114 protein-coding genes and 1 tRNA gene (2 of these 115 running past the window's edge) are annotated in these 115,343 nt (G+C 40.8%); 16 read left to right on the top strand and 99 right to left on the bottom strand.

Annotated features, from left to right (window positions below; genetic code table 11):
- Positions 1–382, bottom strand: the 5' portion of a protein-coding gene (locus H7U01_RS02955; protein WP_371505992.1) for a hypothetical protein. 107 nt of this gene lie to the left of the window's left edge; the window shows 382 of its 489 coding nt (coding positions 1–382); it begins with the start codon at positions 380–382; its stop codon lies beyond the left edge, outside the window.
- Between the two features lie 311 nt (positions 383–693).
- On the opposite strand from H7U01_RS02955, the gene H7U01_RS02950 reads away from it, so the two are divergent.
- Positions 694–993 carry a YbaB/EbfC family nucleoid-associated protein gene (locus H7U01_RS02950; RefSeq protein WP_064524274.1) on the top strand — a complete coding sequence of 100 codons (300 nt, stop codon included), beginning with the start codon at positions 694–696 and terminating at the stop codon, positions 991–993.
- Positions 994–1,111: 118 nt separating this feature from the next.
- On the opposite strand, the gene H7U01_RS02945 is transcribed toward H7U01_RS02950, so the two are convergent.
- A complete protein-coding gene (locus tag H7U01_RS02945; protein WP_037599168.1) occupies positions 1,112–1,729 on the bottom strand; it encodes a hypothetical protein in 618 nt (205 codons plus the stop codon).
- A gap of 1,103 nt (positions 1,730–2,832) precedes the next feature.
- On the opposite strand from H7U01_RS02945, the gene H7U01_RS02940 reads away from it, so the two are divergent.
- Together H7U01_RS02940 and H7U01_RS02935 are read left to right on the top strand one after the other, a co-directional pair.
- On the top strand, positions 2,833–3,534 hold the full coding sequence (locus H7U01_RS02940) for an ABC transporter ATP-binding protein (protein WP_002884692.1): 702 nt from the start codon (positions 2,833–2,835) through the stop codon (positions 3,532–3,534).
- Positions 3,535–3,548: 14 nt separating this feature from the next.
- Positions 3,549–6,191: an FtsX-like permease family protein gene (locus tag H7U01_RS02935; RefSeq protein ID WP_064524276.1), complete on the top strand. Its 2,643-nt coding sequence runs from the start codon at positions 3,549–3,551 to the stop codon at positions 6,189–6,191.
- A gap of 50 nt (positions 6,192–6,241) precedes the next feature.
- Here the strand turns inward: H7U01_RS02935 and H7U01_RS02930 are convergent, their stop codons facing one another.
- From H7U01_RS02930 to H7U01_RS02920, 3 genes are all read right to left on the bottom strand, one after another.
- Positions 6,242–6,970 carry a MerR family transcriptional regulator gene (locus H7U01_RS02930; RefSeq protein ID WP_064524278.1) on the bottom strand — a complete coding sequence of 243 codons (729 nt, stop codon included), beginning with the start codon at positions 6,968–6,970 and terminating at the stop codon, positions 6,242–6,244.
- A 174-nt stretch (positions 6,971–7,144) separates the two neighbouring features.
- Positions 7,145–7,735 carry a 3'-5' exonuclease gene (locus tag H7U01_RS02925; protein ID WP_002891650.1) on the bottom strand — a complete coding sequence of 197 codons (591 nt, stop codon included), beginning with the start codon at positions 7,733–7,735 and terminating at the stop codon, positions 7,145–7,147.
- 49 nt (positions 7,736–7,784) lie between these two features.
- Complete coding sequence (locus H7U01_RS02920) at positions 7,785–8,321, bottom strand: DUF536 domain-containing protein (protein WP_002884601.1); 537 nt, start codon at positions 8,319–8,321, stop codon at positions 7,785–7,787.
- 503 nt (positions 8,322–8,824) lie between these two features.
- On the opposite strand from H7U01_RS02920, the gene H7U01_RS02915 reads away from it, so the two are divergent.
- Positions 8,825–9,184, top strand: coding sequence for a metal-sulfur cluster assembly factor (locus H7U01_RS02915; RefSeq protein ID WP_037598415.1), 360 nt, complete (start codon positions 8,825–8,827; stop codon positions 9,182–9,184).
- A gap of 156 nt (positions 9,185–9,340) precedes the next feature.
- Here the strand turns inward: H7U01_RS02915 and ilvD are convergent, their stop codons facing one another.
- Positions 9,341–11,059, bottom strand: coding sequence for a dihydroxy-acid dehydratase (gene ilvD, locus H7U01_RS02910; protein WP_155222567.1), 1,719 nt, complete (start codon positions 11,057–11,059; stop codon positions 9,341–9,343).
- A gap of 112 nt (positions 11,060–11,171) precedes the next feature.
- Between ilvD and H7U01_RS02905 the strand changes: the two genes are divergently transcribed.
- Entirely contained in the window at positions 11,172–12,353 is a 1,182-nt protein-coding gene (locus tag H7U01_RS02905; RefSeq protein ID WP_048674710.1) for an NAD(P)/FAD-dependent oxidoreductase, read from the top strand.
- Between the two features lie 109 nt (positions 12,354–12,462).
- On the opposite strand, the gene H7U01_RS02900 is transcribed toward H7U01_RS02905, so the two are convergent.
- The 5 genes from H7U01_RS02900 to H7U01_RS02880 all read right to left on the bottom strand — a co-directional run bounded on the left by H7U01_RS02900 (position 12,463) and on the right by H7U01_RS02880 (position 15,873).
- Positions 12,463–12,549: transfer RNA gene (locus tag H7U01_RS02900), tRNA-Ser, on the bottom strand.
- 58 nt (positions 12,550–12,607) lie between these two features.
- Positions 12,608–13,249, bottom strand: coding sequence for a tRNA (guanosine(46)-N7)-methyltransferase TrmB (gene trmB, locus H7U01_RS02895; RefSeq protein ID WP_003096317.1), 642 nt, complete (start codon positions 13,247–13,249; stop codon positions 12,608–12,610).
- 9 nt (positions 13,250–13,258) lie between these two features.
- Entirely contained in the window at positions 13,259–14,050 is a 792-nt protein-coding gene (gene ccrZ, locus H7U01_RS02890) for a cell cycle regulator CcrZ (RefSeq protein ID WP_002884270.1), read from the bottom strand.
- 57 nt (positions 14,051–14,107) lie between these two features.
- On the bottom strand, positions 14,108–15,142 hold the full coding sequence (locus tag H7U01_RS02885; RefSeq protein ID WP_398578372.1) for an ABC transporter permease: 1,035 nt from the start codon (positions 15,140–15,142) through the stop codon (positions 14,108–14,110).
- Complete coding sequence (locus H7U01_RS02880) at positions 15,142–15,873, bottom strand: ABC transporter ATP-binding protein (RefSeq protein ID WP_070437832.1); 732 nt, start codon at positions 15,871–15,873, stop codon at positions 15,142–15,144. The genes H7U01_RS02885 and H7U01_RS02880 overlap by 1 nt, the downstream gene beginning before the upstream one ends.
- A gap of 64 nt (positions 15,874–15,937) precedes the next feature.
- On the opposite strand from H7U01_RS02880, the gene H7U01_RS02875 reads away from it, so the two are divergent.
- Together H7U01_RS02875 and H7U01_RS02870 are read left to right on the top strand one after the other, a co-directional pair.
- Positions 15,938–16,357: an HIT family protein gene (locus tag H7U01_RS02875; protein ID WP_037599159.1), complete on the top strand. Its 420-nt coding sequence runs from the start codon at positions 15,938–15,940 to the stop codon at positions 16,355–16,357.
- Positions 16,354–16,653, top strand: coding sequence for a hypothetical protein (locus H7U01_RS02870; RefSeq protein ID WP_060972580.1), 300 nt, complete (start codon positions 16,354–16,356; stop codon positions 16,651–16,653). The genes H7U01_RS02875 and H7U01_RS02870 overlap by 4 nt, the downstream gene beginning before the upstream one ends.
- A 180-nt stretch (positions 16,654–16,833) precedes the next feature.
- On the opposite strand, the gene H7U01_RS02865 is transcribed toward H7U01_RS02870, so the two are convergent.
- The 29 genes from H7U01_RS02865 to H7U01_RS02730 form a co-directional block, all read right to left on the bottom strand.
- Entirely contained in the window at positions 16,834–17,001 is a 168-nt protein-coding gene (locus H7U01_RS02865; RefSeq protein WP_173014516.1) for a hypothetical protein, read from the bottom strand.
- A gap of 17 nt (positions 17,002–17,018) precedes the next feature.
- Positions 17,019–17,483: a hypothetical protein gene (locus H7U01_RS02860; RefSeq protein ID WP_227853297.1), complete on the bottom strand. Its 465-nt coding sequence runs from the start codon at positions 17,481–17,483 to the stop codon at positions 17,019–17,021.
- Positions 17,484–17,575: 92 nt separating this feature from the next.
- Positions 17,576–18,184, bottom strand: a complete 609-nt coding sequence (locus H7U01_RS02855) for a DUF4230 domain-containing protein (protein WP_002884297.1) — start codon at positions 18,182–18,184, stop codon at positions 17,576–17,578.
- Between the two features lie 17 nt (positions 18,185–18,201).
- Entirely contained in the window at positions 18,202–18,327 is a 126-nt protein-coding gene (locus tag H7U01_RS09975) for a hypothetical protein (RefSeq protein WP_002884447.1), read from the bottom strand.
- Between the two features lie 436 nt (positions 18,328–18,763).
- Positions 18,764–20,869, bottom strand: coding sequence for an AAA family ATPase (locus H7U01_RS02850; RefSeq protein ID WP_181670650.1), 2,106 nt, complete (start codon positions 20,867–20,869; stop codon positions 18,764–18,766).
- A gap of 711 nt (positions 20,870–21,580) precedes the next feature.
- Positions 21,581–21,835, bottom strand: a complete 255-nt coding sequence (locus H7U01_RS02845; RefSeq protein ID WP_101799843.1) for a Txe/YoeB family addiction module toxin — start codon at positions 21,833–21,835, stop codon at positions 21,581–21,583.
- A 3-nt stretch (positions 21,836–21,838) separates the two neighbouring features.
- The gene (locus tag H7U01_RS02840; protein ID WP_060971904.1) at positions 21,839–22,093 is read right to left on the bottom strand and encodes a type II toxin-antitoxin system Phd/YefM family antitoxin; all 255 of its coding nucleotides are present in this window, start codon (positions 22,091–22,093) and stop codon (positions 21,839–21,841) included.
- A 141-nt stretch (positions 22,094–22,234) separates the two neighbouring features.
- Positions 22,235–23,326, bottom strand: a complete 1,092-nt coding sequence (locus tag H7U01_RS02835) for a nucleotidyltransferase (protein ID WP_070575465.1) — start codon at positions 23,324–23,326, stop codon at positions 22,235–22,237.
- 6 nt (positions 23,327–23,332) lie between these two features.
- On the bottom strand, positions 23,333–24,073 hold the full coding sequence (locus H7U01_RS02830) for a class I SAM-dependent DNA methyltransferase (protein WP_155222570.1): 741 nt from the start codon (positions 24,071–24,073) through the stop codon (positions 23,333–23,335).
- Between the two features lie 441 nt (positions 24,074–24,514).
- Positions 24,515–24,865: a ribosome silencing factor gene (rsfS, locus tag H7U01_RS02825; protein ID WP_107372311.1), complete on the bottom strand. Its 351-nt coding sequence runs from the start codon at positions 24,863–24,865 to the stop codon at positions 24,515–24,517.
- A gap of 14 nt (positions 24,866–24,879) precedes the next feature.
- Positions 24,880–25,380 (bottom strand): cysteine hydrolase family protein, encoded by a 501-nt coding sequence (locus tag H7U01_RS02820; RefSeq protein WP_179969535.1) that lies wholly within the window; start codon positions 25,378–25,380, stop codon positions 24,880–24,882.
- Positions 25,381–25,383: 3 nt separating this feature from the next.
- Positions 25,384–25,977, bottom strand: a complete 594-nt coding sequence (gene yqeK / locus H7U01_RS02815) for a bis(5'-nucleosyl)-tetraphosphatase (symmetrical) YqeK (RefSeq protein WP_155222571.1) — start codon at positions 25,975–25,977, stop codon at positions 25,384–25,386.
- Positions 25,974–26,606, bottom strand: a complete 633-nt coding sequence (locus H7U01_RS02810; protein ID WP_021143701.1) for a nicotinate-nucleotide adenylyltransferase — start codon at positions 26,604–26,606, stop codon at positions 25,974–25,976. Before H7U01_RS02810 ends, yqeK begins: the two co-directional genes overlap by 4 nt.
- Positions 26,607–26,711: 105 nt before the next feature.
- Complete coding sequence (gene yhbY, locus H7U01_RS02805) at positions 26,712–27,029, bottom strand: ribosome assembly RNA-binding protein YhbY (protein ID WP_002884193.1); 318 nt, start codon at positions 27,027–27,029, stop codon at positions 26,712–26,714.
- A 29-nt stretch (positions 27,030–27,058) separates the two neighbouring features.
- Positions 27,059–28,177, bottom strand: a complete 1,119-nt coding sequence (gene yqeH, locus H7U01_RS02800) for a ribosome biogenesis GTPase YqeH (RefSeq protein WP_155222572.1) — start codon at positions 28,175–28,177, stop codon at positions 27,059–27,061.
- On the bottom strand, positions 28,177–28,704 hold the full coding sequence (locus tag H7U01_RS02795; RefSeq protein ID WP_002891674.1) for a YqeG family HAD IIIA-type phosphatase: 528 nt from the start codon (positions 28,702–28,704) through the stop codon (positions 28,177–28,179). Before H7U01_RS02795 ends, yqeH begins: the two co-directional genes overlap by 1 nt.
- A gap of 136 nt (positions 28,705–28,840) precedes the next feature.
- Positions 28,841–29,758, bottom strand: a complete 918-nt coding sequence (locus tag H7U01_RS02790; RefSeq protein ID WP_201041089.1) for a DMT family transporter — start codon at positions 29,756–29,758, stop codon at positions 28,841–28,843.
- Positions 29,759–29,833: 75 nt separating this feature from the next.
- Positions 29,834–30,217 (bottom strand): hypothetical protein, encoded by a 384-nt coding sequence (locus H7U01_RS02785; protein WP_201041088.1) that lies wholly within the window; start codon positions 30,215–30,217, stop codon positions 29,834–29,836.
- A gap of 94 nt (positions 30,218–30,311) precedes the next feature.
- A complete protein-coding gene (gene gatB / locus H7U01_RS02780) occupies positions 30,312–31,754 on the bottom strand; it encodes an Asp-tRNA(Asn)/Glu-tRNA(Gln) amidotransferase subunit GatB (RefSeq protein WP_002891678.1) in 1,443 nt (480 codons plus the stop codon).
- On the bottom strand, positions 31,754–33,220 hold the full coding sequence (gene gatA, locus H7U01_RS02775; protein ID WP_201041087.1) for an Asp-tRNA(Asn)/Glu-tRNA(Gln) amidotransferase subunit GatA: 1,467 nt from the start codon (positions 33,218–33,220) through the stop codon (positions 31,754–31,756). Before gatA ends, gatB begins: the two co-directional genes overlap by 1 nt.
- Positions 33,220–33,522, bottom strand: coding sequence for an Asp-tRNA(Asn)/Glu-tRNA(Gln) amidotransferase subunit GatC (gatC, locus tag H7U01_RS02770; RefSeq protein ID WP_002884769.1), 303 nt, complete (start codon positions 33,520–33,522; stop codon positions 33,220–33,222). The genes gatA and gatC overlap by 1 nt, the downstream gene beginning before the upstream one ends.
- 139 nt (positions 33,523–33,661) lie before the next feature.
- Positions 33,662–35,134, bottom strand: a complete 1,473-nt coding sequence (locus tag H7U01_RS02765) for a glycosyltransferase (RefSeq protein ID WP_201041086.1) — start codon at positions 35,132–35,134, stop codon at positions 33,662–33,664.
- Positions 35,115–36,413: an accessory Sec system glycosyltransferase GtfB gene (locus H7U01_RS02760; RefSeq protein ID WP_048790213.1), complete on the bottom strand. Its 1,299-nt coding sequence runs from the start codon at positions 36,411–36,413 to the stop codon at positions 35,115–35,117. The genes H7U01_RS02765 and H7U01_RS02760 overlap by 20 nt, the downstream gene beginning before the upstream one ends.
- A 49-nt stretch (positions 36,414–36,462) precedes the next feature.
- Positions 36,463–37,344, bottom strand: a complete 882-nt coding sequence (locus H7U01_RS02755) for a glycosyltransferase family 2 protein (RefSeq protein ID WP_201041085.1) — start codon at positions 37,342–37,344, stop codon at positions 36,463–36,465.
- A gap of 3 nt (positions 37,345–37,347) precedes the next feature.
- On the bottom strand, positions 37,348–38,556 hold the full coding sequence (locus tag H7U01_RS02750; RefSeq protein WP_201041084.1) for a glycosyltransferase: 1,209 nt from the start codon (positions 38,554–38,556) through the stop codon (positions 37,348–37,350).
- Between the two features lie 171 nt (positions 38,557–38,727).
- Complete coding sequence (locus H7U01_RS02745; protein ID WP_073949707.1) at positions 38,728–40,167, bottom strand: 6-phospho-beta-glucosidase; 1,440 nt, start codon at positions 40,165–40,167, stop codon at positions 38,728–38,730.
- A 209-nt stretch (positions 40,168–40,376) separates the two neighbouring features.
- Complete coding sequence (locus H7U01_RS02740; protein ID WP_073688410.1) at positions 40,377–40,928, bottom strand: cysteine hydrolase family protein; 552 nt, start codon at positions 40,926–40,928, stop codon at positions 40,377–40,379.
- Positions 40,929–40,992: 64 nt separating this feature from the next.
- The gene (codY, locus tag H7U01_RS02735; protein ID WP_002884784.1) at positions 40,993–41,778 is read right to left on the bottom strand and encodes a GTP-sensing pleiotropic transcriptional regulator CodY; all 786 of its coding nucleotides are present in this window, start codon (positions 41,776–41,778) and stop codon (positions 40,993–40,995) included.
- A 267-nt stretch (positions 41,779–42,045) separates the two neighbouring features.
- A complete protein-coding gene (locus tag H7U01_RS02730; RefSeq protein ID WP_004183315.1) occupies positions 42,046–43,260 on the bottom strand; it encodes a pyridoxal phosphate-dependent aminotransferase in 1,215 nt (404 codons plus the stop codon).
- 363 nt (positions 43,261–43,623) lie between these two features.
- On the opposite strand from H7U01_RS02730, the gene H7U01_RS02725 reads away from it, so the two are divergent.
- Positions 43,624–44,076, top strand: coding sequence for a universal stress protein (locus tag H7U01_RS02725; protein ID WP_002884397.1), 453 nt, complete (start codon positions 43,624–43,626; stop codon positions 44,074–44,076).
- A gap of 78 nt (positions 44,077–44,154) precedes the next feature.
- Here H7U01_RS02725 and H7U01_RS02720 read toward each other — a convergent pair whose 3' ends face one another.
- The 4 genes from H7U01_RS02720 to H7U01_RS02705 all read right to left on the bottom strand — a co-directional run bounded on the left by H7U01_RS02720 (position 44,155) and on the right by H7U01_RS02705 (position 48,383).
- Positions 44,155–44,907, bottom strand: a complete 753-nt coding sequence (locus tag H7U01_RS02720) for a hypothetical protein (RefSeq protein WP_002891688.1) — start codon at positions 44,905–44,907, stop codon at positions 44,155–44,157.
- A gap of 69 nt (positions 44,908–44,976) precedes the next feature.
- Positions 44,977–45,777, bottom strand: coding sequence for a pyruvate formate-lyase-activating protein (gene pflA, locus H7U01_RS02715; protein WP_201041083.1), 801 nt, complete (start codon positions 45,775–45,777; stop codon positions 44,977–44,979).
- A 186-nt stretch (positions 45,778–45,963) separates the two neighbouring features.
- On the bottom strand, positions 45,964–46,698 hold the full coding sequence (locus H7U01_RS02710) for an LPXTG cell wall anchor domain-containing protein (RefSeq protein ID WP_201041082.1): 735 nt from the start codon (positions 46,696–46,698) through the stop codon (positions 45,964–45,966).
- 353 nt (positions 46,699–47,051) lie between these two features.
- A complete protein-coding gene (locus tag H7U01_RS02705) occupies positions 47,052–48,383 on the bottom strand; it encodes a hemolysin family protein (protein WP_013991098.1) in 1,332 nt (443 codons plus the stop codon).
- Positions 48,384–48,492: 109 nt separating this feature from the next.
- Between H7U01_RS02705 and H7U01_RS02700 the strand changes: the two genes are divergently transcribed.
- Positions 48,493–49,275 carry an ABC transporter ATP-binding protein gene (locus H7U01_RS02700; RefSeq protein WP_037599137.1) on the top strand — a complete coding sequence of 261 codons (783 nt, stop codon included), beginning with the start codon at positions 48,493–48,495 and terminating at the stop codon, positions 49,273–49,275.
- A 98-nt stretch (positions 49,276–49,373) separates the two neighbouring features.
- Here the strand turns inward: H7U01_RS02700 and H7U01_RS02695 are convergent, their stop codons facing one another.
- Entirely contained in the window at positions 49,374–50,537 is a 1,164-nt protein-coding gene (locus tag H7U01_RS02695) for a hypothetical protein (protein ID WP_201041081.1), read from the bottom strand.
- Positions 50,538–50,792: 255 nt separating this feature from the next.
- Between H7U01_RS02695 and H7U01_RS02690 the strand changes: the two genes are divergently transcribed.
- Positions 50,793–51,113, top strand: a complete 321-nt coding sequence (locus H7U01_RS02690) for a hypothetical protein (RefSeq protein ID WP_013991101.1) — start codon at positions 50,793–50,795, stop codon at positions 51,111–51,113.
- A 32-nt stretch (positions 51,114–51,145) separates the two neighbouring features.
- Here H7U01_RS02690 and H7U01_RS02685 read toward each other — a convergent pair whose 3' ends face one another.
- From H7U01_RS02685 to dinB, 14 genes are all read right to left on the bottom strand, one after another.
- Positions 51,146–53,212 carry a cation:proton antiporter gene (locus H7U01_RS02685; RefSeq protein ID WP_201041080.1) on the bottom strand — a complete coding sequence of 689 codons (2,067 nt, stop codon included), beginning with the start codon at positions 53,210–53,212 and terminating at the stop codon, positions 51,146–51,148.
- A gap of 8 nt (positions 53,213–53,220) precedes the next feature.
- Positions 53,221–53,463 carry a hypothetical protein gene (locus tag H7U01_RS02680; protein WP_002891697.1) on the bottom strand — a complete coding sequence of 81 codons (243 nt, stop codon included), beginning with the start codon at positions 53,461–53,463 and terminating at the stop codon, positions 53,221–53,223.
- On the bottom strand, positions 53,460–54,008 hold the full coding sequence (locus H7U01_RS02675) for a tRNA (mnm(5)s(2)U34)-methyltransferase (protein ID WP_037599133.1): 549 nt from the start codon (positions 54,006–54,008) through the stop codon (positions 53,460–53,462). The genes H7U01_RS02680 and H7U01_RS02675 overlap by 4 nt, the downstream gene beginning before the upstream one ends.
- Complete coding sequence (locus tag H7U01_RS02670; RefSeq protein WP_037599132.1) at positions 54,005–54,949, bottom strand: TIGR01212 family radical SAM protein; 945 nt, start codon at positions 54,947–54,949, stop codon at positions 54,005–54,007. The genes H7U01_RS02675 and H7U01_RS02670 overlap by 4 nt, the downstream gene beginning before the upstream one ends.
- 85 nt (positions 54,950–55,034) lie before the next feature.
- Positions 55,035–56,111: a SepM family pheromone-processing serine protease gene (locus H7U01_RS02665; protein WP_049553866.1), complete on the bottom strand. Its 1,077-nt coding sequence runs from the start codon at positions 56,109–56,111 to the stop codon at positions 55,035–55,037.
- A complete protein-coding gene (coaD, locus tag H7U01_RS02660) occupies positions 56,089–56,586 on the bottom strand; it encodes a pantetheine-phosphate adenylyltransferase (protein WP_049553865.1) in 498 nt (165 codons plus the stop codon). Before coaD ends, H7U01_RS02665 begins: the two co-directional genes overlap by 23 nt.
- A gap of 31 nt (positions 56,587–56,617) precedes the next feature.
- Positions 56,618–57,217 (bottom strand): 16S rRNA (guanine(966)-N(2))-methyltransferase RsmD, encoded by a 600-nt coding sequence (rsmD, locus tag H7U01_RS02655; protein WP_201041079.1) that lies wholly within the window; start codon positions 57,215–57,217, stop codon positions 56,618–56,620.
- 90 nt (positions 57,218–57,307) lie between these two features.
- Positions 57,308–58,261: a thioredoxin-disulfide reductase gene (gene trxB / locus H7U01_RS02650; RefSeq protein ID WP_255296714.1), complete on the bottom strand. Its 954-nt coding sequence runs from the start codon at positions 58,259–58,261 to the stop codon at positions 57,308–57,310.
- A 32-nt stretch (positions 58,262–58,293) separates the two neighbouring features.
- Complete coding sequence (locus H7U01_RS02645) at positions 58,294–58,518, bottom strand: DUF4059 family protein (protein WP_002884393.1); 225 nt, start codon at positions 58,516–58,518, stop codon at positions 58,294–58,296.
- 211 nt (positions 58,519–58,729) lie between these two features.
- Positions 58,730–59,473 carry an amino acid ABC transporter ATP-binding protein gene (locus H7U01_RS02640; RefSeq protein ID WP_002884313.1) on the bottom strand — a complete coding sequence of 248 codons (744 nt, stop codon included), beginning with the start codon at positions 59,471–59,473 and terminating at the stop codon, positions 58,730–58,732.
- Positions 59,473–60,219, bottom strand: a complete 747-nt coding sequence (locus H7U01_RS02635) for an amino acid ABC transporter permease (RefSeq protein ID WP_139723797.1) — start codon at positions 60,217–60,219, stop codon at positions 59,473–59,475. Before H7U01_RS02635 ends, H7U01_RS02640 begins: the two co-directional genes overlap by 1 nt.
- A 387-nt stretch (positions 60,220–60,606) precedes the next feature.
- The gene (locus H7U01_RS02630; protein ID WP_201041078.1) at positions 60,607–61,437 is read right to left on the bottom strand and encodes a transporter substrate-binding domain-containing protein; all 831 of its coding nucleotides are present in this window, start codon (positions 61,435–61,437) and stop codon (positions 60,607–60,609) included.
- A gap of 215 nt (positions 61,438–61,652) precedes the next feature.
- On the bottom strand, positions 61,653–62,543 hold the full coding sequence (locus H7U01_RS02625) for a peptidase (protein WP_195413544.1): 891 nt from the start codon (positions 62,541–62,543) through the stop codon (positions 61,653–61,655).
- 116 nt (positions 62,544–62,659) lie between these two features.
- Entirely contained in the window at positions 62,660–63,766 is a 1,107-nt protein-coding gene (gene dinB / locus H7U01_RS02620; RefSeq protein WP_201041077.1) for a DNA polymerase IV, read from the bottom strand.
- A 267-nt stretch (positions 63,767–64,033) separates the two neighbouring features.
- Between dinB and pflB the strand changes: the two genes are divergently transcribed.
- From pflB to H7U01_RS02605, 3 genes are all read left to right on the top strand, one after another.
- Complete coding sequence (pflB, locus tag H7U01_RS02615; protein WP_004183340.1) at positions 64,034–66,346, top strand: formate C-acetyltransferase; 2,313 nt, start codon at positions 64,034–64,036, stop codon at positions 66,344–66,346.
- A gap of 264 nt (positions 66,347–66,610) precedes the next feature.
- Positions 66,611–67,393 (top strand): carbonic anhydrase, encoded by a 783-nt coding sequence (locus H7U01_RS02610; RefSeq protein WP_037599127.1) that lies wholly within the window; start codon positions 66,611–66,613, stop codon positions 67,391–67,393.
- 85 nt (positions 67,394–67,478) lie between these two features.
- A complete protein-coding gene (locus tag H7U01_RS02605) occupies positions 67,479–67,931 on the top strand; it encodes a GNAT family N-acetyltransferase (protein WP_037599126.1) in 453 nt (150 codons plus the stop codon).
- A gap of 16 nt (positions 67,932–67,947) precedes the next feature.
- Here H7U01_RS02605 and H7U01_RS02600 read toward each other — a convergent pair whose 3' ends face one another.
- From H7U01_RS02600 to H7U01_RS02590, 3 genes are read right to left on the bottom strand one after another with little or no spacing between them, the layout of a single operon-like run.
- Positions 67,948–68,622 (bottom strand): hypothetical protein, encoded by a 675-nt coding sequence (locus H7U01_RS02600; protein WP_037599125.1) that lies wholly within the window; start codon positions 68,620–68,622, stop codon positions 67,948–67,950.
- Positions 68,606–69,553 carry a serine hydrolase domain-containing protein gene (locus tag H7U01_RS02595; RefSeq protein ID WP_201041076.1) on the bottom strand — a complete coding sequence of 316 codons (948 nt, stop codon included), beginning with the start codon at positions 69,551–69,553 and terminating at the stop codon, positions 68,606–68,608. Before H7U01_RS02595 ends, H7U01_RS02600 begins: the two co-directional genes overlap by 17 nt.
- Positions 69,553–70,308, bottom strand: coding sequence for a CppA family protein (locus H7U01_RS02590; RefSeq protein WP_201041075.1), 756 nt, complete (start codon positions 70,306–70,308; stop codon positions 69,553–69,555). The genes H7U01_RS02595 and H7U01_RS02590 overlap by 1 nt, the downstream gene beginning before the upstream one ends.
- 173 nt (positions 70,309–70,481) lie before the next feature.
- Between H7U01_RS02590 and H7U01_RS02585 the strand changes: the two genes are divergently transcribed.
- A complete protein-coding gene (locus H7U01_RS02585; protein WP_081374029.1) occupies positions 70,482–71,153 on the top strand; it encodes a CPBP family intramembrane glutamic endopeptidase in 672 nt (223 codons plus the stop codon).
- A gap of 89 nt (positions 71,154–71,242) precedes the next feature.
- On the opposite strand, the gene gla is transcribed toward H7U01_RS02585, so the two are convergent.
- Positions 71,243–72,106, bottom strand: coding sequence for an aquaglyceroporin Gla (gene gla, locus H7U01_RS02580; RefSeq protein ID WP_037599123.1), 864 nt, complete (start codon positions 72,104–72,106; stop codon positions 71,243–71,245).
- 120 nt (positions 72,107–72,226) lie between these two features.
- Between gla and H7U01_RS02575 the strand changes: the two genes are divergently transcribed.
- Complete coding sequence (locus tag H7U01_RS02575) at positions 72,227–74,494, top strand: Xaa-Pro dipeptidyl-peptidase (RefSeq protein WP_037599122.1); 2,268 nt, start codon at positions 72,227–72,229, stop codon at positions 74,492–74,494.
- 200 nt (positions 74,495–74,694) lie between these two features.
- Here H7U01_RS02575 and H7U01_RS02570 read toward each other — a convergent pair whose 3' ends face one another.
- The 28 genes from H7U01_RS02570 to H7U01_RS02440 form a co-directional block, all read right to left on the bottom strand.
- Positions 74,695–74,991: a bacteriocin immunity protein gene (locus H7U01_RS02570; protein ID WP_021143666.1), complete on the bottom strand. Its 297-nt coding sequence runs from the start codon at positions 74,989–74,991 to the stop codon at positions 74,695–74,697.
- A gap of 768 nt (positions 74,992–75,759) precedes the next feature.
- Positions 75,760–76,161, bottom strand: coding sequence for a hypothetical protein (locus tag H7U01_RS10050; protein ID WP_002891731.1), 402 nt, complete (start codon positions 76,159–76,161; stop codon positions 75,760–75,762).
- 684 nt (positions 76,162–76,845) lie between these two features.
- Positions 76,846–76,935 (bottom strand): ComC/BlpC family leader-containing pheromone/bacteriocin, encoded by a 90-nt coding sequence (locus H7U01_RS02565; protein ID WP_141760019.1) that lies wholly within the window; start codon positions 76,933–76,935, stop codon positions 76,846–76,848.
- A 206-nt stretch (positions 76,936–77,141) separates the two neighbouring features.
- Complete coding sequence (locus H7U01_RS02560; RefSeq protein ID WP_002891737.1) at positions 77,142–77,309, bottom strand: hypothetical protein; 168 nt, start codon at positions 77,307–77,309, stop codon at positions 77,142–77,144.
- A 15-nt stretch (positions 77,310–77,324) separates the two neighbouring features.
- The gene (locus H7U01_RS02555; RefSeq protein ID WP_002891738.1) at positions 77,325–77,504 is read right to left on the bottom strand and encodes a Blp family class II bacteriocin; all 180 of its coding nucleotides are present in this window, start codon (positions 77,502–77,504) and stop codon (positions 77,325–77,327) included.
- A gap of 159 nt (positions 77,505–77,663) precedes the next feature.
- Positions 77,664–79,412, bottom strand: coding sequence for an ABC transporter ATP-binding protein (locus tag H7U01_RS02550; protein ID WP_002891739.1), 1,749 nt, complete (start codon positions 79,410–79,412; stop codon positions 77,664–77,666).
- Positions 79,402–81,162, bottom strand: a complete 1,761-nt coding sequence (locus H7U01_RS02545; protein WP_201041074.1) for an ABC transporter ATP-binding protein — start codon at positions 81,160–81,162, stop codon at positions 79,402–79,404. Before H7U01_RS02545 ends, H7U01_RS02550 begins: the two co-directional genes overlap by 11 nt.
- Before the next feature lie 49 nt (positions 81,163–81,211).
- Positions 81,212–81,658: a hypothetical protein gene (locus tag H7U01_RS02540; RefSeq protein ID WP_227826983.1), complete on the bottom strand. Its 447-nt coding sequence runs from the start codon at positions 81,656–81,658 to the stop codon at positions 81,212–81,214.
- A 102-nt stretch (positions 81,659–81,760) separates the two neighbouring features.
- On the bottom strand, positions 81,761–82,288 hold the full coding sequence (locus tag H7U01_RS02535; RefSeq protein WP_201041073.1) for a VanZ family protein: 528 nt from the start codon (positions 82,286–82,288) through the stop codon (positions 81,761–81,763).
- 1 nt (position 82,289) lies between these two features.
- Positions 82,290–83,399 (bottom strand): 23S rRNA (adenine(2503)-C(2))-methyltransferase RlmN, encoded by a 1,110-nt coding sequence (rlmN, locus tag H7U01_RS02530; protein ID WP_096832658.1) that lies wholly within the window; start codon positions 83,397–83,399, stop codon positions 82,290–82,292.
- A gap of 63 nt (positions 83,400–83,462) precedes the next feature.
- Entirely contained in the window at positions 83,463–84,191 is a 729-nt protein-coding gene (locus H7U01_RS02525) for a YutD family protein (RefSeq protein WP_002891743.1), read from the bottom strand.
- Positions 84,192–84,245: 54 nt separating this feature from the next.
- The gene (locus H7U01_RS02520; RefSeq protein ID WP_201041072.1) at positions 84,246–85,601 is read right to left on the bottom strand and encodes a bifunctional metallophosphatase/5'-nucleotidase; all 1,356 of its coding nucleotides are present in this window, start codon (positions 85,599–85,601) and stop codon (positions 84,246–84,248) included.
- A gap of 270 nt (positions 85,602–85,871) precedes the next feature.
- Positions 85,872–86,102: a Blp family class II bacteriocin gene (locus tag H7U01_RS02515; protein WP_013991130.1), complete on the bottom strand. Its 231-nt coding sequence runs from the start codon at positions 86,100–86,102 to the stop codon at positions 85,872–85,874.
- 365 nt (positions 86,103–86,467) lie between these two features.
- Positions 86,468–87,811 (bottom strand): DEAD/DEAH box helicase, encoded by a 1,344-nt coding sequence (locus tag H7U01_RS02510; RefSeq protein WP_201041071.1) that lies wholly within the window; start codon positions 87,809–87,811, stop codon positions 86,468–86,470.
- Between the two features lie 73 nt (positions 87,812–87,884).
- Positions 87,885–88,907 (bottom strand): phospho-N-acetylmuramoyl-pentapeptide-transferase, encoded by a 1,023-nt coding sequence (mraY, locus tag H7U01_RS02505; protein ID WP_014632644.1) that lies wholly within the window; start codon positions 88,905–88,907, stop codon positions 87,885–87,887.
- A 1-nt stretch (position 88,908) separates the two neighbouring features.
- On the bottom strand, positions 88,909–91,176 hold the full coding sequence (gene pbp2X / locus H7U01_RS02500; protein WP_037602531.1) for a penicillin-binding protein PBP2X: 2,268 nt from the start codon (positions 91,174–91,176) through the stop codon (positions 88,909–88,911).
- A 3-nt stretch (positions 91,177–91,179) separates the two neighbouring features.
- Positions 91,180–91,500, bottom strand: coding sequence for a cell division protein FtsL (gene ftsL / locus H7U01_RS02495; RefSeq protein WP_002891750.1), 321 nt, complete (start codon positions 91,498–91,500; stop codon positions 91,180–91,182).
- A gap of 2 nt (positions 91,501–91,502) precedes the next feature.
- Positions 91,503–92,453, bottom strand: a complete 951-nt coding sequence (gene rsmH / locus H7U01_RS02490) for a 16S rRNA (cytosine(1402)-N(4))-methyltransferase RsmH (RefSeq protein ID WP_073949664.1) — start codon at positions 92,451–92,453, stop codon at positions 91,503–91,505.
- A 113-nt stretch (positions 92,454–92,566) separates the two neighbouring features.
- Positions 92,567–93,619: a hypothetical protein gene (locus H7U01_RS02485; protein ID WP_201041070.1), complete on the bottom strand. Its 1,053-nt coding sequence runs from the start codon at positions 93,617–93,619 to the stop codon at positions 92,567–92,569.
- Between the two features lie 30 nt (positions 93,620–93,649).
- Entirely contained in the window at positions 93,650–94,087 is a 438-nt protein-coding gene (locus H7U01_RS02480; protein ID WP_070850135.1) for a Wzz/FepE/Etk N-terminal domain-containing protein, read from the bottom strand.
- Positions 94,088–94,228: 141 nt separating this feature from the next.
- On the bottom strand, positions 94,229–94,627 hold the full coding sequence (locus tag H7U01_RS02475; protein WP_037599112.1) for a DUF805 domain-containing protein: 399 nt from the start codon (positions 94,625–94,627) through the stop codon (positions 94,229–94,231).
- 87 nt (positions 94,628–94,714) lie between these two features.
- The gene (locus tag H7U01_RS02470) at positions 94,715–95,113 is read right to left on the bottom strand and encodes a DUF805 domain-containing protein (protein ID WP_037599111.1); all 399 of its coding nucleotides are present in this window, start codon (positions 95,111–95,113) and stop codon (positions 94,715–94,717) included.
- Positions 95,114–95,212: 99 nt separating this feature from the next.
- Positions 95,213–95,629 carry a DUF805 domain-containing protein gene (locus H7U01_RS02465; RefSeq protein WP_037599110.1) on the bottom strand — a complete coding sequence of 139 codons (417 nt, stop codon included), beginning with the start codon at positions 95,627–95,629 and terminating at the stop codon, positions 95,213–95,215.
- A gap of 99 nt (positions 95,630–95,728) precedes the next feature.
- Complete coding sequence (locus tag H7U01_RS02460) at positions 95,729–96,094, bottom strand: DUF805 domain-containing protein (RefSeq protein ID WP_201041069.1); 366 nt, start codon at positions 96,092–96,094, stop codon at positions 95,729–95,731.
- Between the two features lie 122 nt (positions 96,095–96,216).
- Positions 96,217–97,467 carry a glutamate-5-semialdehyde dehydrogenase gene (locus H7U01_RS02455; RefSeq protein ID WP_021146441.1) on the bottom strand — a complete coding sequence of 417 codons (1,251 nt, stop codon included), beginning with the start codon at positions 97,465–97,467 and terminating at the stop codon, positions 96,217–96,219.
- Between the two features lies 1 nt (position 97,468).
- On the bottom strand, positions 97,469–98,272 hold the full coding sequence (gene proB, locus H7U01_RS02450) for a glutamate 5-kinase (protein WP_021146442.1): 804 nt from the start codon (positions 98,270–98,272) through the stop codon (positions 97,469–97,471).
- Positions 98,273–98,391: 119 nt separating this feature from the next.
- Complete coding sequence (locus tag H7U01_RS02445; RefSeq protein WP_073688448.1) at positions 98,392–99,981, bottom strand: DUF4231 domain-containing protein; 1,590 nt, start codon at positions 99,979–99,981, stop codon at positions 98,392–98,394.
- Between the two features lie 2 nt (positions 99,982–99,983).
- Complete coding sequence (locus H7U01_RS02440) at positions 99,984–100,715, bottom strand: ABC transporter ATP-binding protein (RefSeq protein WP_002891761.1); 732 nt, start codon at positions 100,713–100,715, stop codon at positions 99,984–99,986.
- A 274-nt stretch (positions 100,716–100,989) separates the two neighbouring features.
- Here H7U01_RS02440 and H7U01_RS02435 point away from each other — a divergent pair, with 274 nt between their 5' ends.
- Entirely contained in the window at positions 100,990–101,721 is a 732-nt protein-coding gene (locus H7U01_RS02435) for a DUF554 domain-containing protein (RefSeq protein WP_037599106.1), read from the top strand.
- A 352-nt stretch (positions 101,722–102,073) separates the two neighbouring features.
- Here the strand turns inward: H7U01_RS02435 and addA are convergent, their stop codons facing one another.
- The 8 genes from addA to H7U01_RS02395 all read right to left on the bottom strand — a co-directional run.
- A complete protein-coding gene (gene addA, locus H7U01_RS02430) occupies positions 102,074–105,727 on the bottom strand; it encodes a helicase-exonuclease AddAB subunit AddA (protein WP_201041068.1) in 3,654 nt (1,217 codons plus the stop codon).
- Positions 105,717–109,037, bottom strand: a complete 3,321-nt coding sequence (gene rexB, locus H7U01_RS02425; RefSeq protein ID WP_201041067.1) for an ATP-dependent nuclease subunit B — start codon at positions 109,035–109,037, stop codon at positions 105,717–105,719. The genes addA and rexB overlap by 11 nt, the downstream gene beginning before the upstream one ends.
- Before the next feature lie 248 nt (positions 109,038–109,285).
- Positions 109,286–110,659: a GHKL domain-containing protein gene (locus H7U01_RS02420; protein WP_014635014.1), complete on the bottom strand. Its 1,374-nt coding sequence runs from the start codon at positions 110,657–110,659 to the stop codon at positions 109,286–109,288.
- Positions 110,660–110,693: 34 nt separating this feature from the next.
- The gene (locus H7U01_RS02415) at positions 110,694–112,004 is read right to left on the bottom strand and encodes a hypothetical protein (protein ID WP_201041066.1); all 1,311 of its coding nucleotides are present in this window, start codon (positions 112,002–112,004) and stop codon (positions 110,694–110,696) included.
- Positions 112,005–112,281: 277 nt separating this feature from the next.
- On the bottom strand, positions 112,282–114,024 hold the full coding sequence (locus tag H7U01_RS02410; RefSeq protein WP_037599102.1) for a DUF6287 domain-containing protein: 1,743 nt from the start codon (positions 114,022–114,024) through the stop codon (positions 112,282–112,284).
- Positions 114,025–114,033: 9 nt separating this feature from the next.
- Positions 114,034–114,294, bottom strand: coding sequence for a hypothetical protein (locus tag H7U01_RS02405; RefSeq protein ID WP_002891774.1), 261 nt, complete (start codon positions 114,292–114,294; stop codon positions 114,034–114,036).
- Entirely contained in the window at positions 114,295–115,110 is an 816-nt protein-coding gene (locus H7U01_RS02400; RefSeq protein ID WP_002891777.1) for an ABC transporter permease, read from the bottom strand.
- Between the two features lie 8 nt (positions 115,111–115,118).
- Positions 115,119–115,343 carry the 3' end of an ATP-binding cassette domain-containing protein gene (locus tag H7U01_RS02395; protein ID WP_002891779.1) on the bottom strand. It continues 561 nt past the right edge of the window, so only the last 225 of its 786 coding nucleotides appear in the window; its start codon lies off the right edge, out of view; its stop codon occupies positions 115,119–115,121.

The following is a 115,343-nucleotide window of genomic DNA, read 5'->3' as shown; positions in this document are numbered from 1 at the left end:
TAATCTTGTGATAACGTTTGTCAAAAGCATCTTGGATAGAAAAATTACGATTAAGAAGATACATATCATCTGACTCCGAATGAAAAAATAGAGTATCACCTGTAAGATCTAATACAGACGTTTTAGTTCCTTTTTCTCTAGTTATAGCGTACGACCCGTCCTCATCATAGCTAATACCTTCTATTTCCGGTGTATAGGCCCAACCCATATTCTCCATCAGCATAATGATGTCCGGTTCTGTCCCCTCCTTATGAGGGATATGCTGAGCATAATAAACAGAGTTAAATTTTAAATTAATAAAGATAAATAGGCTCATTCCTAAGACTGTATACAGCCCTATAATTAGTCCTACAAAGAGCCCCAAAATATTTCTTTTTTGCATTACTGTCTTCTCTTTCTTTTTCTATCTCCAATCGAATTTTTGACCGGATTAACAATAAACCATTGTACACTATTTTTAACAAGTCTCATAATTTAAGGATTAGTGGCTTTGTAACTGATCTAACAGTTTTATGAACAAGAAAAAATCAAGTCTTAACAAATTCCCCCAATACTTCTCCTTACTTTGTTAATCAAGCTAAACATGGTATAATAGTTAAGATTTTTATACTACTTATTTCTGGGCAGAAGTGGGCAGTAAAATTTAAGAAACAAGGGCTAAACCCTTGATATGAAAGGAATCTAGAAAATATTATGATGAACATGCAAAACATGATGAAGCAAGCTCAAAAGCTTCAGAAACAAATGGAAAAAAGCCAAGCTGAGTTGGCTGCTACAACCTTCACTGGAAAATCAGCACAAGACTTGGTAGTTGCTGAATTAACTGGTGACAAAAAAGTAGTTAACATCACTTTCTCTGATGCTGTCGTAGATCCTGATGATGTGGAAACACTCCAAGATATGACTGTTCAAGCACTTAACAATGCTCTTGAACAAATTGACGAAGCGACTAAAAAATCAATGGGTGCCTTTGCAGGTAAATTGCCATTCTAAAAAATGAAAAGGAATCTCACGGTTCCTTTTTCTATATACTCATCTAGCAACTCAGTCATAACATACAAAAGACTTGGACAAGAAATCCAAGTCTTTTTGTGTTAGTCATATAAAAATTTTATTCTTCAACCAAAGCAAGACCTGACTGTGCGTCTTCTTCGTTTGCCAATTTATAGCGATTCTTTTGACCTAAGTAGATACTCGCTGAATCCAATGAACTTTCTAAAGTAGGGTAATTCACATCCTCATTCGCTGTTTGGGAAGGTACAGGTCCTGAGATTAATAGTTCATCATCATTCTTGACATAAATCTGATATTCTCCAACCTCGCTAGTTTGAGCTAAAATCTCATTCAACAAGTCTGGGTCAAGCGTTTGAGCTACTCCATCAACCACTTGATTAGAGTCCTGCTTATGCTCCGACGAATCCACTACCTCGGTGATAACGATGTAGTCAGGAGTTTCCTCATCTGTAGTCTTAGATTCTTCAGTTTCTGGCTGTTTTTGTCCAGGTGTTTCTTGCTTCTTCGTATCCTGAGCTTGTCCATCATGATTCTTCAAGTCCTCATCACTAACGGTTTGAACCTTAGTCATATTGGCATCTAAATCAAGTTTAGGAGTTTCTTTGACGTCAGCCGAGGCCCCACTGGTACCCATAAACAGAGCCAGAGTCCCCAAAGTAGCAATCAAGCTGATTATTGCTTTGCCGATAAAACCATTATCTTTGTTCTTAATCATAAATCCCTCACTATTTATTTGGTTAGCTCTAACTGGCTAACAAGGCGTCCTATTTACTGCTGTAGGAGGTAAAAGATTGGTTGAGCTGTTTGACCAACCCTTCACCCAGATAACAATCTTAGCATGCAACCCCCTTGATTTCAAGCGTTTCTTTAATTTTTAAGCATTTTAAATAAATGACAACTTCATGTCTTAAAATTGATGCTAATCTATTATCAGATTAGCTTTTTAACGCTATGCAAATGGTAATTTCTTTAAGTAGTACTTAGGGAAATAATAGTTGTTTTTTAGACAGATTCTTCAGAAAGCACTTTTGCTGACTTATCTCCAAAAAAATTTTATCGGATAAGAAAATTTTGTCAAAACACTTTAAATGTAACTATAAAAAAGAATTCTTGAGACAGGAAGTCGAATTCTAAATATCCTAAAATAAGATTAGGAACTAGAATTTCTCTATTAGTCAAAAAATACCACAACAAAAGGATTTAAGGGTAACTTTATGGAACACCCCATAATAAACAACTAATCTTAAAGATGCACATCTCTCATTTAGATATATATTTTTAAGGTGTTTACAACTTCTTTAAAAATAACTAACACACAAAAAATCATTACGAAAAGCCCTCTATTTCCCCATAAATAACTTTCCCCATATAGAAAATCTATCCTCCAAATTCAAAAAAATGTCCGTATTCTGGATACGTCATTGCTAGAAACTATGAAAAAACTCTTTATCTATCATCAACTTTGACGGAAAACTAGATCTCCTTTGGCACCCCCTATGATGAAGTATTTACCGACCTAAACTCTCCGATAATTATGGAAATTGAAAAAAATAGTATATCCACTCCGTAAAAGACTAAAAATAACCTAACTTTATAACTATTTCACCAAATCTTCACCTTACTCAAAGCTCATTTGAAATAGTATTTTCTCATATGTAAGCGCTTCGTCCACATTTCTGTCACATGTAAGAAGAGCTACTCCACTTTTAAACCTTTTTTTGCCTCAAAACCTAGATATTCCAAGGAAAATCCGTTACAATAGAGTACGGAAGGATAGGTAATTATCAGCATCATTATTTTCGTATGAAAGGGAAATTCATGGCTTATATTCAAATGAAGCATAGCTATAAACGCTATAAAACCGGTGATCTGGAAATTATCGCAAACAACGACGTAAGCTTTGATATCGAAAAAGGGGAGCTTGTTGTTATTCTTGGTGCCTCTGGCGCTGGGAAATCAACCGTTCTTAACATCTTGGGTGGTATGGACACCAATGACGAAGGCCGCGTCATTATTGATGGTAAGGATATCTCTGAATACACAGCCAAAGAACTTACAACCTATCGTCGTGAGGACGTTGGCTTTGTGTTCCAATTTTACAACTTAGTTTCTAACCTTACGGCCAGAGAAAACGTCGAACTAGCATCTGAAATCGTTCCAAACGCTAAAGATGCTACTCAAACACTCGTCGAAGTCGGTTTGGGAGACCGCTTAGACAACTTCCCATCACAACTATCTGGTGGGGAGCAACAACGTGTCGCTATTGCACGCGCCGTTGCCAAAAATCCAAAGATTCTTCTTTGTGATGAACCAACGGGGGCTCTGGATTATCAAACAGGGAAACAAATCCTGACCCTCCTTCAAGAAATGGCTCGCAAACAGGGAACAACTGTTATTATCGTGACCCATAATGCTTCTCTAGCTCCAATTGCCGATCGTGTCATTCGAATGCACGATGCCAAGATTAAGAGTGTGGAACTTAATCCTAATCCACAAAAAATCGAGGACTTGGAATACTAGAAAGGAGCAACGTCATGAAAAAAACAACTTATTGGAAAGATGTTTGGCGAACCTTTGTAGCTTCTAAAGGGCGTATGCTCTCTATTGCCTTACTTATGGCACTGGGATCCTTTGCCTTGATTGGTCTTAAAGTAACTTCTCCTAATATGAAGAAAACTGGGGAACACTTCTTCAAGACGCATCAAACAGCTGACTTGAGCTTAATCAGTACTTACAGTATCAACCAAACCGATCAGGACCTTCTCAATACAATTAAAAAGAAGAATGTAGACATCGAGTATGGTTATTTCAAAGATGCTGTCGTCAAGGGAACGAATACGGCATTTCGTATCTTCTCTAAACCTAAGAAAATCTCCACTTACGACCTTATTGAGGGGAAACTTCCTACTAAAGACGGGGAAATCGCTCTTTCCTCAACTTATAAAGAAGAATATAGCGTCGGAGATAAAATTAACTTTTCTGAGCCAGTAGATAGTTCAGGGCAAAAACAGTTAAAGGAACAAACATATACCATTACTGGTTTTGTTAATTCCTCTGAACTTCTCTCTAGGAACCGTCTTGGTAATGCCAGCGCTGGTACGGGGAAACTAGATGGCTACGCCATTGTTCCAGAGACGGACTTCACCTCTAATGATTACATGATTGCCCGCATCCGCTACAAGGATTTGGAAAATGTTAGTCCTTTTAGTGAGGAATACGCAAATAAGATTTCTGAACGAAAGGCTGAACTTAAGAAACTCTTTAAAGATGAACCTGAGAAACGCCTAACTGAGATCAAGTCTCAGTCTCAAGCTCAAATTACTCAAGCTAAACAAGAACTTGAAACAGCCCTCGCACAGACCCAGCAAATGGCTACAAGCAACGCTGCTGAAGCTGCTAATGTCAAAGAAGCTACTACCAAGATTGAAGCCAAGCAAAAAGAACTCGAAGAAAGTCAAGCAATGGTTGATAATTTACCAGCGCCTAGCTATCAATTCTACTCACGTCGAGAGATTCCGGGTTCCGAGGGATATGTTGCTTATGAAAGTAATATTAACATCATTCACGATGTAAGTAACATCTTCCCTGTCGCTCTCTACTTTATGGCAGCTTTGGTTACCTTTGTAACTATGGGACGCTTTGTTGAAGAAGAGCGTGGTAAGGCTGGTATTTTCAACGCCCTAGGTTACAGTAATTCGCGAATTATCCATAAATTCGTCATTTATGGCTTGATAACGAGTATTACTGGTACAACCGCAGGTGTTATTACCGGTCATACACTACTTCCGATTCTAATTCACAACACTTATAAGAGCGATTTGCAGCTTCCTGCTTTTGAATTGCACTTCTACTTAGGACTTACCCTTGTGGCCTTCCTTTTAGGTCTCTTATCTGCTGTGCTACCTGCCTTTGTGGTTGCCAAGAAAGAGCTCTGGGAAAAGCCTTCCCAACTCCTCCTTCCAAAACCACCTCGTGCAGGAGCTAAGATTGTCCTAGAGCGCATCACACCGCTTTGGAAACGTCTCAGCTTTACGGAAAAAGTTACCATGCGTAATATTTTCCGATATAAGCAACGGATGTTTATGACCCTCTTTGGTGTCGCAGGTTCTATTGCACTTCTCTTCGCAGGTTTAGGAATTCGATCTTCTGTATCTAACCTTAACCAGCAACAGTTTGAAGACATCATTCACTATGATATGATTGTTGCCAAGCAACCAAATGCGTCAAGTGCTCTGGATGAGGAACTCACTAAACTCCTCGATAGCAAAGACGTCAAAGAATACTTGAATGTCCATTTTGAAACCTTGCAAAAAATTGCTGGTACCAATAAGGACACCCAAGAAATCTCAACCCTTGTCTTTAACGACCGTGACGAAAAACTCATTGACAGTTACGTTAGCTTACATGACCGAGACCGCAATAAGACTCTCAAGCTATCTAATGACGGAGCAATTATCTCTGAAAAAATGGCAAAACTCCTAAACCTTAAGGTTGGAGACACCATTACTGTGCAAAACAGTCAGGATGAGTCTGTCAAGATTAAGATAGCTGGTATCACTGAAATGTACATGGGGCATTTCCTCTTTATGAATGCTAGCTACTACCAAAAAGCTTTTGGAACACCTTCAGTGAATAATGCCAACCTTGTTACTCTCGCTGAACCAACTAAGCAAAATGTTGAAAATATGGCAACCAAATTCATCAACTTACCAAATGTTTACGGTGTTGTTCAAAACAACAACCTTAAACTGCAAATCAGCACTATGGTCAATTCATTGACACAGGTTATTGGTATTTTGATTACGGTTTCCATTCTCCTTGCTGTGGTTGTTCTCTATAACCTAACTAACATCAACGTTTCAGAACGTATCCACGAACTTTCAACCGTTAAGGTTCTTGGTTTCTACAATAATGAAGTATCCCTCTACATCTATCGTGAAACTATTTACCTGTCTATCATCGGTATCTTCGTAGGGTTTGGTCTTGGACAAGCACTCCACCAATATATGGTAAGCATCATTCCACCAGATCGTATCATGTTTGATCCATCTATCGGATTGGCTACTTACCTTCTACCAGCTGTTCTTATCGGCTTCATTCTTATTATCCTTGGCTTCGTCGTTAACAAACGCCTTGCCAAACTAAATATGCTTGAAGCCCTAAGTTCAGTTGAATAAGCTAAAAACGCCTGAGAAGCAATTCTCAAGCGTTTTTTATGTTCAATAATTTATTTCGTTTTAGTCTTAGCCAACTCTAGACAGTAGGTCTTCACATGACAATGAGGACAAGTCAGTTTACGAGTCCTAGGAGTATGCCCTGCAAGAGCAAACTCTTTAAAACTAGGGTCAAAAGCCTTATGACAATTAGGACAGAGGTATTCGAACTGCTTTCTATAGTGAAACACCACTAAATTTGTGGCTATGATAAATGCGGGGCAGACAACAAACAAACCTCTAGGATCCTTAAAATAATAAATGACTATCAGTAGACTTACCAGATAAAGAAGGGAGATTAGAACAATACTCCCATACATTCTCAACTGCAAATTTCGCCATGATTTTTGATTTTCCATAAGACGTGAAATGTCTGACAAATCTTCTAGTGAAAGTTGACGCCACTTAGCAGTTTCTTTTTGCAAGTGATGGGCACGTTTTAGTTTGACCTCTATTTCCTTCGAAGACTTTTCCAAGCTCTCGATTTGATCTGTCAACAAAAGCTCTAAAACCTGTTCCCTATTCTCCTCTTGCAAGAGTTTTTTGATTTGATTAATTGAGAAATCCAAATCTCTTAAGAAACAAATGACTTGCAGGCGTTCCAAGTCTGATTCGTAATAGATTCTCCGACCACCTTCTGTGACTTCAGACGGCGTCAAGATACCTCGTTGATCATAGTACTGGACAGTCCTAACAGACACTTCTGCTGCCTTAGCCAACTCCCCTGTTGAAAACTGCGACATCTCAGTCACCTCCTTTTAAGATTTTCTATCAAAGGAGGACCTTGGCCACCCTTGATACCTAGATTCTACCTTATAACGCTAGGTAATATGCAAGCCCTAACCCTAGAGGATTTTCTTTTCTTACAGAAAAAGTTAGCTATCACTCTTTACAACCTTTACAGCTTCTGTAAATCCCTAGTCGAAAAGGCCACCCAAACCTAAGGCAGCAAAAGGATTGTTACTGACTTCTTCCTGTTGCTCCAAAAGTTTAGCATTCTCATCTAATTCGAGAAACTTCTCGTAAATCTGTGCGGTCATACGAGCATCCTCCAAGCTGTTATGACCGTGTCCCTTGATTCCAAAGAAATCTGCCACACTTGTCAACTTGAGGTTAACAATACCGTTCAAATCAGAAGCACGACGGTCAAAGGCCTCATCGAAAACATCTAAAGCATATTGCTCTTCCAAGTCTAAACCATTTTCAGCTAGAATAGGCAAATCTGATTTAAGAGCATTGTAGCCAATAAGTGGAGTGTCACCAACAAATGATTTAAAATCCGCTAAAACAGACTCTAGCTTTGGTGCCTTGGCAATCTTATCCGCTGTAATTCCAGTCAAACCATTGATAAAGGATTGCAAAGGAACATCCGAATAGACGAAAGAATCAAACTGGTCCACTTCCTCATGCTGGTTCAGCTTAACAGCCGATACTTGGATAATATGGCTAACACCATCCACTGTGTTAAACTCCAAATCAAAGGCAATATAAGTTTCTAAATTTTCCATTTTAATCTCCTACAATAGTTAAAGCTGAGACTGAGTCCCAGCTTCTTTTTTATTTTCCAAATAGACGTCCAAAGAAACCTTTTTTAGAAGCTTCTTCTTGTTTGGTCTGGATTTCTTCCACTTGGGCCTTGGCTTCATCAACCTCAACCTTAGCCTCATCAAGTTCCAGCTTAAGCTCTTCCTTGTCCTTCATAGCAGTCAAGGTCAATTGCTGCTGTTGATCAATTTGCTTGTCCTTTTCGGCGATTTGAACGTCTTTGACACGCAATTGATCATCCATATTAGACAACTGCTCGTCCTTAGCCTTCAACTGAGCATAGAGACGGGCAATCTCAGAGTTTTTCTCGTCTACAAGAATCTCCAACAACTCACGTTGTTTTGTTTCTTCATCGATTGGCTCATCGTCAAAGATGGTTTTCTTGTAAATTTCCTCCAACTTAATTAAGCCACTGCGTTTAACGACAGTAACCCCTTTAGCATTTTTTTCTAGATCTTCTTCTGGAAGTTGTTTGACACGATTATTGACTGCTTGACGACTAACACCAAGGATTTCAGCAATCTCGCTGACTGTCTTTTCAATACTCATAATAGCCTCATTTTCTCTTGAAATGTCTTACTATGAGAATATCACAATCACTCCTTTCTGTCAATTTGACTAGTTATTCTGGATATCTGAAGGACTTTTTTCCTTTCACTCTTCAAACAATTTACTTGATAGGAAGCTAAGCTTTTGGTAAACTAGGTGTGGGTATAAATGTATATAGAGGGAAAGTCCTTGACTTAAACAATCGGTACTTCCAAATTGGGTTTGGTCGGTATCAGATCTGTTGTATCTAGGAATGGTGGGAACAATTCCACAAGGTTTGGGATTTTCATTCTTGCTCCAATTTTTGATGGTATTCGAGCAACCTTGGTTGCAAAACGACTTGATATTGAAGCATAAATCACATTATCTTCAACGGTTTGACTGTTGGAGTTTTTTTATTGTTACTTTACTCGCTTACTAAAGCCTCATATTGCCATCCGAGATTGAAAAAAGCCTTAAATTATGCCATAATAAACAAAAGCAAAATAGAAAGAATGAGTCCTATGAAAAACTTCCGTGATGATATTAAGGTCAATGATTTGGCCCAGCCCTTCTTAGAGCCAATCGTCGAACAAATGACCACTGTATTCGATCCTGAGATTGAGCTAGACATTTACAACCTTGGTTTGATTTATGAAATCACTGTCGATGAAAATGGCCACTGCTACTTCCTTATGACCTTTACTGATACTGGTTGTGGCTGTGAAGAGACTATGCCTTATGAAATCGCTGAAAAGCTAAAATCCATTGACGGTATTAACTCTGTCAAGGTGGAAACCACTTATTCACCGGTCTGGAAGATGACACGCATCAGTCGTTATGGACGTATCGCTCTTGGTATCTCACCTCGAGGCGGAAAATAAAAGGAAAACCGGTTGGACATTTCCAACCGGTTTTTTACTAGAGTAACAACAGACAAACCATTACTTGTCATCACACTGCCAACAACTGTCTTAGAAATTAATATCAAAAAATCACATCGAACAAATGTCCGGTGTGATTTTGTTGATATCATTTCATTAGGCTTTACCTGATTTATCCATATTCCAGAAGTCGGTAACGGCACCACGTGACGCTGAAGAAACGATGTGAGCGTATTTACCGAGGACACCACGGCTATAAAGTGGTGGCAACTCAGTTTCCGCTTTACGTTTCGCCAACTCTTCGTCTGAAACGTGCATCGTAATTTCTTTGGTATCTTGGTCAACTGTAACCATATCACCTGTACGGAGGTAGGCAATAGGTCCACCAACCTGAGCTTCAGGAGCAATGTGACCAACAACGAGTCCGTAAGTACCACCTGAGAAACGTCCATCTGTCAAGAGGGCAACCTTGTCCCCTTGACCTTTACCAACGATCATTGAAGACAATGACAACATTTCTGGCATACCAGGACCACCCTTAGGACCTACAAAACGTACAACAACTACATCGCCATCAACGATTTCATCAGAAAGAACTGCTTCGATGGCATCTTCTTCTGAGTCAAATACTTTAGCAGGACCAGTGATGTTACGAACTTTAACCCCTGATACTTTGGCAACCGCACCTTCTGGAGCCAAGTTACCTTTCAAGATAATCAATGGACCATCAGCACGTTTAGGATTTTCAAGCGGCATGATGACTTTTTGACCTGGTGTCAAATCATCGAAGGCCTCCAAGTTTTCTGCAACAGTCTTACCAGTACATGTGATACGATCACCGTGAAGGAAACCATTCTTAAGAAGGTATTTCATAACGGCTGGTACACCACCAACATTGTAAAGATCTTGGAAGACATATTGACCTGAAGGTTTCAAGTCAGCCAAGTGAGGCACACGCTCTTGGAAATCGTTGAAATCTTCAAGTGTCAAATCAACGTTAGCTGCATGAGCAATAGCAAGCAAGTGAAGTGTCGCATTTGTTGAACCACCAAGTGCCATTGTGACAGTGATGGCATCTTCAAAGGCTTCACGTGTCAAGATATCTGATGGCTTAAGACCTAGTTCAAGCATCTTAACAACTACACGACCTGCTTCTTCGATATCTGCTTTCTTCTCAGCTGATTCTGCAGGGTGAGATGATGATCCTGGAAGGCTCATCCCCATTACTTCGATTGCTGTCGCCATTGTGTTGGCAGTATACATACCACCACAACCACCAGGGCCAGGGCAGGCATTACATTCAAGATCTTTAACCTCTTCTGCGGTCATATCACCGTGGTTCCATTTACCGATACCTTCGAAAACAGAAACCAAGTCGATATCCTTACCGTTAAGGTTACCTGGTGCAATGGTACCACCATAGGCAAAAATCGCTGGAATATCCATGTTAGCAATGGCAATCATAGAACCAGGCATGTTCTTATCACATCCACCAATAGCAACAAAGGCATCAACGTTGTGACCACCCATAGCTGCTTCGATTGAGTCAGCGATGATATCACGAGATGTCAATGAGAAACGCATTCCTGGTGTCCCCATGGCAATACCATCTGCAACAGTAATCGTACCAAATTGAACTGGCCAAGCACCCGCGTCTTTAACACCTTCTTTGGCAATTTGACCAAAACCGTGCAAGTGGATATTACATGGTGTGTTCTCAGCCCAAGTTGAGATAACCCCAACAATAGGCTTTTCAAAACTATCATCCGTCATCCCAGTCGCACGAAGCATGGCACGGTTAGGTGATTTAACCATACTATCGTAGACAGATGAACGGTGTTTCATGTTATTTTCAGACACGATATTTTCCTCCATAGTTAATAACTATTCTAATTTAAACTTCTACTCCTATTCTAACATAAATTATCTAAAAAAACTGACCATTTACAAACTATTCTCCCTTTTTAAATTATGCTAAAATAAAGGCATGAAACATTTTGATACTATCGTTATTGGTGGGGGGCCTGCTGGCATGATGGCGACCATTGCCTCAGCCTTCTACGGCCAACAAACCCTTCTAATTGAAAAAAATAAACGTCTCGGAAAGAAGCTGGCTAGTACTGGTGGTGGACGTTGTAATGTTACTAACAACGGGACTTTAGACGATCTTCTAGCAGGTATTCCAGGTAATGGCCGTTTCCTCTATAGCGTCTTTTCACAATTTGATAACCACGATATCATTGCTTTTTTCGAGGACAATGGTGTCAAACTAAAGGTTGAGGATCACGGACGTGTCTTCCCTAAGACAGATAAATCACGGACCATCATCCAAGCTCTGGAAAATAAGATTCAGGAACTTGGTGCTAGCATCCTCACCAATACAGAAGTTGTCTCCGTCAAAAAGGTTGATGAGCAATTCCAAGTTAAGTCTTCGGACCAGACTTTTACCAGTGATAAACTCATCGTTACAACTGGAGGAAAATCTTATCCATCGACTGGTTCAACTGGTTTTGGACATGATATTGCCCGCCATTTTAAGCTCCAGGTCACTGATCTTGAAGCTGCGGAAAGTCCACTCCTAACCGACTTCCCCCACAAGGCCTTACAAGGAATTTCTCTTGATGATGTCACTCTGTCCTATGGCAAACACAAGATTACCCATGACCTTCTCTTCACCCATTTTGGCCTATCTGGCCCAGCTGCCCTACGTCTTTCCAGTTTTGTCAAGGGTGGTGAGATAGCCCATCTAGATTTTCTTCCTAACCAAAGCCAAGAAAATCTCAAAATCTACTTTGAGGAGAATCGCGAGAAATCTGTTAAAAATACTCTCAAAGGTCTAGTGCCTGAGCGTGTCGCTGAATTCCTAGCAGAAGACAAGGCTGATAGCAAGGTTAAACAACTGCATCCCAAAGACTTAGAAAACATTATCAGTCAGCTTAAGGGCATGGAAATTCCAATCACAGGTAAAATGTCACTTGCCAAATCCTTTGTGACTAAAGGTGGCGTTGACCTTAAGGAAATTAATCCCAAGACTCTAGAAAGTAAAAAAGTCCCTCACCTACACTTTGCAGGAGAGGTCCTTGACATCAATGCCCATACTGGTGGCTTTAACATTACTAGCGCCCTCTGTACTGGTTGGGTAGCAGGGATTCAGAGCCCTTGGGACTAAGGATTGAGTCCTCCTATCATAAAAAGCTGTTAAAACCATCTTCTTTTTTATTACTATACCTAAAAAGTGTCCCTTCTAAAACGGAAGGGACACTTTGTCTATTTCTCAAAGGAGAGGAGGGGATTCGAACCCCCGAGCCCCGTTAAGGACTACACGCTTTCCAAGCGTGCGCACTCGGCCTCTATGCGACCTCTCCACATCAAACGATTAGCCATCAATAGGCTAATCGTTATTTTTAATCAAGTTTTCAAGAGTTAATCTTTAAACTGGGCCTCTACTCGATAGATGACCTGACCTTTTTCTGAGAACTTACGCTCGTATTCAGTCATGACGTTGCCTTCATAATCACTGGCATGAAGGTCCAACCAAACTTTGTTGAGAACCATTCCATACTGTGAAAAGCTCGCCAAACTGTATTCAAAAAGTCCACGATTGTCTGTCTTAAAGTGAATCTCTCCATTTTCAGGCAAAATTTGCTTATAAGTATCTAGGAAAGTCTTGTATGTCAAACGACGTTTCTCGTGGCGACTCTTAGGCCATGGATCTGAGAAATTCAGATACATCATATCCACTTCGCCATCTTCAAAATAATTGGTCAAGGCTGAACCATCCACGCGCAAGAGTTTGACATTTTCAGCACCCGAAGCCAAAACCTTATCCAAGGCATAGCTCAATACAGACAGCTGAATATCAATACCAATGTAGTTGATGTCAGGGTTTTGTTGGGCCATACCAGTAATGAAGGCCCCTTTACCAGATCCTACCTCGATATGGATAGGATTGTCATTACCAAAAAGCTCATGCCACTTACCTTTAGCAGCCTCCGGCTCAAGGATAACGTACTGAGGATGGTTAGCTAGGTGTTCCTCTGCACCTTTACGTTTTCTAACTCGCATGTCTACTTTCTAATATCTGTGCAAGGTCTCTCTGAATTTACGAAGTTCATAAATTTCTCGGTTGGCATGTTCCATATCACGACTATCAAAGAATTTTGAAATCTGTGTCAAATATGAAAACTGCCCATACCAATAAATCTTGTCCATCACAAGGTCGTTGTTCTTATAGCCATAGTATGACAACCACTGTGGCCAATGTGCCAATGGAATGTAATGGCTGAGGATCTGCGCCACATCATACATACGATCTGTTAGACGTACAGAATCCCAATCAACCAAATAAATCAATCCTGAGGTTGTGATGACAAAGTTACTATGACGAGCATCTCCGTGAACAATTGTTGCAATTTCCGCACGAAACTCTGGAAGATGACGTTTCAAATCTCTAACAACGTCTTGAAGGAAGCCATTTTCACGCAATTGGTAAGCGGCATTTTCCTCCCACTCGTGTAGAAGATCGAAAGGATTTTCAATATGATAATCCAACTGCAAGAGTTGATTAACCAAGTGTTTAGAGCGGTGCAAATTACCAAGAATTTGGATAATCTGTTTACTGTTCATGTCATGTTTGGTCAAAATACGACCATCAAGCCACTCCTGTGCACTCATCATGTCACCATTTCCCAGACGCTTAGCCCACAAGAGCTGTGGTGCAATCTGTTCCTTGGCAAGAGCTGCCAAGATTGGTGTTGTATTCATCTTCACAAAGACGCGATCTCCGTTTGGGTAAGTTCCCATATAGGCCTTACCACTATTTCCTTTGAGAGGAGTCAGGCTCAAATCTTTATCTGTTGATGTCACCTAGGCATCTCCTTTTTCTTTAGTCATTCGTTTCTATTTTAACTTATTTAATAGGTGTTAGTCAATCATCTTCTTAAGCTTGGCTGGTAGGTAAACAAGGCTCAGAACTAGCATCATTCCAACCAAAATCAGGCTAAACTTAAGGTCGAAGAGACAAATAGCCTGTACCAGAGTCATCCCAAGTACAATCTGGCTAATCAAGCGCTTAAGATTGCTTACCTGCATGTCTTTTCCAACTGGCATAAGGTTAGCCATTCTCTGATAAGCAAAGTGCGATTTAAGTGCCGTGAGCTGAAAGAGCAAGAGGTAATCAAAAACAACCACAAGCACCATAGCCAACCATTTTTCAGGAACCAAAAAGATAACTAGAAGTGTTAGGGCAAACAGGCGTAAACTAAGGGCAAAGTAATCCCCAGAACGCAAGAAGGCTCTTAGGTAAAGATTGTACCAAGTATGTTCCTTGTCTTTCTTTGTACGTTTGAGAATACCATCCAAATAAGCACGGCGTTTAACACTCGACGTAATCCCTTTAACATTGGTAAAGAGTGAAAAGAACTTCAGAATCGATTGTTGACGCTTATTTTCCGCTGCAATAGCCTCAGTCCAATTCAGTCCAGACTGCTTATAAAAAGGTTGAGCCTTTTTCTGAAAAATGAAGTACTTAAGAATAGCCATAGCCACAGCTATAAGGATAACTCCCCAAACTGGAAGTCCCAAGGCTAAAAAGAGAGGAATAACCAAAATAAAAATCAGGGTTTGTACTATTAACCAAAATCTAAAAGCACGTCCTGTTGCCTTCTTAACATGGTCTAGTACCTCTTCTTCCTTAACCAAAAGGTAGTGCTTGTCCGCAGGTTCTAGATAAGTCGCAATATTCCCCCAGAAAGGTAATAACAGACAAAGCACAAGCAAGCCAAGAATGATTGCCCACGGATTTTTTGGAAAATGCTTCAGCAACTGGCTATACTGAACCAAGACAAAGCCTAGCAGAAAGAGAAGAACCAAGATAAAATGATCATTAAAAACGTAGCGACTATACTTAGCACAGCGGGCATTGAATCGCTTGCTACGCTCCTTAAATAGCTTAGCTATCATGACAATTCTCCCTTAGTTAACTGCATGTAGATATCGTTAAGACTAGCACTATCGTCGCCAAAAGTCTGACGGAGCTCCTCGAGAGTCCCCTGTGCTAAGACCTGTCCATGGTGCAAAATCACAAAGCGATCACACATTTTCTCAGCCGAATCCAAAACGTGGGTAGACATGAGAATCGCCTTACCATTCGCTTTTTCCTCAGCCAAAAGCTCAATCAAGTCCGAAATCGCCAAGGGATCCAAACCTAGGAAGGGCTCATCAACAATGAAAAGACTTGGATTCACAATAAAGGCACAGATAATCATGACCTTCTGCTTCATCCCCTTTGAAAACTGAGTCGGGAACCAATCTAGCTTTTCATCTAAACGAAAGAGCTTAAGGTACTTGTCCGCACGTGCCATTCCTTCAGTCACATCAAGACCATAGGCCATCAACACCGTTTTCAAATGTTCACGAAGCGTCAATTCTTCATAGAGGCTTGGCGTTTCAGGGATGTAACCAATCTTCTGACGATAGCTAGCTGAATCTTGCTGAATGGTTAACCCATCAATGGCAATCTGTCCCCCATAAGGTGTTAAGAGACCAATAATCTCGTTAATTGTTGTTGATTTCCCAGCACCATTAAGACCGATAAGACCAACTAATTCGCCATCAGCCACCTCAAAAGTCACATCTTTTAGGACGGGAATATTAGCGTAACCACCCGTCACCTTTTCTAATTTAAGCATTATCTTTTCTCTCTTTGGTATGATATAATCTATTATAACAAAAACTCATGGAAAGGTCGTTATTATGGATAATTGTATTTTCTGTAAAATTATATCTGGAGAAATCCCTTCATCAAAAGTCTACGAGGACGACAAGGTTCTAGCCTTCCTCGATATTTCACAAGCTACAAAAGGACATACCTTGGTTATTCCTAAAGAGCACGTTCGTAACATCTTAGAAATGTCTGCTGAGACTGCTGAGACTGTCTTTAGCCGTGTTCCAAAAATTGCTCGTGCCGTGCAAAAAGCAACTAGAGCAATCGGCATGAATATCCTTAATAACAACGAAGAAGTTGCTGGACAAACCGTCTTCCACGCTCATATTCATCTCGTTCCTCGTTACGGTGCAGACGATGGTATCCACATGGGATTTGACGAACACGAACCAGACTTCGCTGCCCTGGCTGACCTTGCTGACAGCATCGCTAAAGAGGTAACAGAATGAAAATTGGACGCTTTCTAGCTCTTGGAGCCCTCGCCTACGGTGCCTACTACGCCTATAAACGACGTGAAGACATCAAAGAGGAAATCCTAGACCTCAACCAATCACGAGAAAATATCTCCTACGATTTGGACAATATCAAACGCAACCTTGACATCATCAAGGAACAAAACCTTGTTCTTGCTGACATTAAGCAAGACCTCAACTATAAAACACGTGTCTTCAAGAAAGACCTCGAACCCCGACTCAATATCATCCAAGAACGCTTGCAAAAGTATCAAGGTGATGATAAAGAATAAAGGTAAGTAGCCTGTGCTACTTACCTTTTTTATCAATGATGAAAACTTATAAAAAGTTTATGGATAGTGTAATAGTCACTCAATGTTCCTTTTTTTCACAACAGAAAGTACCATTCAATAATAAAAGGCACCACTAATCAGATTAAAGAGAACGCTACTAAACCTATTTTCATATAATTACTATTTCTTTTTTAAAGCATTAATAATAGAACATGTTGCTGATTTCGTTAAGCCTTGATTTTTAGGATGTGTCCTTAAATAGGAATGGACTTTGGTACCAGTATCTGAACGTGTGTAACCATTTGTATTAACAATCTTATTACTTAACAGTTTATCCAATAAATTCATTCTGCATCTCCTCACAATTAGTAATTAAAATTTATACTAAATGAATTCATTGTATCATAGTTACCATTCTGTATATTAGCAGTCCACCCAATATTTTCACCGCTCTTCATTTTATGCTTATAGTAGTTTGCTTTTTTTGCTTTTTCGTCTGATTCCTCAACTTTCTGTCCTGAATTAACTGCAACAAATTCTGATATAGATACTGACTGCTTTCCTTTCGGATCAATTCTAGATTGTGACGAACTAAATGGCTTTGCTTCAATACTATTGTTAATTACAAAAGTTGATTCAATATTAATTTCTTTATCCGTTAAGTTATCAATAATAATATTTCCACCAGTTCTTATTATTTTAATATTTTTATCACTATATAGTTCTTCCGTTTTTGCTACTGTTTTTTTCGAACCCATAATACTTTGTCCTACTTTTGACGTATTATTGCCATTAGTAGAATTTTCATTCGAAGAATCTCTAATAGCCAAAAAAATATTAACAATGTAAATATAAATCCAAAAACCGCTAATACATAAACGCTAACATTAAAAATTTACTTTAACATATCTTTTCCTCACCTTTATTTTTGAGTTTCAATTGTCACTTTTGCCTCGTGGTCCAAAGATTTAATCATTGTAGAGTAGTACTTCTCGGCTGACTCCTTTAATAATTTTTTATTGTCCTTTATAAAACCTTGTTGTTCCTTATTTGAAAAACCTTCTGCAACAGCCTCACCAGTATCTATGTCTTTAGTCGAATAACTAAGAATCCCTCCACTAGTATCGTAGAGTGTATAAGGTTTGTCTTTATCTAATTCAACACCAATAACTTCAAATTTGGGTAATGTAACTTGATAATTATGATTACCATTATCTTTAATGGTTACATCATTCTTAATACCGAATTTTGCCGTATAATTTAGAATAATGAGTGCTTTCTTTTCTGAACCAGGTATTACAAAGTTACTACCAAATAACTTTGTATTATTTTCTATTGACTTAACTTTTTGAATAGATGCATTGAGTAAAACTAACTCACTGACCTTTTCCAAAGATTTTACATTTACTATGATTTCTGTCTTTGGTTTTTGATTACCAGATGACTCACTCCCTTTATATACGCTAAGAAAAATGAATCCTACGACAATCACTAATAAAATCGCTAAAATACCATATATTATCTTTTTCATACTTTTTTCCTATTAACTCATTTCTTCAAAAACAACTGGATTAACAATCCTGCAATCACAATACCAGCTGCAATTAGGGGGTTCAACATTGCTATTCCTACAAGAAGTAGAATAGCCAAAATCCATAAAACTACTTTTAACATTATTTCTCCTTATCAAATAACAAAAGATTGTAATATTAAACCCAAGAAATCACTAACTAAAATTTAATTTTACACAAAAATTATATAGCGATATGAATGCGTTGTCAACGCTTTCTTGAAAATAGAATATATTTTTAACTATTTACCATATTATCATAATTTAAACAATTTTATCTCATTTTATATTTAAGAATAAATATAAAAGTCACAGCTATACACAATACAAGACTTTCCGCTGTGCTAAAAGTGAGAGAAGCAATAATGTTTCCCTCACTCGGAAGATTTGAGACCCAGGCTCAAATCTTAGAAATGGAATTCCGTTAGGAAGTAGCTTCCGTCCGTAGCACCCAAGGAAAGTCTTAAATAAAAAAGAAAAAAACAGAGATGTCTACTAACATCTCTGCTTCATAAATAGGATTAGGAGGTTTTATGCTTTTTATTTAGCATCTTTTTCTTTGATAACCAAGACACCATCTTCCATATCAGCTTCTAGGTGTTTAGCATCAAGGTTATCCAAGTGGAAGTCTGTGACTTTGTCACGGATTTGTTGTTCAACCACACGACGGAGTGGACGAACACCCATGACTTCGTCGTAGCCTTCTTCAGTCATGTATTCTTTAGCAGCTTCGCTAACTGCCAAGTCAATGTCTTTCTTAGAAAGCGTCTTGTTAACTTCAACCAACATAAGGTCGACAATCTTAGAAAGATCTTCTTTGCTCAAGTGTGAGAATTCGATGACAGCATTGAAACGGTTAAGGAATTCTGGACGGAAGTAAGGTTTCAAACGATCCATAAGTTCTGGTTTATCAGCATCTTCTGTCAAGTTAGCTTCGTAACCAAAGCCTGCGTTTGAAGTTGCGATAATCACAGTATTCTTGAAGTTTACAGTGTTACCTTGACCATCTGTCAAACGACCATCGTCCAAAACTTGGAGGAGAAGGGTGATGACTTGAGGGTCAGCCTTTTCAATTTCGTCGAGAAGAACGATTGAGTATGGGTTACGGCGAACACGTTCTGTCAAAGTATTGCTATTGTCATCATAACCAACATAACCAGCTGTTGTACCAATCAATTTAGAAACGGCTGTGCGGTCGCTGTATTCTGACATGTCCAAACGGATAATGGCATCTTTGGTTCCGAACATATCAAGAGCTAATTGTTTAGCCAACTCAGTTTTACCAACACCAGTAGGTCCTACAAAGAGGAAGCTACCGATTGGACGGTTACCTTCGTCAAATCCTGCACGGTTACGACGGATGGCACGTGCCACTGCTTCAACGGCTTTATCTTGACCGATAACTTTAGTTTGCAAACGGTGGCCCATATCTTTCAAACGTTCGATATCAGTTGCTCCCATTTGCGATACTGGGATACCAGTCATACGTTCTACAGATTCAGCCACATCGTTAACAGTTGCAGTGACTTTAAGGTCTGCTGTATGGTTAGCAATTTTCTTTTCAAGTTCTTCAATACGAACCTTAGCGTTTAGAGCTGCTTCGTAGTCTTCTTTGGCAGCTGCAGCTTCTTGTTTAGCTTTTTCTTCTTCAATTTCATGTTCAACAGCATTCACATCAGTCACTGGGTGTTGAGCAGCCAAGTGAGCAGCTGTTACATCGACAAGGTCGATAGCCTTATCTGGCAAGCTACGTTGTGGAATGTATTGTACAGAGAAATCTACTGCTGCTTTCAAAACTTCATCTGGCAAGATAACATTGTGGTGTTTTTCATAAAGATCACGGATACCTTGGAGAATCTTGAAGGTATCTTCAGCAGAAGGAGCATTAACCTTAACTTCGTTGAAACGACGCGCAAGAGCAGCGTTCTTCAAGATAGTGTTACGGTATTCATCCTGAGTTGTTGCACCAATCACTGTCAATTCACCACGTGAAAGAGCAGGTTTCAAGATATCAGCAAGACCTTTAGATCCTTGACCATCGCCAGTGCTTCCGGCACCAAGAATTTGGTGGATTTCATCGAAGAAGAGGATGATATTTCCAGCTTCTTTGACTTCATTTACCAAGTTTTGAATGTTTTCTTCAAAGCTACCACGGTATTGTGTACCAGCTTCAAGTCCAGAAATATCGATTGAGATGATTTCCTTGTTCTTGATAGCAGCTGGGACATCACCATTTACGATGGCTTGTGCCAAACCTTCAACTACGGCTGTTTTACCAACCCCAGCATCCCCGACAAGGACTGGGTTATTCTTAGTACGACGAGCCAAGATTTCGCAAGCTTCTTGGATTTCTTTGTTACGTCCGATAACAGGATCCAATTTACCTTCGCGAGCTTCTTCAGTCAAGTTACGACCAAGTTTAGCAAGGATACCATCTTGTTTAGGTCCTTTACCTTGATGTTGAGTTGGGTTCACTGCTTCACCTTCATTACCAGGCAATTGACCTGTTTGACGGTAGATAGCAAATTCTTCAGGTGTCACTTCACGACCGTTAATCATGTAGCGACGGTTTTCTGAACGGTAACCACCCATGTTACCCATCAATTGATTGAAAAGATCATCCATATTGTTAAAGTTGTTGTTCATATAATTACCTCGTTTTGTGTTTTCTTGTGAAATTTTTTAAGTGTTATTTTTTATGTTAATGTGTAAGTTTTGACTTTTACTGACCAAAACCAGAAAAATTTTTAGTAGCTTCAACTACTCTTCTAATAATTTCAGGTTTTGCTTTTGGTAGGAGACCGAGAACTTTCTCAGTCTTAAACAAATTGTCATTTAGCATAAGAGCCACCTTCTTTCTGTGAATCTCTCAATATAGCTAACTCCCAAGCCTCTTTCAGAAAGAAACTTGTAGATTAAGGAAACCTTTTTCCTTATAGCTTTATCATATACCTTTCATTTGACCAGGTCAAGAATTTAGTTTTGACTTTTACTGACCTTTTAGATGAAAATTTTTGCAGACTAGCTGCAATCCTTTTAATTGGTATATGGGCTATTGACACAGCCTTCATAAGGATTTCATTTCCTTATGTTTATATTGTACAACATTGGTCAGTAATAGTCAATAGTTTTTTTGACTTTTTTTGACCTTTGTCATAAACTTTTTTGCAGTCAAACCAAAATAACTTTATGACAAGTATTTAGGCAAGCACTGCAAGATTTATATTTATAAGGAAGCTAAATCCTTATGAGATTATAATACACCATTGGTCAGTATAGGTCAATGGTTTTGCTTGATCTTTTTTGACCTTTTGGAAAATAATTTACGGAAAGTAAAAAAGCCTACCAGAGGTAGACCTAATAATGATCTTTAAAAGAGAGAAAGGCGACACTCTTACCATCAATCATATAAATCAAACGATTTTCAGCATCAATTCGCCGAGACCAAGCTCCTTGAAAGTCATACTTCAAGGGTTCTGGTTTCCCAATACCTGAAAAAGGAGCCCGTTGAATGTCTTTAATCAGCTTATTGATTCGCTTAAGTGTCTTCCTATCCTGATTTTGCCAATAACAATAATCCATCCATGCATCTTCAGTGAAAGTGAGTAACATTTTCTACTCCTTTAGTGCATGCTCTTGAGTCTCTCCAGCACGTACCTGAGCCATTCCTCTTAAAACCTTGTCTGATAGTTCTTTATTTTGAACAATACGCAATGTTTCTTGAATGCTATCCCACTCACTCTTTGAGACCACTACAATATCTTCATCAGGATTTTTATTGACTACAGCTAGAGGTTCAAATTCATCATTAACCTTTTTCATATAATCCTTCAAATGATTTCGAAACGTTGAATAGACGACTGCTTCCATTAGCATACCTCATTTTCCTCTTTTCTTTTATTATATACCAAGAGTATAAACTTGTACAAGTTCCTGACAAGTTTATCCTTTCTACAATATTTATTCGAAAAAAGATTTAAAAAGCCTACCAGAGGTAGACCTTCTATAAAACTATTTTACTCTATGCGGTATTCGTCCAAAGTTTTGTTGAAAAAGCTCGGGGTTGCCTAATTGATAAACATTATCTGCTTGCTGTGTAAGCATATCCCAAGGTTCCCTTCCAATCCGAGCCACTATATCCACAGTCTTTTTCACAGATTTGAGATGAGACTGCCCTTTTTGAGAAAATCCAAGGACATGAACAGCCTGGGGTAAAGGATTGTCCACAGCTCCGACCAGGATATAGGTCAAAATACGACGTACCCGTGCTTTTGTATAGCGTTTGGTCGCCACCTTATCCACTAGTTCCTCCACAGAAGAAACCTCACGAATAGCAGCTTTTAAACGACTGGCAATCTCTTCATTCACCTGGAAAACACTAGTCAAATCAGGGTTTGTAAGAATCTGATAAACCAACAATTGGAAATAATTATCCCAAGAAACCTGTGGAGAAGTCTGAAAAAGTTTACTATTGGGCATGAACTTATCCACAAAATCACTATCTTGCTTGTGGAGACGTAGACTGGTCGCTGAGGCGAAAGATACTTCCTTATTTGAGGAATGATAGCCGGCTCCTTGTCTCTGGATAGGATTCAACTTAATGCCCTTACCAGCACAAGCTTTGGCATAGGCTAAGCCTAGGATATGATTGGGTGTATTGCCAGTAAAGGCTACACCAGCAAACTTTTCCCACATTTTTTGTGTCTTTTGTGGATAAGATAGGTCACTCGGTAAGTTTTCCACAAAGGCTTCCATGTCCTCAGACTTTTCAGCATAGACATCCGCTATAGACTGATAGTCTAGGACTTCTTCCGTTCCAAAAGTAAGGCTATCAATCCCCAGTCGGGATAAGATATCGACGGCCCCAGCAGCAAAATAATCGGCAGACTGGACTGACGTCAAGAAAGGCAACTCAACCACAAGGTCTGCCCCATTTTCCAAAGCCATCTGAGTCCTAGTCCACTTATCCACAATAGCTGGCTCACCTCGCTGGACAAAATTCCCGGACATGGCAACGATTTTTACGCCTTCAGCCTGATCCAAGAGATACTTGTGACCGTTATGAAAAGGATTGAACTCAGCAATAATACCTGTAACTGTCATAGGCTCTTACTTTTGGGCCACAAAGAACCAACGTGCACTAGTTTCTGTCGGTTCCTTATCATCAAAATCGGCGTAAAGCTTGAAGGATTTGAAGCCAGCCTGCTCCAGCAAGATATCATAAGTCAAGACCTCATAGGTGCGTTCCTCATGCACCTCATCATGACGGCTAAAGCTTCCATCTTCCTCTTGGACAAAGAAAGTTAATTCATGGACAATAGAATGCGGAGCCGCATCCTCATAGGTATCCCAGAGCATAGCAAAGTCTTCTGCATTTTCATGGTAGGAATAGCCAGGGAAAACCTCATCCGTCTGATAGGTTGAGTGCACATCAAAGATAAAGACGCCATCTTCATTCAGTGCATTATAAACCTCTTTGAAGACATCCCCAACCTCTACTTCGTCCTGCATATAGCAGATAGAATCTGAGTAACAAGTCACAAAGTCGTACTTACCAGCTTGCGATAAATTCAACATGTTGCCTTCAATAAAGTCAATTTTCTGTTTGGCGGAAGCCGCACGCTTCTCCGCAATCTTCAACATATCAGCACTCAAATCGAGTCCAGTTACATCAAAACCAGCTTGAGAAAAACGTACAGATTGAATCCCAGTTCCACAAGCCAATTCAAGCAATTTCTTTTTATCCTTAGTCTTTGGCAAATGACGAAGCGAAAAATCCGTCCACAAATCGTAAAGACTATCATCCATAACAGCGTCGTAGACAGCCGCAAAAGTTTCATAAGTAGCCATAATGATGATACCAAGTCCGTCCGTAATCGGAATGAAAATTAGGGGGAGTGAGACAGAACGAGTTTTTTTAAAAAATCGTTCGTTGTCTCACCCCCGCAAGGCTGATTAGGTACTCTTCCGAGCTTAAAAAGCGAATGAAGAGTCCAATCAGCTACTGCGCCAAATAATAAATTTTAATATTGATAATTTGACATAGAACTGTCTATTTTCCGACGATTACAGGACGGGTTCAAATCCTTTCTAAGATACAAAGAGCGTCAAAAGCACAGAGAAAATAGGAAACTTTCTGCCGTATCGCTAGATACAAAGAAAGTTTATCTTTTTCTCACAGCTTTTAGCTCGCGTTCAGTTAACAAACCAACCAAACACAAGGCTCTATCCTTCCTATTAAATCTTTAGTTTAAGCAACAAAACCCAGTTGTCGCCAACTGAGTTCATTTTTTATGCCAAATAAGCTGACACATCCACCATTGGTGCTTCATGCCAGAGTTTTTCGAGGTTATAGTGTGCACGTTCATCTTCTGTAAAGATGTGAACAACAACATCGTTAAGATCCAAAAGAATCCAACCACCCTTGTTGTCACCTTCCATGTGACTAGCGTCAAGACCAGCTTCTTTCACTTTCTCACGGACGTTGTCGGCAATAGCTTCCAACTGACGGCTGTTCATTGCACTCAAAATAACAAAGTAATCTGTTAGGCTTGTGAGACCATACAAATCAAGGGCAACGATGTCTTCAGCTCGCTTTTCATCAGCAGCTTTGACAACCAATTCAAGTAATTCTTCTTTCATTTAATCCTCTTTCATTAAAAAATCGTTTTGTAATCTAAGACATCTGCAAAACGTTCATCCCAAATGTTCTCGTAAAATTCATTAATCGTTTCTGCTGGAATGTCGTCTCCATCAAAGGTTGTAACAGTACCTTCGGGAACAACTAGCTTGTAGCCATGTTCGAAAGCAACTTTAACGGATGTATCAACACAATACTCCGTCTGCATACCGCATAAGACTAGTTTCTCAATTCCTTGTTGATCCAAGTATTCCTTTAATCCAGTCTCTTTAAACATGCTATTGTATCGCTTCTGAAAAACCTTTTCATCAGACTGTCTCTTTAATAATGGCGATAATTTCCAATCTTCCGAGGTTAGAGCCTCTTCCGTTTCAATATGCTGAATATAGATAATTTCAATCTGCTGTTTTCTAGCCTGATCTTGTAAATAAGAGATTTTCTCTAACAGCTTTTGTGTTTCAAAACCTGTTTCTACTAAGATATTTTGTACATCAATAATAATAAAAGCTGTTTGCACTTACTAATCCTCTTTCAAGCAATGCACAAAAGCATTATAGGTTTCTAAGGTTTGTGGGAAAATCGGTAGAGCTTGGTGGGCCAAGTGTTCTACCGTATGGACTGTTTCAAAAGCAACTGCCTTATCCAAGGATTGCTCTGCTACTTGTCTAGCTTCCTCTACTAAAGGGAAATTACGGTTATGCTCAATATAATCAGCCACATAGACAATCTTATCCAGGGTTGACATTTCATGGCTTCCGACCGTATGGATTTCAATACTGCGTAGAATTTCGGAATCAGTCAATCCCAAATCTTCTTGGATTTTATAAATCCCAACCATGCCATGCCAGACATTGTTTCCCCATTGTTTCAATTCAGGATCAAGATTATATTTATCAATAAGCCCCAAGAATTCCTGATCTGGAAGTTCCTTGGCATAATCATGAAGCAAACCAGCCAGGCCGGCTTTTTCAGTATCATATCCGTACTTTTCAGCAAGAGCAATAGCAGCTCGCTCAACACCCAGAACATGATTGAAGCGTTTAGGGCTCATGACCGCTCGAACTTTTTCAAGGAGTTCTTCACGAGAATAGTCTAGGTATTTTTCATAGGTCATTTATAGAGCCCCGCTTTCTTGATGTAGGCAAGTACAGACTGTGGCACCATAAAGTTAGGTGTGCGATCCTTCTTAATGTAGGCTCTAACTGCACTCGAACTAATATCCATAAGGGGAACATCCACCCAAATAACTGGGTAAGACGTTCCAGCCTTATACTTAGGACGCTGAACACCAACAAATTGGACCATCTCGATAAGTTCATCAATACGATGCCATTTTGGTAGGTATTCGACCATATCCGCTCCAATAATAAAGTAATAATCCGTATCAGGATTAGCCTCTGTCAAGAGCTTCATGGTGTCATAGGTATAACTGATTCCCTTACGTTCCAACTCGATGGTTTCAATATCCAAACCTTCAATGCCGTTAATAGCCAACATGAGCATATTCAGGCGATGTTGTTCATCAATAGTCTCTTTTTTATCGACATGAGGTGGCTCAAACTCAGGCATGAGAAGAACTTCGTCAAGACCTAACTGCTGACGCACCTGGTCCGCAACAACCAAGTGAGCATTGTGAACAGGGTTGAAATTTCCACCTAAAATTCCCACCTGCTTACGGCCAGTATCTTTGATTTCTTCTTCTAGTTGAACCTTTGTAAATGGGGTTACGAGATCCAGTGCCATGTACGCCTCCTCTTTTTTAAGCATTATACAACTGACTTAAGGCTAGCTGATGCTTCAAAAGTGTTCCTATACCTTAGTTTATCCTTCATCAAGCAAAGTCAGCAACTATTTTTGGATAGCTTTGACCTTTGGTGACAACTTACGATTTTCTTTTTTAGCTGACTCTTTATAGAGAATCAAGATACGTCCAATCTTAAGAACTGTATCACAGCCAATTTCTTCTTCCAAGATTTCAGCAACCTCATGAATATCTTCCATAGTGTTTTGGAGTAGGGTTACTTTGATCAATTCACGGGCATCAAGGGCGTTGCGAACGCTAGTTTTGATATGGTCGTTAAGACCGTTTTTCCCGATTTGTACAATAGGTTTAAGTGTGTGTGCTTCCGATTTGAGGAAGGCACGTTGTTTTGATGTTAATGACATGTTTATTCCTTTTAACTACTTAATTAAGTTTAAATAATCGCTTTTCGTACGACAACGCCAACACCTTCTGGTGCCCAAGCAGCAACGATGGTTGGTTGGGCAGCTTTTCCTTGGACACGGATCCATCCTAATCCTGAGAAGACAATGTCTGTCTTATCTTTAACAGTAAATTCATGACGAACAAGTTTTGGAAAATCGGTAAGATCCTTTGCCCCAGGAGGCATGAGAAGACTTCCAACATGCTTATCATAGAAGGCATCTGCGCCTTCTAGTTTGGTACGATGAAGCTTTAGATTATTGTCAAAGAAGGCTGTAAATCCTTGTTTATCACCATCAATAAAGTCAAAGCGTCCTAGTCCACCTAGGAATAGGGTTTGTCCTGCATTTAACTGGTAAGTCTTCGGTTTGATTTCCTTCTTAGGACTAACGTACTTGAGGTCCTTAGCTGACAAATAGTGCGCCATCTGGTGTCGGTGAATAATTCCTGGTGTATCAAAAATATAGCTACCGTCATCCAATGGGATTTCAATCTTATCAAGGGTCGTTCCAGGGAAACGAGAGGTTGTGATAACATCTTTATCACCTGTAATTTCCTTGATAATGGCATTAATTAAGGTTGATTTACCAACATTCGTCACACCAACAACATAGACATCACGACCCTTACGGAGGTTTTCAATACGTTGGATTAGCTCTTTAATGGCATGATGATTTTGAGCAGATGTCAACATGACATCCACCGGACGCATCCCTTCTTCGTGGGCACGTTCTGTCAACCATTGGGTTACCTTACCATCTTTAACAGATTTAGGCAGGATATCCTTTTTATTTCCAACCAAGAGCACATCATTACCCGAAACAAAGCGTGATAAGCCTGGTATGATTGATCCATTAAAATCAAAAATATCAACGACATTGACAACAAGGGCATCACTATCACCAACTTCATGAAGCAATTTTAAAAATTCATCATCTGTGATGTGGACATCCACAATCTCATTGTAATGACGAAGACGGAAACAGCGTTGGCAGTATAACTCACCTGTTTCTTCGGCCTTTTTAATAGAGCTAGCAGGTGTGAAACCTGCTTTTTCTTTATCTTCTGTTTGAATTTGGGCTCCACACCCAATACAAAATAATTCTTCCATTAAATTCCTTTGTTGAAGGTCATTGGACCATATGCTTTTTCAATCTTTTTCCACATGCGACGTTCACGCCAACGGTTAAACTTGGTTACCCAAGCATCTGATTTCACCAAAGGCTTGACCAAAATCGATCGAATTCCAGCTCTGTGGCTAGCTCTGATGTCAGTCATTAGCTGGTCTCCCACCATAACGACCTCGTCTCGGTTAAAGTGGTAACGCTCAATCGCTTCATTAATACCTTTAGTGAAAGGCTTCATGGCACGACTCACGAAATCCACATGGAAATTGGCAACTGCACGTTCAACACGTTCATATTTATTGTTAGAGACCACAACTACCGGAATATCAGCCTCTGTCATCTCATCCAACCAAGCACGTAGCTCAGGAGTCCCATCAGGGTTGTTCCAAGCAATCAAGGTATTGTCCAAATCGACCAAGACGGCACGAATACCGTGTTCACGTAGCTGGTCAGGTTTCAAATCATAAACAGCCTCCACCATAAAATGGGGCCTATAATCGTCTATAGTCATTTTCTCTCCAAAATGTTAGTTTACCTCTTATTCTACCATATTTTTAAGGTTTATGTGTGGGACTTAAGTCCTATTTTTTAAGAACATCCTTGACAGAACAATAAAGAAAAGAGCCACAATCACTCAGGCTCCATTCTTATCTTTGAATTTTTTCTTGTTTTTTAAGGGCAACTAAATTCTTAAGCGATATGATGATAACAGCAAGAACAATTAAAATCATCCCAACCACATCAATGGCAAAGAAGCGGTCCCCCATAATTAATACGGTCAAAATGACCGACGCTATAGGTTCTACCGAAGCCAGGAGACTGCCTTTTACAGCGCCAACCATGGTTGTCCCCTTAAGGAAAACAGTGTAGGCAAAGACTGTCCCAATGAAGACCAAACCAAAAAGCGCTAAGAGATTTCCGCCAGTCAAAGGAAGCTTATACTTCCAGGCTTGGATAACAATCGGAAAGATTAAACCACCGAGCAACAGGCCTAAACCAATGACAATCAAACTTTCCCATTTTTCAATAGCCTTAGCAGGCAGTAAGATATAAAGTGCATAGGTCACCGCCGAAAAGAGACCCCAGAACAAGCCCAGAGGTGTAATCGCCAGCTCCCTTATCTGACCATGCGTTGCGATGGTAAAGGTTCCCACAATAGCCATGATAATCGCCACTAGCTCTGCTGCTGTTGGGAACCTACGATATTTTGCACATACAAAAGCCAGGATGATAACTGGGGTGACATACTGCAAGACCGTCGCTGTCCCAGCATTAGTGTATTGAATAGCACTGAGATAGGCGTACTGATTTAGTACCAGACCAAAGAGCGCAAATAAGGCGATACTTACTAAGGTTTTTCTATCTTTAATAGCTTGTACTAATTTGTCTCGCTGCCTAAAAAAGACCGAAGCCGTTAGTAAAATACCAGACAAAAGCAAACGTAAACTCGTCAAAAGATTGACATTAACACCATGAGCCATTAGGTATTGACCAGAAACTCCTGAAAATCCCCAGGCAATTCCTGCTGTCAATACCATCAAGCTCCCCTTTAGTTGTTTAGACATGTGTTTCCCTCGATTATGATAATGCTTAATTATTATATCACAGAGTGGATAAGGTAAGCGGTTACCCCATAAAACTTAAGCAGTTTTTCTTGAGGAATTTTCAAGCCACCAACCCACAATCCAGCCAAGGACTAAAAGATAATTTTCAAGTGCTCCAATAGCATTCACTGAGTGATGATGTTGAAGATAGCTAAGGAAATGATTGGTCCCAATACCCAGGCCACCTAGAATCAAAGCAAGCAGAACGGCTCTCAGATAAAACCAATCGTATTTGAGATTAACGGCAAGGAGGATGACCAGAACCGCCACATTCCAAATACCAATCTCCCTCTGCCAACCAACTGAAATGCCGTACCCCGAGTGACTTCCCATATAGGTTGGGAAAAATAGCTGAAAAATAATGGCACCAGTCATGGCCAGGATGACGAGGATAAATAGGGCTCTTAAGAATTTGTTCATGGGGTTGCTCCTAAACTCTTTTTTTAATGTTCCCGACTAGTCTAACACAAATATTGCAAATAAAAAACCAACCTCTCGGCTGGTTCTTTCTCTATTACTCTTCTTTCAACTTAGCCAATTCTTGTGCAAGTAACTTGAGGGCTACTTGTGGGTTGGCTTGGCCTTTGGTTGCTTTCATGAGGAAGCCGGTAAAGGCCTTGTCAGCGTTACGTTTACCTGACTTGAAGTCGGCTACGGCTGCTTCATTGTCTGCAAAGACTTGGTGGATGATTGGGATCAAGACTTCAGGGTCTGAAATCTGTACCAATCCAGCTTTTTCGACGTATTCACGCGCACCGCCACCGTTTTTCGCCAAATGAACGAAGACTTTCTTGGCAATCTTAGAAGAGATGGTTCCATCTTCAATGATGGCAATCATTTCTACCAAGTTTTCTGGTGTCAACTTGATTTCTTCAAGCGTTTTACCTTCTGCGTTCAAGAATTGAGCGACTTCACCTTGGAGCCAGTTAGACACTTGTTTAGCGTCTCCGCCAAGGGCTACAGCTGCTTCAAAGAAGTCAGATGTGACCTTAGTAGCTGTCAATTGGTTGGCATCATAGTCAGACAAGCCAAGCTCTGCCACATAGCGAGCACGGCGGTCTTTTGGAAACTCAGGCAATGATGTACGCATTTCCTCAATCCACTCATCTGAGATTTCAAACAAGGGAAGGTCTGGTTCTGGGAAGTAACGGTAATCCGCTGCCCCTTCTTTGACACGCATAAGGATAGTGCTCTTGTTGGCCTCATCATAACGGCGTGTTTCTTGACGAATGACACCACCTGAACGCAAAATTTTTGCTTGACGCTCCACTTCGTATTCAAGACCTTTACGCACGTTTGAGAAAGAGTTCAAGTTCTTCAACTCCGTCTTGGTACCAAATTCCTCTTGGCCGTATGGGCGAAGGGAAATGTTGGCATCGACCCGCATCGATCCTTCTTCCATCTTGACGTCAGAAATACCTGTGTATTGGATGACTTCTTTCAAAGCTGTCAAATAAGCATAGGCTTCTTCCGGAGAACGCATATCTGCTTCAGAGACGATCTCGATCAATGGCACCCCCTGACGGTTGAGGTCTACATAAGAGAAACCGTCTGTTCCGTGGGTGTTCTTACCGGCATCTTCTTCCAAGTGAGCACGTTCAATCCCAATTTTCTTAGTTGAGCCGTCTTCCAATTGCACTTCAATCCACCCATTATAACCGATAGGCTCATCAAATTGCGAAATTTGGTAGGCCTTTGGATTATCAGGGTAGAAATAGTTCTTACGGTCAAAGTGCATGTGCTGATGGATATCCATATTCAGGGCCAAAGCAGCCTTGATACCAGCGTCCACAACACCCTTGTTCAAGACAGGAAGCACCCCTGGGAAAGACCAGTCAATCACATTGGTATTGGCATTTTGCTCGTTCCCAAAGTGAGCAGAGGTTGGTGAGAAAATTTTTGAGTTTGTATTCAATTCAACGTGGACTTCAAGTCCGATGACTGTTTCAAAGTTCATTAATTGTCACCTCCGAAAATAAGGGGTTGTTGCTTATGGTAATCCGTTGTTGCTTCAAAGGCCGCTGCAGCTTGGTAGATGGTTTCTTCCGAATACTTAGGACCAATCAACTGCAAACCAACTGGAAGTCCTTGCGCAAATCCTGCTGGAATCGAAATTCCTGGAAGACCCGCCAAGTTGACTGGGATGGTCAACAAGTCCGCCAAGTACATGGCAACCGGATCATGGTTAAGCGAATCCAAATCAAAGGCCACGCTTGGAGCTGTTGGACCAAGGATGAGGTCGTAATCCGCAAAGACTTTTTCGAAGTCTTGGATAATAAGACTACGGACTTGACCAGCTTTCTTGTAGTAAGCATCGTAGTAACCAGATGACAAACTAAAGGTACCAAGCATGATACGGCGTTTCACTTCATCACCAAAGCCTTGGCTACGAGTGTTCACATAGATGTCATCCAAGTTCTTGGCATCTTCCGCACGGAAACCATAACGAATACCATCGAAACGTTGCAAGTTTGATGAAGCTTCAGATGAAGCAATGATGTAGTAAACGGCAACCCCGTATTTAGAATGAGGCAGGCTGACTTCTTCGACAGTTGCTCCCAATTTCTCAAAGTGCTTAGCTGCATTGAGAATCGTTTCTTTGACTTCTGGGTCAATTCCTTCACCGAGGTATTCCTTAGGAAGGGCAATCTTCATGCCCTTGATATCTTGACCAATTTTAGAAGTAAAATCGGCTACGCGTACTGGCGCTGAAGTTGAATCTTTGGCATCTTCACTGGCAATGACATTGAGCAAGAGGGCATTTTCCTTAACTGTTGGTGAGAAAGTACCGATTTGGTCGAGTGAGCTACCGAAAGCAATAAGACCGAAACGTGAAACAGTTCCATAAGTTGGTTTGAGACCAACAATCCCGTTGAAGGCAGCTGGTTGGCGGATAGAACCACCAGTATCAGAACCAAGAGACAATCGGACTTGCCCTGAAGCTACAGCTGCAGCAGAACCACTAGAAGATCCACCAGGCACCTTGCTGTGGTCCCAAGCATTTTTAGTCGCCCCATAGTAAGATGTTTCACCAGATCCACCCATAGCAAATTCATCCATGTTGGTCTTCCCGATGACAATCATATCTTTGGCTTTTGCATTGGCAACAGCTGTCGCATCAAAGATAGGCTCATAGTTATAGAGCATTTTTGATGCCGCAGTCGTCAAGATGCCGTCAGTAGAGATGTTATCTTTCACTGCCAATGGAATCCCTGATAGAAGATTATCTACATCGATTCCTTTTTCATCAATGGCCTTAGCTTGGGCAAGTGCTGCTTCTTCAGCCACCGTCACAAAGGCATTGACTGCTTCTTCACGCACCTTGATGTCGTCAAGTGTCGCTTGGGTCAATTCGGTTGCTGAAATTTCCTTAGAGACAAGGAGGTCGTGCAACTCTTCAATAGTTTTATTGTTGAATGACATTAGGCATCTCCTCCATCTTCTAGGATAGCTGGTACCTTAATGTAATAGTTATCTTTTTCAGGTACATTTTTAAACAAGCGGTCACGGTCTGTCCCTTTTTCAGCAACATCCGGACGCAATACGGTCTTACGATCAGCCATAGTCGTTGTTGGGGCAACACCTGTTGTGTCCACTTCTTCCAATAATTCCACCATGTCGACAATTTTAGACAAGGTTGTCGCAAACTCAGCTGTCTCTTCTGGAGAGAATTTCAATTTTGAAAGATTGGCAACGTGGGTTACCTCTTCTTGCGTAATTTTCATCTTGCTTCCTTTCGTGAAATGATGATTTTTCAATACGTTCTATTTTACCATAATTAGGGTTATTTTGCTTGGAGGATAAAAAAACTGTAGTAACTTTTTTGTCACTACAGTTTACCAATATACAGCTTTTTCAAAACAGTTATCGTATGGCTACCAGGAGCTTTCTCCAGGCTTCTAAAATTTCTGGTTTCAAATAATGTTTTGCCAGGTCATATGAGGCTTGGTGCATAGACTCAAGATCACTTTCTAAGGCAAATACAATCTTGTCGGCCATCTGAGAAACAAGTAGATCCTCATCCATAGTCTCGCTATAAGGGACCAGAAAGCCGTTTTTACCATCTTTGATGAAAGTTGGATTGCCATAACGGGCGTCAAAACCAACCAAGGCTAGACCTGCTCCCACCGCTTCCATTAGAGTCAAGCCAAAGGTCTCCCACTGAGAGGTGGTGACATAAAGTTCATACTGTGGGTAAACTTCACGCAAATCCGCATGACCCCGAAGTTGGATGAAATCACCTGCCCCAAGAGTATCAATCAGTTCTTGTAGATTCTCTTGCTCTCCACCTTTGCCGTAGATGTCAAAGTGAAGATTTGGCTCTTTTTCATGAGCAAGGGCGACTGCTCTTATAGCCAAATCCAAGCGTTTACGTGGGTCCAATCGCGAAGCCGTCATCAAACTAAGAGGCTTCCTCTGCTCCTCTGGAAAACTAAGGTTATCCAAATGTCCCACTGCTAGGTCATGAATACTAGCATCTGTTACACCTTGCTTTTTCAGAGTATTCTCTAAAACAGCCTTTTGTGCCTCCGTAGCTGTAATGAAGAAATCAAAACGTTGGGCGTACTTAAAGATGTAATAATACTCATAGTAGAGGTCGCCATTTTCAAATTCATGCTCTGAATGAAAAACGAAGCCTAACTTTGCAGGTGTATCCAATTCATAAATCGGTCGCATAAACTCCATCAAGGAGGCCCTATCCAGCAACAAGGTATCCGCAGTTGTCATCGGAAGTCTTGCTAGAAAACGACGCATGACCTCTGTTTTTGTTACTAAAATCTCAGTTCCCAACCTATATAACCAGCTGGTCCCTTGCTTGAGTTCTTCAAAGGCAATGCGACCATCTTTATTGTGATAACTTCTCCTGATGATAATGCCTTTTTCAAAGTATTCTGTAACTAATTTACTTGTTCCATACCACTCACGCTTTAAAAGCATACCATTGACGTGGTAATCCACATACCGCACATAACCTTTTTGGTAAGGATCCATCTTAAAGACTAAAGAAGTGCCATCAGAACAGACATAAACAGAGTCTGTTTCGCTTTGACTCTTCAAGTCTAGACGTGTCAACTTAAATTTTTGCTGCAAGGCCCCCACTGTCAAAGATGGGATATGGCTGTCTTGATCTGTAAAGCTAAGATAGGCATGGAGGAGTTCCTCGTAGCGATGCCCTAAAGAAAGATAGTAATCTAATTTATAGGGTTGTGGCCAGGTCGTAAAGATAAACTTAGCAGGCTCATTTAATTCACGTAGCATCAAAGCTCTAGACGCCTGAGCCACATCGACACCATTAGGTTCATAGCCCACCAATAGGTTAAAGGTGTAAATCGTCATCTTTTTCTCCCTCCAATCTAGTAAAGAAAGCTAAGATTTCTTCCCTCTCGGTGAGTTTCAAAACCTCTTTCTGACTTTCAAGAGCCTTAGGGTAAAACTCTGCTTGCTGTATGAGTTGTCGGAATCCCTGTTCTAGTTCCTCTAAGGAAGTATAAACCGTTGGTAAGTCCTTATAGTAGTGACGATGAACCGTTGATTCTAAGCCAAAAAGCAACTGTCCATTTTCAATCGCATCCAAAGTTACATCAGACACTTCGCTTCCATAATTCAAGTCTAAATAAATGAAACAATTCCTCAGTAGATCTTGATATTTCCCCTGACGAATCCCTGGGTAAAGATGGACATTTCTCTTATCTTTGAGACAAGTCAATTTTGGCCCCATACTAGTTTGGGCTCCGATATGAAAGTCAATATCCGGAAAAGCATCAACCAGATCATCTAGGCCCTCAATATTTTCAGAAGCAGTCATCACCATGGCTTGAGGCACAAAAGTCTGAGAACCGTCTTGTTCTGCACCAGCTAAATAAATCATGCCTGACTTACGTTCCTCTTGGGGATAATAATTAGTAACCAAAACATGATTCACTTGATTTTGAATAAACTCAAGACCATCCTGAGTGTCGGAGCAATAAACCAGACGATTAACATTCAAGGTCTGCAATGTCGGGATTAGATTGGAATCCATACAGATGATAGCTTCGTCTGACTTCAGGATTTGATTCAAAACAGCCTTAGTTAATTCTTCCCTACCTGAGAAAATTCTATCTCTTCCTTCAGACCCCTGATCAATCAGGTATCCATCTTGAATATAGTGAAGCAAGACTTCTTCTTGGTTACGATTAAAGTAAATATCCATAATGCCTTGCCCCTGATCATCCAGAAGACGCTGTTTGGTACGCCAGCCATAGCGATTATAATCATCAACCGCAACAACTTTTTCCCCTTGTCCAAACCATTGGACTTGTTTGACCGTACGTTCCTTTAGATTGTCACGAAAAATAACACTGGCACGGCGGTCTTGACCATCAAAAATGTAGGTCGTAATCCCCAAAGTCCACAATTCCCAGTATAGTGGAACCGACAAATCGTTAAAAAAGAGTGGTGTCCCTTGATAATCTTCCTCTGAGGAATAAATAAATGACGATGCTAAACTAATAGTGTCCTTATCAACATCCGTTTCAAAATTCGTGTAAAACACACGGGATTGGATACCAAAGGAGTCTAGTAATCTTCTCAGTTTTTCCGTTGCCTGACTAGGTTCTTGTGCAATAATAAGCATAGTTATCCTTTCTGACTAATCCAAGCAATAAATAGCTTAACCTTCACCTTTATTGCTCCAAAAATCTCAAGTTAACCTGCGCCGTCTTATAGGTCTCAGTATCTTGAAGATTAGCTTCTTCCATTTTTTCAATTGCCCGCTTCAGACGCGTCTTGTAAATATAACGGTGCCAAGTCAAATCATAGCCCAACATGCCTAGCAAAGCTAGTTTTTCATTTTTAGCTTCCATCTCATCTAAGACACGCTTCTCGGTCCAGACCTGCGACAGCGTATCCTTACGCCCCACTCGGTACCAATAGATACATTTTTCGGTATGGACAACACGATTGGCCTTTAACAAGAGTTTGTACATAAGGAAGTTATCCTCGACGTTCTTCCCAACAGGAAAACGAAGGTCCTCGAACAAAGAAATCTTATAGAGTTTCATCATGGCGCATGCCCAAGCCATATCTCTTGTCTCTTGAATGGCATCTTGGTCAATGATGTCTCTCCCCTCATAAAGGGTTTCAGAATAATCGTTCTCCGTTACCTTAATCAAAAACTTACTAGTACTCTCGTTGAATAAGTTATAGTTGGCAATAGAAACATCTGCCTCATACTTCTTAAGCTGAGTGTACAAGGTCTCCACATAATCCTCTGTTACCCAATCATCCGGGTCTACAAAAGTGATGTAATCACCTGTGGCTAGGTCAATCCCTGTATTTCGGGCTGTAGATAGGCCGCCATTAACTTGTCGCACATAGCGAATACGTGAATCTCGCTTGAAAAATTCCTTGCAAATCTCCTCTGACTTATCAGGAGAGCCATCATTGACAAGAATGATTTCAAGGTTTGGATAGGTCTGATTCACTATCGTTTCCAAACACTGCTTTAAATAAGCTTCCACATTATAAATGGGAATAACAATACTAACTACTTCTTTATTTTCCATGGTCTATCTCTCAATCGTATCTATATAATCTCGAACAGCTTTTACCATTTGGTCTACTTGGTCATTCTTGAACACTTGATTTTTCCCAGTTTGGTCGTGATTTGTTCCTTCAAAAGAGAAAATCGGAAGTCCCAACTGATGAATCGTTTCTGTGATATGATCAACCTCATCAAATGGGTTGATATCCATATAGAAATCTATTTTTTCTAAGACCTTTCGACTAGTCAATGGATCAAAGGATGGATAGAGAATAAGGTTTGGATACTGCTCCAACTTCACCAAATTAAACCCGAAATGAGAATGAGCCAAAACATGAAAAGCTACATCTGGAAGAGCCTGCAGCAAATGTTCCAATTCAAAGATGTCTGCAGTATTAGTATAAATCGCCGTATGGTAAGGAAAATCACCTACCATGTCACTAAAGCTAAGCTTTAAGGATGGCTTTCTCAATAAGATGTCTTCCCAAGATAGGGCATAATAAAACCACCAAATATCTCTGAAACGATTGAAACGCTTAGAGGTCCAAGGTTTATTGTGAGAGGTGTAATGAATAACCGCTGGCACCCCTTTAAAAACATCATACCAATCCAAGTCCCCATATCTGTACTGATCCTTGTCAGAGCCTACTTGAAGATTATAAGTCCATGGAAGTTGATGCCAAGAGTCCTTGAAATAAAGATTCAAGATACCTTGATCCCCATAAACATTTTGATGATGCTCTTTAGTTAATTCAAAAAGAGACTCTGTCACCTTGTGTTGTCGCCACCAATCGGTATCAATAACCATCAAACCAGCGTTAAAACCATCTGTCGTCGTTGGACGATCCACAACCGCTCCAATACCAAATCCGCCCAGATTCACTTCAAAAAGTGGTGACAAATCCTGCGTAAAAATCATATCACAATCCAAATAGAGAACACGATCTTCTTGAACAAACTCAGGAATCGCATAACGGAAAAAAGTCGCATAATGAATATGCGCACTTGGAAGCGAAAATTGTTTAAAGCTTTCTGCAGACACACGACAATTAAGAATTTCAGAATCAATAGCCTCTAAACGACGATTCATTAGCGTAAACCATTCTGTTGGTAAATTCTCATTTAGCACATAAATTTTCCACTGCCCTTGATGTGCACACAAAGATTTAAGAGCTACCTCTAACTTTTCCATATAGGATAGCTCAGCTACAAATACAACTGATTGTTTACCCATGTTTTCTTCCTCTCAAACTCTAATAAGAATATCATTTTTTAGAAAACATTACAATTTCTACCCCTTACAAAAAAGCCAGCCCAAAGGCTGACTTCAATCGGAGATCAATTTGCTTTCTGTGCTTGCTAGATTCGTAAAATTATAGCCAGACCAGCACACAACTCAAATGCACTATTCTACAGAGGCACCGTTACTTGCGATAACTTCTTTGTACCAGTTAAATGATTTCTTCTTAGAGCGTTTAAGACTACCATTACCATCGTTATCTCGGTCCACATAGATGAAGCCATAACGTTTCTTCATTTCACCAGTTCCAGCAGAAACAAGGTCGATACAGCCCCAGGTTGTGTAGCCCCAAAGCTCTACACCATCTTCATTAATAGCATCACGCATAGCCTTGATGTGGGCTGCCAAGTAGTCGATACGATAATCGTCTTCAACATAACCATTTTCATCTGGTGTGTCCACAGCACCAAGCCCATTCTCAACGATAAACATCGGTTTCTGGTAACGATCCCAAATAGCATTGAGGGTAATACGAAGACCTAGTGGATCAATTTGCCAACCCCACTCTGAAGCTTCCAAATATGGATTTTTAATAGAGGCAAAGATATTGCCAGCAGTCTTTTCATTAACCTCTGGATCACCTGAAGCCACACGACTTGCATAATAAGAGAAGGAAACGAAATCAACAGTATGCTCTTTGAGAAGGGCCAAATCTTCTTCAGTCATCTCAAGCTCAATGCCATCACGTTCCCACTGTTTCTTAGCATAATTTGGATACTCTCCACGAGCTTGAACATCAATAAAGAAATAGCTACTACGGTCTTCTTGCATAGCTGCCCAGTAGTCACGTGGGTGGGCTGTATTTGGATAATACTGCCCTGCTGCTAACATACAACCGACCTTATTTTCAGGGTCAATCTCATGGGCCAATTTCGTCGCCATAGCTGAAGCCACCAACTCATGGTGAGCCGCCTGATATTTAACCTGCTCCTCATTCTCACCCTCTTCAAAGCAGAGTCCTGCTCCCATAAATGGGGCATGAAGAATCATATTGATTTCATTGAAAGTGAGCCAGTACTTAACCAAACCTTTAAAGCGTGTGAAAAGGGTACGGCAAAGATTTTCATAGAAACCAAGCATCTTACGATTACGCCAACCACCATACTCGGTAATCAAGTGCATTGGACAATCAAAGTGCGTGATCGTCACCAAGGGTTCAATGCCATGTTTGTGACATTCCTTGAATAAGTCCTCGTAAAAAGCAAGCCCAGCTTCATTTGGCTCAGCCTCATCACCCTTAGGAAAAATACGTGACCAAGCAATAGAAAGACGATAGGTCTTAAAGCCCATTTCACCAAAGAGAGCAATATCTTCCTTGTAACGGTGGTACATATCGATACTTTCCTTGGCCGGATAAAAATAACCATCCTCAAAATCAAACATCTTGCGACGTCCAGTAATAATCGAAAGGCGATCCTCACCAATTGGCACCACATCAACATTGGCTAAACCACGCCCATCAGCATCATAGGCACCTTCACATTGGTTGGCTGCTGTCGCTCCACCCCACAAAAATCCATCAGGAAAAGTTAATTTTTTAGTCATTATTCTACCTCATATATATTTCGACTTAATACAGTAATAGTATACAATAGTCTGTAATCGTTTTCTTATAGTAAACTACGGAAAACTGATACTATCCTATGATTTCAGATGAAGAATTGAGAGTAAGGTTACTCCTACATTCGATAAGAGCTGACTTCAATTCCTCTCCCTATTATTACAATGATCAAAAAAAGAGTAAGAACTATCTCTTACTCCACAATTGTTGCTCCAAGAACATTTTTAAAATGTCCAATAGCAAAGTCATGTGCTTCAGGCGTCAAGGAGGCTGTTGCACTCTCTACCACCTCGATATCATAGCCCAAATTATAAGCATCAATGGCCGTATGTAACACACAAATATCTGTTAAAACTCCCGTCAAAACAACTGTCGTCACACGACGCTCACGTAAACGAATATCTAAATCCGTTCCGGAAAAGGCTGAATAGTGTCGCTTGTCCATCCAAAAGACACGATGGTCGTCCTTGATGGCATCATATACACCAGCTAACTTACCATAAAGTTCTCGCCCAGATGTCCCTGCAATATTGTGAGGTGGAAAGAGTTTAGTCTCAGGATGGAAGGTATCTCCTTCATCATGTCGATCCATGGCAACAAAGATATAATCCCCATTGTCATAGGCTTCTTGAGTTACCTGAGCAATACGATCTTCAATGGCTTGGGCAGGCTTACCAGCCGTCAACTTCCCATCATCTGCCACAAAATCATAAGAGTAATCAATTGATATCAATGCCTTTGTCATGCTACTTTCTCCTTTTAAAAAAGTGGGGCAGGTCCTCCTACCTCACTCTCTTTCAGTATTCTTCTTATTCGTATTCTTTCAATTTGTCGTAGATACCTTCGTTAAGGACTTTAAGATAAGTCCCTTTCATACCGAGTGAACGACTCTCAATAATACCAGCTGATTCCAACTTACGAAGGGCATTAACGATAACTGAACGCGTAATTCCGATACGGTCAGCGATAACAGATGCTGTCAAGCGACCTTCCAAACCGTCCAACTCGTTCAAGATAGCTGAAACTGCCTTGATTTCTGAGTAAGACAAGGTATTAATAGCCATGTTAATAGCTGTTTGTTTACGAATCGTTTCTTCCAAGTTCTCTGTTTGAAGGTTCAACAACTGCAACCCAACTACCGTAGAGGCTATCTCAACCAAGATAAGATCTTCATCCACAAAATCATGATCGTTACGCCAAATGATGAAAGAACCAAGACGCATACCACCACCATAGATAGGAGCAATTGTAGTCAAACCATCTGGGAAGTCATCTTTTGACTCCACTGGGAAAATGGTCAAGTCACTGTCAATACCAATGTTTTCTTGAGTATCATAAACACGGCTGATACCACGTGTGTATTCTTCTGGAAGTTGTTTAGCTTCAAAAAACTCTTCCACACGATCATTGTTGGTTTTGTACTTCATGGCAAAACCAAGGAGAGCACCACCACCATTAACGATAGCAGCGTTACAATCAATGATATCCGCCAATTGAGCAGCCATGTTGTTGTATGGAAGATCTCCTTCCAAGCTGTCTACTGAGCGTTGCAAGATAGATGTAATTTTACGTGTTTTAGCCAGCAAATTTGCCATATTTATTGTCTTCACTTTCTATTGTAGTCATAATAATATCAAGCCTTGTACTAATCTTCTGCGTCAAGACTCACTAGCCCTATCATTATAGCACACTTAACCCAGAAATTGCAAACAATTGTCTGAAAATTATTTATTATTCTACTATTCATTATATTAAGTATATTATGGCATTTTTAGGAAGACTGTTTGGATTTTGCTCAAATATATCCCCTTTTTAGGAACAATAAAAACCGGACAAGCCTTATTGTCCAGTTTTTTAAGGAATTAGCGCTTGTAATATGACAAGACTCGTTCGATTTTATTCCCGAGATCAGCCAACTCTTCCACACGAGGAAGATAGACAATACGGAAGTGATCTGGTTCATTCCAGTTAAAGCCTTTACCTGGAACTAGGAGAACCTTCTCCTTCTTCAAGAGACGAAGACAGAATTCTTCATCATCTTCAATATCATACATGTTACGGTCAATCCTAGGGAAGATGTAAAGCCCTGCATCTGGCTTAACAGCTGATAGCCCTGGAATAGCGTTTACGGTATTCGTGATAAACTCACGTTGTTCATAGATACGCCCACCAGGAATCAAGAGCTCATCAACGGATTGGTAGCCACCAAGTGAAGTCTGAATAACGTGTTGAGAGAGCACGTTGGCACAGAGACGCATGTTAGCCAACATATTAAGCCCTTCAATATAGCCTTTGACATTCTTTTTAGGTCCAGAGAGAACCATCCAACCCACACGGAAACCACAGATGCGGTGAGACTTAGAAAGACCATTCATAGACACGCAGAAGACATCTGGTGCAAGACTAGCGATTGCAGTATGTTTCTTACCATCCATAACCAAGCGGTCATAAATCTCATCCGCAAAGATAATCAAATCATTTTGTCGAGCAATATCCACAATCTGTTCAAGAACATCCTTAGGATAGAGCGAACCTGTAGGATTATTGGGATTGATGACTACAATTGCCTTAGTATTTGACGTAATCTTTGATTTGATATCATCAATATCTGGATACCAGTTAGATTTTTCATCACATACATAGTGTACGGCATTACCGCCTGCTAGACTGACACAGGCTGTCCAAAGAGGATAATCTGGCATTGGGACCAAGACCTCATCTCCATCATCAAGCAAGGCCTGCATAGATATGGAAATCATCTCTGAAACACCATTACCAATATAAATATCATCAATATCTACATTTGGGAATCCCTTTAACTGGCAATACTGCATAATCGCCTTACGAGCTGAGAAAATCCCTTTACTATCCGAATACCCTTCACTGTTACGAACATTCATAATTAAATCACGAATGACTTCATCCGGTGCTGTAAAGCCAAATTCCGCAGGATTTCCCGTATTAAGACGAAGAATCTTTTCACCGTTAGCAATCATACGGTTAGCTTCATCCAAAACTGGTCCACGAATATCATAGGCAACGTGTTCCAACTTTGATGATTTATCAAATGTTTTCATAAGTTAATCCTTTCAAAAGATACTAAAAGCAGATACATCTAGCAGAAAATAAGAAAATTCAACACCTGATGGGGATTTCCACTTTTATTGACACCAACTTTATTTAGGCTCAGCCATTTGGTATCATTTCTGAAGACTTGTCTTCCAATTGTTTAATTATCATGTTTCTTACGAAGCTAATAACAGATTGTATTATACCTCTTTTTCATGCAATCTTCAATTTTTAGATAATACTGAAATCTTCACATTACTACGGACATCCTAAAGTAAGCAGTCAAAAAAAGATTTCAGAAAATCCATAACAACGCTTTCATTTTTTAAATTAAAGGAGTATAATAAAGCTAAAGATAGGAGGTAGAGCTTATGTCTCAACAATATGAACGTATTATGGTAGCTGTCGACGGTTCTTACGAATCAGAACTGGCCTTTATTAAAGGTGTGCACGTTGCAAAACGTAATAATGCTCAGTTACTATTGGTACACGTTATCGATACACGCGCCCTTCAAAGCGTTGCGACTTTCGACTCTTATATCTATGAAAAACTAGAAGACGAAGCTAAAGCTGTTTTGGCTGACTTTGAACGCCAAGCCAGAGAAGCTGGTTTAACCAAGATTCGCAAAGTTATTGAGTTCGGTAATCCTAAGAGCCTCTTGGCTGTTGATATCCCTGATAAGGAAAATGTTGACCTTATTATGGTTGGTGCCACTGGTCTCAATACTTTTGAACGCTTGCTTATTGGTTCATCTTCTGAATACATTCTCCGTCACGCAAAAGTTGACTTGCTCATTGTTCGTGACTCTGAAAAAACACTTTAGTCACCTCTCACAAGCACCTCTGGTGCTTTTCTCATACAAAAAAGAACCGAGATTTTAACTCTCAGTTCTTTTTTTGTTCTATTTTTCAGACTTTGCTGATTCAGACATCACTTCTGACTCTGAAGTTGACTGGCTTTCTTCGACCAAGTCTTCACTAGCAGATTGACTTGAGGCACCTGCTTGCTCCAAAGCAAGGCTAGTTGAAAGGCTCTCACGCTCTGCTTCCTGACTAAGGCTAGCTTCAACAATCATGAGTTCCTTTTGACGTTCTGTTTCACGAAGGTATTCACGTTCTTCTAGCTCTTCCTGGCGACGTCTTTCCTGCTCAAGTCTTTGAGCTTTTTGACGCTCACGCTTAGCATGACGTTTTTGCGTCTCATCAATCAAGACTTTAGTGTTGTCTTTAATATGCATCCACTTAATAAGACGAACTAAGAGTCTCCATAGGAAAACAATAATCGATTCTGCGAAAAGAAGAATCTCAACCAGAATAACACCTAGCAAGCTCCAAGCCATGAAGAGTGTAATCAATAATTGCGTGAAAATCTTCTTCAAGTCACCCAAATGATTGTTGTGAATATTAAGAGTCTCAAGGAAAAGATCTAAAATTCCTTGCAAGAGGTGTGATTTAACAGATTTGTCTCCCTCTAAGCTCAAGTCCGTTTGAACTTCTGCCGGAGTAACAACGGTCAAGTCCCCATCTTGGTAGACATCAATACGGTCTCCTAATTTTATATCAAAATCAAAAAGCTTGCGATCTATTTTCTTAAGTCGCCCGTCAGGATGACTGAGATAAACAAAGTCATCATCAAATTTTAAAATACGAAACATAATTTACCTGCTCTTTATTGCTCCCTAAATAATAACAAAGTTAAAAAGCCCTTGTCAAGAGCTTCTTTTTCAATCCAAGGTTTTAACACCGATACGATTTTTATACTCTTGATACGTTTCAGTGTGCATGAGAGCTTTGGCATTTTTGACCCGATCTGCTGTTGGTGGTTTGATCCCTTCCAAAGGATATGGAATACCGAGCTCACGCCATTTGAATTCACCCATTGTATGGTAGGGAAGGATTTCAAATTTATCAACATTTTTCAAGGTCTTTACAAACTCGCCGAGCTTAATCAAGTGTTCATCAAAGTCTGTCAAACCAGGTACCAAGACATGGCGAATCCAGACTGGAACTTGTTTATCAGACAGATATTGAGCAAATTCCAAGATATTCTTATTAGGTTGACGGGTCACAAACTTGTGTTGTTCAGGATCAATCTCTTTGATATCCAGTAGAACCAAGTCAGTTACAGCCAAAAGTTTGTCAACAACTTCATGATACTCAGGAGTATTGCGGTAAGCAAACCCACAAGTATCAAGCGTACAGTGAATTCCTAGCTTCTTAGCCTCTGTAAAGAGGGCAGTGACAAAATCAATCTGAAGCATGGCCTCACCACCTGATACAGTGATACCACCATGCTCACCCCAGAAATGACGGAAACGAAGAGCCTCATCTAAGACATCTTCAACTGTACGTTCAACAGCCTTATTTGACTCCATAGCCCAAGTGTCTGGGTTATGACAATATTGGCAACGCATCTTACAGCCTTGCATGAAAACAATAAAACGGATACCCGGACCATCTACGGATCCAAAACTTTCGGTTGAATGAACAAGTCCAGTCACCTGACTGTAATCAATTTCTGCCATGGCAGCCTCCTTGTAAACGCTTTTTACATGTTTTTATTATACCTTTTTTATCGGAAACATGCTCCATATCTGCCTGAATTCAAGCAAAGGTTATACTATAATACATCTAAAATTAAATGATATCTATACTATACCAGAAGAAAAACAAAAAAACTGGAAAAATCCAGTCTTTTATCATCTATATTATTAGGCACGTTTCTTAAGACCCAAAAAGGCTGCAACAGCAAGGAAGAATGTTCCTGCCAATGTCAAGATTACTGTTGATGCTTCACCAGTCTTAGGAAGTGTAACTTCCTTACCTTTAGCATCTTTACCAGTCAATGTACCGTCAGCATTCACTTTGAATCCTACTGCTTCAGGAGCGACAACACTTGTTGTACCATCAGTGTTAGCGATGACAATTTGGCTGTTTTGTGTAGACACAATTGTTTGACCAGCTGCAGTGACAACTGGAGCTGTTGGTGTTACGGTAACAACAGGTTGTCCATTAACGTTCACTGCTGGAGTTTCAGGGGTTTGAGCTGCTTCACTTGTCCCTTTATCAGTTGGTGAGGCCGGTTCTTCTGGCTTATCGGCTGGTTTCTCAATTGGTTTATCAGCTGGTGTTGTAGATGAATCAGCTGTTGGAGCCGGTGTCGCAGGTGTTTCTGGAGTTGCTGGTGTTGTTGGTTCAGCTGGTACTTCAGGAGCTGTAGGTGTTGTTGGCGTTGCCGCACCTGTGTTTGAATCATTGCTACGAGCCAAGTCACCATCACTTGGAGCTGTTGAAGGACCTGTTGCTGCACGATCTGTCGTTGGTTGTGTAAGAACAGCATCATTTGTCGCAATACCGTCGTCCGCAAAAGAAGTTACTGGTACAAAAGCTCCTAGGGTAAGGGTGAGTAAAAGCAAGCTACTATATATAGATTTTTTAGAAGCCATTAAGATTCTCCTTTTTTCATTTATCAGTTAATTTATATTCTACCATAAAAAAGTAATAAAAGACTGTTTTAATTAAAATCTTATTTATTTTTATTCTAAATCTATCGATACGCTAAAATATGTTAGAGCATCTCCAAAATTATAGTTCTTTTTCTGACAAAGTCTAGCAGTTTGGATAGGTAAAAAAGGCTTTATAACGTGCTTTATAGATATTTTCTAATCTTATTATTTTGATAAGCGGATATTCCAAGATAGATAAGAAAAAGCACTTTCACTCATAATGAGAGAAAGTGCCTAATTAGTAGATAGTCGCTTTTGAGTTCCAACATATTCTAATAAAAGCGTGGAAAAAACTATTCTTCTGCCTCTTCTGGAGCTGCCGTGATGATTACCTTAAGTTTGGTTACGCGACCATCCTTAACCTTATCATTGATAAATTCGAGGTGTTTGTCCTTGTTGATAACTGAATAGTGTTCCTTGACTTCTTGAGTTGGGATGGCCCCCACACCAGTCAAATAATAACCTGCGATAGTATCAACGTCATCACTCTCAAGTTCTGTATCAAAATGTTCATTGAAGTCGTTAAGAGTCATAGCTCCTTCGACAATATAAGTATTCTCACCAATTTCACGAACTTCCACACTAGTTTTATCTGTTTCGTCGTCAATCTCACCAACGATTTCTTCCAAAAGGTCCTCGAAGGTAACAAGACCAGCAACGCCACCGTATTCATCAAGCAAGATAGCCATCTGATTATTGGTGTTACGAAAGGCCGCCAAGAGATCATCTACGAAGATAGTCTCTGGAACAAAGAGAGGTTCGTTCATGATTCGACGAAGTTTGATATTTTCAAAACCAAGTTCAAAACCTGCTTTTAGAAGGTTTTTAGTATGAATGACACCGATAATCTTATCCTTGTCATCTTCGTAAACAGGGATACGTGAGAAACTTTCCTTGAGAATAGCTTGGATATTTTCTTGAGTATTGTCTTCGATATCAATCATGAAAGCATCGGTACGAGGGACCATAACCTCACGTGCCATCAATTCATCAAGAGAGAAAATCCCCTGGAGCATTTCAATTTCTTCAGCCTCAAGTGTATCTTCACTCTTGGCCAACATGTACTCAATCTCATCCCGAGTCATCTGCTCATCCGCATCATCAAAGGTCATAGGCGTCAAATGAGACACAAGATTTGTCGATGCTGAAAGAATCCAAACAAAGGGACTAACAATCTTACCAGTAACAATAATAACTGGTGCTGAGTAGATGGCTAGATTTTCCTTGAGGTTCATAGCAATACGTTTAGGATAAAGTTCCCCAAAAACAATCGAGATATAGGTCAAGACAACCAAAGAAATCATGCTACCTGCTGTCTTAGCCCAGGCTGCATGACCAAACCAAGTCGCTATCACTGCACCTAGTGAAGCGGAGAGACTAGCCCCTTGTAAGAGACTGATAAAGGTAATACCAACTTGAATGGTTGATAAGAAGTTATTTGGATTTTCAAGAACCTTGAGCAGGCGAATAAATTTCTTATCGCCTTCTTCAGCCTTTTGTTCCACACGTGAACGGTTTAATGATACTAAAGCCATCTCTGATGCTGAGAAAAAGGCCGTAAGCAAGGTTAATATTAGTAATAAAATAGATTGAAATAATAAGGACTGACCACTGGAGTCTTCCATTTTTTCTTCTCCTCTAAAAAAATTCTGACTTCCATTATATCACAATTTCCCAATATAGGTTCCTATTTTATGCTATAATTAGAGTAATTTATCATCGAAGGAGAGACTTATGTCACTTATACGCTTAGAAAATGTCAGCTTGGCCCGCCAAGGAAAAACACTTTTGTCTGGCCTTAACTGGACAGTTGAAAAAGGTCAAACTTGGGCTATCCTGGGACTTAACGGTGCTGGAAAATCAACTCTCTTACGTTTGTTGACAGCTGAATTCTTCCCTTCTGAGGGAAAGGCTGAGATACTAGGCTACACCTTTGGGAATGGAGACATCACAGGTCTTCGTCAACATATCGGTATCGTCAGCTCCTTCATCACTGAGCGTCTTCCTCAACATATGACAGCTGAAAAAATCGTCCTTACTGGTAAATACAAGAGCTCAATCCTCTACAAGGCATATGGGGATAAGGAGTTGCAAGAAGCCAAGGACATGCTGACCTCACTTGGTGCTGGAGATTTGATAGGTCGTAAATACCATGGCCTGTCTCAAGGAGAAAAACAAATTTGTTTGATTGCTCGCAGTCTCATGGAAGATCCTGACATCATTATCCTTGACGAAGCGACTGTTGGCTTGGACCTATTTGCCCGCGAAAAACTCTTACGTCAGATTGACCGTATCACCTCGCTTCCACATGCTCCATTGGTTCTTTACGTCACCCACCACGCTGAAGAGATTACTGAAAAAATGGACCACATTCTCCTACTCCGTCAGGGAAGAATCGTGGCACAAGGACCAAAAAACGATATTATCACACCGGAAGTTCTAGCTGACTTCTACCAAAATCCTGTTCAAATTATCCCAATCGACGACCATCGTTTTTACATTAACCCTCTTTTATAGAGACAAGTCATAAATTAACTTGATTTAGAGCCAATTCTAAAACAACATCAAAACAACAAGTCCCCCAGATAATGTCTAGGGGACTTGTTCTTTTATCACTACTCCTCTTTTATTTTCGATACGCCGTACAAAATTAAGGCTGGAACGATGAGCTGTTCTATAGAGCTTCTTGCAACTAAAATAAATAACATAGCAACTATATATAGACGGTTTTTGTCAGCAGTTCTTATGGCATTTGGAAGCATCACAGTAGGAATAATAATTAATGGAATCATCACGATGAAGTACATAAACCAACCGATACCTGCTAAGGGATTGGTTTCATCAGTAGGATAATTGAAAACTGCAATTATATTAAAAACTAAATTCCTCAAGGATAGAATAAAAGCTGTCCAAAGCCAAGGAGAATGAAGACTTTGAGGATTTGGTTGTCTTTGGCTCTCCGCATAATCATAAACCTTACGCTTTTCAATGACTGGTTTGGTTCTTTTCTCCACCAGCAGATCATCTTCACTCAACTCAAACCCATACTTCTTCTGCCATTTTTCAACTAGTGTGGAAGTGTTGCCGTTTGTACGATAGACAAGATAGGATGATACTACTAGTAGAAAAAGAGAGACATCAGTAATGATATGGTCAACCAAGAAACCATAAACCAACTCAAGTAAACTAGTAACTATGATAAGGATTGAAGAAATTCTTAATTTCTTTTGGTTTTCTTCAGTCATCAATATAAGGAGTAGGAAGATACTTGCACACTCTAATATTGGATACAGTATGTAAGTAAGACTACTTAAATCATCTAAATCAATATTTATATAGTGTGTGCTCCATACCACAGCAACCATCCCTAATCCAATAAGGGGAACAGAGGACTGCCAAGCTGACGAACTCTTAAGAGAGGCTAAGAGTGTTGGAAGCTCTGTCTTCCTAATCGTAATGACAAGCCAAATTAGGCACATAATAGTTAAAACTGGGGAAACCAACCAAGGCTTAAAAATGGAAGCCGGTATGATGAAATAGGTAACTAGCTGACAAATATGGAAGGCAAGCACAGCTAAGACGCCCTCAGCTTTCCGCTTGTCCTTCAAAAGCCTAAAAACAAACCATACTAAAACGACTTGCTGTGGAAGTTGAGAACTTAGTACAGATACAGAATTGAGCGTTTCATACTCAAAATGCAAACCATAAGACCTAAGCATAGAAAGAGCTAACAATACTTCAAAAAAGATAAGTATATAATACCAAGTTTTTCTGGACATACAACCCCCCACCTTTCATTTAATCTTAGAGAAAACATCTTTCAATATCATTATACTCTTTTTTATGTAAGCGTTTTACCTTTACAGTGAAATATTTCCACTTTTCTTTACTTGATAACAAAACAGTCCTTTTTGACCGAATAGATTCTAGAATGAACCACATAGACAAATGATATTGTCCGTAAGTTAACCTTTTGATAATTTAGTAGGTGTTAAAGCAAAATATCTTTCAGATATAGAAAACGAGGTAAAAACATGACTAAAGTAATAGGTATTGGATTAATCGGTACAGCAGTAACAGTTATCACTTACAGTATTCTCGGCTTCCCCAAATTGGAGGTGTCCCTTTGGCCACTCTTTCCAGTCGCTCTTTTTGCTTTCTTTGCAATAGAAAATCTTATCAAAAAAGATTATAAATCTAGCCTCATGAGTACTTTGATTGGTTTAATGATTGCTAATGCAATCTATGACTTGCTCCCTATCTCAAACAGTATCCTGATTGTTGCAGGAATCCTAACATGCCTAGGACTGGGCTTTCTTTTTCCAAACCACGATAATGAAAAAGAGAGACATTAAAAAGAAGCCAAGAAAAATCTTGGCTTCTTTACTTAAGCTCGACCTCGAGCCAGATTAATCATATCATAGGTTAACGTGTTGCTAGTTTCTTTGAGAGAGTAATCCTCCAAAGTATTGACTTCCTTACGAAGCTGCTTGGCATAACGGCTAGAGATAAACTCAGCCTGCTCGTACTCGTTGATAACCTTACGTTCCAAATAGTAGCCTCGTAACATTTCATCGACATTGTCTGGATGAAGGTGGGTGATAACCCGCTCAACAAAGGCACCTGATTGAATTATTTCAGCCTCTTGAAGTCGATTGCGCTTCAAATAAGACAAGAGATCTGAATGATAAACACCTTCCAGATTACTCAAGGCTTCTAAAATCTGCTCCGTATTTGTTAAATAAAGTTCAGCCATATGGTCACGGTTTTCTTCCGTCAACCTAGGCCCCCTCCTAGTTTCATCCTGATTAATACGAAACTTGAAAGTAAGAGCCAAGTGCAACAATCTACGAAGGCCACGCACAAAGACAGCTAGAGCGTAAGAAAGACTAGAGACAAAACCACGGTTAATACGACGCTCTAAGCTCTTGATATAACGTTGGTAGAGATTGTATTCGAGTTCTGAAATCTTGCCCTTCTTGTAGGCATATTCCAGACCCTCACTCTCAATTTCCATAATCATGACTCGGATATTGGCCAACTCTTCTTTGACATCATTTGATTCCTGCTCCAAGATTAAATCTTCCAAGCGTTGATTGTAGTTGTCAATAGTAGCATAGACAGCTCCTTGATTAGTTGACTGTTTTAGATCTTTTTCCAACTCACCGACCACATCATTAAGAATGGCAATCTGCATATAATGGTTGGTTGTGTGCGCTGGTCCAGTGGCTAGCTTAGGTAGGACTAAGATACCTGTTAAGAAACTTAATAAAGTGACACCCGCTACCGTAAAGAGCAAGAGACTATGTTCCAAAGCTGTCATATTGGCAACCGGAAGCAAAAGGATGGTTGCTATCGAGACCGTTCCTTTGACCCCAGAAAAGGTTAAAAGAGTTGCACCCTTCCAGATTTTTTTCAGTGATCGTTTGGCCCTCCAAGCTCTTTGGGCAAATACCGCACTAATCATAACAAAACGAATGCCAAACATGGTCGCTGTTAAAAGGACGATAGCAAGAAGCATCCAGAGATTATCGTAGGTAGTGCTACGCAGTACTGGGGCTGCTAGGGTTGGAAGTTCTGTTCCCAAGAGGAAAAAGACCATGCCATTAAGCATGAAGGTAATGGTTCCCCAAATCGTATGAGAAACACTATCCAACTTAGCATCAAAAACGGTGATTTTTTTAAAGCGACTGGCAAGTGAAATCCCTGCTACGACAACAGCAATAATTCCGGAAGCATGAATTTCCTCGGCTACAAAGTAAGAGGAAATCGGTAGTACCAACTCTAGTAAGAGAGCACCTGTGACATCTGCAGCATCCATATTGTCCAAAATGGTCAAAAAAAGACGATTAAGTAGGGCCGTAATCAAGCCAACTAAAAAACCACCAAGCACAGAAATAACCAAATTCCAGCTCGCATCAAGGAGGGAGAAAGCACCCGTTGTCAAAGCGGTCACCGCCACCTGAAAGGCAACCAAGCCAGAGGCATCGTTTAGAAGTCCTTCACCCTGCAAAATATAGCTAATCCACTTTGGAAAACTGAAACGTTTAGAAATAGCGGAATAGGCAACCAAATCTGTTGGTCCAAGGGCAGCACCGATGGCTAGGCAGGCAGACAAGGGTACCGAAGCAGGCAAGACGGCCTTAGCAAGATAACCGATTCCCAAGGTAGATACAAAGATAACTGGAAAAATCAAAAATAGAATAAGTTTCCAGTTACGTAAAATACTGGTAATATCACTTTCTTCACCCTCACGAAACAGCAAGGGAGCAATAATGAAAGCTAGAAAAAGTTCCGTTTCAAGCTCGAAAGCACGTTCCTTAAAAAGAAAACCGATACCCACTCCAAAAATAATTTGAATCAAGGGTAGGGGAAGACGTGGAAAGACACGATTAATAACGTTCGATAAAATCAAGCTGAAAAGAAGAACAAGCAAAGCTAACGATAGATGCATAGCTCCTCCTACCCTTCCTTATGACAACAGTTTGAGAATAGTTCTTTTTGCTTACTAATTTTTTTATCAATGGCAGTGACATCTTCCTTGGCTAAAAGTTTATGGCAACGTTCGACCTCAAGACTAGCTAACTTTTTCTTGATCTTAGCCGTTTTACGATTATCAACCTTTTTCAAAGTACCCTCGGCACTCTGCTTATCAATATATTTGGCCTGCATATCTGCAAGTTTTTCTTTAATATCTGTAATCATTGTAATTTCTCCAACATCACCAAAAATGGTGGGGTATTAATTTGATTAAGGGGTTGGTAAAGCATGGCTGTAAAATCACGCTGGTCCAAACCAATAACGTACTCTATCACAGCATCCTTCTCCATATCGCCACCATCATGACCGTAGTAAATCATAATAGCCAAGCGTCCACCCACCTCTAAGCGGTCAAGAATCTTCTCAATAGCTTCAAGAGTCGTGTGAGGTTTGGTGATGACACTCTTGTCTGCAGATGGCAGGTAGCCCAGATTGAAAATAGCTGCTCGAATAGATTCCGTGACATAATGGTCCAGATTTTCGTGACCATCTAAAATGAGTTCCGCATTTTCAATTCCCAGGTCTGACAAGCGTTGACTGGTCTTTTCAAGCGCCTGCTCCTGCACGTCAAAGGCATAAACCTTCTTGGCAAGGCCAGCCAGAAAGGCTGTATCATTGCCATTTCCCATGGTCGCATCGATAGCTATACTCTCATCATCCAGCACTTCTGCTAGAAAGTCATGAGATAGATGAATGGGGCGTTTAATCATGCTTTTTCCTCCTTGTCGCTAACTACTTTACACCCTTGCCATGAGTCACGACGTTCCATCTCTCTGTCAATGGCATTAAGGACTTCCCACTTGTTGAGACTCCACATAGGCCCAATCAGCATATCTCGCGGCGCATCACCAGTAATCCGATGAATGACGATATCCTTAGGGATGATTTCCAACTGGTCACAGATGATAGACACATACTCTTCCTGACTCAGCAATTTAAGACGCCCCTCGTGGTAGTCTCTTTGCATACGCGTATTGGTCATCAGATGGAGCAAATGGAGCTTAATTCCTTGAATGTCATTATCAGTCACACAACGGCGGACATTCTCCACCATCATCTCGTGAGTTTCTCCTGGCAAGCCATTAATCAAGTGCGATACAATTTCAGCCTTGGGCGCACGCTCACGCACACGCTTAACCGTCTCTACATAGAGATCATAGCTGTGTGCTCGGTTAATGAGCTCTGACGTTTCTTCATAAGTCGTCTGCAAACCAAGTTCAACAGTCACATGCATACGTTCTGTGAGTTCTGCCAGATAATCAATCACATCATCTGGCAAACAGTCTGGGCGAGTTCCGATATTGATGCCAACCACACCAGGCTCATTGATAGCCTGTTCGTAGCGGTCCTTGATAACTTCAAGCGGAGCGTGGGTATTGGTAAAATTTTGAAAATAAACCAGATATTTCTGAACTTCTGGCCACTTACGGTGCATAAAGTCAATCTCATGGTAAAACTGCTCACGAATCGGCGCCTCAGGAGCTACAATGGCGTCCCCAGACCCCGATACCGTACAAAAGGTACAGCCACCGTGAGCCACTGTGCCATCACGGTTGGGACAATCAAAGCCCGCATCTATAGGAAGTTTGAAAATCTTTTCGCCAAAAATTTCACGATAGTAATCATTGACTGTTCTATAACGTTTTTTCATAAAGACTATTATAACACTTTGATCTTAAAAAGAGAGTAAGACTAGGACAAAAATCATGGATTTCTGCCTGTCCTACTCTCTCTTCTTACTTAGTCTTTTTCAAATAATCAATGGCTTCTTGAGCTGTTTTGACAGGGACGATTTTCATCTTGGTCCCCAGTTTCTTGGCAGCTTCCTTGGCCTCTTGATAGTTAGTCTTGGCATCCGGATCAGCCTTTTTCATTTCCTTAGTTACTGGATTATTTGGCACGAAGAAAATATCTGCACCACTATCGGCCGCTGATTTCACCTTGAGGTAGGCCCCACCGATATCACCGACAGCCCCATCCTTTTCAATAGTGCCTGTTCCAGCAATTTTACGGCCAGCCTTGAGGTCTTGACCAGACACCTGATCGTAAATAGCCAAAGTAAACATAAGCCCCGCACTTGGTCCACCAACACCATCAAGTTTAAACTTCACGTTTTCAGGACTCTTGACCTCAGTATGATCCGTCAAACCAATACCGATACCATTTTTACCATTAGCAATCTTAATAATCTTACCAGTAGCAGTCTTTTCTTTGTCATCTGTCGTATAAGTGACCTTAACCTTTGAACCCAGCTTAAGTCCTTGAACGTATTTAATCAAGTCAGTAGAATTATCAAAGGTCTTGCCATTGACAGCTGTCACCGTATCCGCAATATTAAGGACACCCTTGAAACTAGAATCATCAGCCACCTGAAGCACATAAACACCCATATACTCCAAGCTAGCCTCCTTACCAGCCAGAGTCAAGCCCTGATAAATCGCCTGGTTTTGGGAAGTCTCCATGTAGAATTGATTGATACGCATGAAATCTTCATCAGAGTAATTTCCAGTCGCCTCTTCAGCTGTTTGAAGCTTTGCAAAATCATTAAGCTGAGCATAGAGCATGAGGGCCAAAGTTGCCTTGGTTTGAGCCACCGCCACAAAATTGTAGGATCCTTTTGAATCATCAGCTTTCTTATCTACAGTCAAGACTTCCTTAGTATCAAAAGCCCCACCTGGAAGCTCAACATAATAATTATTTAGCGGGAAAAAGAGAGCAAACAGGAGGAACAGTACCGTAAAAATACTTAACAACCACCACTTAATACGCCAAATTTTCCCTAATAGTGATTTAGATTCGTTCTTGTTTGCCACGCTTGGCCTCCACTTCCTTAACAACTGCTTGAGGAACATAAGAACTAATGTCCCCCTCAAAATAAATCAACTCACGCACACGACTCGAGGACACTGGTGTCACCTCATGACTAGCAATCAAATAAACCGTTTCAAGCTCAGGCGCCAGCCCCTTATTGAAATAATCCATATTAGCCTCATAGTCAAAATCTGTCGCATTACGAAGGCCTCTAACCAGATAAGTCACCCCAAGATCCCTGGCGACATCTACAGCCAGACTATCGTGGGCCGTTATAACCTTGACATTGGGAAGATCTGCTACAACCTCTTCCAAGATACACTTGCGAGTCTCAATGTCCCAGAAGCCCTGCTTATTTTTATTATAAAATAGTCCAATATAGAGCTCATCAAAGAGCTTGCTGGCTCTGGCAATAATATCCATATGCCCATTGGTAATTGGATCGAAAGACCCCGTAAACATAGCAATCTTTGTCATAGCATTCCTTTCTACAACTTCCCTACAAAGGCTAACGCACGTAAACGGTCACCTTACTGATACCATAGGTTTTCTGCTTCCAAATCCCAAAGTTTGAAATTTCTTCAGGCAAGTCCACAGTCTTATCCGTCTCGCAAACCAACATAACTTCTTCAGCCAAGAGCCCTTGCTCCTCTAACTGAGTAATATTAGCCACAATCTGCTCTTTGGCATAAGGCGGATCTAAAAGCACCAAGTCAAATTGACCCGTCAATTGTGTCAATGCACGCGCTGCATCCATCTTCAAAAGTTGAAACTGCTTCTCACTCTTGGTCATCTTGATATTTTCCTGGATAATAGCTTGTGCCCGACGATCCTTTTCCACGAGGACAGCAGACGACATACCACGACTGATAGCCTCAATAGTCAGGCTACCGCTCCCAGAAAAGAGATCCAAAACACGCCCTCCATCAAAGAAAGGACCAATCATATTGAAAATGGCACCCTTGACCTTGTCCGTTGTTGGACGAGTCGTTTTGCCTTCTAACGTTTTAAGCGGACGTCCGCCAAATTCACCTGCTACAACACGCAAGTCAGTCACCTCGTTTTTACTGATTTTTAGTAAGACTTTTCTATTATACCAAAAAACCACACATAGATGTTGCTCCAAAGGAGGCTAGAATGGCTAAAGAGCATCAAACAAACACAAAAAACTCGAGAACCTCCCGAGTTTCCATTCATGTTACTTATCACCAAGTGCAGTCACGTAGTTGTAGGCTTCGATACCAGCTGTGGCACCATCCCCTACGGCTGTTGTAATTTGGCGAAGGTCTTTCTGGCGGACATCCCCAATGGCAAAGATACCAGGAATACGTGTCGCCATCTTATCATCTGTAATTACCCAACCATCTTGGTCAGTGATGTCGAGACCTGTCAAGTAATCTGAAACTGGATCAAGTCCCACATAAACAAAGACACCGCCAAATTCGTGGTTAGTCACCTCACCAGTTTTGACATTCTTGATATCAACACTGCGAACCTTGATGTCATCACCCTTGATTTCTTCAACAACTGAATCCCAGATAAACTTGACCTTTTCATTGGCGAAGGCACGGTCTTGAAGAACCTTTTGGGCACGCAATTCATCACGACGGTGAACAATAGTCACGCTATTGGCAAAGCGTGTCAAATAAATTCCTTCTTCAACGGCAGAGTCTCCACCACCAACAACCAAGAGGTCTTGATTACGGAAGAAGGCACCATCACACACCGCACAGTAAGATACACCACGGCTGTTGTACTCTTCTTCACCAGCAACACCAATATGACGGTGTTTAGCACCGGTCGCAATGATAACTGTCTTGGTTTGGTACTCCTCATCACCAGTTTTGACAACTTTATAGTCACCCTTGTCTTCGATACCAGACACAATACCATAAAGATTTTCAACGCCCAATTTTTCCAAGGGTTCAAACATCTTCATTGACAATTCTGGACCAGAAATACTTTCAAAACCAGGGTAATTTTCAATATCAGACGTGTTATTCATCTGTCCACCAGGAGCACCTTGCTCCAAAGTTGCCACTTTAAGGTTGGCACGAGCTGCATAAAGTGCTGCAGTCATCCCCGCAGGACCAGCTCCAATAACAATTGTATCGTACATGAGTAACTCCTTATATGATTTTCTTGTAGAGATATCTTACACCTAATGTGCCAACAAAGCTAGAATTATGCATTCAGCACGATAAGAATCGCCATAAAAGCAAATGCCAAAACTGGAATCGAAACCATCGACATCATAATAGCATCATAGAGGGCACCTTGTCGCTCCTTAACTGTCTTGTCAGCACGACGTAACGCACGCCATCCAAGCCAAATGGCACCAATCACCAAGCACACAAAGAAAGCAATCACAAGGCCTAAGAGATAAAATTTAAAAATATTTAATAACATAAATCATCCTAAAGTGAAAAATAGAAAAGGCTGAGATAACATTCTCCAACCTCTAAATTCGACTAGTAATAACTGCACGATGCAGCCTCTGATTGGACTATAGTCGCCTTTGAAACATTCAAAAGTTCCTAATCATCCTTGTGGGATTTTGACTATGGACTAAACTGTAGGCTTATCCCACTACCTTTTCTATTGTAACAAAAATCCCATCTTAAAGATATTGTTTTGAATAAGAAGCGAAAAATTCTTTTGTTCGTTCTTCTTTTGGATGGTTAAAGACTTGTTCAGGTGTTCCTTGTTCAAGGATATGCCCTTTTTCAAGAAAGAGCACCTTGTCAGCTACTTGATAAACAAAGTTCATGTCGTGACTAACCAAAATCATGGTCTGACCTGACTTAGCCGCATCAGCGATTGATTTTTCAACCTCACCAACCAACTCAGGGTCAAGGGCAGATGTCGGTTCGTCAAGCAAGAGTACATCAGGCTTCATTGCAAGGGCACGAGCCAAGGCCACACGTTGCTTTTGACCACCTGACAAGTGACGTGGGTAGTGATTTTCACGATTAGAAAGCCCAACCTTAGCGAGCTCTTCTTTAGCAATCTTGGTAGCTTCGTCGTCAGAAAGTTTCTTAACAATCTTAAGACCTTCCTTAACATTATCCAAGGCTGTACGACGTTCAAAGAGGTTGAACTGTTGGAACACCATGGACAACTTACGACGAAGAGTAAGGATTTGCTCTTTGGTAATTGTTTCGAAATCTACCTTGAAATCATCAATGGTAATGGTACCAGAATCAGGCTGTTCCAAATAGTTCAAGCTACGAAGGATAGTCGACTTCCCTGCACCAGAGGCACCAACAAGAGCTACAACTTCACCCTTTTCAATGTCAATATCAATGCCATCGAGAACCTTTTGTCCTGAAAATTCTTTGGTCAAATTTTTGATACTAATCATTAGCGGTCACCTCCAATTCCAGAAATGTCAGTCACTTCAGGCGCCTTAATGGCCATGTGATTTTCAACTGAACGACCAATGTACTCAATCAAGATTGAGATTGCCCAGTATACAAGAGCCACTGAGATATAACGTTCAAAGTAACGGTAGTCGGCACCACCCAAGATTTGAGCCTGTGCATACATTTCGACGATACCTGCACTAAAGGCAAGTGATGTTCCCTTAGTCAAACCAATCAAACTGTTAATCAAACTTGGTGTCGCTATAACTGCCGCATTTGGAATGATGACACGACGGTAAACTTGTGCTGATGTCATCCCAAGAGAACGGGCAGCTTCGATTTCCCCAGCGTCAACGGCCTGAATCGCTGCACGGATGGTCTCACTCATGTAAGCTGCTTCATTAAAGGCAAAGGCTGTAATAGCAAAGATAGCTGGTGGAATCTCATTAATGTTCCAATCTAAGCCGAACTCACCATTCAAGTAACGAAGGAAGAGTGGAATACCATAGTAAGTCAACATGAGTTGTACAAGGATTGGTGTCCCACGCAAGAAGCTCACAAAAACGGCTTGAATTGGATAAAGGATACGTACTCGATTGATTTTAACAACCGCAAAGACAAGGGCCAAAATCAAACCGAAGAAGGCACCTGCAATAGTCAATCCCAAAGTTAAAGGCAAGCGTTCCACAATCTTAGGAACAGCATCGAAGACAGCCTTCCATGAGAAGAGCTTACCAGCTGGCATCCAAGATGAAATCCATTTGAAGACAACCGTAACCAGTTGCAAAACATAGCCCCAAAGGATTTCCACTAGCCATGATAAGGGAATGGCTAAAGCAACAGCTACTGCCAAACCAACCAAGCCAAGGATAACTTGGAGATACCAAGGTGACCGATTAAATGCTTCTATACTCTTTTTCACAATGTCGCCCTTTCTTTCTAAAAAAGTCGGTTAGCCTAGTGCTAACCGTTCAAATATCTTATCATAAATTTTATAATATTCATTTTAGCACGACTCAGAAAGTCTGTGAAATAGTCTTTTCTTATCAAAGTGATAAGGAAATCATATCACTGATAATTCAGCTTTATTAACGTCAAAAAGCTGAGACAGCAGTCTCAACTTTTAACAGTCTTATTTCAAATTACTGACGTAATCACCACCGAAGTATTCCTTGCTGAGTTTGACAAGTGTTCCATCCTTCTTGAGCTCTTTGATACGTTTATTGACAAAAGTCTTGAGGTCCTTACCTTGCTTATCATTTGAGAAAAGAAGATATTCAAGACCATCAGTCTTCATACCGATATCGTCTTTAATCTTGTTTACTGCCAACTTATAGCCTTGATCTTTGACAATGTACTCAGAGGAAATGGCATCATAAAGTATAAAGTCAATTTTTCCTTCTTGAATGTGTTGAACACGTGTTGAAAGACCAGTTGAGCTAGAAGCGTAGTTGATTGTAATTGGTGTCTTGTCCGCATTGGCATGGTTCCAATTTTCAAGCAATTGAGCATAGTTAGAGCCAGGAAGCACCTCTGTCGTCTTACCAGACAAATCGTCTAGGCTGGTATACTTGGTCCCCTCAGCACTAGTGATGGCGTAGTTAGAACGTGAAATCGGATCTGAGAAACCATATTTCTGCGCACGTTCTTCATTGTAGTTGAAGTCATTAGCCGCAATCTGATAACGTCCAGAATCCACCCCTGTCAAGATGGAATCAAAAGGCGTCGTCACAAACTTGACCTCATACTTGTCTGAGTCCTTGAAAATAGCCTTGACCAAATCAATATCATACCCCTTGAAGTCGTCACCTTTTTTGAAAGTGAAAGGCGCCGTATCAGAGTCTGTCGCAACAGTAATCGTCTGCTTCTCACCAGATGCCTTACCGTCACTCTTGTTTCCACAAGCAGCCAAAGTCAGAACTGATAAGCCAAGAATTCCTAAACCTGCAAGCCATTTTTTCATATCTATATTCCTCGAAACTTTCATTAATAGTTAGTGATAACAGTTTACCATCTTCATCCAAACTCGTCTAATAATAAAATCCTAAGTGGTGATAGATAAAGGTTATAGGGGTAAGGGTAGAAATAACAAGATAGAAAAGAGTTGCCACACCAGTGACAACTCTTTTCGTCCAAAACAGCTTTCCATACATGTTTAACATCAAATCCACTAAAACTCTACTTATCCTTATCTGATGACTTACTGCTTGAGTCGCTACTGTCTTCAGGTTGATAGTCTGACAAATTCTTATGGATACGTTCGGCGTAAACGGCTCTGCTTCCTGATTCGTCATGGTCGACCAAGGCTTCGGCAAGCTCTTTATAATCTTCTACAGAAATAGTCCAGTTTCCACCATCATCTTTGGTAAGCTTGAAGGTCTTTTCCAGATTATCAGCACCTGTCAAAGGTGTATAGGATATTTCTTTATCAATGTCCTTAAATTGCGTCAAATCACCGTTAAAGTTTTCACCATAAAGGAATTTCGTTGTGAGATCTTTGGCCTTACCTTTTTCCACATCGTTGTTATCAGCTTGATTCCATTGTTTCAACTTGTCTATGTCGTTGTCATAGAGACTCATAAGGAGAGTACGAACAGCAGCTGCAGCTCCATAGGCACTAACAGAACGTGAAGTAAAGGTAACTGTCGCATCATTTCCCTTAACTTTGACATCCTTCAGCTTATAGTCCTGAATCTTACCAATCATATTACGACGGACCTTAAGGAACTTAGAAAGTACTTGAGTTGGAGTCTTGGCATCATAGCCTTCAATGTATTTAAACGTATACTTTTCTTCCGGTGTATACCCCTTCTCTTCAATAGTGTCTGCAACCTGTTTTTCAAAGACATTCGTTTCAGTCCAGGTTTCGTAATTTTCACCGTAGAGTTTTGAAAAACCGTTACTAGATTTTCCAAGCATGGTATCAATTAAAACTGTCGCATCAGCCTTGGCACGTTCTGTCGGAGTTGGTGTCGCCTTTTTCTTCTCAGCTGGTTTATTGGAAGCACAGGCTACAAGAACCAAGCAGGTTGCTAAAATCAAGCCCAGATAAGTAAAAACTTTTTTCATTAAGATTATTCCCTCATTTCTATTGGTTACTATTTAAGATAGCATAGGTCTGATGATTCTTCAAGGTCACTTTTCAGGGTATGAAGCAAAACTCTTCCTATTATATTGTTTTTAAATCATGACTCCAAATCATCCAAATCTAACTGCCTGCCCTCTTGGTCCTCTAAACCTGTCAGGGTGACACCTAAGAGGCGAACACCACTGCTATTTTCCTCCAGTTGATCAAAAATGGTATGAGCAATCCTTTCGATGGTGTCGAAATCCTGGGTCGATTTGTCCAAGGTCATACGCTTGGTTAAGGTTGAGAAATCCGAATAACGGACCTTGATGACAATAATTCGACCGACTTTTTTAGTTTTCTGAGCACTTTCAGCTACTCGCCTAGCATTCTTAGTCAACTCAGCCTTGATGTCATCTTCATTATAAAGAAGCTTGCCGTAGGTTCGCTCACTTCCGATAGATTTACGGACACGATTGGGCCTAACAGGACTATTGGAAATTCCCCTAGCCTTTCGAAAGAGATCAAATCCAAAACGTCCAAAACGATCAATCAGCGTCATCTCAGGGATCTTCAAAAGATCGGCACCAGTGTAAATGTCCATATCATGAAGACGTTCAACTGACTTTTTACCTACCCCATGAAACTTTTCAATAGGGAGCTTTTCCAAAAATTCCTGAGCCTCCTCTGGAAGCACCACCGTCAAACCAGCAGGCTTTTGAAAATCAGAGGCTAGTTTGGCGATAAATTTATTATAGGAGACGCCTGCTGAACAAGTCAGGTGAAGTTCCTGCCAGATATCATACTGGATAAGCTTGGCTACCTTAACCGCCGATTTGACACCAAGCTTATTTATCGTCACATCAAGATAGGCTTCATCGATAGACATAGGCTCAACCAAGTCGGTATAGCGTTTAAAAATCTCACGAATCTGCATCCCTACCTCTCGGTAATGGCTATAATTTCCTGAGATAAAGACAGCGTTAGGACAACGTTCATAGGCTTCCTTAGAAGACATGGCTGAATGGACACCATATTTTCTAGCCTCATAATTACAAGTTGATACCACACCACGTCCCCCTGTTTTTCTAGGATCATGACCGATAATAACCGGCTTGTCCTTAAGACTGGGGTCATCCCTCATCTCGACCTGAGCAAAAAAGGCGTCCATGTCAATATGGATGATTTTCCGACTGGTATCATTTATTAGAGGAAACTCTAACATGGCTCCCTGCCTCCTTTCTCAGATTTATCTCATTGTAAAGCTTTTCACATAAAGCTTTGGGCCTACAAAGCATTCTCCCCTTATGATACCAAAATCTATCAAAAAACAGAAATTTATAATACAGATTTGTCGTTTTTAAAACTGTATTATAAAAGAATGTCTCTAAAAACAGAGTTTTAAAGTTGTGTAAGCGTTTACTGTGTGATAGAATACTTCTAGAGAATGTAACAGATAATTTTGTTACTAGAATTATAGGAGATCCAAACTATGGCAACGGTTAAAACTAACACAGATGTTTTTGAAAAAGCGTGGGAAGGCTTTAAAGGAACTGACTGGAAAGAAAAAGCTAGCGTTTCACGTTTCGTTCAAGCAAACTACACACCTTATGATGGTGACGAAAGCTTCCTTGCAGGACCAACTGAACGCTCTCTAAAAATTAAAAAAATCGTAGATGAAACTAAAGCAGGCTATGAAGCTGAAGGACGCTTCCCAATGGATACTCGTCCAACTTCAATCGCTGACATTGACGCAGGGTACATTTCAAAAGAAGATGAACTTATCTATGGTATCCAAAATGATGAGCTCTTCAAATTGAACTTCATGCCTAAAGGTGGTATCCGTATGGCGGAAACTGCTTTGAAAGAACACGGTTATGAACCAGACCCAGCTGTACACGAAATTTTCACAAAATACGTGACTACAGTTAACGATGGTATCTTCCGTGCTTACACTTCAAACATCCGTCGTGCACGTCACGCTCACACAGTTACTGGTCTTCCAGATGCATACTCACGTGGACGTATCATCGGGGTTTACGCTCGTCTTGCCCTTTACGGTGCTGACTACTTGATGCAAGAAAAAGTTAACGACTGGAATGCTATCAAAGAAATCGACGAAGAAACTATCCGTCTTCGTGAAGAAGTTAACCTTCAATACCAAGCACTTCAAGATGTCGTTCGCCTTGGTGACCTTTACGGTGTAGATGTTCGTCGTCCAGCCTTCGATACTAAAGAAGCTATCCAATGGACAAACATCGCCTTCATGGCAGTATGTCGTGTAATCAACGGTGCCGCTACTTCACTTGGTCGTGTGCCAATCGTCCTTGACGTATACGCAGAACGTGACCTTGCTCGTGGTACTTATACTGAATCAGAAATCCAAGAATTCGTTGATGATTTCGTTATGAAACTTCGTACAGTTAAGTTTGCTCGTACAAAAGCTTACGACCAATTGTACTCAGGTGACCCAACCTTCATCACAACTTCAATGGCTGGTATGGGTGCTGACGGACGTCACCGTGTTACTAAGATGGACTACCGTTTCTTGAACACTCTTGACAATATCGGTAACTCTCCAGAACCAAACTTGACAGTTCTTTGGACTGACAAATTGCCTTACTCATTCCGTCGCTACTGTATGCACATGAGCCACAAGCACTCTTCTATCCAATACGAAGGTGTTACTACTATGGCTAAAGACGGATACGGTGAAATGAGCTGTATCTCATGTTGTGTATCACCACTTGACCCAGAAAACGAAGAACAACGCCACAACATCCAATACTTCGGTGCTCGTGTTAACGTACTTAAAGCCCTTCTTACTGGTTTGAACGGTGGTTACGACGATGTTCATAAAGACTACAAAGTATTTGACATCGATCCAATCCGTGATGAAGTTCTTGACTTTGACACTGTTAAAGCTAACTTCGAAAAATCTCTTGATTGGTTGACTGACACTTATGTAGATGCCCTTAACATCATCCACTACATGACTGATAAGTACAACTACGAAGCTGTTCAAATGGCCTTCTTGCCAACTAAACAACGTGCTAACATGGGATTCGGTATCTGTGGTTTCGCAAATACTGTTGATACATTGGCAGCAATCAAATACGCTACAGTTAAACCAATCCGTGACGAAGATGGCTACATCTACGACTACGAAACAATCGGTGAATACCCACGTTGGGGTGAAGATGACCCACGTTCAAACGAATTGGCAGAATGGTTGATTGAAGCTTACACTACTCGTCTTCGTAGCCACAAACTCTACAAAGATGCAGAAGCTACAGTTTCACTTCTTACAATCACTTCTAACGTTGCTTACTCTAAACAAACTGGTAACTCTCCAGTTCACAAAGGGGTATACCTCAACGAAGATGGTTCAGTGAACTTGTCTAAATTGGAATTCTTCTCACCAGGTGCTAACCCATCTAACAAAGCTAAAGGTGGATGGTTGCAAAACTTGAACTCACTTGCAAGCCTTGACTTCGGTTATGCAGCTGACGGTATCTCACTTACTACTCAAGTATCACCTCGTGCCCTTGGTAAGACTCATGACGAACAAGTTGATAACCTCGTAACTATCCTCGACGGATACTTCGAAAATGGTGGACAACACGTTAACTTGAACGTAATGGACTTGTCAGACGTTTACGAAAAGATCATGAGCGGTGAAGATGTTATCGTACGTATCTCTGGATACTGTGTAAATACTAAATACCTCACTCCAGAACAAAAAACTGAATTGACACAACGTGTCTTCCACGAAGTTCTTTCAATGGACGACGCTTTGGGATAAAAACGAATAAAGAGCTCGCAATTGCGAGTTCTTTTCTTTTTGTAAAACACATATTTTCATTATATTTTTCTAAATCTACTATAATTTATATTTGACTTTTTCTCAGATTAGCTATAAAATAAAAGCGTTTCCGTTTGGTTTCTCCAAACACTTCCTTCTCAGAAGCACCTTAGAGAAATGACACTCTATCACTGTCTAACTGCTAGTTTACAAATAACAGGTCAACTAGTATGACAATAAAATAAAAGAGTATAAGGAAGAAAGATGAATAAGAAAAGTTTTAAGCTAATTGGATTAGTAGCTCTCGTAGCAAGTACAGTCCTACTCGTAGCCTGCCAATCCGAGACAAAAACCGAAAACTCAAAGTCCAAGGACGTTCAATGGGGTTATACTGGCTCTACTGGTCCAGACCATTGGGGTGACCTTTCGAAAGATTATGAACTCAGCAAAAATGGTAAAGAACAATCTCCGATCAATATCACCGGAGCTGAGGACGTTGATGTTCCTGAACTAAACCTTAATAATCAAGAATCAGAAGCTCAAGTTGAAAATAATGGGCATACTATTGAAGTCAGCTTCAAAAATCCAAAGAATACCCTAACAATTGGTAACGAAGTTTACAAGTTGCAACAGTTCCATTTTCACGCACCAGCTGAGAATGAAATTGATGGTCAGACTTATCCTCTAGAGGGGCACTTCGTCTATAAAACAGATAATGGGAAAATCACAGTTGTCTCCGTTCTCTATAATTATGGCGATGAAAATCAATCTTTAAAACAAATCTGGGACAAAATGCCTCAGGCGGCCAATACTGAAACTGAGCTTTCTCAGGCCATCTCACTTGATGATTTCTATCCTGAAGACAAGGACTACTACAACTTTGAAGGTTCCCTAACAACACCTCCATGTACTGAAGGTGTTAACTGGATTGTCTTCAAGAATCAAGAAACTGTCAGCAAGGAACAAGTGGAGAAATTCACTCAAACCCTTGGATTTGAAAATAACCGTCCTATCCAAGATACAAACGGTCGAAAGATAAATGAATAAAACAAGATAAAGAGCTTGATGACTACTCCTCTCATCAAGCTTTTTTTCGTTGACGATATACTAGAATCTTTGTTACACTGGTTCTATGATTATCAAACATACAAGAGATACACTTTCAGAGACTTATCTAGATGCTGTGGCTATTCGGAACACCGTTTTCGTTAAAGGGCAAGGAGTTCCTCACTCTATCGAGATTGACGCAAATGAAGCCTACTGTATTCACTTTGTTTTATACGATGATAAAGACAAGGCTGCAGCAACCGTACGCCTACTGCCTAATAAAGATTTGACTCAGCTTACCCTCCAACGTATGGCGGTGCTCGAGGCCTACCAAGGCCAAGGTCTGGGAAGCATTCTCTTGAAAGAAGCTGAAGATTTTGCACAAGAGCAAGGCTTCCAGACTATTTCTCTCCATGCTCAACTCAGGGCACTTAAGTTCTACCTCAATAATGGCTATCAGGAAGTCGGTAAAATCTTTGAAGAGGCTGGTATCCAACACATTACTGTTGAAAAATCATTACTAAGTAAAAAAGCTTAAGCAGTAGGTCAACTGCTTAAGCTTCTTCTTTTGTCGCAGATATAGGATAGCCATGCTCGACAGCAAGAACTGATACATATTCTCTTTTCTTTAATGTCTCTACGATCTTTTTCCAGTATTTCTGCCCTTTAAAAAGAAGGACAAACACTCCCATGCAGACCAAAAAACCAAGAAATTGTTTATATTCAGAAGATGACAGTTTTGATTCTAGTTCTAGGAGCTCAAACAGTCCTCTCAATAGAACTGTAAAGGTAATCATTATAAGGCTAAGTCCACTAAAGTATCCTAAACATATAAGCAAATACCCTATTTGAAGCTTCTTGGAACGCTTCTTGTAGAGTAACTTATAGTCCTGACTGTACTTTTCAAATACAGGAAAGTGAATATCAAATCCTCTCCTCATACGAATGACTTTCAAATCAGGTTGGGCACGATAACTAAGGCAATGAATCAATTTGTATAGTATCTCTCTTATCAAGATATAAGAAGAAGCGATTATAGGGACTACTATACAAGAAAATACAAGAACACCTAAATAGAAGGAATCTTTATCAAATGCCAACAAGTCGACCATCACCCCAAAAAACATACCACAGACAAAGAGACTACTCCCGTTAAGCACACAAAAGAGGAGACTCAAAAACCAAGGGACAAGTTTGCTTTCCTTAGAATGTCTACTCGACCGTTTCACGAATCAGCTCCTTCTTCATTATCTCAATTAAAACATCTCTGTCTTTAATCCATTGAGCTCTCTCATCCTTGTAGTAAGTACGATTACTGAGGAAAATAGCTGCACGTTGAGCTGGGATATTGATAAGCACAAAGGTACCTGTATAACCAGTATGAAGAATCCAATCGCCTTGGAGGTCCCAAGCGACACTACGTTCCTTATTGGATTGGCTGATATTCTGCGTCAGATTTTTAGCAAAATCATCCGTCAAATAATGGTCAACAAAGATTTCCAAGTCCTTTAAGGTTGAAAAGAGACCTGCTGACCCTGTATGGTCTTTGAGCACTCGAGCCTTGGGATCGTGAACAGTTCCTCCCGGAATTCCCTCAACAGTTGGAACAGCAACCTCAACTGGCCCAAACCGTGTTTCAGACATACCAAACGGTTGAAAAATTTCGCTGTCAAAGAGCCTGTTCAGTCTTTGTCCAGATAATTTCTCAAGCATCAAGCCCAGGAGAATAAAGTTAATATCGGTATACAAGAAATGTTTATCAGACTTAACTTTGATGGCATTTATAGCAGCAATCAAGCCAGCTTGGTCTAACTCATCACGGTTTGGAATAAAAGGATCAATGCCGCTACTATGAGAAAGAAGCTGACGAAGGGTTAGCGTCTTATTCACTACTGCAGGATAATAGGTCGATAGTTTCTCGTCCAAGTCCAATTTTCCCGCCTGCAAGTAAAAAAGACAGAGAGTCCCAACTCCCACCACCTTGGAAACACTAGCTAGATCATAGGTCAGTCCTGGAACTACCGGAATATTTCCATCCTGGGTTCCTAGATAATGCTCCTGCCAATCTTGTCCGTCATAAAGTGCAAGGCTGGCACCTGGAAAGATGTCAGCCTTGATGTAGTCTGTAATTGTTGACAATGTTTGTTTAAAATTAGTCATTATTTTGTTAGCCAAACCTCAATATTACTCATATCAGTCAGTGCGAGTAGGCTTTCTTTAGTATCTAGATAACTTGAGAACTGTTCCTTTTCAAGTTTCTCATGCAAGGCAACCAAGTCGTAGTCTTCAGCTACCTTAAATTCTAGAATTTCCAAATCCCAAGTCTGGTCTGGACTCACTTGGAGGTCAGGACCTTCTGCTTTCTCAAAGTGGATAGACAAAGGCAATTCTTCGCCAAAAAGATTGTCGTAAAAGAAAGCTGCTTGAGCTGTATCAACAACGTTCAAGGTCAAAGACTCAACCGTAAAGTCTGACACTCCTTTGAAATCTTCTTCTTCTTCAACATCTGCGTACTCGACTGTCTTGAGAGTAGACAAGTCATCTTCGGCATGCATCAAAATAAGACCATTCTCAGGTGAGATTGTTTCAAAAGCATACCCTTTTTCCCCTTGGAAAATAGCCTTGGCTTGGTGATCATCACGCGCCAAAAGGTACTCAATCTCAAGTGGATCTGAAACCTTGATAACCACTTTATTAATTTTCTTAGGGCCTTCAACCGCACGGCAACGGTAAGCCGGTGACTCCTCAATCACAAAAAGTGAGTTACGGTCTGTCCAATCTGTGAAGACCGCAAGGGCATTTTCCTCAGTCAAAAGCTTAAATCCTAATGTATTTTTGTAAAAATCAATATTTTCTTGTCTGTTATTCACACGAAAGATTGGTGTGTGAAACTTAAAATTCCCTGATTGCGTCATGACAACCTCCATTCTTTTCTATTTTATCCGAAAAGAGCCTGTGTGACAAGGATTTTCCTAAGAAAAAACAGGATTGTAATTTTTTCACATTCTTTCACATAAATTATGAAAATCATTATATTATATTTACCTTAGGACTAGCTATTTCCTCATTTTAGAGTATAATAGAGACTATGAAAACTCTCGTCAATCATTTGGCGTTTAGACATACCTATCAGGGATTCTTTTTACTGCTGATGATAGCTATCCCAAACCTGGCTTTAGGTATGACAACGTCATATAACAATCAGACTGGGTTGACCTTCACTAGCCTTGAAAGCTGGGGAATTATCGCTGTCAATCTCATTATTTTTTATATTACCTATCTTTGGGCTAAAAATGAAGGTTTGATTACTCACTTTAGACTAGACCGAAAGGATACTAAAGCTATTATCTGGGGCTTTGTGCTTATTTTTCTGATGGGAGTTATTGGGAGCAATCTTATGCTACTGACTCACACCAACTACCATGCAGAACTTCAAAGAACCCTTACGACAACGCCTATCCTACCAGTAGCGATTGGTATGATGACTACAGCCTTCTTACAAGAACTGCTCTTTCGTAAGTGGATTTTCACTTGGTTGTCTCCTTATTCGACAGTTGCTGTTTTAGTGAGTACCGGTCTCTTTTGTCTCTTCCACATGCCTACCAATCTTGCCCATCTCCTCCTTTATATCGGAATGGGTTTGGCCCTCTCTATGGTCTACCAAAAAAGAGAGAACTTATCTACAAGTATCACACTTCATGTTTTGTGGAACCTTTACACCTTAGGTGCTACAATTCTGGTTATGACTACTCCTATGTAACTGAGAATGCTTTCTCAGTTTTTTTGTTACGTTCAAAATTTTAAGCATAAAAAAATCTGAAGCATTGGCTTCAGATTTTTTATTATTGATTAAAGATAGAGGGCTTTGAACAAGTATACTCCCAAAAGTCCTGCAAGGATTGGCGCCACAACTGGAACCCATGCATACCACCATTTAGAATCACCTTTGTGCTCACCAAGAACTGATGTTGGCAAGATGTGGTGAAGAAGACGTGGCATCAAGTCACGGGCTGGGTTAAGGGCTGGTCCTGTAGGTCCACCAAATGAAAGAACCAAGGCACAAACCAAGAAACCAACACCGATGTGAGCTGTTTCAAGAGCTCCGTGGAATTGTCCGTCAACCATTTCTTTAGTGTAACCAACAGCAAGAGCTTGTTGAGCAAGCTTGTGACCAAAGTAGTTATTCGTCAAAGCAAGGGCACCAAAGAAGAGAAGGAATGAACCAGCGAACTCGTTAACAAAACCGTTAAGGAGAGCACGGTTACGATTTTCTGGTGTGTCATCATGAGTGTCAACTGCTGAAATCGTTGAGAAGGTACCAAGAATATTGTTTGGATTCTCAGTTTGTACATAGTAAGGTTGGTGAACCCAAACCACGATAGCTTGACCTACAAAGGCACCAAGAAGTTGTGCAATAAGGTATCCAGGAACACCTACCCATGAGAACAAGCCAGATGCAGCAAGTCCAAGTGTGAAGGCAGGGTTGATGTGGTTACCAGAAACATCACCAAACATAAGGGCTGGCATCATAACACCAAAACCATAACCAAAGGCGATTACAATCCAACCAGATTTGTTACCTTTTGTTCCCTTAAGCTCAACGTTGGCAACGGCACCATTACCAAGGGCTACAAGAAAAGCAGTCGCGATAAACTCAGTGAGGTATTTCAAAACCCATTCACTGGTGAACGCTTCTTTTAGAAAATCATTCATTTGTCTCTTTATTTCCTTTCGATTTTACAATAATTTAGACATCTATCATTTTATCAAGTATAATGTCTGATGTAAAGATATTTCTGAAATGTTTACGTATTATTTTTGAGGTTTTTGAATATGAAATTTAATCAGTTTAGTTACATCCCAGTTAGTCCTGAAATAGCTTGTCAGGAACTCCGTTCTTTGGGCTTTGAAGTCTCTCTAGATGCTAGTTCCAAGGCCAATTTTGAAGCCTTTGTTCGCAAGTCCTTCCTTTTCTTTGAAGATACTGATTTGGCTTTGAAAAATTGGATTGCTGATTCAGAGACTGACCTCCTAACCTTCTTCCAATCAGATGGTCCTTTGACTGCTGAAGTCTTTGGCTTGGTAGCCCTTCAACTGCTAGGCTTTGTCCCTAATGTGGACTTTACAGACAGTGCTGCTTTCCTAGAGAAAATGGCCTTTCCAATCACTTTTGATGGTAGTCTTAACAACCTGCATCAATTGTTGGCGACACGCACACAGTCTGGCAATACCTTAATTGATCAGTTAGTAGCTCAGGATTTAATCCCTGTAAGTAATGACTACGTCTTCTTTAATGGTAAGAGCTTAGCAACATTTGACACTAATCAGCTTCACCGTGAAGTGGTTTATGTCGAAACACCTGTAGATACTGATAAAGACGGGCAGTTAGACTTGGTCAAGGTGACTATCCTACGTCCTGATGTGGACTTCCCAGTTCCAGCCATGATGACCGCAAGTCCTTATCAACAAGGGACTAATGAGCCTGCTTCAGATAAGCTCACCCACAAGATGGAGGGAGACTTGCTCGTCAAACCAGCAGGTAAAATCTCTCTTAAACAACCTGAAATCAAGGTACCAGAGGCAGACCTTACGCCTATCAATCCTGTCACAAAGACTCAGGAGCGTTTTGCTCACACAGATACCTACACACTTAACGATTACATGTTAGCTCGTGGTGTGGCCTCTATCTATGTATCCGGTGTCGGTACCTTCAACTCAGAAGGTTTCATGACCTCTGGAGACTATCAACAAATTCTGGCCTATAAAGCTGTCATCGACTGGCTCAATGGTCGTGCACGCGCCTTTACTAGCCGTAGCAGACAGCATACAATCACTGCTGATTGGGCTTCTGGTAAGGTGACTACTACTGGACTTTCATACTTAGGTACCATGTCCAACGCCCTTGCTACAACTGGCGTTGAAGGTTTGGAAATGGTTATTGCTGAAGCGGGTATTTCTTCTTGGTACGACTATTACCGTGAAAACGGCCTCCTCGTTAGTCCTGGAGGCTACCCTGGTGAGGATCTCGATACCTTGACTGAATTCACCTACTCTCGTGCCCTATTGGCTGGAGAATACCTACGCCACCAAAAAGACTACGAGGCCTACCTTAAGGAGCTAAGTACGGCTATTGATCGTAAGCATGGAGACTATAACCAGTTTTGGCATGACCGTAACTATGTGCAGTTCGCAGACCGTGTCAAAGCCACTGTTGTCTTTACACATGGTAGCCAGGATTGGAATGTCAAACCGATTAACGTCTATCAAATGTTCAATGCTCTTCCATACTCTCTTGAAAAACACCTCTTCTTCCACAATGGTGCCCACGTTTACATGAATGCCTGGCAGTCTATTGACTTCCGAGAAAGCATGAACGCCTTGATTTGTCAGAAACTCCTTGGTTTGGAGAATGGCTACACACTACCTACTGTTATCTGGCAAAATAACCAGTCTGAGCAGACCTGGGAGGTTCTCGATAACTTTGGTCATGAGAATGCTAAACACATTCAGCTTGGTCAGGCTGAAGCTAGCATCGCTAACCATTACGAAGAGGAAACCTTCACCAAATACGGTAAAGCTTACCAAAGCTTCAAGGATTACCTCTTTGCAGACAAAGCCAATGCCATTACCTTGGACTTTGAACTGGACCAAGATATCCAGATTAATGGTCGTGTCCACCTAGAGCTCAAGGTTAAGTCTAATACAAACCGTGGTCTCATTTCGGCCCAAGTTCTAGAAATGGGTGACAAGAAGTATCTCGCACCTATTCCCGCACTCAAACGCATGAATCTAGATAACGGCCGTCTCTTCAAGGAAGAAGCCTTACGTGAATTGCCATTCAAGCAGGCAAAATACCGTATCATTACCAAAGGACACCTTAACCTGCAAAATCGCAAGAACCTCCTTAGCATTGAGAATGTCACTCCAAATGAATGGATGACTATCGGTTTGGATTTGCAACCAACCATCTACAAACTCAACAAGGGCGACAAACTCCGACTTGTTCTCTATACCACAGACTTTGAGCACACTATTCGTGACAATAGCGACTATGAATTGACCGTGGACCTAAGCCAAAGTCAGATGACATTGCCTTATTAGCTTTTTATCACAAAAAAATCCCATAGGATGAGAACTCCCATGGGATTTTTTTATTGTGTGGAAATAAACAAGATTTAATCTTCAATTTTTACGATTCATTTTAATGTTATTTAAACAAATGATGTAGCCAAGACAGTGAAATAAGACAAATTCTCAATGAACAACTCAACCTTAAAACCAAGAAATCCTCCCTAATGACATCAATAGCCATAACGAATCGCTAGCAATTTTCGCAAATCTGCCATTCGCTCCTCGATAAAGGGAGACAAGGTTAGCTGGTCTTTTCTGACCACTTCGGATATTTCCAGTGACATCCTGCTTAAGATATAGGGAGTGGCTGAACGAGAGTCTGCAAGTTCCGTTCGGTAGGAGTGCAGGACCTGCTTCAAATCAGCATAATCTGGCTTATCTCCAATAGTTTCAATTACTTCATCGATGATAGCTACTGCTTGTTCTCGTCTCTCTTTGCCTCCTGCAAACCATTTAAGTCCTGTCATTAAGAAAACCTCCTTATTTCTTTTAACTAATTTTTCAATCACATCTTTAGTATAGCACCCTGATAGTCATTTAAAAGCCAGCGTCCCAAAAAATAGCTATAGGTCCTAAATGGTAGCCAAATCCAGATTGGATGCTGACTAGATAGAGGATTTAAAGCTATATTCCCAATGACTACTCCTAAGATTGCTGATACGACACGTAAAGAACGTAACACAGCAGAACTAATTTTTTGTAATATCACCATGGTAATTCCTTTTCTACTAGAGTCATTTACATAAACTACTAGAGCGTTATCTAAAGAATGATTGGCTATTATTCTGAATCTAGCATGGCTAAAGACACGAATCTGTCACTTTCCATGCTGCTTAAAACAAATACATCACTTCTCATTTCTAAAAATCAGCTGACTAAGATCATCAGAGAACGATAAAGAAACATAAAGTGACAAGATATAAAATAAAAATGTTCTTTCTTGATGCCAGAAAAATGTTATCACACATTGAATACAGACAGCCAAGATAACTTGTAGGATAAATATTATGTATTTTCTAGAAAAAACAGATTGTTCCAATAGTAATCCTCCTTTCATGACATTTTTGAAAACCCAGACACTGTAAGTTTTGTCTATACGATAGAAGAACTTCTTTCAAGCCATAGAAATTCTACTCTAATTTTCACATTTTTCATTAATCACTTTCTTATTATAGCGCTTTTATGCACTTTATGCAACGTAAATTGAATAATGTCACAAATGGTTACTATATTTTCTATCTTTTAAAATATTTTTTGACTTGCAAGTAAGCTAGAAAATCACAGAGAATTAACAAAAGCATTAATACGACTAGTACTATGCGGTCTGTGGTATCACTGAATGTTAGTAAGGTGTAAAACTCTACACAAAGCACTAGAAATGAGATGACCAGAAAGACAATGAAGGACTGCCATATTATTAACGGATTTACTGAATCGGAACGCTTCTTAAGCATACAGTAGAGCAGCCCATTTACAAAAATGACTACTAAAGCTAGTGCTCCGACTGCTAACCAAATCTCTGGAGAAGTCTTGCTTTTGTAGAGAGAAATACTGGTACTTATAAGGAAAACTGCCAATATAGCAGTAGCGACCCTAAAAAATCGCAATACTCTCGGACTAATATTCTTTAACTTCATGATAAAACAATTAAGCTATGAATAACCTCAGTCAGTCTTGTAGACTGAATAAGCTATTACATTTAACGCTATTCCTTTCTGTATTTTATTCTACTGTTGTAAGATCTCAAGTAAGTCCTTAGCGATTAAATTCTACTGGAGATGTAATACAGTAGTGTCATTAGTACAGATACTTTAAATAAGCGAATATACATATCTTTGTCTTTTCTATTACAAAGAAAAACAATCAAATATAATACAATCTCCGCTATCATTAGCAAGAATAATTTTACTTCGGGAACATCAAAAATAAGCATTTACAAGGACCTCACGTTCAAAGGGGCCAAAAGTTACTTTTTAAACTGTACCCATTTTTTAAAAAGAAGACTATAAAGAAGCAAGGTTAGGCCTAGCAAATTAATGGTATGATGGACTGCATCCAAACTTCTAAATAGATTAGCGAGGCCCATTCCTATGAGAATGGTAGCCAGTAAATACGGTTTTGAGTTTTTGAACATACTTTTCTCCTTAAAGTGTTTTTAGCTTTCTGTGCAAAGCTATTCACAGACTAGCAATTGACAAGGTATCTCAATTAGAATTTCTTTTTAGCGGAATTGGTAACTTTGTGTTTTTCAAGAAATGACATAATAGGCTTATCTAAAAAACTCATCACAGCCATGAAAGCCATCCCTAAAATATAACTTTTCAAATCAAACATAATCCATCACCACCTTCAACGTTTGCAAGTGCCTCGAGATCGAGTGTTTCAAAAGTGTTATTTGTTTGCCTTATCATTCTAACAACCTCCTAAACTATTTTTAGCTCTTTCTTTCAAGCTATGATTTTATTATAGGGTGATAGGCCACAAAAAAGTAGTGACATAAATGTCACTACTTTTTTCCGATTTCTTTTAGCTGATGTCAGAAAAACAATATCCATAAATATAATTTTTCAGTTGACACAACTTACCAATTCCTAGATGATTACTGACAGGAATCCACCTATTTTTTGAGTCGCTCCCATTTACTAAAAATCAAACTATAAGTGATTAATGCCAACCCTACCAAATTAATGATATGATGTACAAAATCTAAATTTCTAAAAAGGTTAGCAATGCCAAATCCTAAAAGGAAAATGGCTAATAAATACATTTTTTTATCTTTAAGCATAGGGTCACCTAAATATTAGCAGAATGTGGCATAACCAACTAAAGCTCCTCCCCAGTAACCTACTGGGCCTCCAGCTGATCCTACTAGAGCAGATCCGATTGTGCCGGCATAACACTTAACCCATCCGCCACCTTCAACGTTTGCAAGTGCCTCGAGATCGAGTGTTTCAAAATTGTTCATTGTTTGTGTTGTCATTCTAACAACCTCCTAAAATATTATTTTTTAGCTTTTTCTCTCAAGCTATGGTTTTATTATAAGTTGTAGGCCAACAAAAAAGTAGTGACATAAATGTCACTACTCGATTTTGATTTTTAAGAAATCTTTTCGAATATAAAATCTATGGTCTAGATTAGCTTACGCTCCTTCCATTGCACCTGCTTGTAGGCTGTACATCTTATGATAGGTACCACCAAGGGCTAGGAGTTCCTCGTGGCTACCGTGTTCGATGATGCGGCCCTTGTCTAAGACATAGATGCAGTTGGCATCTTGGATAGTCGATAGGCGGTGGGCAATGGCAATGGTTGTACGTCCTTGACGCATTTTTGCTAGAGAGTTTTGGACAATAGCCTCTGTCTCCGAATCAATATTGGCTGTCGCTTCATCCAAAATCAAGATTTTAGGCTGACTAGCAACGGTCCTAGCAAAGGCTAGAAGCTGACGTTGACCGGTTGAAAAACTTGAACCTCGTTCGGAAACTGGAGCTTCATAACCTTCTGGAAGTTTGTCGATAAAGTGGTTGGCATCCACAAACTCAGCAGCGGCTTTGATTTCTTCATCAGTTAAATCTTGATACATGGCAATATTGGATTTGATTGTACCATGATAGAGAAAGGGTTCCTGAAGGACAAGACCAATGTTCTTACGTAGCTCTGCCTGACTATAATCGCGAATATCCACACCGTCAAGAAGAACTCGTCCTGATTGGAACTCATAGAAACGCATAAAGACATTGATAATAGAGGATTTTCCGGAACCTGTAGAACCGACAAAGGCGATGGTTTCTCCTTTATTGACAGAGAAGGAAATACTATCTAAAATCTGGTGCTTGCCATCATAGGAGAAGGAGACATTTTCAAAGCGAATATTCCCCTCAGTAACCTTGGCATCTGTGCCTCTCTGCTCAGGTTCATAGGTGCGCTCGTCGATCAAGGCGAAGACCCGACCTGCTGAGACCATCGAGGTTTGCAAGGTTGAGAAGTTTTGTGTCACTTCAATCAAGGGATCAAAGAGGCGGTTAATGTACTGGATAAAGGCATACATGGTCCCCGCTGTGATGCCCAAATAGATACCTCGGTAGCCAAAGTAGGCCATGAGAACAGCATAGCCCAGGAGCTTCAGTAAACTCATGGCTGGGCGTAGAAAGAGAGAATCCAGTGACATGGAACGGCTGGCGTAAATCAGGTGTTCCTCATTAATGGCATCAAACTCTTTTTTGAGGCGTTTCTCTTGGTTAAAGGCCTGAATGATGCGAATCCCTTCGATACTCTCTGACAGTTTGGCATTTATATCTGAAAGCAAGGCTCTGGTCTTTTCAATGATGACCACTGATTTTTTGCGGTAGAGATTAACCAAAAGAACAATCAGAGGAAGAAAGAGCACAATAAGCCCGGTCAGACGAATGTCCAAGATCATCATGGTGTAAAGGGTGGTAACAAATATAAAGATAGCCGAAATAAAGCTAGACAGAATCCCTGAGAACATCTCACTAATAGTCTCTGTATCATTGGTCAAGCGGGAAACGATAGAGCCTGCTGGAGTTTTGTCAAAGTAAGACATGCCTAGTTTCTCCATATTGGCAAAGGCATCTCGGCGAATATCCCTGACAATGCTGTAGGACACACGCGCAAAAAAGAGATTTCCCAAATACTGAACTAGTGTCTGCAAAAGATAAAGACCATAGTAACCAATCAGAATTAAACTTGCCGCCTGATTCATATCATGAAGATAGTGGTCAATAAAATAAGAGGCCACAAGGGGAATAATACTCTTGATAACCGTTGTGGACAAGAGGAAGGCTAAAGCTAGAAAGGTCAAGAATTTGTAAGGCTTGAGATAGGTCAAGAGACGCTTAAACACAGACCATTGGTTTTGATTAGGCATCATCTTCTTCTCCTCCTTCCATTTCTAACTGTTGAGACTCATAGGTCTTGGCATACCAACCACCCTGAGCTAGCAAATCCTCATGACGGCCACGTTCAATGATACGACCATCCTGCATGACTAAGATAAGGTCAGCGTGCACCACCGCACTCAGACGATGGGCGGTAATGATAGTTGTCTTGTCCTTGCGGGTATGTTTGAGATTGTCAATAATAGCATATTCTGTCTTGGCATCAACCGCAGATAGGGAGTCGTCCAAAATCAAAATATCTGGATCCAAAATCATGGCCCGACTCATGGCCAGACGTTGTTTTTGACCGCCTGATAGGCTGACACCCTTTTCACCAATGATTGTTTCAAAGCCTTCAGGCATATCCTTGATGTCATCATAAACTTGAGCTAACTTAGTCGCTTCTTCTACCTTGTCAAAGGAGAGATCCGGATTACCAAAGCAGATATTGTCTAAAATGGAGCTGGCAAAGAGAAACTGGTCTTGAGGAACATAGCCCATCAAGCTACGCAAGTCTGATAGGCGATAATCTCGGATGTTATGACCATTCAAATAGATGGCTCCTTGATTAACATCGTGCTCCCGCAAGAGCAACTTGACAAGGGCCGTCTTTCCTGAGCCAGTCTGTCCAACCAAACCAAGGGTTTGCCCCTTGTCCAAGGTGAAATGAATATCTCTCAAAGTATCCTCATCCTCAAAGGCAAAGCGGTCAATCGCATATTCTAAGCGACCATTTTCAATACTTGGGAGAGGGTGCGCAGGATCTTGAACATCTGATTCCTGCTCCAGAAGATTTTCAATACGTTGGTAGGACACATTTCCTCTCTGTGTGATATTAAAGAGGAAGCCAATGGCCATTAGAGGCCAAACCAGCATGTCCAAATAGGTAATGAAGGTTACCAAATTTCCGACCGTTATCTGACCAGCCTGAATCATAAAGGCACCGACAAGAAGGGTCAAAACATAGGATGAGCCAACAAAGAGTAAGACCAAAGGATCAAAAAGGCTATCATACTTCATGGTATGCATATTCTTTTTAAAGGTCATCTTATTGGTCTCTTGGAAGGACTGAAGCTCAGCCTCCTGATAGCCAAAAGACTTGGTTACCTTGATACCTGATACCGACTCTTGGACCTTATTATTAAGTTCTGAAAAGGCTGCCTGGGATTCTCCAAAAGCTTTATGGGTCTTGCGTCCTAAACGACTAGTCGCAAAAGCCATGAAGGGGAGGGGTAAGACAGCCACCAGTGTCATCTGCCAGGAAATGCTGAAAAACATGGTGATTAGGGTTACCAAGGCTGTGATAGAGGCATCCACGGCTGACATGACGCCCCCGCCAGCCAAGCGGGTTAAAGAGTTGATATCATTGGTTGCATGGGCCATGAGGTCCCCAGTTCGGTACTTTTGATAAAAAGAAGGCGACATCTTAGTAAAATGCTCAAAAAGGCGTGAACGCATAATCTGGCCTAAGCGATAAGAAGTCGCCAAGATATACATGCGCCAAACATAGCGCAAATAGTACATCCCCAGAGCTGCCAAAAGCAAATATACGAGATTCAGAAGCAAGATCTGATTGGTCAATTTTCCCGATGTAATAGCATCAATGACCCGCCCCATAACCATAGGAGGAATCAGATTGAGTACCGAAACCAGACTCAGTGCCAAAATCCCGACAATATACCGGCGTTTTTCTAACTTGAAAAACCACCAAAGTTTTGCAATGATTGATTCTTTAAAAAACAAGTGATTCCCCCTATCCTTACAAACGAGTGATTATAATTCTAACAAAAGGTTATTTCCAATAGCGATAAATTGTACCATCTTCTAACTGAAAGTAACCAATATAAGTCAATTTCCCAAAATCAGTAGACTCTGGCAATTGATAAGCAAAGGAGTCAAAATTATAGACCTTGTGCCCATCGTCAATAGAGTAGCTATCCTTATCGTGGATAACTGATTCGTCCTTCTTGGGGTTCCAAATGCGTCTGATTTCATCAGATGTCTTATACTCTCTGACAAAATTGAACAATTCAAAGTTAGTTGCCTCACTGAGATAGCGACCATCGGTGTTGTAGTTGGCTAATTGAGGCTCTATCTTAGACTCAGAATAATTCCAAACCTGTCCTCTTTCTCGCATGATATCGGCATCACGGCCACTTTGATAAGCATCTGCTTTAACCATTGGCATTGTTGCTCCTAGTGTCAATACGGTGACTACTGTCATCATTAAGTGTTTCATTGTTTCTCCAAAAGTGTTTATTCATTTTTCCCTCTTTTGAATGTGTTGTATTTGTATGATAGAAAATAAGTGAAACCTGAGACGCGTAAGCTCCCAGGTTTTTTACTCTTTAAAATGCGTTTGAATCAGTTTTACAAGGAGGCGGTAGACACCTAGTGCCACCAAACCTCCCAAAGTATTGGTCCATAAATCATCTAACTCAAAGACACGATTAGCATCAATGAGAAGGTCTAGAATGACTTGTCCAAGCTCAATCGTCAAAGACATGATAAACGTGGCTAAAAGGACCTTTTGCCAAGACCTGAATCTGGGGTACAAGGCTAAAAGTCCTAAAATCAGCGGACTCAGCAAGAAAATGTTGGTCACATTTTGCCCAAGCACAAAGACAATCTCTTTAAGACTATCCAACTGATAAAAGTTAGTCAAACTATTGAATGGGGTCAATAGGACCACTACACGACCAAAATGTTGAATACCAGGGGTTTCAACACCTTCAACTAGCCCGTACTGGGGTGTCCAACATAGGAGCACTAAACAAAGGAGATAAGCACAGACCAAAACTTGGCTTAGCTTTCTTCCTTTTGGTGTTAATTCTCCGTCCTTATCTACCCAAGTCTTAAGCTGAAACATCTTACTTACCTTCTGATTTACCAGAAGCTTCTGCTACAGCCTTTTGACGGTCACGTTTCATGGTGTTTGAACGCAATTGTCCACAAGCAGCATCGATATCTGTACCGTGTTCTTGACGAACGACACAGTTAACCCCGTTTTTCTTGAGCACATCGTAGAAGGCCGCCACACGTTCCTTGGTTGAACGACTATATTGGTCGTGCTCTGATACTGGGTTATATGGAATCAAGTTGATGTATGACAACTTACGGATTTTCTTAGTCAAATCAGCCAACTCTTGAGCGTTTTCAGGGTGGTCATTGACCTCATTAAGCATGATGTACTCAAAAGTTACACGACGGTTGGTTGTCTGGATGTAATACTCGATCGCTTCAAAGAGTTTTTCAAGTGGGAATGAGCGGTTAATACGCATGATGCTTGAACGAAGGTCATTGTTAGGCGCGTGAAGTGATACGGCAAGGTTAACTTGAACACCTTCGTTAGCAAATTCCTTAATTTTTGGTGCCAAACCAGATGTTGACACTGTAATGTGACGCGCTCCAATAGCAAGACCATTGTCATTGTTAATAGTACGCAAGAAACGAAGCACATTGTCATAGTTATCAAATGGCTCACCGATACCCATAACAACCACGTGGCTGACACGTTCACCATCGCCACGGTCATCAAAATATTTTTGTACCAACATGATTTGTGCCACAATCTCACCAGCAGTCAAGTCACGTTGTTTCTTAATCAAACCACTGGCACAGAAAGTACAACCGATGTTACATCCAACCTGAGTTGTCACACAGACAGACAAACCGTAGTGTTGACGCATCAAAACAGTCTCAATCAACATACCATCTGGCAATTCAAAAAGATACTTAACTGTACCATCTTTAGATTCTTGAACGATACGTTGTTTCAATGGGTTTACGCAGAAATTCTCATTCAACTTGGCAATGAAATCTTTAGAAATGTTGGTCATTTCTTCGAAAGACTGCACACGCTTCTTGTAGAGCCAATCCCAAATTTGAGTCGCACGGAATTTCTTTTCACCGTGTTCCATAGCCCAGTCGATCAACTCATCACGAGTAAGACCATAAATAGAAGGTTTGTAGCCTTCCATATCCTCTAACTTCTGACGTTTACGGCGTTCTGGTTTTGCTTGTGTTGTTACTTCTGACATAGTTTAATTTCCTTTTTTTCTGATTGTAAAATGCTGACCATCTGACTTGGTCTGGCTTTGTTTCTTCGATGGGGTGTTTTGACCTTTAGATTTTGGAGCTTGCTTCTGACTCTTCTTGAAGTTAGACTTACGCTCACGGCCACCGTCCTCGGATCTAGATTTAAACTTAGGACGACGCTTGATTTTCTCAAAGTTTGGGCCCTCTTGATCCCTATCTCTTCGTTTGGACTTGTCTGGCTTTTGCTTAGCAGAAGCTTTTTGCCCCTTATTCTTTTGAGAAGCATTGTGCTCTCTATCTCTAGATTCCTGAGAAGAATGACGACGATTATTAGAACGACGGCGCTTGCGACGAGGCTCAGTCTCCTCTTCAAAGACGATTAACTGTGGCTCTTCATTTTTCAAAATAAAGTAGGCACAACCAAAGGCACAGTATTCACGTAAATACTCTGACAATCGGCTAATGCGGTCTGTCTTACGCGTATTAGGGCGCTCGTCCTCGTAAAATCCCTTAAGGCGAAGCTGGTCATTAGACCAGTCCCCAACAATATAATCATACTTGAGCATGATTTCAGAAAAACGTTGCCCAAAGCGGGTAGCATCTAAAGCATCCTTGTGATTTTCAAGAACCGTAAACTGACAGGCATCTGATTTCAGAAGGTCAGCCACATACACAAAGTCTGGCCCTGGATATTTATTATAATTAAACATTTCTGGCAAGATTTCTTTACGCATGTGCCATCCTTTCTGCTCTCTCTTATTTTCTACCCTGATGCTGTAATAATGTCTCTATATCTTATCCCAATTGGCACCATTTTTTCCTAAATACTTGGCCACAAGTTCCCTTAACAAATCCGGAAAAAGAAGAGTGACCTCCTTTTCCTTGATTGTAGGGAAGTAAGAAGCAAAGTAGTACTGGTCCACAAGGACTAAACTAAACTTCTCATTGGAATCTACAACCCTTCTATTATACAACAAATTACCGTTTTTGTAAGCAAAATTCCCCGTGATTACTTCACCAAATGTCTTCCCTCTAAATCCCATACCTTTAATAGCTTGGTTTTTAAGGAGTTCAGCCTTGGTAAAAACTTCACGACAGATTTCCTTGAGTTCTTGTCCTGTCACGACTAGACGTGCCATCCGCATCTGATGGGGAAGGGCTTCTTGAAGGTCTGCCATGGTCACTTGTGGACCCAGCGTTTTCATGATAAGACCTGTATTTAAAAGCGTTAACTGGCTATCGGTCTCCTGACAAACAGCTTGTAAAACCAATTGACAGGTCTCATCAAAATCTAGTTCTCGACCTAGATTAGCTACTTTTTTCTGAGCTAAACGACGATGGCCTTCCTCACGCATTGCCTTGATAAAGGTTTCGTCCTCCTTGTCTAAATCCAAGATATAGGAATTGGTGGGGATAGCCTCAATCTGACACTCTATCAATTGTTCATTTTCCACAGTAAGATCAATACAGCCGATATAATAACCATACCTATCTGCAGCCGCCAAATAGGTTTCATTGACTAATTTTCCCTCTTCAAAAAGGTGATGCGTGTGGCTCCCGATGACAAGGTTTACCTTCGGATAATTCTCTGCAATCTGCTCATCATAACGAACACCTAGATGACTAAGAACGACGACTATGTCTGCATCCTTTACCTCAGGGCGAGCCAAATCCTCTTCCAACCGAGCCATAGGCTCTAACACCTGCCAACCGTTAGGAGCATAGGTGATGTAATATGGGAAGGTATAGGCCAAGAAAGCCATGTTTGTACCTGCTTTAGTTTTATGGATAAGATAGGGCTTGGCCCATTCAGGCTGTCGCCCCTTATCCTTGAGATTTCCTATAATTGGCTGAAACTTGGCTTGCTCATAAAGATAGTCTAGCTCATCCTTAGCCAGACCAATCCCCTCGTTATTTCCAATAGTCGCATAGTCTATCCCCAGCTCATTCATCAGGGCTACATTAAAACGCCCAGCTGTCGCATCAGATAGGGGATGGGACTTATCCACATTATCCCCAAGATCTACCTTAATCAACTCCCTATCCGTCTGACTCAAATCATCCACAGCTCGCTTGAGTTGTGGATACTGTTCAAAATGAGAGTGTAAATCATTAATATGAAGAATTCGAATCGTGTCTTTCATGACTCCTATTGTAGCACTTTTGCTATAAAAAAACTTGACAATCAATCTGCCAAGCCTTTAACTATTTTTCAAACAGGAAGGTATTCCTAGTTAACTTTCTTTTTAACATATTCTTCTGCCAGATGATAGACGTCATCTGCTAGGGATATACTGACATAGATGCACACAATTGAGAAAATTTCTCCTCTAAAGTGTTGCCAAGCAAAGAATATAAGCCCATAAATTAGGAGGGCAAGTACTATTTGGCCAAAAAATTGACCCAGTAATCGCCTAATAACGACAAGTAAGGCCATAAGTAATCCCACCTTTAATACCATAACCAATACCCTTTAAGGCTGCACCTTGCCAAGTACCTGTTTGAATACCACCTTTAACGGCTCCTCCAACAGCCCCGACACCTACGGCAGCTGTAGCTCCCCAAAAACTACATGCTCCCCCCTTAACAGTAGAAAGATCTTCGGAATTAAGTGAGTTAAAATTGTTAATGATTTGTGTTGTCATTAAAACAACCTCCTTTAAAATATTTTGTTCTACCCTTTTCTCAAAAGGTATGATTTTATTATAGGTAGAAAGCCAACAAAAAAGTAGTGACATTTATGTCACTACTGGATTTTTGAGAGTTGATTCAACTAGTTACCTCAAACTTACAAATTATTTTACTTTAAACGGAAAGCTTCTTAAAAATAGCTGTGATAAAACTATTTAAAATCTGTCATAGTTTCAGTTTTTAAGAAATACTTATTTATTTTTCCAGCATATACTGAGACTTTCCAAAAAGTTTGATAATAATCAAAAAAGCTGAAACACTTTGGTTTCAACCTCTTGAATTTTTAAATTAAAATTTGCTTTCACCTAGAATCCAATGTTTAGAAACTCTGCTTCTTAGCTTTACGTTCAGCACGTCCCTTAGCACGGTTAGCTGTACGACGCTCACGTTTGCGTTTTTCGTCAACTTTCCACTGAATTTTCTTCTTGTAGCCAGGCTTGATTTTTTTCTTTTTCTTCTTAACCAAACCAATCATTTCCGTATCAAGTTTTTGATAGGCTTTTTCACGATTGGCACGACGGTCGCGGTCATAGGTATCTTGAAACTCGCCGTCCTTATAGACTTTAGGTTCAAAGGTAATCCCCATCTTTTCAAGCTCACGAATATCTGAGTCGTCGCTTGGTTGATAGAGGGTGATGGCTGTTCCTGACAAGCCATTACGTCCAGTACGTCCTACACGGTGAACAAAGAAGGACAAGTCTTGAGGGATGGCATCATTGATTACATGGCTAACCCCTTCAATGTCAATCCCACGCGCCGCAAGGTCCGTCGCTACAATGTACTCAAAATCAAGCTTCTTGACTTGATTCATGATACGCTTACGTTCACGTGGCGGAATACCGCCGTGAATTTTGGCAACCTTAAGACCATTTGACACTAGGTAGCTATGCAAATCGTCAGCACGTTCCTTGGTATTGACGAAAATCATTGCCAAATATGGCTGCATGCCCTTAAGCATCTCAAGAATCTGCTCATTCTTGTTGCGACCCTTGGTAGATACCAACCAGTTATCAATGGTATCCGCAATAACTGTTGAAGTTTTGATTTGTTCCATGACTGGATTGGTCAAATACTTCTTCAAGAATGGTTGCAATTTTTGAGGAATGGTTGCTGAAAAGACCAAAATTTGAACTTCCTTAGGCAGACTTGCCGCAATCTTGTCTACAGTATCTAAGAATCCCATATCCATGGTCATATCAGCTTCGTCAACAACAAAGGTATGGGCCTTGTGAATAGCCAGGTCACCAGACTTAACCAGGTCATAAATACGCCCTGGTGTCCCGATAACAATATGAGGTTGTGCTACCTTTAGTTTCTCAATCTGACGTTGCTTGTCTGTACCACCCACATAGTTGACCACACGAATTTCAGTCTCAGAGTGTTTGGCAATTTGTTTTGTCGCTTGGTAAATTTGTGTCGCCAATTCACGTGATGGTGCTGTAATAACAACCTGAACATCGCCACTCTTTGGATTCAGTTTCTCAAAAATTGGCAAGAGGAAGGTATGTGTTTTCCCTGAACCCGTCTTTGATTCACCCACTAAATCACGACCTGAACGAACCACTGGAATCAACTTCTGTTGAACAGGTGTTGGCTCCTTAAACTTAATCTCGTCAAGAGCCTCCTGAATAAATGTTTTAAAATTAAAATCTTTAAATGACATGTTTATTTACTTCTTTTCTATCTAGTCTATCCCTATCATTATAACAAAAAAAGAGCATTTCTGCTCCTTTCATTTATTTCATAACGTTTCCAAGAACCATCCAAAGGGTAATGGCACTTGCAAGCGCTCCAACTGCCCAAAGGAAAGCATCAACCTTCCACTCTGACCATTTGTCTCCCTTACCTGAAAGACCACCCAATTCAAGGTGATGGTGGAATGGTGTCATACGGAAAATACGACGACCTTCTCCATACTTACGCTTAGTGTATTTGAAATAGCTGACCTGTAGCATGACAGAAGCTGTCTCAAAGACATAAACCACACCAATCAAGAGTAGGGTCCACTCTACACGTAAGGCAATAGAGATAACTGCAAGCATAGCTCCGAGTGACAAGGAACCAACATCTCCCATAAAGACCTTGGCTGGCTTGTGGTTAAAGACGAAGAAGCCAAGAAGAGCACCAATCATAGTGATAATGATGGTCAAGATAGCGAACTCACCCTTGACAAAAGCGATAATTCCATAGGCAATCAAGCTGATAACCACAGAGATAGAAGCTAAACCATCAATACCGTCTGTCAAGTTCACAGCATTTGAGAAACCAACAATCCAGAATAGGACAAAGAGAACATAAAAGACACCGAGGTGAATGGTTAATCCACCAATAGCTAGGCTATCTGTCCCACTAGGAAGTACGTGGATAAAGTAGAAAAGCAAACCCGCAATAATTTGCAAGGCCATCTTTTGCCAAGGTTTTAGTCCCTCATTGATTTGACGGAAAATCTTAAGGAAATCATCAAGGAAGCCGATGATTCCATAAATCAAAATCACAAAGAGAATCCCTACTGTAGCACCATAGGCTTGGTGGCCCTCGCTAAAGACGTGGAAGTTAAAAATCAAGCTAACCAAGATGGCAACCACTAGGAAGACTGTCCCTCCCATAGTTGGTGTTCCAGCCTTAGCCAAATGCTGCTTCACATCTTCATGCATTTGTTGGCCACCGATTTTCTTGATTTTGTAGTAAGTAATAAAGTGAGGCATGGCGAGCACCGTCAACACAAAGGCGGCCACACCTGCTATCAGACTCATAGTCATCTTAGTCTCCTAAAGTAATGGTAATCTTCTTGGTTTTAGACAGGGCTTTTCCTGCCGCAACACTTTGTTTGGTAACAGTCCCTGACTTGCCACCCTTATAAGTAACTTTAATGCCTTTCCATTTGGCAAAGGTTTCAACGTTCTTCTTGGTCCAACCATACATGTCTGGAAGTTCTGTGAAATCATTGGTCATGATAAGAATCTGTTCATTAGCCTTGATATTGGCTTTGGCATCTACAGAAACCTTCTCAATCTTATCACCAACACCCAGAACAATCGGATGAATCAAGTTTTGACGAAGGGTGTTAGCTGTCTCGCCCGGACTCTTACCGATAATATCGCCGGTTTGATAGCTCGTTTCATCGGTCTTTCCACCACCTTCAGAAACAGAGGTATCAAGCGTATCACCCATGGACATAGCTTCTTCTAGGACAGGGTTAACCACCGTCGCATAAAAATTATTATCCCAGGTCTTAGGTTCCTGAACTGTTACATACATAACATATTGTGGATCATCAGAAGGAACCATAGCTACAACTGAGTTGAGCGTTTCGTTGGTCCCAACTTTATAGGTTCCTGTTTTTTCATCGGCCACTTGGGCTGTTCCTGACTTAACCGCAACATCATAGTTACCAACCTTAATGATTGGCGAACCTTCAGACTTGTTGTACAGGGTACCAAACTCTGGGTCTGTACCAACAGAAATCATATAATTACGGGTCTCAGAAGCAGCCTGCTTGGAAACTGGCTTACCAATAACTTCTTTCTTAGCCGTACGAACAGTGCCTTGGTTAACATCTGCAACTTGTTTGATAAATTGAGGTTCCAACATAACACCATTGTTAGAGATAGCTGAAAAAGCACGAAGCATCTGAACCTGAGTCACTGAAATCCCTTGTCCAAAGGATGATTGCGCAATATTCACAGAGTTTCTTGAGACAACCCCTGAAGATTCACCTACCATCCCAAAACGGGTTGGAAGTCCAAACTTATAGAGTGATAGGTAGTTTGACCAAACCTTGTCTCCCATCTCTTGTTCCAACATGGTCATCAAAACGTTACTTGAATAAGAGAAGCCTTGAGCAAATGACATGGTTCGGCCTGACGAGATACCTTCATTAATAGACCAGTCATTGATTTCAACATCATCAACCTTGATACCGTTGGCATTGCTATAGGTCGCATTAGGATTGAAACTTCCGTTATTGATAGCCGATGACAAGAGCATCACCTTCATGGTTGACCCTGGTTCATATTGGGCCTCATAAAGTCGGTTAACCCAGTCATAACTTTTCTTGGCTTGTCCTTCGAGGGTATCAGAGTTATAGGTAGGACGTTGTGTCGTCGCAAGAATTTCACCTGTTTTTGCATTGACAACTGTCGCTGAAGCATTGACACCTTGCGTCTGCTCCATAAAGGTATCCATCTGCGTTTCTAAGAAGGTTTGGAGAGGCGCTGACAAGGTTGTATAGATGTTCTTACCATCGATAGCTTCCTTGGTAATGGTTTCCGTACCTAGAAGCGTATTACCGTTTTTATCCTTTTCATAGATGGCCTCTCCATCTGTTCCAGTCAAGAGGCTATTGAGCGAGCGCTCCAAACCAGTTTGACCAATTAAAGAATATGAGCCGTCTTTTTTATTTTCAACAGCTTCGGCACGACCAAGAAACTCTGACGCGAAGGTTCCATTAGGGTACATTCGTGACGTTGTTGCTTCAAAGGCCATCCCCTTAATTCCCGCATCTTTAAAGGCTTTTTCTAGTTCTTCTTTAACAGAGTAGGTAATTCCCTTCCCCTTTAGCCCAAAGGAAACCTGGTAGGCACCCTTAGTACGCAATTGGGCCAAGGAATCACTCTTTTCAATTCCTAGCTTATCCTTTAAAATATCAGCAACCTTGTCAAACTGACTATCTTGGACATAGAGTTTTTCTTGAGTCGCTGACACATAACTGGTCGACACGATAGCGTAAATGGCATAACTGGTTGAATCCTCAGCCAAAACATTTCCATTTCGGTCGTAAATCGTCCCACGCTTGGCAGCCACCGTGGTCTTAGTGTTATAAGATTTAGCAGCCTGGGTAGACAAATCGACACCAAACTTACTGTCTGTCCCGATAATCACCACAAAGTTGATAATAAAGACGAAAAAGATAAAGATGCTGAGAACCATAAGGTTCTGACCAACGTGCTGTCGATTCTGGGCTGGCTTTCGCCTATCCCTAACGACATAGTTTAGAAATAAATGTTTAAGTTTTCTTAATCTGTTCATTGGTTACTTCACACTCTTAATACTATCGTTATTAATAGACAGGCCTGCCTTATTAGCAATCTCTTTAATACGGTCAGAGTTAGTCAACTCATTAACCGCCTGCTTAGCATTGTTAAGCTCTGTTTTTTCATCACTAATCTTGCTATTAAGGTCTGTGATTTGTTGCTTGATAGCCTGATTACGCCCTTGTAAAAATACAACTGCGATACTCATCACAATAGCTGTCAAAACAATTGCCGAATAGAAAGCCTTTTCCATACGCGTCATAAAACGAATATGGTTTCTAATGGCTCTATTGACAATCTGATGTTCCTTATTTTCCATAATTATTTCCTGATTTTTTTAGCCACACGCAATTTAGCAGAATGCGAGCGGTTATTAGCTTCTAATTCTTCCTGACTAGGTAGGATTGGCTTGCGATTAACTAAGGCTACCTTAGGTTGGAGGTCTTCAGGAATAAAGGGCAGACCTTTAGGCACATCTACCGTACTGGCTTCTTTGAAAAGCTGTTTAGTCAATCGATCCTCCAAAGAATGGAAGGTAATGACCGAAATACGACCATCTACAGCAAGTAAATCCAAGGCCTCTTGAATAGACTCATCTGCAGCACCAAGCTCATCGTTCACTTCGATGCGAATGGCTTGGAAAATTTGCTTGGCTGGGTGACCTTTTTTCTTCAGTTCCTTAGCAGGCTTAGCTGATTTAATGATTTCCGCCAGTTCCGTCGTGGTCTCAATTGGTTTAACCTGACGGGCCTGTTCAATCTTACGTGCAATTTGTTTAGAGAACTTGTCCTCACCATACTTGAAGAAAATGCGCACCAAATCGTTGTAAGGATAAGTATTGACCACATCATAAGCGGTCAGACTCGCCTCCTCATTCATACGCATATCTAGCTTGGCATCCTGTTTATAGGAGAAACCACGCTCACGCTCATCCAACTGTGGGCTAGAGACACCCAAGTCATAGAGAATGCCATCAATTTCAGACACCCCCAAGGCTTCAAGGTTGGACTTGAGATTACGGAAATTATCCTTGATGAAAGTCACCATACCCTTATCAATATAGTCCTTGAGACGCACTTGAGCATTATCAATAGCCTTTTGGTCCTGATCAAAGCAGTACAAATGACCCTTTTCAGATAATTGCGACAAAAGATAAGACGAATGTCCTGCGCCACCCAAGGTCGCATCAACATAGATGCCATCGGTCTTGATATCAAGCATATCAACAGTTTCGTGTAAAAGAACGGTTACATGGTGAAATTCATTAGTCATAACTTTTATTATAGCACAAGAATAGAGAAATTGTCTCGTTCTGTAAGTTGACAGGATAGTAAAAGAGCCAGATCCAAGGCCTGACTCTTTAGTTTCTATATCATTTGATAAGATCAATCCACTCGATAAAAATAACTTTCCACAGATGGCATCCCATTCGTCGCTATAATACGGTCCTTACTGTTATCTCCCGCATCACTTGCATCACTAACTCCCTTAGGACAAAGCTGAATTGGGGTATTACCTGTTGGATTGGAATCAACATAAGTTAGGTTGAACCCACCTGAGTCAGATTGTTTTGCACTCACTGAATCAATTGGGTAGGTATATCCCCAGAGTTCCAATTGTCCGTCCGAAGTAATGGTGATGGTCTTTCCATTTGAAGACTTCCATGTCCCTACAGCTGATTTGTAATTGCCATTTTTGAGTTCATCAGCCTTAAGGGCTGTCGAACTGGTTTGAGTTTGTGACACTGTGCTAGAACTACTATTACTTGAAGCACTGTCCAAGTCCTTCCAATCCCAACTAGAAAGATCTGCTTTTTCAGCACCCGAATCACTGTCCTCTTTTACAAGAGACTGACCATCACTACTAAAGCGGTAGCCTGCACCTCCACCAGCCATAGCACCAGCACTACCATAGTAGCTAAAGGTGTTATCCATGAGGTAGGCCAATGTCATACGCTCACCCAACATGCCCAGTTGTGGCCCCTCTGTCAGACGAACAACCTGACCACTATCCTTAGATATAGTGTAAATATCCGTAATCACATGTTCTTTAAAGAGTTTACCTGGCTTAAAAGCAAGAATCAACTCATCAACACCATTACCATCCAAATCATGGTAAGTATAGACCGTTGAGGCAGGACTTGTTTGAGAATTAGCATAGGTCACAATGAGAGAATTAAGTGAGGCATCCGTTTGGTTGTTGGCCACAGCCGTTTGGTACTTACTAATGATGCTATCATAGGCAGAGGTATCTACCTTTTTCTCTTGACTAGAGCTTGAACTTGTACTTATGCTAGAGCTTTCACTACTACTTGATTGTGACTGCTCTACTGATGAAGATGAAGTCGTCGAAGTCAACCCATTTTGCTGGTTTGAACAAGCTGCTAATAGGACTAAACTAGATAATCCTGTTACTAATGCTAAAACTTTATTTTTCATCTCTAAACCTAAATTCCTTTTCTTTAATCCTTATTCTGCTGTCCCAGAGCTGACATCTGCACTGTAGGCAGGAGCTGTGTAACTTGGAGCATCACTATGTGACTCTGTATAAGCTGTTGGTGGTACATAGTTATACTGGGGCGCTTGATAAGCCTCTTGTGCTGAAGAAGGCGTTGGTGCCGATGCTACCGCAGGAGTTGAGCTTGCTTCTGTCTGACTAGCTGCTTCTACCGTTGAGCTTGATGACTCACTTGAAGTTGAAGAAGATGACGACGAACTTGAGCTCGATGACTTGGATGAAGCCTTGGGTTTGCTTGATGATGACTGCTTAGTCCCCACCTTAACTTGGACCTTAGCATGATTCTGCGCAGGCTGCAAAAAGACAATAGCCAATGCCAAAAGAATAGCCGGTAGGGTAAATGCCAAAATAAGGTAACGTTTTTCTTTTAAATGACGAAGTAGTTTCATAGAATATTCACATTTCTTAAATATATTTTAGTATTGATTAGTCTCAGATAAGATTATATCAGAAATATTAAAATGTGCAACATTAACATAAAACTTTTTTTGACATTAGAAAAACCAACTCAAAGAGTTGGTTGATTGTCATTATTGCTGTGGGTTATCGACGTTGTTCAATGGCACTTCTACTTTTGTTGGTTGACATAATAGAAAAATGAAGATAAAAATACCGACAAATGGGATTAAAGGAATAAAAATATACGGCCAATTATAGCCAGCATCACGTAAACGACGAACCGTTAGAGCAATACCAGGTAAAACCGCAGCAACACCATAGGCAAAAAAGATAAGTAGTAAAATAACACCAATAGTAAATAAATCGCTTGATCCTGTTTCAGCTACCATTCTTTCAAACACTGCTAGGAGCAAATACCAAGTAAAGAAAATCAATAGATGTGCCGAACATGCAAACCAGTAATCTGAAGGTGTTGAACGGCCCTTAAAATCAACATAGCCCTTCCAAAATTTTTTGTAGGCTTCAATCATAATAAAATCCCCCTTTTTTATGATACTTCCAGTATAACAAGTGACAAATCAACTAAAAAACAGCCTAGCGAGGCTGTTAAGTCATTATTATTGCTGAGGATTATTGAAGTTGTTAAATGGATAATCAACTTTAGTTGGTTTACACAACAACACAATGAAGATAATAGGACCTACAAATGGGATTAAAGAAATAAAAATATACGGCCAATTGTAGCCAGCATCACGCAAACGGCGAACTGTTACAGCAATACCAGGTAAGATAGCAGCAATACCAAAGGCAAAAAAGATAAATAGGATGATAAATGAAATAACAGCCAAAAAGCTTGATTCTGTCGCACTTGCAATGCCTCCAAAGATTGCGAGCAACACATAAAAAGCAATAACTGTTAACATATTTGCCAAATATGCAAACCAGTAATCTGAACGTGTTGAACGGCCCTCAAAATCTACATAGCCCTTCCAAAACTTCTTATAAGCTTCGATCATAATAAAATCTCCTCATTTTTTGATACTTATAGTATAGCAATAAAAAAAGAATTTGACAAATTGACGAAAAAGCAGCCATACTAGGCTACTAAATACTTATCATTGTTGTGGATTATTCAAATTATTGAATGGTAATTCTACCTTTGTTGGTTGCAAGGTTAAGATAAAAATAATAAAACTACCAAGGTAGGGAATCAACGCTAAAAATATCAAAGCCCAATGGTAGCCACTATCTCTTAGACGACGTACCATGATTGCAATGGAAGGTATCAGTAAGGCTAACATATATATTCCAAAAGCTGACAATACAATATAAATCAAAATCATTTGAAAACTATATGCGTCAGAAGTATACGTTGCCGGATCTCCCCCTAAAATCATGATTAATATAAGTAAGAAACCGAAAAGTAAAAAAACCAAACATTGCGCAAGCACATTAAGCCAATAATCTGAACGTGTTGAACGGCCCTTGAAATCGACATAGCCCTTCCAAAATTTTTTGTAGGCTTCAATCATAATAAAATCCCCCTTTTTTATGATACTCCCAGTGTAGCAAGAGAAGGGAAGATTGACAAATCAACTAAAAAACAGCCTAGCAAGGCTGTTAAGTCATTATTATTGTTGTGAATTATTGAACTGTTTGAAAGGAAATTCTACTTTTGTGGGTTGACAAAACAAAACCAAAAGTACGATATCACCTATAACAGGCGCATAGCGTAAGAAAATCAATGCCCAGTGAAAACCGGCATCACGTAAGCGACGCACCTGAAGGGCAATAGATGGAATATAGTTAGCAAAACAATATAGCATTGCAAACCCATACAGTAATTTGAAAATAACATGATAATGACTATTCGGACTATCAAAAACAATTACAACTATAACTATGCTAAATAAAATGATAGTTACTATAGTATTTGCTAGAACTGCCAACCAATAATCTGAGCGGCTTGAACGTCCCGTAAAATCGAAATAGCCCATCCAATACTTCTTATAAGCTTTAAACGTGGCAAAATCTCCTCATTCTTGATACCACCAGTATATCAGAAGGCCTGTCGTCTAGCAAACCAACTTAAAAAAGCTCCTTCATGGAGCTTGATGATTTATTCTCTAACTTGTCCTTGTCCGTTAATATAGAACTTGGTTGAGGTTAAGGCCTCAAGTCCCATTGGACCACGAGCGTGCATTTTCTGAGTTGAAATTCCGATTTCAGCACCTAGTCCAAAGACGAATCCATCTGTGAAGCGGGTTGAAGCATTAACATAGACAGCTGCAGCGTCAACATCGTCTTGGAATTGCTCAGCACGACTAATATCCTGAGTCACGATAGCCTCTGAATGCGATGTCGTGTAAGTATTAATCCAACCAATAGCCTCGTCAAGGCTGTCTACCACTTTAACTGACATGATATAATCAAGAAACTCTGTCGCAAAATCTTCAGGTGAAGCGGGTACAGCTTTTTCCATAAGTTTCAAAGCCCTTTCATCCGCACGGAACTCAACAGACTGAATTTTTGAAATAGCTTTTTCCAAGTTAGGCAGGAACTCTTCTACAATATCAGCATGAACGACGAGAGATTCTGCCGCATTACACACACTTGGTCGTTGAGTCTTGGCATTGATGACAATCTGTGTCGCCATATCTAAGTTAGCATATTTATCCACATAAATATGACAGTTACCAACACCCGTTTCAATGACTGGAACCTTGGCTTTTTCTTTAACCGTTTGGATGAGACGAGCTCCACCACGAGGGATGAGCAAGTCTACATACTTAGTCGCCGCCATGAGTTCTTCTGCTACCTCATGAGAGGTATCTTCAACCAGCTGAACGGCATCTGCTGTGATACCCGCATTTTCCAAAGCCTTACGAGCTACTGTAACCAAGGCCTTGTTGGAATTGATGGCATCACGTCCTCCACGAAGAATAATGGCATTATTGGTTTTAAAGGCAAGGCTAAAGGCATCGATTGAGACATTGGGACGGCTCTCAAAAATCATAGCGATAACACCCATAGGAACACGCTTTTGAATGATTTTGAGACCATCCAGATTCGTATAGCCACGAACTACTTGACCGATTGGGTCCTGAAGATCTGCCACCTGACGGACACCCTCAGCAATCCCTGCGATACGGTCTTCCGTTAAGAGCAAGCGATCTTGCATAATCTCTGAAATACCATTTTCCTTGGCATTGGCCATATCCTTAGCATTTTCAGCGATAATATAGGCACTCTCAGCTACTAGAGCTTTAGCTACCTGATTTAGAAGGTCATTTTTAGCTGCTGTTGATAATTTAGCAATCTGACGACCCGCCACTTTGGCCTGCTGGCCCAATGTATCAATATGTGTCATATTAGTCCTCCTGTTTAAAGAGTGTACCGATTTTGGCTCCTTCTAGGACACGAAGAATGTCACGCGGATTTTCACCATTCATTAAAACCATTTGGCTTTGATTTTCAAAAACCATCTGGGCTGACTTAATCTTACTCATCATACCACCCGTACCAAATTTACTACCAGCACCACCAGCTGAGGCTAGAATTTCCTCTGTAATCTCTGGTACATAGCTACGAAGGGTTGCATCTTCATAGACATTTGGGTTCTTATCGAAGAGCCCATCAATATCTGACAACATAATGAGTAGGTCAGCACCAACAATCTTAGCTACGATAGCTGACAAGCGGTCGTTGTCCCCAAACTTAGTCGCATGGTCCATTTCATCTACGCTGACAGCATCATTTTCATTAACAACTGGAACAACTCCAAGCTCAAAGAGGCTTTCAAAGGCATTGATGGCATTGGCCAAACTCTCAGGATACTCGACCACATCACGGGTCAAAAGAAGCTGAGATACCTTGGTTTGGTAATGTGAAAAGACCTGAGAATAAAGGCTCATCATGGCCACCTGCCCTACACTTGAGACAGCCTGTTGCTTACCAACCTCTGCTGGGCGCTTCTCAAGATCTAGGACATTAAGACCAAATCCCATAGCCCCAGAGGATACGAGGACAACCTCAATTCCTTTATTATGTAAGCTAGAAATCACAAAAGCTAGCTGATCGATTTTTTCAAGATTAATTTTCCCTGAAGGCAAAACCAGGGAGCTAGTCCCGATTTTGATAACTAGGCGTTTTACTGAGTCAAAATTTCGTTTCATGTTTATGATTATACACTAAATTCAGGTATTTTAACATATATAATGCATAAGTTTACATATTAAAGATTTTCAGTAAAAAAGAATCCCTCCAATCGGAGAGACTCTTTAAACAGTTTGTTCTAGGCAAAAAATATGGCTCTAATACGTTTCCAACGTCTGCGGTCAACAAAGAGATAAACGATTAGGGCAATTAAAGCTATAAGCCCAGATACTATAGCGTTGACTACTAGGGCAATCCAGAACTTACTTGCAAAGAAGACAATACCTCCTAGCAAGGCAGCGATGAAAATTGTAAGAATAAAGATACCCATATAGAGCCACTGTCCGCCACCCCGATTGAAGAGCTGAGTGACTTCCTGCCAATTCACTTCCAATAATTTAAGGTCACGTTCAAAGAAATAGCCACCTACAAGATAGGTTGTTACGAGAAAACCAAGAGCGAAACTTGCCACCAAAATAGGATGGAGATGTGCAAGGAATATTAAACCAAGTCCTCCTAGTAAGAGGGATACACCGACTTGCAAGCCATAGAAAATCCAAAACTTTTGACGAAGATAGTCACCCGTATTGATTGGCAGGCTACGGATAAAGTCAAAGTTTGTTCCCTCTAAGGAAGTTGCCACCCCAAGAAAACTTGTTGGTTGCGCTGAAAAGAAACCAAAGGCAATTCCGACTAAAAGCATGAGCCCGAAATAGTCTGGACCTAAATCTTTCAAAAAGAACGCACCTCCGCCCAGCATGATCATATATAATACTGGTACCACATAGGTATTGATAATGAGGGTTGAGTTTCCCAAAGTAGATAAATGATGGCGAACCAAGACCTGTCTTTGACTTCGAGTAACAACTTTTACCTGAGTCTTTCTAGCCTTTTTGTTATAAATGGCTTCGTGGAAATAACGAGGCATTCTGACTTTATAAAACCAAAGACCCAAGATAAGCACTGAGATAAGAGGAAGATAAAAATTTAGTAGAGCCTCCGGAGATAGAGGAGCAGCTACCACATCATAGTAACCTCTTAGATAAGGCAACAAAGGAAAATCGATATGTCCAGCACCCTTAACATAACCATTAAGAAAACCAACCATCATGATAGGGAACATAATCAATAGGGTTGACAGGGTCATCAAAATAGTCGAATAGAGCTTTTGACGAGAACTGCGAACAATCAGCGTTCCAACACTATTAGACAGAATCACTGAAAAAACGAGATTGATAAAGAGAGAAACGATAAAGGATAGAAACCCCACGACTATCCCCAGCGGGCCAATAAATTGCCAGTAAGCTAGAATGAGAAGACTAAGGATAGGTACCATGAAGGTCATCCCAACCATAGAACCTGACAAGGTCTTGGCCAAAAAGACTTCTGATGGCTTTAAGGGAAGAGGCAGATAAGCCTTGCTATCCTTACTATCGTAAAAGGTACTATAGAGAGCCGTAAAAGTCTGGAGAAGCCCCATGACTGAAAATGTCAAAAGATATAGGGTTAAGACTCCAGGATTGGCCTTATAATCGACACCTACAAAAAGATAGCTATATACAACCGTAAAAACAATTAAAATCAAGAGTTGTTGTCTAAGCATGGCATTAACGATGGAGAAATTAGCCTTTTTCTTTTTCTCCTGACGTTTCTGTAGGTTAGTTACTGCTTGAGGATTTGCATAGAGGAGATTAATTTTAAAAAGCTCCCAAACATGGTTCCAGTTCATGACTACACCTCCTCGATCTTACGTCCAGCCATTTCCAGATAAATAGTTTCCAAATCCTTGTCAGGGTACTGAGACTTAAGTTCCGCTAGAGACCCTTGGAAGATGAGTTTTCCTTTCTTCAAAATAGCAATACGATCACAGAGCTGCTCAGCTACACTTAGAACGTGGGTTGAAAAGAGCACACTATTACCCTCCTTAGCGTGGTTACGCATGGCTTCTTTCAAATCATAAGATGCCTGTGGATCCAGACCAGTCAAAGGCTCATCCAAAACCCAAATCTGCGGATTTACCAGAAGAGCACCGATAACGACAACCTTCTGACGCATACCGTGAGAGAAGGAAGAAATGAGGTTATAGCGACTTTCCGTCAAGTCAAAGGTAGCCATAAGATTAGTCAAACGTTCCTCAACCTGACTAGCTTCCAAATCATAGATACGTGTCAAAAAGTACCAATAGTCATTAGCAGTTAAATTTAAGAATAAGTCTGGTGAATCTGGCACATAAGCGATTTTTTTCTTGATAGCATCACGATGTTGGCTGAGGGCCATATCATCGACGTAAACTTCACCGTAGCTAGCTTCAATGATAGACGTCAAAATGGAAATAGTCGTGGTCTTACCAGCCCCATTGTGACCAATCAGACCAAAAATCTCACCATCTCGAATCTCGAGGTTAAGATCTGAGAGAGCATCCTTATCTTCATAACGTTTCGTTACGTGTTCAAAACGAATCATCTTTTATCCTTTCTTGAGAATCTATTTAACAATAGTCTCATTTTACACTTTATATTAGATTATAAATTAGAGTTGTTACCTTGTTTTTTATGAACAATACTCTAAGAACACTGGCAATAGATTTAGATAAGGCTATTTCCTTACCTTCTCATTTATTGTATCATTTCAAAGATACAATTTCAAGAAAACGTTTGTAAAAACGAGACAATTTTGCATTCGATCTTTGATAATGCTAAACTTATAGTATTTAGAATAAATAGGAGGAAAATCACTGATGCCAACTGGAATTATCATCAACTCGCTATCTATTATCTTAGGAGGAATCGCTGGAGGGCTCTTCGGGGACTATCTCAGAGACGATTTCAAGGAAAATCTTAACCTTATCTTTGGTCTAGCCTCTATGGTAATGGGGATTAGCGCTATTATGAATATGGTTAATATGCCTGCGGTTATCTTTGCAGTAGTTATCGGTACCATCCTTGGGCTGGCCCTAAAATTTGGAAACCTCATCAACAAGGGAGCTGGGCTTATGGAAAAAGGCTTGTCCAAGATTACACCAAGCAAACAAACAGGGTTAGCTCACGATGAGTTTTATGCGCAGCTCTTAACGGTTATCGTCCTTTTCTGTGCGAGTGGTACAGGAATTTACGGGAGCCTTGAGTCTGGGATGACAGGCGATGCTTCCATCTTGATTTCCAAATCTATCCTAGATTTCTTTACGGCCATGATTTTCTCTTGTAGTCTAGGTTACATCGTCTCCATGATTGCCATTCCACAATTTATCGTTTTCTTCCTCCTCTTTGTGAGTGCTGGTTTCATTCTCCCTCTAACAACAAAAGCCATGATTGGAGACTTTAAGGCTTGCGGGGGCTTCCTCATGATTGCGACAGGTTTTCGTATTATGAAACTGCGTCAATTCCCAACAGCAGATATGATTCCAGCCATGATTCTGGTTATGCCTATTTCCTGGGCCTGGGTCAATTGGGTGGTGCCTTTGATTAGTTGACATTAGGATTAAACTAAACAAATACCGTCAGTCTAATGCTGGCGTTTTTTGTCTGTTTTTTAGCTGTTATAGACTTGGATTATTAAAAACTAGTAATGTTCGTGGTGTTGAATTCTAATTTTTCTAACCTTGTTTAGACTGAGATGAGTTTGTTATAATAACCCTTGTAGGACTAAGCAACCTACAAGATACTTTTTTTCATAACTATTTCCATCCTCTAATATTTTAACGAACTTACAATACTGATGGAAATCTATCAGAAAAGACTGGTGTGTGCACACTGGTCTTTTTTGGTGGGATTGAGACACAAAAAAACCACTCTTTCACTATGAAAGAATGGTTATGCTATAGCTTATACTTCTACAACTTCCAAGTTTTTTCCACCTAGGAGAATAAGGTATTTATCAATCTTATCTATTTGATAGGCTTGGCTGAGTGCTTTAGCATAGAGGCTCATTTGCCCTTTGTAGCGGTCCTTAAGCTCACCAGGTTGAGTGAAGCGGTCTGTCTTATAGTCAAAGAGGACAATACGGTCTTCAAGAAGAAGGTAGCCATCGATGATACCACGGACGACAAAGTCTTCCTTACTAGCCGGGTCTTCTGCCAACATGGCAAATGGCGCTTCGCGACGCAACTTATCACGGTTAGCTAGAATGAGCTTCCCAAGTTCGGTGTCAAAGAAGCCTAGTAGCTTTTCTAACTGCACACGCGCCTTGACTTGATCATCTGCCGATACTCGACTCAAGGCCTGTGTCAAATCTTGGAGGGTCACCTTGTCAGAAAGAATCAAGCGTTGCATGAGTTCATGGGTGGCTGAACCAACTGCAGCTCCAGTGACCTTGGTTTTTTGCCCAAAATCTGGAAGCTCAAAGCTAGTGGTAGTCTCAAGAGGTTGCACCTCCTCTTTCTTGTCCATAATATCCACCCCTTCGGTATCCATGACAGGTTCGTAGAAGGCTTTGAGCTGGCTCGGCGTACGCACAGATGGAAGTTCAATCGCTGGTGCATAAAGTTGATTGAGTTTTTCAACACTTTCTAAGACAGTTAGGGCACGCTTAATGTCTTCCGTCTGGCGATTGTTAGAGAGATCATCAGCATCTACTGCCGCTTGAACTTCAACCTGACCAATAGCCTCTGGGGTCAAGTCCTCAGCCTCAACAAAGCGAACAGTAAACTTGAGATCCTTTCTCATAAAGGCAGTATCCAAAGCCATAACCCAATCCTGATAAGTAGAAATTTGGTCACGTAGAGCTACTGGTAGGCGATTATTTTCAACATCTGTGCCAAATTGCTGGGTCAATTTTTCCTTACTGCCCTTACCAACTAGGTAGAGTTTTTTCTCTGCACGGGTCATTGCAACATAGAGCAGACGCATCTCTTCTGAGATACTTGCTCGACGCTCTTCCCTACGATTTTCCTGGAAGGTTAAGGTCTCGAGAACAACATTTAACTTAGGCAAATTGGTGTTTACCTGGTCTTTGAGGTCAGCTAGATACTTAATGCCTAGTCCTTTTTCACGGTTAATGATGTACTTACCACTCAGTCCGTCCTTGCTGTGACCAATGAACTTGCGATTCATCTGCAAGACAAAGACATACTTGAACTCTAGTCCCTTGGACTTGTGAATGGTCATAAGGCTAACGGCATTTTTGGGAACCAAGTCTGTCACTTCCTCTAGGTCGTTACCGCTAGAAATGATTTTATCAATCATACCAATAAAACGAGAAAGTCCCTTAAAGCCAGTCTTTTCATAGGCATTGGCACGCAAGGCAAGGGCGTAGAGATTGGCCTGGCGTTGCTCAGCTCGTGGAAGACTGCCAACATAATCATAATAGAAACGATCGTCGTAAATCTTCCAGATGAGGTCATAGAGCGAGTGCCACTTACTGTAATCACGCCAATCTGACAGAGTCTCAATGAAGAGAGTCAACTTGGCCTCCAGTCCTTGCGTCACGACTTCTGGATGAAGTCCTGATTTAGTATGAGCTGCAAAAAGCTTATCATAGAATTGTCCTTTGTCAGCCTGAACAGCAATCCGAGCCAAATCGTCCTCGTTGAAGTTAAACATCGGTGAACGAAGGAGGGCAACCAAGGCGTAGTCATTGAGAGGATTATTGATGGCACGAAGGGTGTCCAACATAATCATAACTTCTAGTGACTCTAGGTAGCTTGACTTGTACTCGTCAGGAACCAAGGGAATTCCGTGCTCCTCAAAGCTTGCCATCAAGTCCAGATAGGTATTACGGGTTGGTGCTAGGAGGGTAATGTCCTCAAAACGTACACCCTGCTCGTGAAGTTTGATGATTTCTTTGATAACCAAGGAAATCTCTCCGCTACTAATAGGTTGATCAGGACCTTCTTCGTCAGGAGTCATACTTCCTTCATCACTATTGAAAATCAGAACCTCTGTCTCATTTTCAAGATGGGGTTCTTTTTGCTTCTGGCTACCCGCTACCAGCATGTGAGTCTTGTCATAGAGGATGTCCCCGATTTCCTGGTCCATGAGGTGACTGAAAACACCATTGGTCGCATCAAGAACTTCAGATTGACTACGGAAGTTCTCTTTAAGGAGAATCAACTTACCTGCATCTGGATTTTCAAGGAAGAGCTGAAACTTGCCGTTAAAAATCTGAGGATCTGCCTGACGGAAACGATAGATGGATTGTTTGATATCTCCCACCATGAATCGGTTGTGGCCATTAGAGAGGAGTTCCAACATGCGTTCTTGGGTATGGCTATTGTCCTGATACTCGTCTACCATCACTTCATGGTAACGGTCACGGTAGCTAGCTGCCACCTCTGGATTTTCCTCCAAAATACGGATGGCAAAATGGGCAATATCCGAGAATTCAAAAGCATTTTCCTGAATCTTTGCCTGTAAATACTGATCCGAAAAATCAAGTACAAAGGCCTGAAGCAACTCCAACAGAGGTAGGATGTCATCATTATGCTTGGTCAAAACCTCGAGGACCGTTAGTTGGGTATCAATCTCTCGCAACTGGGCCACAAACTCATTTTTGGTCTTGTTGTAAGCTTCCTTGTAGGCCTTAAGTTCCTCGTCTTTAGGACGGGTCATATTGGTCAAACCAGTCCCTCCTGACAAAGTCAAAAGTTGTTTGAGCAGGTCCTCCATATCCGTTTGGTCATTAGCCAAGGCTCCTTCAAGAAGGCTAATGGCATCTGACACATTATTTAGATATTTGGCCTTGGCAAATTCACGCTGAGCTAGACCTAGATGGTCTCTTAAGAAGTCTAAGAAATCAGCCAACAAGCCATCTTTGAGACCCTCTAAAAGCTCAGCTTTAGCCTTTTCTGGATTGGCCTCTGCCTGCCCTTTTAAAAGATTTTGACGTAGCCATTTTTCAGGACCTGCAGTAGCCTGAGAAAAGTTATAGACATCGTAAACTAAATCACGAAAAGCCTTACTAGTCTTGCCATTTCCTGCGAAGTTGCGGACCAATTTTTGGAAAAGTTGGGCATCCTTTCCTTGCATATAATCGTTAAAGAGATCAGCATAAACCTCATTTTTCATGAGTGTCTGCTCGGCAGGGTCTGTCATAATGCGGAAAATAGGTGACACACCCAGGAGATAGCCATACTGATTGACCAATTTCTGGGTAAAGGCATCCATAGTTCCAATATCAGCCGTTCCAATCTTGGCAATCTGATCTGAAAGAAAGGCACGCTCTTCATCCGTCTCAACTTGTCCAAGTTGCTCTGTCAGACGCTTTTCCAGACGCTCTTTTAACTCACCCGCGGCCTTTACCGTAAAGGTTGAGATAAAGAGTTGATCAATGCCAACGCCACGTCCAATCATATCAAGGATACGCTCAACCATAACAAAGGTTTTTCCTGATCCAGCCGAAGCTGACACAAGAATATTGCTACCATTACTGTAAATGGCCTCAATCTGCTCAGGTGTTAACTTGCGTTCCTTGTCAGAAGCTGCTTCTTGGGCAATGCGTTCCTTAATCTCTGTTGGACTTAAAAAAGCTTTAGTCAACATGGTTGTCCTCCTGGTCTTTTTTGTCTGCTGTCACAGCTTGATCAGTGACTGGAAAGGGGATGATTTTTTCAGCAACTTGCATCTGATTCTTGTCCTCATCTTTTGCCATCAGCTCCAAATAGGCTTCCTTCTTGCCCCTACTTGGTAAACGCAGGAGCTTTCGAGCCTGTCCCATGTGGCGGTCGGCCTCAAAATGAGTAATAGCCTTGATTTGATCCCCTTGAACAGACTTGCCATCCTCGGTATAAGGATTGACTGCAAAATTCCCGCTTCGAATAACTTCAGCAGCACCTGTAAAGAGCTTAATGTTGTATTCTAGCAAGGTCTCTAGGTCCTCCTTGTCGTAGGTGACAGTCTTTTGTAAATCATAGTTTCCACCAGCCAGATGCCCCGTCTCTGAAGCCACAAAGAGTCCCTTATAGGTCAATTCCTTATGAGCCTGAGCCGCTAGCTTGTCCAAGCCAAACTGAGCCAGATTAAGTTGTGGGTCCTTCATATGTAAATACATGGCACCAAAAAGCTGATCAGCATCAACCTTATAGGTCTGGCGAAGGGCTTCTAGATAGGTTACTAACTGCGGACTAAGGCCATTGTAGAATTTTTGAATGTCAAAGACATTTTTACCTGACTTGTAGTCAACGACACCCAGAGCCCCATCCGATAAACGGTCCACCCTGTCAATAATCCCTGTAATCTTGATGCTATTAGCTAAAAGCAAGTCAAACTTGGCTTCCTCTCGCTCAACCTTAACGGCTGCATTATCACGTAAAACACTAGCTGTAGAACGAGCGATATCTTCCAAAATCTGACGGGACAAACGACTCTCCTGGTCCTCCGTATAGAGGAGTTCAAAGGGTTGCTCCTGATTGGTCTGAGCAATTGCCTTTTCCAGTTTATCATCGAAGTTTTCTGACGAAGAATCCCCCATGACACGCTCAAAGACACGGTGCAAGTAAGTCCCGTGGTGTCGAGCATCCGGATGGATAGATTCCAACTCCTGAAGCCCCAAGACATAGCGCAAGAAATAAAGATACTGGTTGTTATAGAAGGTTGTCAGAGCCGAAGCTGATAATTTCAGTGGTTCTTCCCCCGGAAAGACCAACTGCATGACCTGATCATCCACCTTGGTCGTCGTCACATCGTCAATCACATTTGGAATCAAGACTTGGTCCTTATCAAGTCGCTTACGGAGATAACGCACAGCAACTGACCAGAAAGTCTGCGTTTCCTTATCCAAATCAGCATCTAAATGGCTACTGTTAAGGGCAATGACAGTTGATAGAAGGTCCTTGTAGTTCCCAATCTGGTCACCCTTAGCCTCGAAACGATTACGTCCCTTTTCAACCAAAGGAAGACCAAGGTCAAGCAGCTCCTTCAAATAAACCGACATGTCATCTTGAGTCTCATTGAGAATTTGTGGCTGACTAAGCACCAATTGTTCACTAGCCGCATTAAAAAGTGACATAGCCACAAAATGCCTCCGCTGACTATTGCTCTGCGTAACAATATCCAAACTCCTATGCTCATCTGTGGCCTCATTGATACGACTACGTTCCTCGTCAGACAGGAGACTCTTATTTTGCCCTACCTTTGGAAAATGCGACTGGGTCATTCCCAAGGCAAAAACATAAGGAGCTGAATGTGGCTGAATCAAATCGTATTTCTTCACATTAACCACATCGACAGTGGCTGGGACCGTACGGTAATCACAGGCCAACATTCCTGAACGCAAAATGGACAAAAAGTCGTCCACTGACAGAGTTTCTTCCCCAAAAATAGTCTCAACCTGCTCCAAGAGTTGTGTGAAAGCCTTCCAGACCTGTTCATTCTGCTCTTTTTCGGCCTCACTGGCCTTGCCAGTCAAAGCAGCCATCTTACTTGGCACTTGCACAGCCTCTAAAAAGACCACAAGTTTTTTGAGCAGACTAGACCCCTTCTGTTTGCGACTGTTAAGCAACTTGTCCAAAGGCTCTACCAGTTGTGACCTCAAGGCATTGAGCTGGTCCAAATCATACTTATCACGACTATTAGCCGTGAAATCAGAAAGGAACTTGTGACGCCCCTTGATATCTGCAAAATTGACATAATACTCAAAAAGGTCTAAATCCTCTTGAGCAAAACCACCATAGAGACCGGATTTTATGAGATTAAGTAAATCCTCAGCACGGTAATTGTAGCGTTTGATCCGCTCCAAGGAATCCACAAACTGCACCAAAGGATGGCTAGACATGGTTTCTTCCTTACCGAAATAATAGGGAATATCAAATTTTCGAAAAATCTGACCCACCTGAAGCTTATAACTCTCCTCATCACCTAGCAAGACCAAGATATCCTTATAGCGCTTGCCATCTGCTAGCAACTGACGAATACTCTTGGCAACCTGAGCCACCTCTTCCTTTTGGTTGACCACTTCCCATACCTGCAAGGCTTGCTTGTCCTGAGCAGTTAGCTGCTCATCTACCGTACTAAAATCATGACGGCTCTCCAAAAGACGGCTAATGCGAGCAAAAGAAGGATTGCCCTCTTTGTCTGTCGTTACATAGTCGGGTGTCACCTTATAGGTCTGAGCCAAAGTTCTCAAAAAATCGACTGAGGCCTGATAAACATTGCCATAGACAAAGTTAGCCTTATAAGCCTTTTGACTGGCATAAGTCCCAATGACAATCTGGTGGCACTTATCATTCAAGAGGGCAACTAGGGCCTCCTCCTCAGCAGAAAAACGCGTGAAGCCATCAATGACCAAAACCGTGTTATCCAGGGCCTTATCCAGATGGCCTGAGGTAATTTCCTTGAAGAAGGCACTAAGTTTTGATTGATTATCAAAATCTCCTGCCAACAAGAGATCCTGAGCCGCACTGAAAATCCTGAGCAAATCCTCTTGCTTTTCAACCTGATCCAGATGCTGCAAATCCAGAACCGTCATATTAGCCTGCTGCAACTCTTTGTAAAGGTCTACCAATTGATTAATAAAGTTACTATCCTTGCGCAAGCGGCCGTAAACCTTAAGCTCATCATCGCCCATATGCGACAACACCTTATAAAAAATCATGGCCAGACCAGTATCATCCAGCTGAGTTTTGGGGTTGCTCGTATTGAGAATGAAATATCTCGCCATCTGAGTAAAACGAGTCACCGTAATCTCAAAGGATGCTGACTGAGGCAGGTATTCCAAGACCTTACGCTCCTTCTCAAATGACAGGGCATTAGGGGCAATATAAAAGACCCTCTTTCCCTTTTGAGCATAGCTGGTTGCCTGCTCCGTCAGAATTTCTGTTAAATCCTGAGACATATCCGTATAAAGTAATTTCATAAGACGTCCCTTTCTTGTCTCTAAACCAGTTGTTAGGCTAAGCAATAATTGCCATTCATTTAGTGCTAACAACCACTAATCCTTGCTATTATAACACAGAATGAAGCAACAATCAGACTCCTCCCTCGCCCCTTTCTCCTCCGATGTCCTAAGTTGTAGACATAAGCACAAGCACCACAGCAAAGAGCCCTCCTTTATGGACTTGTACCTAAAAAAAGAGCCAAATCCTCTGATTTAGCTCTACATCTTTATTTAAAAATCAATTCCTGTTTGAAGAGGTAATCACCACTGCTTGTAATCAAATTGGCATCACTATACTTCCTAAGAATATCCTTGGCTGAGTGGAGGTTAAGACCTGAGGTCTTCTTCTGGTTTTCTTCCTGCATAATGGCATCAAGGTCAACTTTTTCTTCTCGCGTCCTATTTTCCATGACGAAATGGTAGCTTCCATCCTTATCATGTCGATGAAAACTAAACTTGATTTGACTGGCAGGGACCTGCTTACTCTCATCAATCGCATTACTAAAGAAAATGGACACCAGCAAGGTCAAGTCAACCACGTTCATGGTAAACCCTGAAATCTCCTCAGGAATATCACAAGTCACTGGGATATTACTACGTTTAGCCTCCATCATACGAGCCGAAAGAAGGCTACGTAAGGGTAAGGACTGAATATTTTCCAGCTTAGGATTATCAATGACACGGAAACGTTCAAACTCCTTGGCGCTCTCCCTAAGAACATTCTGATACACCTGTTCAGCGAGAGCCTCCTCCTGGTCACGCACTTCCTCTGAAAATTGCTCCACAACCGTCTGATAAGACTGTCTGTATTGTAACAACTCATTGTAGAGAAGATCAATCTTTTGGTTGGCCTTGGTCAAACTATTCAAATGCCTCTTTTCCTCCATGGCCAAACTCTCTTCCAAATACTGCCGAGACAGTTGATTAAGATGGGCAATTAGAAAAATGAAAGCCACTGCGGACAAGAGAACCCAAAGCATCCGAAGTCTCAACTCCACCTCTGAAGAGTAGCCAGGGAACCAACTGTCTAAATTCACACTGAGATAGATTCCCAATAAATAAATGGCCATTGCTATAGCAACTCTTCTAGAAATCTGGAGGTTCTGGAAAGAGTCATCGCTATAGACCTTCCAACGCTTCAAATCCAAGCCCAAGAAACGGTCAAATACAAAATAAAGTGGCAAAATCAAACCGTAAGATAAGAGATAGAAAAGAGCATTGGACCCTACCTCAGCGACGGGGAGATTTAAGAGAAGGGGAATAAAGAAGAGTCCCAATAAGCGATAAAGTAAATCTGACGTCACCACTGGAAACAAAGTATGAAAAGCATACTGGGTCACCGACCAGGTCTTCCCTTTAGCAAGAAAGGCCAAAATCATCAGGATAAAGACATCAAAAACCATAATCATGTTAGTAATATTATACTGAATGACTACATCTAACAGGGCTAAGGTCAAAAAGACCGTCCAGGAGATACGAATGTCTGTCATTCGTTTGAAAATGGCACAATTTATCGTCAGAGTTAAAATAAGCTGAATGGCTAGAAAGGCATCTGTATCATAGAGATTTAAAAAATTTATTCCCAAAAACGATTCAAACATCGAATCTCCTTTCTATATATTTTTTTACAAGTCTTTAGTATTCAAATTGCTGTCTATAGATGAACTTATCATTCTTAAAGCTAAGTTTAGACTGAGGGTAACGCTCCATAATATCTTCGAGCTGCTCATTGATTGATAAGTGACTCTCATACGCCTCGTGGGGCGCCTCGGCACTATCTTGCGAAAGGGTTGTCTCTACAGAGAGGACCTGGACCTCACCTCTTTGGTAATAAGACATACGAACTAAACTATTTTCTTGACCATGAGCTCTCAACAAGGCATTATCCAAGAAGGTCGTTAGAACAGCTGATAAATCCACCACATCGATATGAACTGGGGATATAGGGTCTGGAACCTCCATGATAAAATCAACGCCAACAGCATGAAACTCCATATACTTACTCTCAATGACGGAACGTAACAATTGAGAAAGCAAGTTGGAAATATCTGGCATAACCTTGCTGAAGGGAACTTCTTCCTCAGATAGGTTTTGACTGTCTCCCTCTTGACTAGTAGCCAGAACAGTCTTAGCCTTCTTAGGTACAACTACCTTAGGCACTCCATCACGGTATAACTCCTGATAAAGATGGAGGATATGCCTACTAGACTCCTGTAAGCTCTGGAAATGACGTTCCTGCTCCTCTTTCAACTCCAGAAAAAGTTCATCCTTTATCCACTGATTGGCATAGGAAACAACGATAAAGAAGGCGCCTGTTGCCAATAGAACGACCAACTTAGCATAATTGTTAACCACTTCCACAGGCCAGATACTAGCAAAGTAAGGCATGAATTCATTTAAAAGCCCATATGAAAGAAAGGCAAAGCTAACCCCAATAACAATAGGGGTGAAGTGTATGCGCAAGCGCTCCTTTTCCTCGACCTGCAAATATTCATAACCAATAAAACGGTGAACCAAGAGGTAAATAGGATAGGTAACTACCACACAGATAAACTCCGTTAGAGATTCTGGAATACGGCTAGTCAAGTCGGCTCCCAAAAGTAAAGGAAAGACGATTAATGACAAGCCCCGTATAATGATATTAGTTGTTCCCCAGGCATAAAAGCTATTAAATACCGGCTCTATCCATGGCAAGTCTGGACGTTTGTAATAACTAAAACAAAATAATATGAGAGGATTAAGTAAAAATTTGAATCCCATAGGAAGAAGGGGAGTCAAAACAACTGACAAAAGACCACCTAATAAAAGTAGCCTCCAAGAAATCTTGACCCTACCAGCTGCATGAAACATCAGATAATTGACAAAGAAAATCAAGAGTGTATCTATAGATACTAGCCAATGAAAATCTTTAAAAACAGCAAATAGCGATTCAATAATAGAAGTCATTCTTTTCCCCCTCTCCCTTTAATCTGATTTAAGAAACTTCCTCAAAAATCCCCTAGGAAGCCCTTTTTACAACACTACTCATTATATAGCTTTTTGTAAGTTTTCACAATAATTAATTTTCTAATAAAGTCTATAATACCTCTAAGAATCCATTTATTTATAGAAGATGGACTTACTATTAAATTAAAGTTACAAATGTAACATAAAAAGTTGAGACAATTTTATCTCAACTTTTAGGTTATAACATTACTTTTTAAGACTTTCACCCTTGTCAGGTCTAGTCAGCCTTGTAGTAGAATTGTTTGGCGTCAGATTGTCCACTTCCTGATTGGGTCACTAGGATACGGTCTTTGGTATTATCTGAAGCATCAGGATAGTCTCCTGATACATTCGGTAATGTCGTACCTTTCGGGATGAAAAAGATTATTGCGCCATACATTCCTGTTCTTAGGCTCGCTCTCAGGTAGCCATTTTCAAGACTAGAATTAGCATTTTGAACCTCATAATCTGTTGGTGCAGTTACTTGATCCTTAGAAAATGTCAAACTATTACCATTCCCATTCTTCCAAGTCCCTTCAAGGCTTTGGAAGTTATTATCCTTGATAGCATTAACATCCATGCCTGTTTGATCGGTCTTAGTTTCAGTTTTCGATTCTGTTTTGGCCTCTGATGAGCTTGATGATGACTCTGATGTTTGTGAAGAACTTGAAGATTCTGAGCTATCAGACGTGCTAGCACTAGAGTAATGCTTGAGTAGCTCTTGGTAAGCCTCTTGCATGTCGTCTGGTGCCACCTTATAGGTCTGAACAGCCTTCTTATCATAATTGCCCTTCCAGTAGTTCGTCACATAATAAACAGTACCATTAGATCCGAGAACAATTTGGTAAGAATCCTTATCTTGGTCAACCAAATCCTTATAGAGCTTGTTGTAGCCATTATAATTGCCACCAGTTTTATCATCAGCTGAAAAGTCCTTAAAGAGGGCTTTTTGTTCAGCGGCATCATCTTCATACATAGCATGTTTCTTATCCTTCAAGGTATAAAGACGGAAGGATGATGTTGGGCTATAGTCGGCGGTCTTACCACTATTTTCATTAATTCCTAGAGCAAAGGAATCAACCGTGTTTTTATAGTCCTTGAAATCATAGTTTGAGACTTCCTTACCATTGATGATACCACTCGGAACACCAGTAATATGTTCATAGCCATCCGCATTGATGAGATTAGCAAGTATGGTAATCGTTTGGCTGCTACCTTTTTCCTTAGGTGCCTTAAATGAAAGGAAGGTTGGACTACCATCATTGACCTTAGTGATACTGTCAAAACTGCTTTGAACTAAAACAGCATCCTTGGCATAGTCAGACTGATAGAGCCATTTCCCAAAAGCTTCCGTGATAGACTTAATGTCCTCAGTCGAATAGTCTGCAATATAAGTGGTTTCCTTATCACCATTAACATCCGTCTTAGTCTTGATATCTGCATTTGGCTTATTTGGATCGTTAGAAGACGACTCTGAGCTTGCGTCGCTACCAGAGGATGAACTACTTGATTCCAAAATATCCTTAATAATGCTTTTAACTTGGCTACTTGAAGAACTAGACGAAGCCTCGCTAGACTCAACGACTTCAGAACCTCCCTCAACCTGAGTATAGGTGTTTGAGTCAGTCATTTCAACCTTTGCATCTCCTCCAGGCACCATACTTGGTGTGATACGGATAGTACCATCTGAGCTACCGTCAGTTCCAGCCAACTTAAAGCTCAAAGAACGGTCTTCACCGGCTTGGGCATTGGCCTGATAGGTATCCCCAGTCTCCGTATTTTTAACTTCGTATTTGTCTCCCTTGATTTTTCGGACTTCAAAACGCACCTTGTTCCCGGTATTCTTATCGACAACGGTTGTGGCATAAACTCTTGAAGACGATGTAAAAGCCGTGCTCTGAGTGTATTTTCCAAGTACCATGAAGACCAAAAAGACAATCAAGGCCAAACCGATAAACTTTTTATGTTTAAACTGTTTCATGAGGTCCTCCTAGATAAATAGATAGCCAACAACATAGCCAAAGAGGGCGATACAAATCAAGAGCAAAATTTCCAAAACTAAAAACCAGCTAAACTTGAGATCTCCCAAACCAACCTTAGACAAGACTTGTCTGAATTTAGAATTTTTCTGTCTGCTTAAACCACTAGAAAGAGCAAAACCAGTCTTAGCAGCTTCGGCAACTTCCTTATCACTTGGCTTGCGACCATACTGCACTTGGAAGTCAATCAGCCATTCATCATATTGTTGCATTTATTTCTCCTTCTTCTGAAGTGTGACGAAAAAGAGTAGGGCATAAACTAGGCAATGAAGTACCAAAGCCCACCATTGGCCCCAGAATTCACCTGTAGACCCTTGAAAGGCCTCCAACTGGCTCTTAGGAACAGGGACCCTGTACTTAGCCAAACTAGATGGCAAGTCTGACAGGTCACTAGAAATCCCAAAAAGCTTGTGCCCATAACCTAGATAGATAAATTTTTGTACCCAATCAATCGCTTTTGGCAAAGATAGGATAGTTCCTGACAATGAAAATTGCATGATCCCCACAACAACTGCTAGGATAACAGAGGTAATCTCAGATTTGCCAACCAAGGCTGAGATAAAAAGGGCAATGAAATGCGAAGCCAAGAAAACCAGAAGCACTGTAATCCCAACTTCCCAACGGTAGGAACCAAAAATATGACCAGCGTCTGGAAATTCTTTGTCAAAGAACTTACTAAAAACAGAGTAAGATAGGATAAAGACAATGGTTTCCAAAACAGCAAAGAAGGCGTGAATCCCCATACTAGCCAAGGCAAAGGCCGAACGACTCAAACCTGAGAAAAAGTCACGGTTGAGGACCGAGCGTTCCTTAGAAATATAAATACTGTTTTGAACCACAATCAAGAGACTGGTTGAAAAAAGCAAGAGAAAGAGGGTCATTCGAGTTGTTTCGAAATCTTTCAAAAATCCCTTGTCCTGAATATAGAGGATTAAGCCTTCGAAAGCGACAATGCCCAGAAGAACCTTAACAAAATCCATGTAGTGGTGTTTAAATTTATACCAACTTAATCGTAATGCTGCGTTCATAAGTCTCCCTAAATCTTGTAAATACGTGTTGAAGCATTGAGCTCTTGGTAGACATCTGCGATATTCATATCCATATATTTACGAATCATATAAGGATCGCTAGTCTTGTATTCCAAAAGCAACTCTTCATAAGTTCCTGCAAATGTCGGACGTCCCTTAGACAAGAAGATAATCTTGTCAAAAATAGCCAAATTTTCTGTGTTGTGGGTAATAACCACAATAGACTTGTTAGC

The organism is Streptococcus sp. 21.1, assembly GCF_016648635.1.
Lineage (GTDB): Bacteria > Bacillota > Bacilli > Lactobacillales > Streptococcaceae > Streptococcus.
The sequence above is the reverse complement of the archived record's forward strand: the minus strand, read 5'-3'. Positions and strand labels throughout refer to the sequence as shown.

What these genes read in the sequence shown, in the direction of transcription:
- H7U01_RS02950 (WP_064524274.1), top strand. Translation starts at nt 694, where the DNA reads ATGATGAACATGCAAAACATGATGAAGCAAGCTCAAAAGCTTCAGAAA.
- H7U01_RS02945 (WP_037599168.1), bottom strand. Translation starts at nt 1,729, where the DNA reads ATGATTAAGAACAAAGATAATGGTTTTATCGGCAAAGCAATAATCAGC.
- H7U01_RS02940 (WP_002884692.1), top strand. Translation starts at nt 2,833, where the DNA reads ATGGCTTATATTCAAATGAAGCATAGCTATAAACGCTATAAAACCGGT.
- H7U01_RS02935 (WP_064524276.1), top strand. Translation starts at nt 3,549, where the DNA reads ATGAAAAAAACAACTTATTGGAAAGATGTTTGGCGAACCTTTGTAGCT.
- H7U01_RS02930 (WP_064524278.1), bottom strand. Translation starts at nt 6,970, where the DNA reads ATGTCGCAGTTTTCAACAGGGGAGTTGGCTAAGGCAGCAGAAGTGTCT.
- H7U01_RS02925 (WP_002891650.1), bottom strand. Translation starts at nt 7,735, where the DNA reads ATGGAAAATTTAGAAACTTATATTGCCTTTGATTTGGAGTTTAACACA.
- H7U01_RS02920 (WP_002884601.1), bottom strand. Translation starts at nt 8,321, where the DNA reads ATGAGTATTGAAAAGACAGTCAGCGAGATTGCTGAAATCCTTGGTGTT.
- H7U01_RS02915 (WP_037598415.1), top strand. Translation starts at nt 8,825, where the DNA reads ATGAAAAACTTCCGTGATGATATTAAGGTCAATGATTTGGCCCAGCCC.
- ilvD (WP_155222567.1), bottom strand. Translation starts at nt 11,059, where the DNA reads ATGGAGGAAAATATCGTGTCTGAAAATAACATGAAACACCGTTCATCT.
- H7U01_RS02905 (WP_048674710.1), top strand. Translation starts at nt 11,172, where the DNA reads ATGAAACATTTTGATACTATCGTTATTGGTGGGGGGCCTGCTGGCATG.
- trmB (WP_003096317.1), bottom strand. Translation starts at nt 13,249, where the DNA reads ATGCGAGTTAGAAAACGTAAAGGTGCAGAGGAACACCTAGCTAACCAT.
- H7U01_RS02880 (WP_070437832.1), bottom strand. Translation starts at nt 15,873, where the DNA reads ATGCTTAAATTAGAAAAGGTGACGGGTGGTTACGCTAATATTCCCGTC.
- H7U01_RS02875 (WP_037599159.1), top strand. Translation starts at nt 15,938, where the DNA reads ATGGATAATTGTATTTTCTGTAAAATTATATCTGGAGAAATCCCTTCA.
- H7U01_RS02870 (WP_060972580.1), top strand. Translation starts at nt 16,354, where the DNA reads ATGAAAATTGGACGCTTTCTAGCTCTTGGAGCCCTCGCCTACGGTGCC.
- H7U01_RS02865 (WP_173014516.1), bottom strand. Translation starts at nt 17,001, where the DNA reads ATGAATTTATTGGATAAACTGTTAAGTAATAAGATTGTTAATACAAAT.
- H7U01_RS02855 (WP_002884297.1), bottom strand. Translation starts at nt 18,184, where the DNA reads ATGAAAAAGATAATATATGGTATTTTAGCGATTTTATTAGTGATTGTC.
- H7U01_RS09975 (WP_002884447.1), bottom strand. Translation starts at nt 18,327, where the DNA reads ATGTTAAAAGTAGTTTTATGGATTTTGGCTATTCTACTTCTTGTAGGA.
- H7U01_RS02850 (WP_181670650.1), bottom strand. Translation starts at nt 20,869, where the DNA reads ATGAACAACAACTTTAACAATATGGATGATCTTTTCAATCAATTGATG.
- H7U01_RS02845 (WP_101799843.1), bottom strand. Translation starts at nt 21,835, where the DNA reads ATGTTACTCACTTTCACTGAAGATGCATGGATGGATTATTGTTATTGG.
- H7U01_RS02840 (WP_060971904.1), bottom strand. Translation starts at nt 22,093, where the DNA reads ATGGAAGCAGTCGTCTATTCAACGTTTCGAAATCATTTGAAGGATTAT.
- H7U01_RS02835 (WP_070575465.1), bottom strand. Translation starts at nt 23,326, where the DNA reads ATGACAGTTACAGGTATTATTGCTGAGTTCAATCCTTTTCATAACGGT.
- H7U01_RS02830 (WP_155222570.1), bottom strand. Translation starts at nt 24,073, where the DNA reads ATGGCTACTTATGAAACTTTTGCGGCTGTCTACGACGCTGTTATGGAT.
- rsfS (WP_107372311.1), bottom strand. Translation starts at nt 24,865, where the DNA reads ATGAAAGAAGAATTACTTGAATTGGTTGTCAAAGCTGCTGATGAAAAG.
- yqeK (WP_155222571.1), bottom strand. Translation starts at nt 25,977, where the DNA reads ATGACCTATGAAAAATACCTAGACTATTCTCGTGAAGAACTCCTTGAA.
- H7U01_RS02810 (WP_021143701.1), bottom strand. Translation starts at nt 26,606, where the DNA reads ATGGCACTGGATCTCGTAACCCCATTTACAAAGGTTCAACTAGAAGAA.
- yhbY (WP_002884193.1), bottom strand. Translation starts at nt 27,029, where the DNA reads ATGTCATTAACATCAAAACAACGTGCCTTCCTCAAATCGGAAGCACAC.
- yqeH (WP_155222572.1), bottom strand. Translation starts at nt 28,177, where the DNA reads ATGGAAGAATTATTTTGTATTGGGTGTGGAGCCCAAATTCAAACAGAA.
- H7U01_RS02795 (WP_002891674.1), bottom strand. Translation starts at nt 28,704, where the DNA reads ATGACTATAGACGATTATAGGCCCCATTTTATGGTGGAGGCTGTTTAT.
- H7U01_RS02790 (WP_201041089.1), bottom strand. Translation starts at nt 29,758, where the DNA reads ATGTCTAAACAACTAAAGGGGAGCTTGATGGTATTGACAGCAGGAATT.
- H7U01_RS02785 (WP_201041088.1), bottom strand. Translation starts at nt 30,217, where the DNA reads ATGAACAAATTCTTAAGAGCCCTATTTATCCTCGTCATCCTGGCCATG.
- gatB (WP_002891678.1), bottom strand. Translation starts at nt 31,754, where the DNA reads ATGAACTTTGAAACAGTCATCGGACTTGAAGTCCACGTTGAATTGAAT.
- gatA (WP_201041087.1), bottom strand. Translation starts at nt 33,220, where the DNA reads ATGTCATTCAACAATAAAACTATTGAAGAGTTGCACGACCTCCTTGTC.
- gatC (WP_002884769.1), bottom strand. Translation starts at nt 33,522, where the DNA reads ATGAAAATTACGCAAGAAGAGGTAACCCACGTTGCCAATCTTTCAAAA.
- H7U01_RS02765 (WP_201041086.1), bottom strand. Translation starts at nt 35,134, where the DNA reads ATGACGATTTACACCTTTAACCTATTGGTGGGCTATGAACCTAATGGT.
- H7U01_RS02760 (WP_048790213.1), bottom strand. Translation starts at nt 36,413, where the DNA reads ATGCTTATTATTGCACAAGAACCTAGTCAGGCAACGGAAAAACTGAGA.
- H7U01_RS02755 (WP_201041085.1), bottom strand. Translation starts at nt 37,344, where the DNA reads ATGGAAAATAAAGAAGTAGTTAGTATTGTTATTCCCATTTATAATGTG.
- H7U01_RS02750 (WP_201041084.1), bottom strand. Translation starts at nt 38,556, where the DNA reads ATGGGTAAACAATCAGTTGTATTTGTAGCTGAGCTATCCTATATGGAA.
- H7U01_RS02745 (WP_073949707.1), bottom strand. Translation starts at nt 40,167, where the DNA reads ATGACTAAAAAATTAACTTTTCCTGATGGATTTTTGTGGGGTGGAGCG.
- H7U01_RS02740 (WP_073688410.1), bottom strand. Translation starts at nt 40,928, where the DNA reads ATGACAAAGGCATTGATATCAATTGATTACTCTTATGATTTTGTGGCA.
- codY (WP_002884784.1), bottom strand. Translation starts at nt 41,778, where the DNA reads ATGGCAAATTTGCTGGCTAAAACACGTAAAATTACATCTATCTTGCAA.
- H7U01_RS02730 (WP_004183315.1), bottom strand. Translation starts at nt 43,260, where the DNA reads ATGAAAACATTTGATAAATCATCAAAGTTGGAACACGTTGCCTATGAT.
- H7U01_RS02725 (WP_002884397.1), top strand. Translation starts at nt 43,624, where the DNA reads ATGTCTCAACAATATGAACGTATTATGGTAGCTGTCGACGGTTCTTAC.
- H7U01_RS02720 (WP_002891688.1), bottom strand. Translation starts at nt 44,907, where the DNA reads ATGTTTCGTATTTTAAAATTTGATGATGACTTTGTTTATCTCAGTCAT.
- pflA (WP_201041083.1), bottom strand. Translation starts at nt 45,777, where the DNA reads ATGGCAGAAATTGATTACAGTCAGGTGACTGGACTTGTTCATTCAACC.
- H7U01_RS02710 (WP_201041082.1), bottom strand. Translation starts at nt 46,698, where the DNA reads ATGGCTTCTAAAAAATCTATATATAGTAGCTTGCTTTTACTCACCCTT.
- H7U01_RS02705 (WP_013991098.1), bottom strand. Translation starts at nt 48,383, where the DNA reads ATGGAAGACTCCAGTGGTCAGTCCTTATTATTTCAATCTATTTTATTA.
- H7U01_RS02700 (WP_037599137.1), top strand. Translation starts at nt 48,493, where the DNA reads ATGTCACTTATACGCTTAGAAAATGTCAGCTTGGCCCGCCAAGGAAAA.
- H7U01_RS02695 (WP_201041081.1), bottom strand. Translation starts at nt 50,537, where the DNA reads ATGTCCAGAAAAACTTGGTATTATATACTTATCTTTTTTGAAGTATTG.
- H7U01_RS02690 (WP_013991101.1), top strand. Translation starts at nt 50,793, where the DNA reads ATGACTAAAGTAATAGGTATTGGATTAATCGGTACAGCAGTAACAGTT.
- H7U01_RS02685 (WP_201041080.1), bottom strand. Translation starts at nt 53,212, where the DNA reads ATGCATCTATCGTTAGCTTTGCTTGTTCTTCTTTTCAGCTTGATTTTA.
- H7U01_RS02680 (WP_002891697.1), bottom strand. Translation starts at nt 53,463, where the DNA reads ATGATTACAGATATTAAAGAAAAACTTGCAGATATGCAGGCCAAATAT.
- H7U01_RS02675 (WP_037599133.1), bottom strand. Translation starts at nt 54,008, where the DNA reads ATGATTAAACGCCCCATTCATCTATCTCATGACTTTCTAGCAGAAGTG.
- H7U01_RS02670 (WP_037599132.1), bottom strand. Translation starts at nt 54,949, where the DNA reads ATGAAAAAACGTTATAGAACAGTCAATGATTACTATCGTGAAATTTTT.
- coaD (WP_049553865.1), bottom strand. Translation starts at nt 56,586, where the DNA reads ATGACAAAGATTGCTATGTTTACGGGGTCTTTCGATCCAATTACCAAT.
- H7U01_RS02645 (WP_002884393.1), bottom strand. Translation starts at nt 58,518, where the DNA reads ATGTTATTAAATATTTTTAAATTTTATCTCTTAGGCCTTGTGATTGCT.
- H7U01_RS02640 (WP_002884313.1), bottom strand. Translation starts at nt 59,473, where the DNA reads ATGATTAGTATCAAAAATTTGACCAAAGAATTTTCAGGACAAAAGGTT.
- H7U01_RS02635 (WP_139723797.1), bottom strand. Translation starts at nt 60,219, where the DNA reads ATGCCAGCTGGTAAGCTCTTCTCATGGAAGGCTGTCTTCGATGCTGTT.
- H7U01_RS02630 (WP_201041078.1), bottom strand. Translation starts at nt 61,437, where the DNA reads ATGAAAAAATGGCTTGCAGGTTTAGGAATTCTTGGCTTATCAGTTCTG.
- H7U01_RS02625 (WP_195413544.1), bottom strand. Translation starts at nt 62,543, where the DNA reads ATGAAAAAAGTTTTTACTTATCTGGGCTTGATTTTAGCAACCTGCTTG.
- dinB (WP_201041077.1), bottom strand. Translation starts at nt 63,766, where the DNA reads ATGTTAGAGTTTCCTCTAATAAATGATACCAGTCGGAAAATCATCCAT.
- pflB (WP_004183340.1), top strand. Translation starts at nt 64,034, where the DNA reads ATGGCAACGGTTAAAACTAACACAGATGTTTTTGAAAAAGCGTGGGAA.
- H7U01_RS02610 (WP_037599127.1), top strand. Translation starts at nt 66,611, where the DNA reads ATGAATAAGAAAAGTTTTAAGCTAATTGGATTAGTAGCTCTCGTAGCA.
- H7U01_RS02605 (WP_037599126.1), top strand. Translation starts at nt 67,479, where the DNA reads ATGATTATCAAACATACAAGAGATACACTTTCAGAGACTTATCTAGAT.
- H7U01_RS02595 (WP_201041076.1), bottom strand. Translation starts at nt 69,553, where the DNA reads ATGACTAATTTTAAACAAACATTGTCAACAATTACAGACTACATCAAG.
- H7U01_RS02590 (WP_201041075.1), bottom strand. Translation starts at nt 70,308, where the DNA reads ATGACGCAATCAGGGAATTTTAAGTTTCACACACCAATCTTTCGTGTG.
- H7U01_RS02585 (WP_081374029.1), top strand. Translation starts at nt 70,482, where the DNA reads ATGAAAACTCTCGTCAATCATTTGGCGTTTAGACATACCTATCAGGGA.
- gla (WP_037599123.1), bottom strand. Translation starts at nt 72,106, where the DNA reads ATGAATGATTTTCTAAAAGAAGCGTTCACCAGTGAATGGGTTTTGAAA.
- H7U01_RS02575 (WP_037599122.1), top strand. Translation starts at nt 72,227, where the DNA reads ATGAAATTTAATCAGTTTAGTTACATCCCAGTTAGTCCTGAAATAGCT.
- H7U01_RS02570 (WP_021143666.1), bottom strand. Translation starts at nt 74,991, where the DNA reads ATGACAGGACTTAAATGGTTTGCAGGAGGCAAAGAGAGACGAGAACAA.
- H7U01_RS10050 (WP_002891731.1), bottom strand. Translation starts at nt 76,161, where the DNA reads ATGAAGTTAAAGAATATTAGTCCGAGAGTATTGCGATTTTTTAGGGTC.
- H7U01_RS02565 (WP_141760019.1), bottom strand. Translation starts at nt 76,935, where the DNA reads ATGATAAGGCAAACAAATAACACTTTTGAAACACTCGATCTCGAGGCA.
- H7U01_RS02560 (WP_002891737.1), bottom strand. Translation starts at nt 77,309, where the DNA reads ATGCTTAAAGATAAAAAAATGTATTTATTAGCCATTTTCCTTTTAGGA.
- H7U01_RS02555 (WP_002891738.1), bottom strand. Translation starts at nt 77,504, where the DNA reads ATGACAACACAAACAATGAACAATTTTGAAACACTCGATCTCGAGGCA.
- H7U01_RS02550 (WP_002891739.1), bottom strand. Translation starts at nt 79,412, where the DNA reads ATGATGCCTAATCAAAACCAATGGTCTGTGTTTAAGCGTCTCTTGACC.
- H7U01_RS02540 (WP_227826983.1), bottom strand. Translation starts at nt 81,658, where the DNA reads ATGAAACACTTAATGATGACAGTAGTCACCGTATTGACACTAGGAGCA.
- H7U01_RS02535 (WP_201041073.1), bottom strand. Translation starts at nt 82,288, where the DNA reads ATGTTTCAGCTTAAGACTTGGGTAGATAAGGACGGAGAATTAACACCA.
- rlmN (WP_096832658.1), bottom strand. Translation starts at nt 83,399, where the DNA reads ATGGAAGGCTACAAACCTTCTATTTATGGTCTTACTCGTGATGAGTTG.
- H7U01_RS02525 (WP_002891743.1), bottom strand. Translation starts at nt 84,191, where the DNA reads ATGCGTAAAGAAATCTTGCCAGAAATGTTTAATTATAATAAATATCCA.
- H7U01_RS02520 (WP_201041072.1), bottom strand. Translation starts at nt 85,601, where the DNA reads ATGAAAGACACGATTCGAATTCTTCATATTAATGATTTACACTCTCAT.
- H7U01_RS02515 (WP_013991130.1), bottom strand. Translation starts at nt 86,102, where the DNA reads ATGACAACACAAATCATTAACAATTTTAACTCACTTAATTCCGAAGAT.
- H7U01_RS02510 (WP_201041071.1), bottom strand. Translation starts at nt 87,811, where the DNA reads ATGTCATTTAAAGATTTTAATTTTAAAACATTTATTCAGGAGGCTCTT.
- mraY (WP_014632644.1), bottom strand. Translation starts at nt 88,907, where the DNA reads ATGACTATGAGTCTGATAGCAGGTGTGGCCGCCTTTGTGTTGACGGTG.
- pbp2X (WP_037602531.1), bottom strand. Translation starts at nt 91,176, where the DNA reads ATGAACAGATTAAGAAAACTTAAACATTTATTTCTAAACTATGTCGTT.
- ftsL (WP_002891750.1), bottom strand. Translation starts at nt 91,500, where the DNA reads ATGGAAAATAAGGAACATCAGATTGTCAATAGAGCCATTAGAAACCAT.
- rsmH (WP_073949664.1), bottom strand. Translation starts at nt 92,453, where the DNA reads ATGACTAATGAATTTCACCATGTAACCGTTCTTTTACACGAAACTGTT.
- H7U01_RS02485 (WP_201041070.1), bottom strand. Translation starts at nt 93,619, where the DNA reads ATGAAAAATAAAGTTTTAGCATTAGTAACAGGATTATCTAGTTTAGTC.
- H7U01_RS02480 (WP_070850135.1), bottom strand. Translation starts at nt 94,087, where the DNA reads ATGAAACTACTTCGTCATTTAAAAGAAAAACGTTACCTTATTTTGGCA.
- H7U01_RS02475 (WP_037599112.1), bottom strand. Translation starts at nt 94,627, where the DNA reads ATGATTGAAGCCTACAAAAAATTTTGGAAGGGCTATGTTGATTTTAAG.
- H7U01_RS02470 (WP_037599111.1), bottom strand. Translation starts at nt 95,113, where the DNA reads ATGATCGAAGCTTATAAGAAGTTTTGGAAGGGCTATGTAGATTTTGAG.
- H7U01_RS02465 (WP_037599110.1), bottom strand. Translation starts at nt 95,629, where the DNA reads ATGATTGAAGCCTACAAAAAATTTTGGAAGGGCTATGTCGATTTCAAG.
- H7U01_RS02460 (WP_201041069.1), bottom strand. Translation starts at nt 96,094, where the DNA reads ATGGGCTATTTCGATTTTACGGGACGTTCAAGCCGCTCAGATTATTGG.
- H7U01_RS02455 (WP_021146441.1), bottom strand. Translation starts at nt 97,467, where the DNA reads ATGACACATATTGATACATTGGGCCAGCAGGCCAAAGTGGCGGGTCGT.
- proB (WP_021146442.1), bottom strand. Translation starts at nt 98,272, where the DNA reads ATGAAACGAAATTTTGACTCAGTAAAACGCCTAGTTATCAAAATCGGG.
- H7U01_RS02445 (WP_073688448.1), bottom strand. Translation starts at nt 99,981, where the DNA reads ATGAACTGGAACCATGTTTGGGAGCTTTTTAAAATTAATCTCCTCTAT.
- H7U01_RS02440 (WP_002891761.1), bottom strand. Translation starts at nt 100,715, where the DNA reads ATGATTCGTTTTGAACACGTAACGAAACGTTATGAAGATAAGGATGCT.
- H7U01_RS02435 (WP_037599106.1), top strand. Translation starts at nt 100,990, where the DNA reads ATGCCAACTGGAATTATCATCAACTCGCTATCTATTATCTTAGGAGGA.
- addA (WP_201041068.1), bottom strand. Translation starts at nt 105,727, where the DNA reads ATGTTGACTAAAGCTTTTTTAAGTCCAACAGAGATTAAGGAACGCATT.
- rexB (WP_201041067.1), bottom strand. Translation starts at nt 109,037, where the DNA reads ATGAAATTACTTTATACGGATATGTCTCAGGATTTAACAGAAATTCTG.
- H7U01_RS02420 (WP_014635014.1), bottom strand. Translation starts at nt 110,659, where the DNA reads ATGTTTGAATCGTTTTTGGGAATAAATTTTTTAAATCTCTATGATACA.
- H7U01_RS02415 (WP_201041066.1), bottom strand. Translation starts at nt 112,004, where the DNA reads ATGACTTCTATTATTGAATCGCTATTTGCTGTTTTTAAAGATTTTCAT.
- H7U01_RS02410 (WP_037599102.1), bottom strand. Translation starts at nt 114,024, where the DNA reads ATGAAACAGTTTAAACATAAAAAGTTTATCGGTTTGGCCTTGATTGTC.
- H7U01_RS02405 (WP_002891774.1), bottom strand. Translation starts at nt 114,294, where the DNA reads ATGCAACAATATGATGAATGGCTGATTGACTTCCAAGTGCAGTATGGT.
- H7U01_RS02400 (WP_002891777.1), bottom strand. Translation starts at nt 115,110, where the DNA reads ATGAACGCAGCATTACGATTAAGTTGGTATAAATTTAAACACCACTAC.